At 39.3% G+C, this 92297-nt stretch carries 85 protein-coding genes, 1 rRNA gene and 1 riboswitch; of the genes, 55 read left to right on the forward strand and 31 right to left on the reverse strand.

Annotated elements, in window-relative coordinates:
* Window positions 1–8: 8 nt before the first annotated feature.
* Window positions 9–124: ribosomal RNA gene (gene rrf / locus M3166_RS17530) — 5S ribosomal RNA — on the forward strand.
* Window positions 125–218: 94 nt separating this feature from the next.
* Here the strand turns inward: rrf and M3166_RS17535 are convergent.
* Window positions 219–890, reverse strand: coding sequence for a LytTR family DNA-binding domain-containing protein (locus tag M3166_RS17535; RefSeq protein WP_251691334.1), 672 nt, complete (start codon window positions 888–890; stop codon window positions 219–221).
* Window positions 891–1105: 215 nt separating this feature from the next.
* Between M3166_RS17535 and aceA the strand changes: the two genes are divergently transcribed.
* From aceA to M3166_RS17555, 4 genes are all read left to right on the forward strand, one after another.
* Window positions 1106–2389: an isocitrate lyase gene (aceA, locus tag M3166_RS17540; protein ID WP_251691336.1), complete on the forward strand. Its 1284-nt coding sequence runs from the start codon at window positions 1106–1108 to the stop codon at window positions 2387–2389.
* Window positions 2390–2818: 429 nt separating this feature from the next.
* On the forward strand, window positions 2819–3994 hold the full coding sequence (locus tag M3166_RS17545) for a pyridoxal-phosphate-dependent aminotransferase family protein (RefSeq protein WP_251691338.1): 1176 nt from the start codon (window positions 2819–2821) through the stop codon (window positions 3992–3994).
* A gap of 164 nt (window positions 3995–4158) precedes the next feature.
* Window positions 4159–4869 carry a glycosyltransferase gene (locus tag M3166_RS17550; protein ID WP_251691340.1) on the forward strand — a complete coding sequence of 237 codons (711 nt, stop codon included), beginning with the start codon at window positions 4159–4161 and terminating at the stop codon, window positions 4867–4869.
* Between the two features lie 85 nt (window positions 4870–4954).
* The gene (locus M3166_RS17555; protein ID WP_251691342.1) at window positions 4955–5338 is read left to right on the forward strand and encodes a YkvA family protein; all 384 of its coding nucleotides are present in this window, start codon (window positions 4955–4957) and stop codon (window positions 5336–5338) included.
* A 50-nt stretch (window positions 5339–5388) separates the two neighbouring features.
* Here the strand turns inward: M3166_RS17555 and M3166_RS17560 are convergent, their stop codons facing one another.
* The 4 genes from M3166_RS17560 to M3166_RS17575 form a co-directional block, all read right to left on the reverse strand.
* Window positions 5389–6336, reverse strand: coding sequence for an N-acetylglucosamine kinase (locus M3166_RS17560; RefSeq protein ID WP_251691344.1), 948 nt, complete (start codon window positions 6334–6336; stop codon window positions 5389–5391).
* The gene (gene argH, locus M3166_RS17565) at window positions 6329–7852 is read right to left on the reverse strand and encodes an argininosuccinate lyase (RefSeq protein ID WP_251691346.1); all 1524 of its coding nucleotides are present in this window, start codon (window positions 7850–7852) and stop codon (window positions 6329–6331) included. The genes M3166_RS17560 and argH overlap by 8 nt, the downstream gene beginning before the upstream one ends.
* 132 nt (window positions 7853–7984) lie before the next feature.
* Window positions 7985–8899, reverse strand: a complete 915-nt coding sequence (locus M3166_RS17570; RefSeq protein ID WP_251691348.1) for an EamA family transporter — start codon at window positions 8897–8899, stop codon at window positions 7985–7987.
* A gap of 18 nt (window positions 8900–8917) precedes the next feature.
* Entirely contained in the window at window positions 8918–9478 is a 561-nt protein-coding gene (locus M3166_RS17575) for a GNAT family N-acetyltransferase (RefSeq protein ID WP_251691351.1), read from the reverse strand.
* A gap of 149 nt (window positions 9479–9627) precedes the next feature.
* Between M3166_RS17575 and M3166_RS17580 the strand changes: the two genes are divergently transcribed.
* From M3166_RS17580 to M3166_RS17600, 5 genes are all read left to right on the forward strand, one after another.
* Window positions 9628–10575 (forward strand): carbohydrate kinase family protein, encoded by a 948-nt coding sequence (locus tag M3166_RS17580; protein WP_251691353.1) that lies wholly within the window; start codon window positions 9628–9630, stop codon window positions 10573–10575.
* Between the two features lie 411 nt (window positions 10576–10986).
* Window positions 10987–12093, forward strand: a complete 1107-nt coding sequence (locus tag M3166_RS17585) for a helix-turn-helix domain-containing protein (protein ID WP_251691354.1) — start codon at window positions 10987–10989, stop codon at window positions 12091–12093.
* Between the two features lie 12 nt (window positions 12094–12105).
* Window positions 12106–12306 (forward strand): PLD nuclease N-terminal domain-containing protein, encoded by a 201-nt coding sequence (locus tag M3166_RS17590; RefSeq protein WP_251691356.1) that lies wholly within the window; start codon window positions 12106–12108, stop codon window positions 12304–12306.
* Complete coding sequence (locus M3166_RS17595) at window positions 12303–13205, forward strand: ABC transporter ATP-binding protein (RefSeq protein ID WP_251691358.1); 903 nt, start codon at window positions 12303–12305, stop codon at window positions 13203–13205. Before M3166_RS17590 ends, M3166_RS17595 begins: the two co-directional genes overlap by 4 nt.
* Window positions 13192–13974 carry an ABC transporter permease gene (locus M3166_RS17600; RefSeq protein WP_251691360.1) on the forward strand — a complete coding sequence of 261 codons (783 nt, stop codon included), beginning with the start codon at window positions 13192–13194 and terminating at the stop codon, window positions 13972–13974. The genes M3166_RS17595 and M3166_RS17600 overlap by 14 nt, the downstream gene beginning before the upstream one ends.
* Window positions 13975–14076: 102 nt before the next feature.
* On the opposite strand, the gene M3166_RS17605 is transcribed toward M3166_RS17600, so the two are convergent.
* Window positions 14077–14757 carry a YetF domain-containing protein gene (locus tag M3166_RS17605; RefSeq protein ID WP_251691362.1) on the reverse strand — a complete coding sequence of 227 codons (681 nt, stop codon included), beginning with the start codon at window positions 14755–14757 and terminating at the stop codon, window positions 14077–14079.
* A gap of 186 nt (window positions 14758–14943) precedes the next feature.
* Here M3166_RS17605 and M3166_RS17610 point away from each other — a divergent pair, with 186 nt between their 5' ends.
* The gene (locus M3166_RS17610) at window positions 14944–16143 is read left to right on the forward strand and encodes an MFS transporter (protein WP_251691364.1); all 1200 of its coding nucleotides are present in this window, start codon (window positions 14944–14946) and stop codon (window positions 16141–16143) included.
* Window positions 16144–16185: 42 nt separating this feature from the next.
* On the opposite strand, the gene M3166_RS17615 is transcribed toward M3166_RS17610, so the two are convergent.
* From M3166_RS17615 to M3166_RS17635, 5 genes are all read right to left on the reverse strand, one after another.
* Complete coding sequence (locus tag M3166_RS17615) at window positions 16186–16866, reverse strand: LutC/YkgG family protein (protein WP_251691366.1); 681 nt, start codon at window positions 16864–16866, stop codon at window positions 16186–16188.
* Window positions 16863–18290, reverse strand: coding sequence for a LutB/LldF family L-lactate oxidation iron-sulfur protein (locus M3166_RS17620; RefSeq protein WP_251691368.1), 1428 nt, complete (start codon window positions 18288–18290; stop codon window positions 16863–16865). Before M3166_RS17620 ends, M3166_RS17615 begins: the two co-directional genes overlap by 4 nt.
* Window positions 18291–18309: 19 nt before the next feature.
* Window positions 18310–19026 (reverse strand): (Fe-S)-binding protein, encoded by a 717-nt coding sequence (locus tag M3166_RS17625; RefSeq protein ID WP_251691370.1) that lies wholly within the window; start codon window positions 19024–19026, stop codon window positions 18310–18312.
* A gap of 109 nt (window positions 19027–19135) precedes the next feature.
* Entirely contained in the window at window positions 19136–19840 is a 705-nt protein-coding gene (locus M3166_RS17630; RefSeq protein ID WP_251691372.1) for a FadR/GntR family transcriptional regulator, read from the reverse strand.
* Between the two features lie 68 nt (window positions 19841–19908).
* Window positions 19909–20595: a histidine kinase gene (locus tag M3166_RS17635; RefSeq protein WP_251691374.1), complete on the reverse strand. Its 687-nt coding sequence runs from the start codon at window positions 20593–20595 to the stop codon at window positions 19909–19911.
* A gap of 332 nt (window positions 20596–20927) precedes the next feature.
* Here M3166_RS17635 and M3166_RS17640 point away from each other — a divergent pair, with 332 nt between their 5' ends.
* From M3166_RS17640 to M3166_RS17685, 10 genes are all read left to right on the forward strand, one after another.
* On the forward strand, window positions 20928–23339 hold the full coding sequence (locus M3166_RS17640) for a Na+/H+ antiporter subunit A (RefSeq protein ID WP_251691376.1): 2412 nt from the start codon (window positions 20928–20930) through the stop codon (window positions 23337–23339).
* Window positions 23326–23748 carry a Na(+)/H(+) antiporter subunit B gene (locus M3166_RS17645; RefSeq protein ID WP_251691378.1) on the forward strand — a complete coding sequence of 141 codons (423 nt, stop codon included), beginning with the start codon at window positions 23326–23328 and terminating at the stop codon, window positions 23746–23748. The genes M3166_RS17640 and M3166_RS17645 overlap by 14 nt, the downstream gene beginning before the upstream one ends.
* A gap of 1 nt (window position 23749) precedes the next feature.
* Complete coding sequence (locus M3166_RS17650; RefSeq protein ID WP_008407452.1) at window positions 23750–24088, forward strand: Na(+)/H(+) antiporter subunit C; 339 nt, start codon at window positions 23750–23752, stop codon at window positions 24086–24088.
* Entirely contained in the window at window positions 24081–25565 is a 1485-nt protein-coding gene (locus M3166_RS17655; protein ID WP_251691380.1) for a Na+/H+ antiporter subunit D, read from the forward strand. Before M3166_RS17650 ends, M3166_RS17655 begins: the two co-directional genes overlap by 8 nt.
* A gap of 14 nt (window positions 25566–25579) precedes the next feature.
* A complete protein-coding gene (locus tag M3166_RS17660; protein ID WP_079523224.1) occupies window positions 25580–26062 on the forward strand; it encodes a Na+/H+ antiporter subunit E in 483 nt (160 codons plus the stop codon).
* Window positions 26059–26343 carry a Na(+)/H(+) antiporter subunit F1 gene (locus M3166_RS17665; RefSeq protein WP_008407457.1) on the forward strand — a complete coding sequence of 95 codons (285 nt, stop codon included), beginning with the start codon at window positions 26059–26061 and terminating at the stop codon, window positions 26341–26343. The genes M3166_RS17660 and M3166_RS17665 overlap by 4 nt, the downstream gene beginning before the upstream one ends.
* A complete protein-coding gene (locus M3166_RS17670; protein ID WP_251691382.1) occupies window positions 26321–26725 on the forward strand; it encodes a Na+/H+ antiporter subunit G in 405 nt (134 codons plus the stop codon). The genes M3166_RS17665 and M3166_RS17670 overlap by 23 nt, the downstream gene beginning before the upstream one ends.
* 485 nt (window positions 26726–27210) lie before the next feature.
* A complete protein-coding gene (locus M3166_RS17675) occupies window positions 27211–27582 on the forward strand; it encodes a GntR family transcriptional regulator (protein ID WP_251691384.1) in 372 nt (123 codons plus the stop codon).
* Window positions 27583–27774: 192 nt separating this feature from the next.
* Window positions 27775–28593, forward strand: a complete 819-nt coding sequence (locus tag M3166_RS17680; protein WP_251691386.1) for a metallophosphoesterase — start codon at window positions 27775–27777, stop codon at window positions 28591–28593.
* 170 nt (window positions 28594–28763) lie between these two features.
* Window positions 28764–29120, forward strand: a complete 357-nt coding sequence (locus M3166_RS17685) for a rhodanese-like domain-containing protein (protein ID WP_251691388.1) — start codon at window positions 28764–28766, stop codon at window positions 29118–29120.
* A gap of 195 nt (window positions 29121–29315) precedes the next feature.
* Here M3166_RS17685 and M3166_RS17690 read toward each other — a convergent pair whose 3' ends face one another.
* Window positions 29316–30491, reverse strand: coding sequence for an alanyl-tRNA editing protein (locus M3166_RS17690; RefSeq protein ID WP_251691396.1), 1176 nt, complete (start codon window positions 30489–30491; stop codon window positions 29316–29318).
* A 133-nt stretch (window positions 30492–30624) separates the two neighbouring features.
* Here M3166_RS17690 and M3166_RS17695 point away from each other — a divergent pair, with 133 nt between their 5' ends.
* Window positions 30625–30933: a DUF6509 family protein gene (locus tag M3166_RS17695; RefSeq protein WP_251691398.1), complete on the forward strand. Its 309-nt coding sequence runs from the start codon at window positions 30625–30627 to the stop codon at window positions 30931–30933.
* A gap of 36 nt (window positions 30934–30969) precedes the next feature.
* Here M3166_RS17695 and M3166_RS17700 read toward each other — a convergent pair whose 3' ends face one another.
* The 3 genes from M3166_RS17700 to M3166_RS17710 form a co-directional block, all read right to left on the reverse strand.
* On the reverse strand, window positions 30970–31425 hold the full coding sequence (locus M3166_RS17700; RefSeq protein ID WP_251691400.1) for a helix-turn-helix domain-containing protein: 456 nt from the start codon (window positions 31423–31425) through the stop codon (window positions 30970–30972).
* Window positions 31426–31635: 210 nt separating this feature from the next.
* Window positions 31636–33237, reverse strand: coding sequence for a gamma-glutamyltransferase family protein (locus tag M3166_RS17705; protein WP_251691402.1), 1602 nt, complete (start codon window positions 33235–33237; stop codon window positions 31636–31638).
* 156 nt (window positions 33238–33393) lie between these two features.
* On the reverse strand, window positions 33394–34329 hold the full coding sequence (locus tag M3166_RS17710; RefSeq protein ID WP_251691404.1) for a Gfo/Idh/MocA family protein: 936 nt from the start codon (window positions 34327–34329) through the stop codon (window positions 33394–33396).
* A 295-nt stretch (window positions 34330–34624) separates the two neighbouring features.
* On the opposite strand from M3166_RS17710, the gene M3166_RS17715 reads away from it, so the two are divergent.
* From M3166_RS17715 to M3166_RS17735, 5 genes are all read left to right on the forward strand, one after another.
* A complete protein-coding gene (locus M3166_RS17715) occupies window positions 34625–35956 on the forward strand; it encodes an FAD-dependent oxidoreductase (RefSeq protein WP_251691406.1) in 1332 nt (443 codons plus the stop codon).
* Window positions 35957–36551: 595 nt separating this feature from the next.
* Window positions 36552–36794: a spore protein Tlp gene (locus M3166_RS17720; protein ID WP_251691408.1), complete on the forward strand. Its 243-nt coding sequence runs from the start codon at window positions 36552–36554 to the stop codon at window positions 36792–36794.
* 228 nt (window positions 36795–37022) lie between these two features.
* On the forward strand, window positions 37023–39620 hold the full coding sequence (locus M3166_RS17725; protein ID WP_251691410.1) for a cation-translocating P-type ATPase: 2598 nt from the start codon (window positions 37023–37025) through the stop codon (window positions 39618–39620).
* A 121-nt stretch (window positions 39621–39741) separates the two neighbouring features.
* Window positions 39742–40779, forward strand: a complete 1038-nt coding sequence (locus M3166_RS17730) for a nucleotide kinase (RefSeq protein ID WP_251691412.1) — start codon at window positions 39742–39744, stop codon at window positions 40777–40779.
* A gap of 202 nt (window positions 40780–40981) precedes the next feature.
* Window positions 40982–41764, forward strand: a complete 783-nt coding sequence (locus M3166_RS17735; protein ID WP_079523254.1) for an SDR family oxidoreductase — start codon at window positions 40982–40984, stop codon at window positions 41762–41764.
* 60 nt (window positions 41765–41824) lie between these two features.
* Here M3166_RS17735 and M3166_RS17740 read toward each other — a convergent pair whose 3' ends face one another.
* Window positions 41825–42178: a YbgA family protein gene (locus M3166_RS17740; protein WP_251691414.1), complete on the reverse strand. Its 354-nt coding sequence runs from the start codon at window positions 42176–42178 to the stop codon at window positions 41825–41827.
* Between the two features lie 252 nt (window positions 42179–42430).
* On the opposite strand from M3166_RS17740, the gene M3166_RS17745 reads away from it, so the two are divergent.
* From M3166_RS17745 to M3166_RS17755, 3 genes are all read left to right on the forward strand, one after another.
* Window positions 42431–43726: an acetamidase/formamidase family protein gene (locus M3166_RS17745; protein ID WP_435368096.1), complete on the forward strand. Its 1296-nt coding sequence runs from the start codon at window positions 42431–42433 to the stop codon at window positions 43724–43726.
* 111 nt (window positions 43727–43837) lie between these two features.
* Entirely contained in the window at window positions 43838–44356 is a 519-nt protein-coding gene (locus tag M3166_RS17750) for a hypothetical protein (protein ID WP_079523257.1), read from the forward strand.
* 183 nt (window positions 44357–44539) lie between these two features.
* Entirely contained in the window at window positions 44540–45997 is a 1458-nt protein-coding gene (locus tag M3166_RS17755) for a Fe-S-cluster redox enzyme (protein WP_251691417.1), read from the forward strand.
* 44 nt (window positions 45998–46041) lie between these two features.
* On the opposite strand, the gene M3166_RS17760 is transcribed toward M3166_RS17755, so the two are convergent.
* Complete coding sequence (locus tag M3166_RS17760; protein WP_251691419.1) at window positions 46042–47226, reverse strand: CaiB/BaiF CoA transferase family protein; 1185 nt, start codon at window positions 47224–47226, stop codon at window positions 46042–46044.
* A 698-nt stretch (window positions 47227–47924) separates the two neighbouring features.
* Between M3166_RS17760 and M3166_RS17765 the strand changes: the two genes are divergently transcribed.
* The 11 genes from M3166_RS17765 (at window position 47925) to M3166_RS17815 (ending at window position 62563) form a co-directional block, all read left to right on the forward strand.
* Complete coding sequence (locus tag M3166_RS17765) at window positions 47925–52382, forward strand: S-layer homology domain-containing protein (RefSeq protein ID WP_251691421.1); 4458 nt, start codon at window positions 47925–47927, stop codon at window positions 52380–52382.
* A 522-nt stretch (window positions 52383–52904) separates the two neighbouring features.
* On the forward strand, window positions 52905–53414 hold the full coding sequence (locus M3166_RS17770; protein WP_251691423.1) for a hypothetical protein: 510 nt from the start codon (window positions 52905–52907) through the stop codon (window positions 53412–53414).
* Between the two features lie 262 nt (window positions 53415–53676).
* The gene (locus M3166_RS17775) at window positions 53677–55032 is read left to right on the forward strand and encodes an arsenic transporter (RefSeq protein ID WP_251691425.1); all 1356 of its coding nucleotides are present in this window, start codon (window positions 53677–53679) and stop codon (window positions 55030–55032) included.
* Window positions 55033–55047: 15 nt separating this feature from the next.
* Window positions 55048–55722, forward strand: a complete 675-nt coding sequence (locus tag M3166_RS17780; RefSeq protein WP_251691427.1) for a DUF6897 domain-containing protein — start codon at window positions 55048–55050, stop codon at window positions 55720–55722.
* 448 nt (window positions 55723–56170) lie between these two features.
* Window positions 56171–56527 carry a phytoene desaturase family protein gene (locus M3166_RS17785; RefSeq protein WP_251691429.1) on the forward strand — a complete coding sequence of 119 codons (357 nt, stop codon included), beginning with the start codon at window positions 56171–56173 and terminating at the stop codon, window positions 56525–56527.
* A 16-nt stretch (window positions 56528–56543) separates the two neighbouring features.
* On the forward strand, window positions 56544–57689 hold the full coding sequence (locus tag M3166_RS17790) for a phytoene desaturase family protein (protein WP_251691431.1): 1146 nt from the start codon (window positions 56544–56546) through the stop codon (window positions 57687–57689).
* A 26-nt stretch (window positions 57690–57715) separates the two neighbouring features.
* Complete coding sequence (locus M3166_RS17795) at window positions 57716–58558, forward strand: phytoene/squalene synthase family protein (RefSeq protein ID WP_251691433.1); 843 nt, start codon at window positions 57716–57718, stop codon at window positions 58556–58558.
* Window positions 58559–58586: 28 nt separating this feature from the next.
* The gene (locus tag M3166_RS17800) at window positions 58587–60080 is read left to right on the forward strand and encodes a phytoene desaturase family protein (protein WP_251691435.1); all 1494 of its coding nucleotides are present in this window, start codon (window positions 58587–58589) and stop codon (window positions 60078–60080) included.
* Between the two features lie 45 nt (window positions 60081–60125).
* Window positions 60126–61244: a glycosyltransferase gene (locus M3166_RS17805; RefSeq protein WP_251691437.1), complete on the forward strand. Its 1119-nt coding sequence runs from the start codon at window positions 60126–60128 to the stop codon at window positions 61242–61244.
* 12 nt (window positions 61245–61256) lie between these two features.
* Window positions 61257–61742, forward strand: coding sequence for a glycosyl-4,4'-diaponeurosporenoate acyltransferase (locus M3166_RS17810; protein ID WP_251691439.1), 486 nt, complete (start codon window positions 61257–61259; stop codon window positions 61740–61742).
* Between the two features lie 95 nt (window positions 61743–61837).
* A complete protein-coding gene (locus M3166_RS17815) occupies window positions 61838–62563 on the forward strand; it encodes a 3-ketoacyl-ACP reductase (RefSeq protein ID WP_251691442.1) in 726 nt (241 codons plus the stop codon).
* A 93-nt stretch (window positions 62564–62656) separates the two neighbouring features.
* On the opposite strand, the gene M3166_RS17820 is transcribed toward M3166_RS17815, so the two are convergent.
* Window positions 62657–63211 carry a GNAT family N-acetyltransferase gene (locus M3166_RS17820; protein ID WP_251691444.1) on the reverse strand — a complete coding sequence of 185 codons (555 nt, stop codon included), beginning with the start codon at window positions 63209–63211 and terminating at the stop codon, window positions 62657–62659.
* Window positions 63212–63331: 120 nt separating this feature from the next.
* Window positions 63332–64489: an ROK family transcriptional regulator gene (locus M3166_RS17825; RefSeq protein ID WP_251691446.1), complete on the reverse strand. Its 1158-nt coding sequence runs from the start codon at window positions 64487–64489 to the stop codon at window positions 63332–63334.
* Between the two features lie 146 nt (window positions 64490–64635).
* Between M3166_RS17825 and xylF the strand changes: the two genes are divergently transcribed.
* The 7 genes from xylF (at window position 64636) to M3166_RS17860 (ending at window position 73429) form a co-directional block, all read left to right on the forward strand.
* Window positions 64636–65718 carry a D-xylose ABC transporter substrate-binding protein gene (gene xylF / locus M3166_RS17830; protein WP_251691448.1) on the forward strand — a complete coding sequence of 361 codons (1083 nt, stop codon included), beginning with the start codon at window positions 64636–64638 and terminating at the stop codon, window positions 65716–65718.
* Between the two features lie 71 nt (window positions 65719–65789).
* Entirely contained in the window at window positions 65790–67313 is a 1524-nt protein-coding gene (locus M3166_RS17835) for a xylose ABC transporter ATP-binding protein (RefSeq protein ID WP_251691450.1), read from the forward strand.
* Complete coding sequence (locus M3166_RS17840; protein ID WP_251691452.1) at window positions 67306–68460, forward strand: sugar ABC transporter permease; 1155 nt, start codon at window positions 67306–67308, stop codon at window positions 68458–68460. The genes M3166_RS17835 and M3166_RS17840 overlap by 8 nt, the downstream gene beginning before the upstream one ends.
* Before the next feature lie 16 nt (window positions 68461–68476).
* The gene (gene xylA, locus M3166_RS17845) at window positions 68477–69799 is read left to right on the forward strand and encodes a xylose isomerase (RefSeq protein ID WP_251691454.1); all 1323 of its coding nucleotides are present in this window, start codon (window positions 68477–68479) and stop codon (window positions 69797–69799) included.
* An 88-nt stretch (window positions 69800–69887) separates the two neighbouring features.
* A complete protein-coding gene (xylB, locus tag M3166_RS17850; protein ID WP_251691456.1) occupies window positions 69888–71384 on the forward strand; it encodes a xylulokinase in 1497 nt (498 codons plus the stop codon).
* Between the two features lie 13 nt (window positions 71385–71397).
* Window positions 71398–72408, forward strand: coding sequence for a Gfo/Idh/MocA family protein (locus M3166_RS17855; RefSeq protein ID WP_251691458.1), 1011 nt, complete (start codon window positions 71398–71400; stop codon window positions 72406–72408).
* Entirely contained in the window at window positions 72401–73429 is a 1029-nt protein-coding gene (locus tag M3166_RS17860; RefSeq protein ID WP_251691460.1) for an aldose epimerase family protein, read from the forward strand. Before M3166_RS17855 ends, M3166_RS17860 begins: the two co-directional genes overlap by 8 nt.
* A gap of 60 nt (window positions 73430–73489) precedes the next feature.
* Here the strand turns inward: M3166_RS17860 and M3166_RS17865 are convergent, their stop codons facing one another.
* The 6 genes from M3166_RS17865 to crcB (M3166_RS17890) all read right to left on the reverse strand — a co-directional run bounded on the left by M3166_RS17865 (window position 73490) and on the right by crcB (M3166_RS17890) (window position 77878).
* The gene (locus M3166_RS17865; protein WP_251691462.1) at window positions 73490–74683 is read right to left on the reverse strand and encodes an MFS transporter; all 1194 of its coding nucleotides are present in this window, start codon (window positions 74681–74683) and stop codon (window positions 73490–73492) included.
* 52 nt (window positions 74684–74735) lie between these two features.
* Window positions 74736–74835: riboswitch (purine riboswitch) on the reverse strand.
* A 115-nt stretch (window positions 74836–74950) separates the two neighbouring features.
* Window positions 74951–75793: an aldo/keto reductase gene (locus tag M3166_RS17870; protein ID WP_251691464.1), complete on the reverse strand. Its 843-nt coding sequence runs from the start codon at window positions 75791–75793 to the stop codon at window positions 74951–74953.
* Window positions 75794–75961: 168 nt separating this feature from the next.
* Window positions 75962–76417, reverse strand: coding sequence for a general stress protein (locus tag M3166_RS17875; protein WP_251691466.1), 456 nt, complete (start codon window positions 76415–76417; stop codon window positions 75962–75964).
* 156 nt (window positions 76418–76573) lie between these two features.
* A complete protein-coding gene (locus tag M3166_RS17880; RefSeq protein ID WP_251691468.1) occupies window positions 76574–77023 on the reverse strand; it encodes a general stress protein in 450 nt (149 codons plus the stop codon).
* A 109-nt stretch (window positions 77024–77132) separates the two neighbouring features.
* Entirely contained in the window at window positions 77133–77495 is a 363-nt protein-coding gene (crcB, locus tag M3166_RS17885) for a fluoride efflux transporter CrcB (RefSeq protein WP_251691470.1), read from the reverse strand.
* Window positions 77492–77878 (reverse strand): fluoride efflux transporter CrcB, encoded by a 387-nt coding sequence (gene crcB, locus M3166_RS17890; RefSeq protein ID WP_251691494.1) that lies wholly within the window; start codon window positions 77876–77878, stop codon window positions 77492–77494. The genes crcB (M3166_RS17885) and crcB (M3166_RS17890) overlap by 4 nt, the downstream gene beginning before the upstream one ends.
* Window positions 77879–78158: 280 nt before the next feature.
* Here crcB (M3166_RS17890) and M3166_RS17895 point away from each other — a divergent pair, with 280 nt between their 5' ends.
* From M3166_RS17895 to M3166_RS17905, 3 genes are all read left to right on the forward strand, one after another.
* Window positions 78159–78782: a LysE/ArgO family amino acid transporter gene (locus M3166_RS17895; RefSeq protein ID WP_251691472.1), complete on the forward strand. Its 624-nt coding sequence runs from the start codon at window positions 78159–78161 to the stop codon at window positions 78780–78782.
* A 510-nt stretch (window positions 78783–79292) separates the two neighbouring features.
* Entirely contained in the window at window positions 79293–80708 is a 1416-nt protein-coding gene (locus tag M3166_RS17900; RefSeq protein ID WP_079523275.1) for a purine-cytosine permease family protein, read from the forward strand.
* 222 nt (window positions 80709–80930) lie between these two features.
* The gene (locus M3166_RS17905) at window positions 80931–81872 is read left to right on the forward strand and encodes a sensor domain-containing diguanylate cyclase (RefSeq protein ID WP_251691474.1); all 942 of its coding nucleotides are present in this window, start codon (window positions 80931–80933) and stop codon (window positions 81870–81872) included.
* A 99-nt stretch (window positions 81873–81971) separates the two neighbouring features.
* On the opposite strand, the gene M3166_RS17910 is transcribed toward M3166_RS17905, so the two are convergent.
* Complete coding sequence (locus M3166_RS17910) at window positions 81972–82583, reverse strand: TetR/AcrR family transcriptional regulator (protein WP_251691476.1); 612 nt, start codon at window positions 82581–82583, stop codon at window positions 81972–81974.
* A gap of 200 nt (window positions 82584–82783) precedes the next feature.
* On the opposite strand from M3166_RS17910, the gene M3166_RS17915 reads away from it, so the two are divergent.
* Both M3166_RS17915 and dacB read left to right on the forward strand, forming a co-directional pair.
* Window positions 82784–83521: an SDR family NAD(P)-dependent oxidoreductase gene (locus M3166_RS17915; RefSeq protein WP_251691478.1), complete on the forward strand. Its 738-nt coding sequence runs from the start codon at window positions 82784–82786 to the stop codon at window positions 83519–83521.
* 318 nt (window positions 83522–83839) lie between these two features.
* Complete coding sequence (gene dacB / locus M3166_RS17920; protein WP_251691480.1) at window positions 83840–85234, forward strand: D-alanyl-D-alanine carboxypeptidase/D-alanyl-D-alanine endopeptidase; 1395 nt, start codon at window positions 83840–83842, stop codon at window positions 85232–85234.
* 62 nt (window positions 85235–85296) lie between these two features.
* On the opposite strand, the gene M3166_RS17925 is transcribed toward dacB, so the two are convergent.
* Window positions 85297–85881 carry a helix-turn-helix domain-containing protein gene (locus tag M3166_RS17925; RefSeq protein ID WP_251691482.1) on the reverse strand — a complete coding sequence of 195 codons (585 nt, stop codon included), beginning with the start codon at window positions 85879–85881 and terminating at the stop codon, window positions 85297–85299.
* 191 nt (window positions 85882–86072) lie between these two features.
* On the opposite strand from M3166_RS17925, the gene M3166_RS17930 reads away from it, so the two are divergent.
* The gene (locus tag M3166_RS17930) at window positions 86073–86579 is read left to right on the forward strand and encodes a GNAT family N-acetyltransferase (RefSeq protein ID WP_251691484.1); all 507 of its coding nucleotides are present in this window, start codon (window positions 86073–86075) and stop codon (window positions 86577–86579) included.
* 211 nt (window positions 86580–86790) lie between these two features.
* Here M3166_RS17930 and M3166_RS17935 read toward each other — a convergent pair whose 3' ends face one another.
* The 3 genes from M3166_RS17935 to M3166_RS17945 are packed head-to-tail and all read right to left on the reverse strand — an operon-like array spanning window position 86791 to window position 89299.
* Complete coding sequence (locus tag M3166_RS17935; RefSeq protein WP_251691486.1) at window positions 86791–87585, reverse strand: ABC transporter permease; 795 nt, start codon at window positions 87583–87585, stop codon at window positions 86791–86793.
* Window positions 87575–88321, reverse strand: a complete 747-nt coding sequence (locus M3166_RS17940) for an ABC transporter ATP-binding protein (protein WP_251691488.1) — start codon at window positions 88319–88321, stop codon at window positions 87575–87577. Before M3166_RS17940 ends, M3166_RS17935 begins: the two co-directional genes overlap by 11 nt.
* On the reverse strand, window positions 88322–89299 hold the full coding sequence (locus M3166_RS17945) for an ABC transporter substrate-binding protein (protein WP_251691490.1): 978 nt from the start codon (window positions 89297–89299) through the stop codon (window positions 88322–88324). It abuts the gene before it with no gap.
* A 139-nt stretch (window positions 89300–89438) separates the two neighbouring features.
* On the opposite strand from M3166_RS17945, the gene M3166_RS17950 reads away from it, so the two are divergent.
* Window positions 89439–90053 carry an NUDIX hydrolase gene (locus M3166_RS17950; RefSeq protein ID WP_079523288.1) on the forward strand — a complete coding sequence of 205 codons (615 nt, stop codon included), beginning with the start codon at window positions 89439–89441 and terminating at the stop codon, window positions 90051–90053.
* Between the two features lie 418 nt (window positions 90054–90471).
* On the opposite strand, the gene M3166_RS17955 is transcribed toward M3166_RS17950, so the two are convergent.
* A complete protein-coding gene (locus tag M3166_RS17955) occupies window positions 90472–91959 on the reverse strand; it encodes a carboxypeptidase M32 (RefSeq protein WP_251691492.1) in 1488 nt (495 codons plus the stop codon).
* Between the last annotated feature and the right edge of the window lie 338 nt (window positions 91960–92297).

Consider the following 92297-nt stretch of genomic DNA (forward strand, 5'->3'; position numbering starts at 1 on the left):
GAAAATAGTGAAGTGATGATGGCAAAGAGGTCACACCCGTTCCCATACCGAACACGGAAGTTAAGCTCTTTAGCGCCGATGGTAGTTGGGGGCTTCCCCCTGTGAGAGTAGGACGTCGCTTCGCACATGTAAAACCCACTGAGAAATCAGTGGGTTTTTTGTTTTCCTTTTATTGAATTTTTATTAGTAAAGCTTTTGTAAGGTTCCCCATTCTATTATTAAAACTCCAGGACGGCCCGTAAGTTATTGATATAGGACTGACTTACTGGTAACTCTACGCCATCCTTCAGTTGAACAATAAAATTAGAAGTCAGATCCCTCGAGATTTTCTTTATAAAGCAAATATTTATAATATAAGAACGATGAATGCGAAGAAAGTTATTTGGTAATCGAGTCTGCAGCTCTTTAAGTGTAATGGCTGTTTTGTATTGTTCTCCTTTGGAGTAAAACCATGTCCGTTTTTGCAGACTTTCAATATGAGAAATTTCATCAATCGAAATCGGTACCCAATCTTCCATTTGTTTCCCTGTTAAAAACTGATACATATCTGAACTCTTAACTTTAAATAATGGGGGCAGGACGACAACTAAGGCACCTTGTTCACCGTTCACTAAAATTGGATAACCAATCGCATAATAAGGTATTTCAAAAAGTGTATTCTCCATAACAGCATCAACTTTTTGATTTGTTTGAAGTACTTTGTAAGCGATGCTGTCTTTCGGTACAGCAGAACCTACTTTCAATGAAAAATGGTGATGACCTGTACTGAAATAAATAAAGCTATTGTTTACTGCTATTGCAATCGATGCATCTTGAGGAATCCAATCTTCTAAAATAGTTTTATACTGATTTAATATGCTCTTTTCGACTTCAATATTTTGTAATGACAATGCAAATCCACTCCTTCTGTATTATTGCCTAATTGACAATTCATCCTCCAAATATACCCATTCATCCTAAATTAAAGTTAATTTGTCAGAAAATAATGAAAAATTAAACATTCTGTTATACATTATATTACAGCAAGATGTTCTGTTATGGAACAGTCAATCACAAATTTTTCTAACAGAATATCCATACACAATGGGGAAGGTGGAAATTTATTATGTCAACTCGTCAAGAAAGAATCGAAGCTTTACAAAAGGAATGGGCGGAAAACCCGCGTTGGAAAGGAATTGAGCGTGGCTATACAGCAGAAGAGGTTGTAAAGTTACAAGGTTCATTCATCCAGGAGCAAACATTAGCAAAACGAGGATCTGCTCGTTTATGGAAGTCATTACATGATGCACCTTTCATTAATGCTTTAGGTGCTTTAACGGGGAATCAGGCAGTACAGCAAGTAAAGGCAGGTTTACAGGCAATCTACTTATCGGGGTGGCAAGTAGCGGCTGATGCAAACCTTTCTGGTCAAATGTATCCTGACCAGTCTTTATATCCGGCAAACTCTGTACCAGCAGTAGTAAAACGTATTAACCAGGCGCTTCAGCGTGCTGACCAAATCGACCATGCAGAAGGCCGTGATGATGGCTTCGACTGGTTTGCGCCGATTGTAGCTGATGCGGAGGCAGGCTTCGGTGGTCCATTAAACGTATTCGAATTAGTTAAAGGGATGATTGAAGCAGGTGCTGCTGGTGTGCATTTAGAAGACCAGTTGGCTTCTGAGAAAAAATGCGGTCACTTAGGCGGGAAAGTATTATTACCAACGCAAAACGCTGTACGTAACTTAATTGCTGCACGTTTAGCTGCTGATGTTGCTGGCGTTGATACAATTTTAATCGCACGTACAGATGCAGATGCTGCTGATATGGTAACGTCAGATATTGACCCACGTGATGCAGAGTTCTTAACGGGTGAACGTACTCCAGAAGGATTCTACCGTACTAAACCAGGTATTAAGCAAGCGATTGCACGCGGTTTAGCTTATGCACCATATGCAGACTTAATCTGGTGTGAGACTTCTCACCCGTCATTGGAAGAAGCTCGTGAGTTTGCTGCTGCAATCCATGCTGAGTTCCCAGGAAAAATGTTAGCGTATAACTGCTCGCCTTCATTCAACTGGAAAGCTAAGTTATCAGATGAAGAGATTGCAGAGTACCAACGTGAGTTAGGTAAACTTGGATACAAGTTCCAATTCATTACACTTGCAGGTTTCCACAGCTTAAACTACTCAATGTTCGAGCTTGCGCATGACTACAAAGACAATGGTATGGCTGCTTACTCTAAACTACAACAAGCAGAGTTTGCTGCTGAAAGTAAAGGTTACACTGCTACTCGTCACCAGCGTGAAGTAGGTACTGGTTACTTTGATGAAGTATCACAAACAATTTCAGGTGGTACATCTTCGACAACTGCTATGTCCGGCTCTACTGAAACAGAGCAATTTGTATAAGGTTGAAGTTTACTAGGCAGTGTTATGAATAGATTCATAAACGGGGAACTGCTTACTTCGGATTAACGTATTCCTTTTCTTCTATCTTACCGATTCAAGTGACATTGGGGAATGTGCACTTAGTAAATAGACGTTATGCCGAAGCGACTATTGAATGAAACATAGGATGCGGAAGAGGAATAATTTCTTGAACTTGAACAGCTTGACTACTATGAACAATGCTAAATCGAATTGGAACGCGGTTTAGTATGGGATGCCTCCCAACATATAAAGAAAACTAAGGGGTTTTTATAAAGATGAATGTCTTTTTAGCTTGGATGGGGCTAAAAAGGCATTTTCTATTTTGTAGAAATAAAGGAGTTCTAATAAAGTGTAGAGAATATTATATAGATAGAATATTTTTACTATTAAGAAAAGGGAGTAATATAAATGAAAAATAAAGAATTGTTATTAGTACCAGGACCGACACCGGTAATGGATGAGATTTATGACGCCTTGGCAAGTGAAACGAGAGGCCATACCGATCCTAGGTTTGTGGAGACATTTAAAAATGCGCTGGCTAATACGAAAAAGCTGTTTAATACAGATGGAGAAGTATATGTTGTAGCAGGTTCAGGAACATTGGCAATGGAAATGGCAATAGTAAATACTATTGCAAAAGGTGAACGTCTGCTTGTTATTAGTCACGGTTACTTCGGTGACCGTTTTACACCACTTACAAAGGCGTTTGGAATTGAAGTCGATGTACTGCAGTCAACATGGGGTGAGCGTGTAGACCCAACGCTTGTTGAGGAAGCAGTGAAGGCTAACAATTATAAGGCAGTAACAATTACACATGCCGATACATCTACTGGAGTCGTATCGGATTTAGAGACACTTGTACCGATTATTAAAGCATCTGGTGCACTTGTCATTGTCGATGGTGTTGTCGCAACAGCGGCATTGCAAGAGGACATGAGTAAAGCTTACGGTGAAGAAGACTATAAAATTGATATTGTGTTAACAGGATCACAAAAGGCAATTGGTATTCCACCAGGGCTGGCGATTGTAGCTTTCAGTCAGCAGGCATTGGCTGCCCGTGAACAAATCGGGACAGTGCCGGCCTATTATGCGGATATACATAATTGGCGCAATATTATGGATAACCCGGCAATGTACTTTGCGACGCCTCCGGTTAACTTAATTTACGCATATGATGTTGCACTGAATATTGTATTAGAAGAAGGTATGGAGAAACGTGAAGCGCGTCATATCGCATTTGGTAAAGCGATTCGTGCGGCACTGCGTTCTTACGGGATGACACCACTGGCTAATGAAGAAGTAGCTGCGCCGACATTAAGCTGTATTATATATCCTGAAGGTATTGAAGATGGCAAGTTCCGAGCAAGTCTAGCGAACCGCGGCATTATCGTAGCGGGTTCTTTAGCCCACTTAGCAGGAAAAGCATTCCGCATTGGACATATGGGGAATACAACAGCGGAAATGCTGGAGCAGGCTATTGTTGTGATTGGTGAAGCATTGCAAGAGCAACAGCTGCAAGTTGATATTGAAAAGGCAAAAAGCGTATTTAACCAAGAAATAGAAGCAGCAACGGTACAAAGCTAAAAATTATCTGGCAATGACCGGGGAAATATTTACGAAAAGGGGACGGTGCAATATTTGAGCGTCCCCTTTTATATATAGAAAATATATTCCCGCTGTATTAAATGCGGATGAATAATGTTCAAATAAATAATTTATCGTAAATACTCTATGAAGGAGCATGCAAAATGGAGCAAGTCATTGTTATGATTCCAGCGCTAAACCCTTTACCGGCCCTTCTGCAATTTGTCAGGAAACTGCGTGCATTGCAGATTGCCAATATTATTGTCATTAACGATGGCAGTGAGGAAAAATATAACGGTCTGTTTGAACAATTACAGCAAGAAGGTTGCGAAATATTAACACATGACAAAAACCTGGGGAAAGGTCGCGCACTTAAAACAGGGATGGAGTATATTTTAAAGTCTCGATTGCAGGCAAAGGGAATTATTACAGTAGGAGCACATGGTCAGCACTCGGTATTGGATGTGGAACAAGTGTTATCGAGTACGAAAATCTTTTCGGACGGGATTATACTAGGCATTCGTGATTTCAAAGACTCAGACTACCCGTTCATTAGTAAACTGCAAAATCTTGCCTACTCGATGATGTTTGAACTGCTTATCCGGAAACGTTTGCTCGACATCCAAACAGGATTACGTTACATTCCAAGAGGACATCTGCCATGGCTTTGTAAAGTGAAAGGGGAGTCTTACCACTATGACACGAACATGCTGATTGAGGCGATAAGACGAAAGGTTCCTGTCTACGAAGTGCCGATCGGTCATGCAAAGCTCCGGAAAAATTCAATTATTTACTATGACGAAGTGTTGAACCCGACAAAAATATTTCAGCAACTTTGGTTAAATTTCCTACATAAAAGGCAAAATACGAAATGAATCTTTTCTTATTGCGAAAACGTATAGGATTACAAGTCGCATATTTGAGGAACAATAAAGTAATAGCAAGGAAAGGAGCATACGTATGAGCGAACAATATAACTTTGAAAAAATGATTGAAGGCCAAGACCAACATTACTCAGATAAAAAGTTTCTGCATAAAATAAAAAAATTCGGTGGTGGGTTAGGCTATAAAGCGATGCAGGCAGCTGCCACACTTTACGTCGCCCTCCGTAGTCCGGACATGCCTAAATCGAGTAAACTCATTGTTTTAGGAGCGCTAGGGTACTTCATTTTACCATTAGATTTAGTTGTCGATTTTCTTCCATTAGTCGGGTTAACAGATGATGCGTTTATCATTTTAACGGCGCTGGGGAAAGTTTATTTATCGATTACAGATGAGATGAAGGATGAGGCAAAAGGTTTAATCGAGTCTAAGCTGGGAAGTCAGGAAGACGTAGTACAATAAAAAATAGACCCCCCTTTAGGCAATTGATGCTAAAGGGGATTTTTATATGTTCACTTTACAGAATGGGCCCCGTTTAATTCACGTAAGCCACGATTAAAAATAGCTTCAATCGGCTTTTCTTCACATAACTTTAACGTTATATTCGGGTGTGTTGTTTGAAGCTGTGTAGTTATTATTTCAACCAGACCGGGATTGTTTTTTAAAATCCCTCCATTTAAAAACAGTGTATGGTCATTATTTGCATAACCCGCATTTTTTAATGTCGTTGCTGCCAATAAAACGAGTTCATCCGCTGCCTTTTGCATGATTTTCTGTGCAACGGCATCGCCCATTTTAACCGCCTGTTGCAAATAGGACCCGAAGCTGGCTAATCGGGCATTAGTATAATCAGCTGAATAAATGAGATTAAATAATTCATCTGTGCTGTTAACATGATGACCTGCTAAAACAAGCTCTGTTAATACGGTCGGCTTGTTGCGTCCATCAGCAGCGCGGAATATCGCCTTCGCAATATGTTTTCCGATCCAGTAACCGCTTCCTTCATCACCAATCCGGTGTCCCCAGCCGCCACCACGGCTAATCTTGTCATTCATCAGACTATAGCAAATAGCCCCTGTACCTGAAATAAGCAGGCTAATATCGTTCTTCCCGAGTCCTTTTAACGTTGCTTCAACATCATTTTCTATTAGAATTTGACCGAATGTGAAAGGGGAGCGGGCGATACTTCCTACAATAATTTCCTCGATAATCTTTCTGTCCTGATCGGTATCAATGCCGGAAAGCGCAAAGATCGCTACATCAATAAACAGACTCGGTAAATGGGCTGCTGCACTCCTGAGCAGGCCGGTAAACACATGTTGGACATGTTCAATTCCTACTGCCTGGTAATTCGATCCTGTAGAAGTTGCGGTAAATAGTTCACGCCCATCTGTAGAACGAATGCTCATTACTGTTTTTGATGCACCACCATCAACGGCTAATACATAACGATTACTCATGTTCCGTCCACCCCTTTAAAATTTGTTCCAATCGATTTTCGGCTTTTAAAATTGTCTCTGTTTTTTCTCTCAGCCAACTTTCAAGATGGACTGTATCATCTTGTGCCTGTTTTAACGATTTTCGCATTGTTGCAGGCGCAGGCCCTCCCTTTAATGTACGTATATTAACGAAGTACTCCGGCTGGATCGCCTGGTAAAAGGCAATCTCATTAATTTGAAGAGACTTTCCTGTAACTTCTATGCATTTCTCGTTGGCCAAGTTCCATGTCAGGCTTGCGAGCGATTCTTTATTATTTTCCATCAGTTCTCGTACACAAAGGCTGACAATTTTGTGTGACTGGCGGAATGAAATATCCTCGGAGCGTACGAGAGAATCGGCAAGCTCTGTTACGTTGGCAAAGCTGTTTTGCGCACGTTTCAGTAAGTTTTCCTTATTTACATCCATCGTGAGGACCATACCTGCAAAGAGCTTATAAATCCCGACTAACCGGTCGATTGCCCGCCATAAATAAGGTTGCATATCATCTTCCGTATCGACAATATCTCCAAATGGTGTATTGTGGACCATCTGTAGTACTGTTGCCGCATCACCGACAACCGATGAAAGCAGCGAACGTGTATGCTCGATTGAAACAGGGTTGCGTTTTTGAGGCATGATGGAGCTGATCTGCACATAAGGACTGGCAAGCTTAAAAGCATTGAATTCCTGCGTTGCCCATAGTAAAAAGTCCTGCGATGTGCGCCCTAAATTTAGTGCGGCTAGCTGAACGATACTAGCTGCTTCCGCGATATAGTCGGCACCAGCAACGGCATCCCAAGCATTTTCGATTAAGTCATCAAATGCAAGTAATTCCTGCATTCGTTCACGGCTAATCGGGAAGCCTGTAGTTGTCAAAGCCGCCGCGCCCATACTACTGCGGTTAATGGTATTGTATGCTGCCTGCATTCGTTTATAGTCCCTAGTGAGCTGGTCAATGACAGCCTTTAAATAATGGGCAAACGTTGTCGGCTGTGCCTGCTGTGTATGTGTATAGCCAATCATGATCGTCTCTACATGCTCTTCGGCAAAGGCGATTAGCGATTGACGTAAATTCAAAAGTTCCTGCATGAGCGTGAGCATCTTTTTACGTAATGTCATGCGGTAAATGGCGATTCCCATATCGTTTCTACTGCGTCCAATATGTAAATTTCCGGAAATGTCGCCTCCGAGTTCGATTAGCTTGTTTTCAATGCGGAAAAACAAATCTTCAAATTGCGGGTTATAATCCCGGGTTTTATAATATTCCAGATCAATTTTTTGAATAGCTTGACCGATGCGACGTGCATTTTCTGGGGTAACCAATTCCTGTTCTTCAAGCATCTTTAAATGGGCAATATGAATCTGAAGCATCGCATCCAAAAAATGCTTGCGTGCCTCATCATAAGCGGGCTGTAAAACCATTTGACGATAACTATTGGAAGGAAATAAAATTCCTTCTTTTTCATTTATTAGATTGCGGTAATTCTGAAAGAACATGTTGAATGGGCCTCCAATCAAATGATAGAAACTACTACCTGATAATCTCATTCTACAATTATTAGAAAATTTTATCAATTCAAATAAATAAAGTAAACGAACGGTAAATATAAAAAAACAGCCGCCCTAAAATCAGGACAGCTGCTGTTTTTTATCGATAACACGTACTTTTTTTGAAGCAAAATAGGATGGCAATACCATACCAAACAGTACAAGTACGATACCGAAAACTTGGAGAAGCGTTAAATTTTCATTTAATACAATAACAGATACTGTAATTGCTACAGGCAGCTCCATTGCACTCAGAATTGGTACAAGTGCACCACCGACTTTTGGCGCGGCAATCGAAAATAGTAAAATCGGCAAAATAATACCGAAGAGCCCAAGTGCCAGACCAAACTTCCAAAGACCGCCTGTCAATTGGCCGTTCCATACAATTTCAGGCGATAAAAAGATACAAACGATGATCAATGATACAACAGATAAAATAAATGTACGTCCGATCGTCGTTACTCCTTCAACAGGCTGAGCGTTAAATTGCATAAAGGCAGCAAAAGTAAAGGCAGCGAGTAACCCTAGTGCCCAACCTTGCCAAGCAATTTGCGATAAATCTACATCAATTACACCGGCTGCAAAAACCGTACCTATAAATAAAAACACTAACGAAATTAATTCAATACGTGTTGGCAGGCGTCTTTTCAGGAAACAGTCCATGAACAATCCAATCCATGTAAATTGGAACAGCATAACAACTGCCAATGATGCAGGTAAATAATTTAGGGAGTGTCCGTAAACAATACCCGTAATCGCTGTACATATTCCGGCTAAAAGTAAAGTGATGGCACCTTTCTTTGAAAGCTTCGGTAATGTGCGTTGTGTTACAACAAAGAGCACGAGTGCGAGTAAAAATCCAACGAAATATTGGCTCGTCACGGCTTCTGACGATGTATAGCCGTGCTGCATCGCAACTTTTACAATTGTTGATAATACTCCGTAACTACTAGCCGCTATTACGATTAATAGCGGGTAAATCCAGTTTTGTTTCATTTAGTGTTTCTTCCTATTCTATAGCGACTTCACCATATGATGAAATGGCTCATTAATTATTGTCCAGCTTTCAATTGTACGATAGCCTATTTTTTCGTACAAGCGCCGTGCATCATGTTTCTCTAGTTCCACATTTAGAGAAATTTTTTCGAAGCCAAGCTCCTTGCCTTTTTGTTCGGCAAATTGCAAAAGGAGCGTGCCGATACCAAGTCCGCGCGCTTTCTTCGAGACACAAATGGTATCGATGTAATATTCATCCATATGTGCTTCGACGTCCAATGTAGTCTGTATTCCTTTTTTAGCCAGTTGCTGTTCAAGCTGGCGATCGAGCTTGTACCCTAGACGTCCATCATAAAGTACGACAATCCCAACTATTTCATCTTGTTGTTCCGCTACAAATGTATTCAAATAGCTGTGTCGATTTGTCGTTTCTGTGACATACTGTTCTAAAGTAGCTAAAATCTGCGAAACTTCCTCTTCACCAGTCAAATTGTTTGCAATGTCTCCAATTGCGTCATAAATTAAAGGTGCGACAGCTTTCGCGTCATTTCGATTTGCTTGTCTAATGGTAATGGTCATTACAATCAACTCCTTACCGAACAAAGTATAACAGAAAATAAATTCATTCGCGAAGAAAGCATTAGTTTCAGAATAGTATAAAGTTTTATAAATATATCTTTTCTATGGTAAATTAGTAAGAACATACAACGTCGGAGGTTAGACAATTAATGAGCCAAATAGACAAAGAATTCATCTTAGTTTATGGAGATGCATTCGTTGATTATATTGCAAATGATCAGACCAATACTTCATTCACGAAGTATTTAGGTGGCGCAACAATCAATGTTGCAGCAGGGATTAGTCGTATTGGGGCACCGTCAGCACTTATTACAATTACAGGCGATGACGAAACGTCGGAATTTTGCCGTCAAGAGATTACAAAAGAAGGTGTAAATCTTGATTTCGCTGTATTTGATGCGAAGAAGCGTGTAAGTGGTGTATATGTTCATTTAACTGAAAAATGTGAACGAGTATTTAAAGATTATGTCGATGAGACGCCGAATTTACAAGTAACACCAGAGCAGTTACAGGAAGAAGCATTCAAACGTGCTTCGATTTTAAATGTTTGTTCAGGAACGATGTTTGAAGAAACAGCATTAAAAACAACACGTGCCGCAGTGGATATGGCCAAGGATAAAGGAGCAATTATCGCAATCGATGCGAATATCCGTCCGCTTCGTTGGGAATCCGAAGAAATCTGCCGTGAGACGATTACTTCATTCTTTGAAGATGCAGATATTTTAAAGCTTACTGATGAGGAATTATACTTCCTTACAGAAACAACAACAATTGAAGAAGGTCTTCAAAAGTTGGATGAGCTGTTAGTACCGATCGTGCTGATTACAGTTGGAGCTGATGGAGCATATGCTGTATTAAACGGTGAAGTAACACATGTTCCGGTTGAACGAGTTGTTCCGGTAGATACAACAGGTGCAGGCGATGCGTTTATGGCAGGCGTACTCCGTTATGTTCATTTCAATGGTTTACCTACAGTAACAGAAGATTTAATCAGCTGTGTCGCATTCGGCAACAAGCTGGGCGCAATGGCCGCAACTAAAGCAGGTGCGTTAACGGCACTGCCAAGCTTCGAGGAAATTAAGCATTTAATTAAATAAACTTTATATAGAGCAAGCTGTCTCCGAAGTGTTTTTACATTTGGAGGCAGTTTTTTTGTTGTACGCAGGTTTGGGTTGAGGTTATTGGAACAACGGGCGGTATTATTAGAAAACGAGGTGGAATTGCGAGTGGCAAGGTCTTCATTTAAACATGAATAGAGGAGAAGGAAGGGCGTTTTAATTTTTATTAGAACAATGAACGGTTATATTAGAAATTAGAAAAACGCGATTTTATTAGAAAAAATAAAAATATATTAGAACTTCCCCCCATTTTATTAGAATATCCTGCCTCCACAATACTAGCCACCACTGCCAAACGAAACCATTAGTTGACAAAATCTATATTTCGAAAGAATTAGTCGCTATTAATCAGCCAAAGTTCTTTTATAATAAGAATAAGAGGTGAGGGGGATGACCAACTTTCAATTTGCGGCCATTTTTTCAGAGCACCGCAAGCAATTGCAAGTGACACAAGAGGAAATTGCAAGGCATGTCGGAGTATCAAGGGCAGCTGTTTCAAAGTGGGAAAAGGGGCAAAGCTATCCGGATATCGCATTGTTGCCGAAACTTGCCACATTTTTCAACATTTCAATTGATGCACTGCTCGGTTATGAGCCGCAATTGACGGATGAACGAATTTTAAAAATGTATGCGGAATTAGCACAGCGCTTTTCAAAGGAACCATTTGCTGAAGTGGATACAGCAATTGATCAACTTATTGAAGAATATTATAGTTGCTTCCCGTTTTTACTGAAGATGGCACAGCTTTACGTCAATTACTTTAATCTTGCACAGAATAAAGAAGCCGCTGCGGACAAAATACAGGAACTCTGTAAACGTGTAAAGGAGTTCAGCGGAAATTACCGGATGAAAAACGAGGCGAATTTACTGGAGGCATATACGTATATTTTAAAAGGGGAACCTCAGCATGTGCTCAAATTATTAGGGGAGGATGCTGTAGTTCAGCTTGGGACTGAGCAGCTGATCGCTACAGCACAAACTATGCTGGGCAATATAGAAAAGGCGAAGGAAATTCATCAGGTCAACATGTACCAGCATCTGCTGTATATGATTACGAATGCGAATGAAGCACTTGGATTGGAAATAGGAAATGTATCTTATTTCGAACAGTCGGTCAGCCGGATTGAAACGATAATAGACACTTTTCATTTAGATAAACTGAATATACACAACACACTGCTGTTTTATATAAAGGCAGCGAGCGGATATGCAACACAAAATAATATAGAAGAAGCAATTCGCTGTATTGAGCGCTATGTAAAAATTTGTACACAAATCAAATTTCCATTTCAAATTACAGGGGATGATTATTTCTACTTGCTGGATGGCTGGATCGCAAAGGAAGTTATGCTGAGCACGCAAACACCGCGTGATGAAGAAACAATCAAAAAATCTATTTATGAAAGTATTGCCGATAATCCGATGTTGGCCAGTGTGCAAAACGATACGCGCTATAAAAGTTTACTCGTCAATTTAAAACATCATTTAAAAATTTAAGGGGGATTTAAAATGGATCTATTATCGAATATTCCTTGGGGACTCATTGCGCCGTTATTAGTATTGCAGTTTGTGCTTGCGGCGGTTGCCATAGTGGATATTGTACGTAGTTATGAGACGCGCGGCCCGAAATGGGTATGGGTCCTCGTATCATTGTTTGTTAATACACTCGGACCGATCGCCTACTTTCTGTTCGGACGGAAAAGCCAATGATCTGTATTGAAGTGAAGGGTCTCACAAAGCAATTTGGTGCGAAAAAAGTAGTGGATGATTTATCGTTCACTTTGCCGATGCATACATCTACAGCGCTGATCGGTCCGAATGGCGCAGGGAAAACGACGGCACTTTCGATGCTTTCTAATATACTGGAGCCGACAAGCGGCAAGATCATCATGCCGGATGTAAAGGATATACGCAGTGCAATCGGCTTTTTACCTCAATATCCCCAGTACTATTCTTGGCTGACTGCAATTGAATATATGGAGATGGTAGCCAACTTAAGCGGTCTTGAGAAGCGTTCATTAAAAAGTGAATGCAAAAAGATGCTGGAATTTGTAGGTTTGCAGGATGCGATGAATAAAAAGACCGAGACGTTTTCAGGAGGAATGAAACAGCGCTTAGGTATTGCCCAGGCAATAGTTCATAAGCCAAAGCTCCTGTTGCTGGATGAACCGGTATCGGCACTAGATCCGGTTGGACGTCGGGAAGTGATGAACTTATTGAAAGAAGTACAGCAGCAAACGACGATTTTGTACTCAACGCATATTTTAAACGATGCTGAGGAAATGACCGATCAGCTGCTGTTTTTACGGGACGGCCAACTTGTCGAGCAAGGATCACTGACAGAGGTGAAGCAAAAGTTTGAGGAACCGCGTTATAAAATAATGTTCACAAATGCGGAAGAAGCACGGCAATTTGCGAGTCAGTCTACATTAGGAGCTGTAGCCAACGGAATAGCAGCATATGTGGAAATTGTAGATGAACGCCCATCGATGCAACAGCTGCTTCAGCAGTTGGCGGCATCACCATATGAAGTTGTAAAAGTTGAGAGGGAAACGGCAAGCCTGGAAGAAATCTTTATGAAGGTGGCGGGGAAGCATGCAGCAATTTAAAGCATTACTTTTAAAAGAATGGCGTGAAAGTGTTCGCAGCTTTAAAATTTTATGGATTCCGCTCGTTTTTGTATTGCTCGGTATTAGTGATCCGCTCATGAATTACTTTATGGAAGATATTTTGCAGGCGGTCGGCAATATGCCCGATGGATTTATGATGACAATGCCTGAACTTCAGCCTGCTGATCTGCTTATGGCATCAACCGGGCAATTTCAATCGATTGGACTGCTTGTATTAATTACTGCCTTTATCGGTTCCGTGAGCCGTGAACGTCAGAATGGTACTGCGACACTTCTTTATGTACGTCCAATGTCTTTTACTGCTTTGTTTTTCAGTAAATGGATTGTTGCAAGCATGATTGCTATTCTCAGCGCATTGGCGGGATATGCGGGGAGTATGTATTATACCGTACTGCTTTACGGGAATGTTGATTTATCAAAATTTTTAGCAATGCTCGGTACGTATTGTGTTTGGCTGATGCTAGTTATGGCGCTTACTGTTGCGATGAGTGCAGCCTTCCAAACATCGGTCGCTGCTGCGATTACAATTATTCTCATCCCAGTCGGTCTGCTTATTGATACATTAATCGGCAGCTTTTGGAGTGTGACACCTTGGAAGCTTGCACAATACGGAACAGGCCTTCTGACAGATAGCGTATTAATGGAAAATTATTGGTATACTTTATTAGTTGTCCTCATCTTAATTTTTGTCATCGTACTGCTTGGCATTAAAATGAGCAAGAACAATATTCGTTATTTAAAAGTATAAATAGTAAGCAGAAATCGTTGTTTTACAATTGATTTCTGCTTTTTTGTATTAACTTTCAAGAAAATTGGTAATATAATGAAGATTAAATGTCTTTTCAAATGGTTATGAAGGTGGACTAGCATTTTTAATACTAATATAAAGTGATCCATTTTCTAAAATTTGCGCATAATAAACATTATCGATCTCGTGGATATTTTTCTTCGCTAATTTTTTTCTGAGCCAGTCTTCAGTAAGCTGAAGCTCCGTTAAGTTTTTCTGAATAATTTTCCCGTCCGAAATCAATTCCAGAGGAAAGTATTGCGGGGCAGGGGCAGACACTGATACGTCTTCTTTTGTTGCAGTCCGGGCAAGCGGCTTTTTCAGGACACTTAATTCTCCATTTGTTTCAAAAACGGCATATAGTACTTCATCAAATGAGAAAATGCTCTGTTCACGCAACAGCATAGCGAGCTCGTCCGGATGAAGCCGTGCTTTTCTCAATTCATTATTTAATATGACACCGTTATTAATGACAATCGACGGTTTATCGTCAAAAAGGATACGTGCTTTTGAAGATCTGAATGAAATATAACTAACGGTAATTGTTAATGCAGCCCACACGATTAAAGAAACCATGCCGTCTAAAAAAGGGGTTTCCACTTGAGTCGAGACTTCGGCAGCAATCGAACCAAAAGTGATCCCCGTGACATAATGGAAGAAAGTGAGCTGACTCACTTGCTTTTTACCGATGATGCGGGCGAGTATTAATATCGCGAAAAAGGAAAAGCTTGCACGTAAAATCATTTCGCCAAGGTTCAGTTCTATGATAATCCCTCCTTATAAAGGGTAGTATGAATAAAATGCGATTATCTATGCACCCTTAGTGCATTCAATACGAGAGGCAAAATTGAAGGGTATTTTTATAAAATTAGCGAGTTGCTGAATTAAAAATTATGAGTAATGTATTGATAGCAGAAAGAATGTGAAAAAATGTCGACTACAACAGTAAAACAATCAAACCCTGTCTACCCAATTATGGTCTCGATAGGGGTATGTCACTTAATTAATGATACGATGCAGGCAGTTATACCGGCAATGTTCCCATTATTGGAGAGGGACTTAGGATTAACGTTTACGCAGCTTGGTATGATTTCGTTTGTCCTGAATATGGTTGCCAGCCTTCTACAGCCGGCCGTCGGATTTATGACAGATAAGAAGCCATTTCCGTATGCATTGCCGCTTGGGATGGTGAGCTCGTTTATCGGGCTGACAATGCTCATATTATCGGGCGAATACTGGATGATTTTAGTGTCGGTTCTATTCTTGGGACTTGGTTCAGCTATTTTCCACCCAGAAGGCTCACGCGTGTCGTTTATGGCGGCAGGTAATAAGCGAGGCTTGGCTCAGTCCATATATCAGGTAGGGGGCAATAGCGGACAGGCATTAGCCCCATTACTAAGCGCATTTATCATTTTGCCTTTCGGAATGTACGGCGTTTCCGTTATTCTTATTTTTACAGCAATCGGAATCTTTTTATTAACGAAAATATCGATGTGGTATAAACGTCAGCTCGAAGCGGAAAAGAGATCAAAAATCAAAAAAATGCTGATTTCATCCTTGCCTCCTTTAACGAAAAAGCAGGTTGGAATGGCTTTAATCGTACTGCTGTTCATTATATTTGCTCGTTCGTTTTACGTTACGAATATAACAAGTTTCTATGTCTTTTATTTATCGGAACAATATGGGATGAGTATTGAGCGCGGTCAGCTGTTTATCTTTATATTCATGGCAGTTGGGGTTGTAGGCACATTTTTTGGTGGTCCATTATCAGATCGCTTCGGTCGGAAAAATGTTATATTGCTTTCGGTGATCGCCCCGATTCCGTTTTGCTTGGCACTTCCGTTTGTTCCTTTGCCTGCTGTAATGGTTTTACTTATTATTATCGGACTCTTGATTATGGTTAGCTTTACAGTGACTGTTGTGTATGCACAGGAACTTGTCCCATCCAAAATCGGGACAATGGCCGGTTTAACAGTCGGTGTTGCATTTGGAATGGGAGCAATTGGCTCGGTTGTTATCGGAATCCTTATCGACAAAATGGGAATACACTTCACAATGAATGCTATATCGGTACTGACATTATTGTTGCTCGTAGCATTTTTCCTGCCGCGTGATCGAGTAGGGGAATAGGAAAATAAAAGAACTTCGGATTTTTATGTCCGAAGTTCTTTTTTAATAATCCTCCACCAAAATATACGTCATTCTCACCGGCCCGTGTACGCCGACGACTAAGTTCATTTCGATATCTGCGGAGTTGCTTGGCCCTGTAATGAAATTAACACAGGACGAGACATGTGACTGCTCTCGTAAAAACTGGGCAGCTTGTGTCATGCGGGGAACGATGCTGCTTTTCGGTATAATGGCAATAGAATTTTCAGGTAAAAATGAAAGCGTCCGGCCGACTTCCGGTGATGCTTGAAGCATAATTGTGCCGGATTCCGCTAATGTCACGTTGCTGATTACGACACCGACATTTGCCTGTTCAGCAAAATCGATATTTTCCTTACCGTTTGCAGATTGCCACTTTAAATGTTCATATTGTTCAAAAACCGATAACACATTCAATACTCTAAAACGCGGATCATTGCTGTAAATTACACGCCCACCACCGTATTCTGCAATTGTTTCATTTAATATTTCAGGCAACTGCTGCTGTGTGCATTTTTTTAATGTAGTGTGGATGTTCAAGCATTGTTCTCTCAACACTTCGATAAGTTCTTCCATCGAAGCATCCTTCAATACTTCGTGTTGAGGGAGGTGCTTCCAGTTTCGTTCCGGTTTTGTTAAAGAAGGGGCGGACCTGCCAAGACGAGCAGCGACAGTTTGTAAAAAGGGTTCTCGATTTTGAATCACTTAGATTTGCCTCCTTTATTATGCTGTTCGAACCAGTCACGGAAACGTTCTTTTTGTACGGAAGGAAAATCACGATACGCTGTCCAGTTTTTCAGAGGACCGGGACCATTTGTAATTTTCTCGTTTTTCTTGAACGGCTTCATAACGGTTGAAGCTACTTTAGTGCCCAACTGGTAGATTGATTGCGAAGAGGTGCCCATTCCAAATGCCTGCATTAACAAACTTTCACTGATCGGGGCACGGCCTTCCCGTTCCACAATCACTTCCCTATGCTTATGAAGCAATTGGTGCAATGGAATTTTCACTGGGCATACATCCGTGCATGCACCACATAAAGTAGAAGCGTAAGGAAGCTCTTTATAATCATCATAACCACCCAATAAGGGGGATAACACGGCACCAATGGGACCTGAGTAAATAGATCCGTACGTATGTCCGCCGACATGGCGGTAAACAGGGCATGTATTAATACATGCCGCACAGCGAATACATTGTAAAATCGATTGGAATTCGCCACCTAAAATCGAGGAACGTCCATTGTCTACAATGACTAAATGGAATTCTTCGGGGCCATCGACTTCGAGAGCTTCTTTGATGCCTGTCAGCACTGTAATATAGCTCGTCAACTTCTGGCCAACCGCGCTGCGTGTCAGCATGCCGACAAGTACTTCCATTTCCTCAAATGTTGGTACTAAACGTTCCATCCCCATGACGGAAATTTGCGTTTTAGGTAATGCAGTTACTAAATCCGCATTTCCTTCATTAGTTACTAAACAAACAGAACCCGTTTCGGCAACGGCAAAATTGCATCCTGTAATACCGATATCCGCCGTTAAGTAATGATCACGTAAAACTTTGCGGGCATGCAGTGCTAGTTCTTCAGGTTGGGAGGAAGCCGTATAGCCAATTTTTTGTTCAAATACTTCCCGAATCTGATCTTTATTTTTATGAAGTGCCGGCGTCACGATATGTGAAGGGGGGTCATGGTCATCAAGCTGCAAAATATATTCGCCTAAATCGGTTTCAATTACTTCACATCCCAGTTGTTCCAAGTGTGAGTTTAAATTGATTTCTTCGGTTACCATCGATTTAGCTTTCACTATCTTTTTTGCATTTTTCTGTTGGGCAATTGTTGAAATGTATTCGGTAGCTTCTTCTGCAGTTTGTGCAAAAAACACATGGCCGCCTCGCGTTTCAACGTTTGTACTCAATTCATGTAAATAGTAATCAAGATTTTCCAATACATGCTGCCGGATTTCTTCTCCATGATTGCGCCATTCTTCCCAATCTAAAGGATCAACAGCAGCGCTCCGTCTTGTTTGAAAACGATGTTGAGCGCCTGCTACCGCACCGCGCATAAAATCATTTTCCAAGTTGGTCGAAAGACGTTCATTAAATTTTTGCTGACTGATTTTCATCGCCATTTGAAACACGTCCTCTCTATTAGCGGCAATTCAATATCTCTGCGATATGCATTGTTTTAATTTCAATGTTTTTCCGGTCAATCCGTCCGCCGATGTTCATGAGACATCCGGCATCAGCTCCTATTAAATAATGGACAGCAATTTGCTCGGCAGAAGCAATTTTTTCATCTACCATCTGTTCTGAGATCTGTCCCATTTTAATAGAGAATGTTCCGCCAAAACCGCAGCAATTATCCTTTAGAGGCATTTCAAGCAGTTCAAGACCGTCTACATTCTGGAGCAATGTGAGAGGAGCCTGCTGCACTTTCAATAAGCGCGTCATATGACAGGAAGGGTGATAAGTAGCCGTTCCGTTCAGTTTTGCTCCAACATCCTCAATTTTAAGTACATCGACAATAAATTGTGTCAGTTCATAAGTCTTGTCTGCGATTCGTTGTGCCTTTTCCTGCCAAAGCGGTTCATCTTTAAAAATATGAACATATTCTTTCAGCATGTATGCACAAGAACCTGATGGACAGACGATGACTTCTGCATCTTCAAAAACTCGAATTGTGTTTTTCATCGTTTCTTTAGAAGCTTTTACATAGCCGCTATTATAGGCCGGCTGACCGCAACAAGTTTGGCCTTTTGGAAAACTTACTGTACAACCTAAGCGCTCCAATAACTCAACCGTGTTTTTCCCGATATTACTTTGAATCATATCGACTAAACATGTAGCGAATAATGATACATTCATCCAATCCCCCCTGTTCCATTAAATTTACAACTTTCTGATAATTAAGTCAACAGGTCATCTGATGACTTGGAAAATTAGTATTTAAAGAGAATAATATTGTATTAAAACATTATTGGTTGAAAAGTAATGATTCGACGGTTTCAAGATGTTTTGCCATCGCCTTTTTAGCCTGTATATCATCTGCATTCACTAAAGCATTGTAAATCGCGGTATGTTCTTCGTGTAAGTTGTATAAAGCAGCATGATCTGTAGTGGATAAAATGGAACGAGTATGCTGGATTTGGCGTGCAATCGGCTTTGAAACACTTTGCAGCATTGAAACTAGTAAAGGGTTGTCCGCTGCTTCAGCAATGATTGCATGAAATTGCATATCGGCATTACTGCTTGTCTCAGGATCGATTAGAGCATGGTTCATTTTACTGAGTGCTTCTTTTAATTGTTCAAGCTGACGATTTGTTCTGCGTTTTGCCGCATTTTCGATTAATCCTAATTCCAAAATTTTTCGTACTTCAAATATTTGCTGTAAATCCTGCTGTGAAAAGGATGCGTATGTAGGAATATTTAACGAAATATCCTGGGCCGTTACTTTGCGGATATAAGTTCCTTCTCCTTGGCGGATTTCGATAATACCACGTGCCTGAAGAGCAGTTAAAGCTTCACGAATTGCAGAGCGACCAACTTCAAAGTTTTTTGCAAGCTGTTCAACGGAATCCAATTTATCACCAGGTGATATTTCCCCGATCATAATTTTCTGTTCAATAATAGCGGCTATTTGTTCATATAGTTTTTTTGTTTTGGGTACTTCAAATTTCATTTTAAAAATCCTTCCTGCTTTATAAATTCTAAAAAAAGCTGTTCCAATAACTTGGAAACAGCTTTGTATTAAGGTTTTAATGAAGTAAAGCGATCTTTAGGAAGAATTTCAGGGTTGTTAACAGTACCTTCTGTTATATCGGCCTCTAAAAGTTTCCCGTTATAATTAAACTTGAATATACCATTATCAAAGTCTGTCCCGATTTCCTTAAAGAAAATCCCTTCCAGAGCAATAATTTTAGGGCATGTAAACACGACTTTATAATAATCATTTTCCTGGATTATATAAGCACGTACACCTTTTTCGTAAACATCGATCAGTTCATCCTCAGAAGGACGCTTTACCGATACTATATGAAAATCAACGAATGGTACTTCTTTTAAGAGAACATTCAAGAAAGAACCTTTTGTGATTTCCTCCCAGCGGCTTTGAGCACTCTGACCTACGATGATTTGCGTGATATTAAAATCCATTGCGATTTCTGTAATCACTTTATGGAATGGGCGTTTTTCATTATCCTTAATAATGAATTGTTCTACTTCCAATTCATCAGTCAGTTCTTTCCACTGTTCGATATAGCCGGATTTTTCTGCATCAAATGCATCAAGTGGCTTTGAATCAACAGTCAACACATATAATGGGCAGTCAAGTAATGTAGCAAGCTTGTGTCCTCGGCGAATTAAACGCTCACCATTTTGTCCGTAATATACACAAACCAAAATACTTTCGTCTAATCGGCCTTTAACATGTTTCATTTTAGTTCGCACCTCTTTTTCTTATCCTATAATAATGAATTGAATCCGAATATATATTGAGAAATTAAGCATAATTGAGATAAAACGAAGGCTATTACAGTGCAATGCACCCATTATTATTGTATACTTATTTCTATGATGCATATTTATATTCAGTAAATTTTTTGTTATATTTTTGCTTTTCCAATTTTTATTAAATTACCCTTGTTTGAAAATATATTCCCCATATGCCACATTATTATGAAGATAGTTATATAGATAGTCAAGTGTGATTGTTCGATTGCCGAACTTTACATATTTTATTGGCTCACTCGGTTAGGAGGTTATTGCTTTTGCTTATTGCTTTTTCGATTATGCTTCCGTTTCTTGCTGCAGCATTAATCCCATTAATATACAGGAGATTTAAGAATATACATTTAGGTTGGTTCGTATTAATTGTCCCTGTTGCTTTATTTTCGCTTTTAGCTACATATATCCCTCGAATTGCCAATGGTGAAGTGTTCATAAAGACATTTGAGTGGATCCCCTCTTTCGGTATTAATATTACTACTTATTTAGACGGCTTGAGTATGATTTTCAGCTTACTCATTACTGGGGTAGGCAGTTTAGTAATACTTTACTCAATTTTCTATTTATCAACGAAAGAATCATTACACCATTTCTATTGCTATTTACTATTATTTATGGGCGCGATGTTAGGCGTCGTCTTTTCAGATAACTTAATGGTGCTTTATGTATTTTGGGAATTAACGAGCGTATCGTCATTCCTGTTAATTGCATTTTGGCATCATCGTAAAGCATCTCGTGCAGGTGCGCGTAAAGCAATGACCATTACCGTTTCTGGTGGTGTTGCGATGCTCGCTGGTTTTTTAATGTTATATGTTGCATCCGGAACGTTTAGTATTCGCGAAATTATTGCGAATTTGGATGTCGTGCAATCGAGCGTGTATTTTGTTCCGGCAATGTGTCTTGTACTTTTAGGTGCGTTTACAAAGTCAGCACAGTTCCCGTTCCATATTTGGCTGCCGGATGCGATGGAAGCACCGACACCTGTTTCCGCCTATTTACACTCTGCAACGATGGTAAAAGCGGGTATTTACTTAGTAGCTCGTACAACACCGATTTTCGGCGGGCATGAAGTATGGTTCTGGGCAGTGAGCGGGGTAGGTCTTCTAACATTATTCTGGGGTTCCTTCAATGCGGTTCGCCAGTATGATTTAAAGGCACTGCTGGCATATTCCACAATTAGTCAGCTTGGACTGATAATGTCTTTATTTGGTCTTGGTTCTGCAGCACTGCATTTTGGTTATTCAACACAATCGGTTATTTATACGCAGGCTACATTTGCTGCACTATTCCATTTAATCAACCACTCGACATTTAAAGGTGCGCTCTTTATGATGGTCGGAATTGTCGATCATGAAGTAGGAACACGCGATATTCGACGGTTAGGCGGATTGATGTCGTTAATGCCGTTTACATTTACGATTGCTGTAATCGGCAGTGCCTCAATGGCAGGTTTACCACCATTCAATGGCTTTTTAAGTAAGGAAATGTTCTTTGCAGCAACATTAAAAATTACACAGCTTGATATTTTCTCACTTGATAGCATCGGCCTTTTATTCCCGATTATCGCCTGGGTGGCCAGTGTATTTACGTTTATTTACTGTGTCATTATCGTCATGCGTACATTCTTCGGGAAAATACAGCCGGATCGTCTGGAAAAGCCGCCACATGAAGCGCCGTTTGGTATGTTAATTTCACCATTTATTTTAGTTGCCTTCGTGATTGGAATTTTTATATTCCCGAATGTTTTGGGACATTATATTTTAAGTCCGGCGATGGCAAGCATTTACCCAATGTTCCCATCTGTAGAGGAAATGACGCCTCATATCGCAGCATGGCACGGTTATATAAATACGGAACTTATTATGACGTTTGGTGTCATTGTTGTAGGGGTTTTCTTATACCGTACATTAAAAAAATGGCGTCCTGTCTATCTGTGGATACCGCAAAGCTTTACGCTAAATGCGATTTATGAACGTGTGATTAATTCAAGTGAGAGTGTATCAGGACGTGTAACAAACCGTTATATGAACGGTAATTTAACGTATTATTTCGTTTATATCTATGTATTTTTTGTAACGCTACTGGCAGGGTATATGATTTATGCGGACGTATTCAGCTGGAATCCTTCGAAAGACTCGTTGATTGAGCCATATGAATTAGTTCTTGTATTCGTTATGATTGCGGCTGCAATTGCGATTATTTTTGCAAAGCAGCGTATTACAGTCGTGCTGTTGAATGGAGTACTCGGGTATTCTGTTGCCTTTTTCTTCGTAGTATTTAGAGCTCCTGATTTGGCGCTGACGCAGCTTGTCGTTGAATCGGTTACAACAGCACTGTTCTTACTATCATTTAAATATCTACCGAAGCTTAAAAATGAGTATATTTCGAAAAGCTGGCGTTTTGCGAAGGTGACAATTTCGGTTGCGGTCGGTGCAACTGTGACACTGATCGGATTAGCTGTAATGAATTACGATCGTTTTGAACCAATCTCGAAATACTTTGAGGACTCGTATGATCTGGCTGGCGGGAAAAATATCGTCAACACGATATTAGGCGATTTCCGTGCATTTGATACGATGCTTGAAGTAGTTGTACTTTTCATTGCAGGTCTAGGCGTCTACACACTTATTAAGCTTAAGGCGAAAAAGGGGGATGGAGACGTTGAAAGTAAATGATGTTATTTTAAAATCAGTTGTACGAGGCGTTGTTTTCATCGTCTTTACGCTTGGTATGTATTTATTTTTTGCAGGACATAATGCTCCAGGCGGAGGATTCATCGGCGGGTTAGTTCTTGGCTCGGGGATTGTCCTGTTATATTTGACATACGATATTGAAACTGTGCATAAGGGGATGCCGTTCGACTTTAAAAAAGTTGCTGCAATCGGTGTATTGCTGGCGACCGGTTCGGCCATTGCCTCGATTTTCTTTGACGTACCATTTTTAACACAGACAGATGGCTATTATAATCTCCCGTTAATAGGAGAAAAGCATTTGTCCACTGTTACGATTTTTGAAGCAGGTGTCGCATTGACGGTTATCGGTACACTCGTAACGATTATTTTAAATATAAGTGAGGATGAATAGTATGGAATCATTAATGATTGTACTTGTCGGCATTCTAGTCGCAGTCGCTACTTATTTAATCCTCTCTCGTAGTGTCATACGCGTGATTGTCGGCACCGCCATTTTATCTCATGCCGTTCACCTATTGTTATTGACGGTCGGCGGGTTGAAGAAGGGGAGTGTGCCGTTATTAGGTCAAGCGGCCGCACCATATACCGACGCTTTGCCACAAGCATTGATCTTAACAGCAATCGTTATTAGCTTTGCTGTTACGGCATTTTTACTTGTGCTGGCTTATCGGATGTATTTAATGAACGGAACCGATGATCTAGGGGAACTTGGAGGGTCATCAGATGAATAATATAATAGTTTTACCAATGATTGTGCCGATAATAACGGCCGCATTATTAGTATTTTTAAATAATAATATTAAACTTCAGCGGGTTGTTAGTTTAATTACAATGATTTTTGTAATAGGGACTTCTGTTGTCCTGCTACAGCTTATTCAAACAGAAGGTATCATGCGTATAGACTTTAGTGGTTGGGCACCGCCGTTCGGTATTTTATTTGTCGCCGATTCATTTGCGGTACTGCTTGTTTTAACGGCAAGCATCGTTACAACGATCTGTTTAATTTATGCTTTTTCCACAATTGGCGAGCGTCATGAAAGAATGTATTTTTATCCATTTGTGTTGTTTTTACTGGCAGGTGTAAACGGTTCGTTTTTAACAGGCGATATTTTCAACTTATTCGTTTGTTTTGAAGTAATGCTTCTGGCGTCATATGTATTAGTTGCATTAGGCGGGGGAAAGATACAGCTGCGCGAGTCGATCAAGTATGTACTCATTAATGTTGTCGCATCCTGGATTTTCCTCGTTGCACTGGCGTTTATGTATGGAACGTTAAAGACGCTTAATATGGCACATATTGCACAGCGCGTTGCAGAAGCCGGTCAAGATCCGTTATTAACGGTTGTCGCACTTGTTTTCCTCATTGTTTTTGCTTTAAAAGGAGGATTGCTGCTATTCTTTTGGCTGCCTGGTTCCTACAGTGTGCCTCCAACAGCAGTACAGGCATTATTTGCTGCGCTATTAACAAAAGTCGGCATGTATGCATTATTCCGTACGTTCACGCTTATGTTCCCGTTACAGCCGGAAATTACGCATACGGCCATCGGTGTGATGGCGGGGCTGACGATTATTGCGGGATGTATGGGTGCATTTGCCGGACGCGATGTTCGGACAATTGCTACGTATAACGTCATCATTAGTGTTGGCTTTATAATGGTGGCACTTGCGATCGGAACTGAGTCAGCAATGGCAGGCGCGGTTTATTATTTAATCCACGATATGCTTGGTAAGGCGCTGCTGTTTTTACTTATTGGAACAATGGTGCTTTTAACAGGGGAAATTGTCGTGAAAAATATGAATGGGTTAATTCGAATTTATCCGGTATTTGGGTGGCTGTTCTTTATTATGATGTGTGCGCTTGTCGGAATTCCGCCGTTAAGCGGGTTTATCGGAAAAGTATTGATCGGCCAAGGTGCTGTTGAAGCAGAGGCGTATATTTTATTGGCGCTGGCATTCGGTTCGAGTATCATCGTACTCTATTCATTAATGCGTATTTTCCTTGCTTCATTTTTTGGAGAAACATCGATTAATGAAGAGGACAAGATTCGGATGCCACGCGGTGCGATGGTATCGTTTGTGCTATTGACGATTTGTATCGTTGCTTTAGGAGTTGGCGCAGAAGGGCTGGCAGTTTATGTGAATGATGCAGCCTACACATTATCCAACCCTTCCGTATACATTGATGCGATTTTAAATACGAATAAGTAAAGGAGGGTGAGCACATGTTAGGTCAATTTATTATTAATTTATTTATTGCGGCGCTATGGTTTTTGTTGAAGGATGATCCAACTGCAGACTTTACGACGTTTATGTCAGGCTTTTTAGTCGGAACATTGATTTTATATGCTATGCACAGGTTTTTCGGAACACAGTTTTACTTGCGTCGTGTACTAAAGATTATTAAGCTCATCCTCATATTTATTCGAGAGCTGCTTTCATCAAGTATTTCTGTATTAAAACAAGTGCTGGATCCACAGATGAATTTTACACCGGGCATTTTTACTTATGAAACAGAATTAAGAGGGGACTACCAAGTAACGACATTGGCCCTGTTATTAACATTGACACCGGGTTCTGTTGTAATGGAAGTCTCAGAAGATAACAGCACGTTTTATATTCATGCGATGGATATAGAAGAATCGAAAGAAACGGTACTCCGTTCAATCGGCAAGTTTGAACGTGCCATTTTGGAGGTGACACAATGATCGATTTGATTCTAAAGGCGGCACTTGTTCTATTTATGGTGGCAATCGGACTATCCCTATTTCGTGTGATAAAAGGGCCGTCATTACCTGACCGCGCAATCGCACTTGATACGATTGGTGTAAATTTAATTTCTGCGATCGCCATCGTGTCGATTGTTTTAAAAACAAAGGCATTTTTGGAAGCCATTTTAATATTGGGTATTTTAGCATTTATCGGAACGATCGCATTCTCGAAATATATAGAAAGAGGTGTCATTGTTGAACGTAAATCAGCTGATTGAATTAATGGCGGCACTTCTTATCTTGTTTGGCGCAATTGTGAGTGTCATTAGCGCATTCGGCATGATACGTTTACCAGATGTGTATACACGCTCACACGCAGCAACGAAAAGTGCGACACTCTCTGTATTGCTTTGTTTGTTCGGCGGGTTCATTTACTTTTGGATCCATGATGGCTATGTGAGTATTCGCCTCATTTTAGGGATTATCTTCGTATTTATTACAGCCCCTGTTTCCGGGCATTTAGTATGTCGCGCGGCATATCGTTCACGCGTACCGCTAGCTGAAGGTTCTGGAGACGATGCATTAAATGAAATCCTGTTCGGCGAAGAAAATTTGCAAGTAAAAGAAGAAGTGGAAGCTACATTGAAAGAAATTAAATAATGAATGGAAAAGCATTTTAAAAGTGATGGCATGTCGCTTTTAGAATGCTTTTTTTAGTGGATAAAAAATAGAGCAATGTGGATAACTTGTAGATAAAGTTCGGTACTTATCATAGGTAAAGGGACAGTTATTTATTTTTTAACTAAGCATTATTACGAGAAATTAAAATTATTCATTTTTTTATAAGAATGGGCAGGTTTAACTTAGAAAAATGTGACGATTTTTAGAACAAATGAAAATATATTCGAATATTTTTTTGGAATCTTGTTCTAAAATAGAATTCCACAATATTCTTTGTGGATAAGTATAATACAATCTGTTGAAAAATCGTGATTAAATTGTGGATAATTAACGTTAATGTGTATAACTTTGTGGATAAATAGTATATGTGGATAATATTTCTTTATTTATTGACAAATAAGCTCGTTTTTTGTATAGTACATTACAACACTAATGTACTGGATAACTTGGAAAGGAGAATCTCATTGATTTTTAACACACAAAGTACAATGCCTATTTATATGCAAGTAGCGGAATGGATTGAAAATGAGATATTGGCGGATCGGGTGCTTCCGGAAGGAAAAGTGTATTCGCAGTATCAGCTTGCTGAAATTTTTAATATTAATCCGGCAACCGCAGGAAAAGGCCTGACAATTTTAGTAGAAAAAGAAATTTTATATAAAAAGAGAGGACTTGGAATGTTCGTGATCGGGGATGCAAAACATCGGATTTTAACAACAAGACGAAGTGACACATTGACGAAGATGGCAAAGGAAATCGTAGAAGAAGCAAAACGTTTAGGCGTGATGGATGAAGATTTGATTGAGCTGATCAAGCATATTCAAAAGGAGGTGTGAGTGAATGATTGTATACCGCTTAGTTTATCAATAGATTTACTGAACACTTTCAAGTACGAAAGCTATAATAATCCACTCAACGAATTGGTAAACGGATTTTACACTTGAATGTTCCGAAACAGTTCAATATTATTGATAAAGATGGGTGGTATTAGTCGCTGCTTAAAACTCACAATGAATTGAGCGAATAAATTGAAAAAGTTATTGAAATTAATCATTTTTATAGGTGTTGTCTATCTATTTTTATATATAAATAATAATTGGCTTGTAACAACCGATTATGTACATGAATCAGAGAAAGTTCCGGAAAGCTTTGATGGTTACCGGATTACCCAAGTTACCGATTTGCATGATGCGACATTCGGGGAAAATCAGTCAAGGTTAGTGGAAAAAGTGCGGGCTACCAAACCGGATGCTATTTTCATAACGGGTGACTTAGTGGATAGTCGCCGCTATGACTTGGAAAACAGCTTGCAGGCTGTGCGCCAATTAGTCGATATTGCGGATGTTTACTATGTTCTTGGCAATCACGAGGTTGCATTGAATTTAACAGATGAAATTTATGCGGCTTTAAATGAGCTGGGTGTCCATGTGTTACCGAATGATGCGGTACAGTTGGAGCGCAACGGAGAGCACATTGTCATTGCGGGTATTGAGGACCCGTTAATGGGGAAAGAAGTGGGACAGTCGATCGATGAAGCACTGTACAATATGAATCCAGATGCATTTAAAGTGCTACTGTCGCACCGTCCTGAGGTGTTTGAAACATATGTTGAAAAGGACATTGACCTAGTGTTAACAGGACATGCACATGGTGGTCAAATTCGTCTGCCATTTATCGGCGGACTTTTTGCGCCAACTCAAGGTTTCATGCCAACATACACAGCAGGTATTTATGAACAGCAGGATACGGAAATGATTGTAAATCGGGGCTTGGGGAACAGCCTGTTTCCTTACCGGGTCTTTAATCTGCCTGAAATTTATGTCGTTGAGTTGAAAAAGGAAAGCTAGTTAGTAGTTTTCTAATATATGCTGCAGGTTTTCTAATAAACTGCAAAAAGTTCTAATATATTTCCAGACCTTCAATAAAGGGCGGAATTCCCGTTATCACAGCGCAAAATATTCGTAAGCTTATGCAGATTATCGTAAAATAAGTGAAAATAGATTTTAGGAGTATGCAAATGGAAGGGATTATTACACTACTTGCAATGGTGGGAATTATTGCAATGATTGTGCGTTTTATGCCGAAAAAAGGCGTGAAATATATTACTACAAAAGAACTGCAGCCTTTACTGGAAGACGAGAAATATGTATTTGTGGATGTCCGGACGGAAAAAGAATATAAAGAGGCCCATATTCCTCAGTTTATTAATCGTCCGCTTGGAACGTATTTAGGGGATTTGCCGAAAGATCGTCCTGTTGTTGTCATTTGCCAAAGTGGTGCGCGCAGTAATAAAGCGTGCAAGGAACTCGTAAAGCTAGGTTATACCGATATAACAAATGTTCGCCGTGGGATGAATGGACTGCGTGCAGGATAAAATAAGAGAAGCTAATGAATGGCTCAACCCATCATTAGCTTCTTTTTCATTTATCCCGCATTAACGGGTAGTAAGACTCCAACCTCCAGGTTTAGGCAGGGCAAAAAAATAGGCGGGAGATCAACTACCCGTAAAAGCCCGATTGGTTCAACTAACAATCCGTGGTGGAAAACCCCCACGGATTGAAGTTTCACTTTATCGAACTGCTTCTTTCATTGCCTCAATCAGCGCTTCAGCTGAAATGGTTTTTTCACCGCCGCCTTGGACAAGTGCATCATTTCCGCCGCCTTTACCATTAATGAGCGGTAAAGCAGTTGCAGAAATATCTTTCATCGATTTTGTTTGCTCACTGCCGCGTGCCGCAACAAATTGTAGCTTGTCTTCATTATTGGCAACGAGCAGTGCGATTGCCTCACCATTTTGCTGTGTAATAAAACGCGCCAGCTTCTGCAGGCTTTGAATCGAGCGGTTTTCAAATGTCGCTGCAGCAACTGTTTCGTTTGCTAATTCTTTTGCTTCGAATTCAAGAAGGGCATCTTGTGCTTCCGTTAAATTCTTCTCTGTTTGCTTTGCTGTTTTCGCGAATTTACGCAACGCATCAGCAGCTTCATCTTCCGGTGCGCTCAATTGGCGTGCCACATCGCTTAAAACCTGTTTACGCATAGCCAGCTGCTGTAACACGCGATTGCCGCAGACGAAGTGTACACGAATCTGCTTCTTCATTTTCTCTGTAGCTAAAATTTTCAATAAGCCTACTTGTCCGGTAGAAGTGGGATGTGTACCACCACAGCCATTGTAGTCATAGTCAGGGATAATAACTAAACGAATATCTTCGTCGACTTTTACATCTTTCCGTAAGTTATATTGTGCTAATTCTTCTTTTGTCACCCACTTAGTTTCAATAGGACGGTTTTCCCAAATAATTTCATTAGCCCGTTTTTCCACTGCTGCCAGCTGATCTTCCGATACTTCGCCAACATTTAAATCGATTGTGACAAGCTCTGTCCCTAAGTGGAAGCTCACTGTCGCCATATCGAATAATTCCACAAAGGCTGCTGTTAAAATATGTTGTCCCGCATGTTGTTGCATATGGTCGAATCGGCGCGACCAATGAAGTTTCCCGGATATTTCCCCGGAAATATTCGACACATCGGCTGCCGTATAATGACGAATTTCCTCATCAATTTTCTCAACATCGATAATTTCCAATTCATTAATCCAGCCCGTATCGTGGGGTTGCCCGCCACCAGTAGGATAAAATGCCGTATTGTTTAGTACAATGAAATTTCCTGTGTCGTCTTTACCTGTTTTCACAACTTGTGCCGTAAATTCCTTCATCATTGCATCTTCGTAATAAAATAGATTTTTCAATGTCCATCACTCCTTAGTTTCTAGTTTGTCATATGAAAACGTTGCTGTCACGGTGTAAATAATGATTGTTATTTGACGCGGGGCAATTTTCGTTTATGATAAAATAGAAGCATTTCCCGGAAGGAGCATGAATATGAATATTACGCAATTTTCAATAGAAGAAATTTTAGATCCGACAAAGATTATTGAAGGTAAGCGTTATGAGTTTTTATTAGATGTAGAAGTGGATGAGGAAGATGAACTGTATTCCGCTGCAGGATTAGAGATTCGTGTGATTGTAGGGGTAATTGACGACAATGTACGCATCGTGAACTATTTTATTATTGATAAATCTAATAATGAGTTTTTGGATTTTGCATTGGAAGAAGACGAAGAAGCGATGATATTGGAGTTTTGCAAAGAGGAATTATATGCTGATTCAAGTGAAACAGAAGCTGAATAATCGGTATAAAAAAGGTAGCGAATGCGCTACCTTTTTTTATTCAATATATTTTGTTTTTAACTGGTCTGCACCAATCCCGCCGATTACCATTAAAGCTAGCGGCAAGAAGTTTGATAGGATTTTTGGTAAGCCTTCAGGAATAATAACATCCATACCAGCAAAATGATTTAAACCCATAATAATCAGTTTTGCAACCAATAAAAATGCACCTAATAAAAATACGCTATCAAAGAACGCTTTCCATTTTGGATACGCCAATTTCTTACTATCTCGAATTACTTTTTCTTTCAATTCACCATCACTCCTCAACATTTCATCAATTGTGATGCCAAACAAATCACTCAAATCAATGATTACTTCAATACTCGGATAGTTCTTCCCGGTTTCCCATTTAGAAACGGATTGGCGACTAACATGGATTTTTTCGGCAAGATCCGCTTGTGACCAACCTCTTTTTTCTCGCTCTTTTTTTAATCGTTCACTAAAAATCATGTGAGTCATCCCCTTCCTTGTTTTCAGTATTGATGAAATGTACGGGTAAAGTAAAGATAGTTATAGGTGCGTAAGGCAGCAACCTCTTGTTGCCACTGCAGTTTTTGCAGTTTAATCATACATTAAGATAGTAAAAAATGAAAAAATATAAATAGGAGTATCCCGCAAAATTACTTCAACGGGATACTCCTGTTTTGTTGTAAAAACTACTTACCAAGCGGCAATTGCGCCATCTGTACGTGGCTCTGTTCCACCATACAGCACGCCTGTCTTCTGGTCCCGCCATATAATTTGACCGCGTCCGAAACTGCCGCCGTCGACTGCAACTCGAATGTCGTGGCCTTTACGTTGCAATGCATGCACTAAATAACTAGGGAAGTGCGGCTCGACTTCGACGCGCTTTTCACCGATCCATTGCCATCTGGGCATATCAAGTGCTGCTTGCGGGTTGAGTGCGAAGTCGATTGTGGATGTAACGACCTGGAAATGCCCTTGAGGCTGCATATATCCACCCATTACGCCAAATGGACCGACCGCTTCATCATCCTTTGTCAAAAATCCTGGGATAATTGTATTGAATGTTCGTTTTCCAGGCTTTAAGAAGTTTGGATGTGTTTCATCCAGTGAGAAATCATAGCCCCGGTTTTGAAGCGCTATACCTGTTTCCGGAATGACAATGCCTGAACCGAAGCCCATATAGTTACTTTGGATATACGACACCATATTGCCGTCCGCATCAGCTGTTGCCAAATACACCGTACCGCCTTTTGGAATCTCGAAAGGTTTTGGATCAATTGCTGTCTCACTGATTTCAGCAAAGCGTGACTCTCCGTAAGTGTTTGATAAAAGTGTATCGACATCGACCGGCATGTCATTTGATTCTGTGACAAACGCCTTACCGTCCGTATATGCTAGCTTCATCGCTTCAATCTGATTATGTAATGTTTGTGCATCCTGCCATTTTGACTCGGCATGCTGATAAATGTTCAGCGCCATCTGTGCAACAATACCCTGTCCATTCGGCGGAATTTCCCATACGTCATAGCCCTTGTAATGCACTTTAATCGGGTTTACCCATTCAGGTTCATAGCTTGCCAAATCTTCCTTTGAAATAAAGCCGTTATGTTTTTTCATGAAGGCATCAATTTTATCTGCGATTTCGCCCTTGTAGAAAGCCTCGCCATTTGTTTTGGCGATTTTACGCAACGTATCTCCGTGTGCTGGAGAGTTCCATACTTCGCCAATTTCCGGCATCCGTCCATCGATTGAAAATGTTTCAAACCAATGTTGGAATTCTTCGGATGTGAAATTCTTTTTATACTTTTTATAAGCCGATTGCCAGTATTGTCCGAGTGTTACAGAAATCGGATATCCTTCTTCTGCATAGGAGATGGCAGGGGCCAATACTTCGCTTAACGGCAATTTCCCAAATCGCTTTGATAAGGCTACCCATGCTGATGGTGCCCCTGGAACAGTAACGGGGATAACTCCATGCATCGGTATATAATCTAATCCTCGCTCTGTTAATGCTTCTTTGGAAATCGACTTGGCAGAAGGACCAGAAGCGTTTAACCCGTAAAGTTCATCTTTCATCCAGACGAGGGCAAATGCATCTCCGCCGATTCCGTTTGATGTAGGCTCAACAACAGTAAGTGCTGCTGCTGTCGCGATTGCTGCATCGACTGCATTGCCGCCTTTTTTTAAAATATCCAGTCCCGCCTGTGCTGCGAGCGGCTGGGATGTTGCGACCATTCCACGATTGGCGATGACTGTATTACGCTTACTTGGAAATGGATAATGTAAAAAGTCCAAAAAAAATCCCCCTTTGAATCTAATGGCCCAATAAAACGAATATTACGACTATTTTAGTACAGAAGGAGGTTCATTACAATTTAAATATTTCAGATTCCGAAATAAAAAGCTGTTTGGAAAGGGGGATTAGGCTTTCCAAACAGCTTCGAAATCATATTACTTTAACAGTTCATCAATCCAACGCTGCACTTTTAAGCCTTCCTCGAATGGTACGACAAATGCTTCTTCGCCTAAAAGGACTTTTCGACATGCATCAAGCATTGTTTCAGGGGCTTCGGCAGGGGTAATCTCCACTTCCGGCTCATAGGCTTTGCTTGTGTAGACATTAGACCAGTTTCGTAATGTTACAACTTTTTCTGTTCCGAAAATTTTAAAGTCGATGCGCTCTTCCTGTCCGATACCTGCAAGCCCGTTAATGACCATCGGGATGCCGTTTGCTGTTTTCGCTAAAGCAGATACCCCGACTTCACAAAGTGCTTGATCTTCAGGGTAAGCTGTTTCATGCGCCAAAATTTCAACATCACCGAATAAATGGTGTGTTAATTGCAAATAATGCGGGAAAATCTCCCGAATAAAGCCACCTTGCTTACGTGAAGCAATCCAAGGATTTTGCTGCCATTTACGCGGCCATTCAGGGAAATACGTATGCAGTTCAATACGGGTAATGTCACCCATATCTTTTGCAAGCTCTTGTTTCAGCTGATGGACTGCCGCACCGTACATTAACGGAAAATGCATCGCTGTTTGAACATTGGATTCATTTGCGATACGAACCATTATTTCTCCGTCTGCTGCATCATGGGCAAGCGGTTTTTCCGAGAGAATATGTAATTTGTGCTTTGCAATTTCTGCAGCAAGTGTTGCATGGCTGACAGGTGGTGTGCCGATATAAACCCAGTCCGGTTTTAAATTTAATAGCGCTTGTAAATCATTCGTTGTGGGTACATTATATTTAGCCGCCAATTGTGCTGTACGTGTTTCATTCGTATCAAATATTGCGGCAATTTCATAATGTTCGTTTTGCAGTGCCTGGTTAATAATGCGTTCACCGACAACACCAGTACCGATAATGCCAATCGTTGTTTTAGTCATTAAAGATTCTCCTTTTTTTATCAATTATGCCTTGGCGTAATTGCGTCTGGATTCGGCTTTGCGCCCCGGCGCAAAGATGTCCTTATCGAATCCATGACATCCGCCGGAGGCTTTATTTCTTTCGTCCGGTGTATGCCGGACGAAAGAAATATGGGATTTTTCTGATAGTTAGTGTAACATATTTTGGGAATACATAGGATTACGAAACAGCAAGGAATGATATGCTATTAATAGCAACAATTTTCGGTAGCATTTTATTAAGAAAGAGAAAAGTGTATTGAGGAGTGGATCAAATATGAAAGTTGTAATTATAGGCGGAGACGCGGCAGGTATGAGTGCAGCAATGGAAATTGTGCGTAATATTAAGGCCGCCCACGTTGTCGTATTAGAAAAAGGCGAAGTTTATTCTTATGGACAATGCGGATTGCCCTACGTAATTAATGGAAAAGTTCCTCATGCAGAAGATTTGATTGCAAGGGATGTGGAGGAGTTCCGCTCGAAATACGGAATTGATGCACGCATTTTCCATGAAGTGACAGCAGTTGATACAAAACTCCAAAAAGTGAGTGGTATTGATGTAAACAGCAAGGAGCCATTCGAATTTATATACGATAAACTGCTCATCGCAACAGGAGCATCACCAACAATGCCGAAAATCGAAAATGCTCATTTAAAAGGGATTCATACAGTAAAAACAATTCCACAAATGAATGAACTGATGGAACAGTTGCCGAATGTGAAGCACGTTACGGTCATCGGTGGAGGTTATATTGGTCTTGAAGTTGTTGAAACAATACGGGAGCGCGGTCTGGATGTGCGTCTCATTCAACGGGGAAGCACATTAATGTCGATTCTTGATGAGCAGCTGACCGATATTATTTATGAGGAAGCAGTCAAAAATGGTGTGGAAGTTTTATTAAATGAAGATACGATAGGCTACGAAGGAACAGAATTTGTGGAGGCAGTTCGGACAAACAGTGGTGTGCATAAAACAGACCTTGTCATCGTCGCGACAGGAGTCCGTCCAAATACACATTTTGCACAAGGTTTTGCCAAGCTGGAAAATGGAGCACTTATCGTCAATGAAAAAATGGAGACTTCGATTGCTAATGTGTATTCGGCAGGGGACTGTGCATCTCATTTTAACCGTGTAAACCAGAAGGACGATTATTTACCGCTTGGGACGACAGCAAACAAACAGGGGCGAATTGCCGGGTTGAATATTGCTGGCTTTAATCAGAAGTTCGCTGGAATTGTCGGAACATCCATCTTAAAGTTTTTTGATCTGCATATAGGCATGACAGGATTAAATAATCAGGCTGCAGATCGTTTAAATGCACTTGTAGAAGCGTATGTAATGGAAGTGAATGATATTGCAAGCTACTATCCGAATGTCCAGCCGATGAAGCTTCGAATGCTTGTCGAACAGCAAAGCCGCAAGCTCGTTGGTCTCCAAATAGTAGGAAAGCACGGGGTCGATAAACGGATTGATGTATTTGCGACAGCGCTTTACAATAAAATGACCTTCGAGGAACTGTTGGACTTGGATTTAGCTTATGCACCGCCATTTAGCGGCGTGTGGGATGCGATTATGCAGGCACCAAAACGCTATGGTAAAAAAAGATAAAACATCAAAAGCTCCAGCTACTATTGGGAAATAGCTGGAGCTTTTTGGTGCTTAACTTCTTTTAGTAGCATCTTCCCACCTATATAAAAGGTTGCAAGATGGCTGGAGGAAGTGTTTATATTTGTTTAAAGTGTGTGTTATAAACACTCGCTAAATGAAGTTAAAACCTCAGGTGGATATCCAACGTTGGATACAATTACGCTGTGACGTAATCGGCAAAGAGGTGGTTAGTCAAATTTGTTCAAATTAATTATGTATAGTTATGCGTTCATTCATGCTAGCAGCTATGACTTTCTGCAAAGGTGGAATCATGATGAAGGCTCACTACTTGTTTTGAACTTATCCATACTATAGCGCATAATTATTAGCAAAACGCCATTTTAATGAATATGTAAATAACATGTAAAATAGCTGATTATATAGCAAAACCTTTCGTATCAAGGGTTTAAAGGTGTTTTTAGTGCTTTTTAAAAATTTTTTATTGTATTTGTATAACAATAATATGACATCTGTGACGAAATAAAGAAATATTATGTTGGAATAAATAAAGTGAAGCAAAACAAACTAAATTTATCATCGAAAAGGAGGAATCATGATGAAAAACGACAGACATGATGTTTTCAACAAAGGATCGGAAAATGCGATAAGTTTAGGGAAAATGATTAACAATACAAAAGAAAATATACACGAGGCTGAAATTAGTAAAGAGTTTGCTCTTCCTGATGAACTGGAAAATATTGAAGAAAAAAATGCACGTCGCAGAACAGCCATTGCCCAATTGGAAGAACAAATCAGAGAAAGAAAAGCAGCCAAAGCTAGAAGGGACTCATTTAAATAGCGTTTTTTTAGTTTATAAATAAATAACCCATTTTAAACGTTAATCTTAATTTTTAGATTAACGTTTTTTTTGTATAAAACAGAGCTAAGTTTTATGAGATTTTTGTTGGGAAGTTTTCATTTTCATACTAAAACTATCATACAGTGTTTTGGGAGAGTTCTTCTATTTTAAATAGGATTGCTCAAAATAGTTATTTGCACCAATCAAATGACTTGAAGGAGGCTTTAAATGAAAGTAACAGAATATTACCAAGCATCTGTACAAGAAGTAATGAAAAAGTTAGATGTGACGCAGTATGGATTAACTGATTACGAAGTCCGCGGCCGCCAGAAAAAGTATGGCTATAACGAATTAAAAGAAGGAAAGCAGAAAAATATTTTCGAAGTTTTCTTCGAGCAGTTTCAGGATTTTTTAGTGCTCATTTTAATTGTTGCGGCAATTGTTTCAATTTTCCTTGGAGATATGGACAGTTCCATTGTCATTTTAATCGTCATTATATTAAATGCCATTCTCGGAACGGTTCAGCATGCCCGAGCTGAAAAATCATTGAACAGTTTAAAGGAAATGGCGGCACCCGTTTCAAAAGTTAAACGTAACGGGGAAATTATTGAAATACCATCTAGAAATGTAATAGTAGGGGATCTGCTCATTTTGGAAGCGGGCGATTCTATTAGTGCGGATGGACGAGTAGTCGAAAGTCATAGTTTGCAAATAAATGAAAGTTCATTAACAGGCGAATCTTTGGCGGTCGATAAAGTAGCCAATACAATTGTTGAAACAGAGCTTGCACTAGGAGACAGAAAAAACATGGTGTACTCCGGCAGCTTTGTGACAAATGGTCGTGGGGCAGTAGCAGTTACTTCAATCGGTATGAATACGGAAATCGGAAAAATTGCTAAGCTGATCGACAATGCGAAAGAGAAAAAAACACCTTTGCAAATCAATCTTGATAAATTCGGAAAACGTCTTGCCATTGGAATTATCCTGATTTGTATCGTAATTTTTGCTTTGGATATTATTCGGGGGCGTGAGCTGATTGATTCCTTTATGTTTGCAGTTTCATTGGCGGTCGCGGCAATTCCTGAAGCGTTAAGTTCGATTGTAACGATTGTACTGGCAGTAGGGACTCAAAATATGGCAAAGGAAAATGCGATTATCCGTAAATTGCCGGCAGTAGAAAGTTTGGGAAGTGTTTCGATTATTTGTACAGACAAAACCGGGACGCTGACACAAAACAAAATGACGGTTCAGGAAGTTTATACGGGCGAGCAGTTCTTCTCCTCCAACGAGCTGGAGCCGACCAACCCGAGTCATAAAAAACTGCTTGATTTTGCGATTCTTTGCAATGATTCTATGATGCTAAGGGATAAAACAATAGGAGATCCAACAGAACTTGCACTTGTAAAGTTAGGACATGAATTTGAAATGAGTGAGCAACTGATACGCGGGCTTCATCCGCGTGTAGGAGAGATTCCTTTCGATTCCACTCGAAAATTGATGAGTACTGTTCACCGTATGGGGAACCGTAATGTCATGATTACTAAAGGGGCAGTGGACGAGCTTCTTCCCCGTATTAGTCGAGTCGATTCAAGCAGCAGTTCGATTATTACGAACGAGCAGCTAGAAAAGATTAATCAGGCGAATACCGCATTTTCGAATGCCGGATTACGGGTAATTGCCATTACGTATAAAGAAGTCTTTTCTTCTAATATAAGTAAAAAGGACGAGCAAGGCTTAACATTTGTCGGGCTAATCGCGATGATGGACCCTCCGCGCGATGAATCGGCACAGGCAGTTGCAGACTGTATGGATGCGGGCATTAAACCTGTCATGATTACAGGGGACCACAAAATTACGGCAATCGCGATCGCGAAACAGCTCGGTATATTAAAAAGTCCTGATGAAGCAATTGAAGGAAAGGACATTGAAAAGCTTTCGGATCGGGAATTGAAAAATAAGGTGGAAAGCTTCTCTGTCTATGCTCGTGTATCTCCAGAGCACAAAATCCGTATTGTAAAGGCTTGGCAAGAAAAAGGACATGTTGTCGCAATGACGGGGGACGGGGTAAATGACGCCCCGGCACTAAAACAGGCTGAAATTGGTGTGGCAATGGGGAAAACAGGAACTGAAGTGGCTAAAGATGCGTCAGCAATGATTTTAACCGACGATAATTTTTTAACAATCGTCAAATCGATTTCCAACGGACGAAGTATTTATGCCAATATAAAAAATGCGATTAAATTCCTGTTATCCGGAAATGCAGGGGCGATCTTCGTTGTTTTATATGCAACGCTTTTCGCATTACCGGCTCCGTTTCTGCCGATCCATCTATTGTTTATCAACTTATTGACGGATAGCCTGCCAGCGATTGCGATTGGATTAGAACCGCATAATAAGAAACTGATGAAGGAAAAACCGCGGAATATAAATGAGTCACTGTTAAATAAAAAATTCGTATCCCAAGTAGGATTTGAAGGAGTAATTATTGCGGCAGTCACAATCATCGCCTTTCAAGTAGGCTTATCGACAGGTGATACAGCAGTTGCGACAACAATGGCGTTTGCAACATTATGTTTATCAAGACTACTGCATGGGTTCAATTGCCGTTCGGAAGATTCCATTTTTAAAATCGGAATTTTCTCGAATTTGGCAGTTTGGATTGCCTTTTTACTCGGGTTTACAATATTGAATTTTGTCCTGATCAACGGGTTATTCGAGGTAGCCGATTTGGCGAGTAGCCAATATTTAATGATTTATGGATTATCGTTAGTGCCGTTAGTTATTATCCAGGTTCGTAAACTGTTTTTCGGATCTGCCAAGGCATAAATGTAATGAACAAAACAGTATATGGCAACTTTTTTAGCTGGTTAACATAAAAATAAAGTTAACAAGGTTATGGAAGGATGACATTATTAGCACGACAATTAAACATTTCTTCGGCCAGGCAATGACAGGGCAGGGCATTAAAAATATTTATAAAGAGCTGATGGATGAAGCGCAAGCTGTATATTTACTAAAAGGAGCGCACGGTTTCAGAGTTTCGGAGTTGCTGCAGAAAATCGGGTTGCACTACTATGAAAAAGGTGCACACATTGAGTTTTTCTATGATCCTTTATTTGAAAATACGGTCGAAGCAGTTTATATTCAAGCCCCTCATCGTATACTAATTGTTCAAGCGACAAACCCGTCAATAGAACCGGTACTGCCAGGGGTACGGGATCATGTCATTTCCCTTTATGACTGTTTGAATGAACAACACATTGCATTGAGTGAAAATTTGACTTCGGTAAACGAATCGAAACAAGCCTACTATGAGCAGTGCTTTGCCAAGCTTTCCAATGCTATTCACATTCATGATGACTGGGAAGTGGAAACGAGAAGGCAAATGGAATGGAGCGGGTTGGATCAGCAGTTTGCGGAGTTGACGAACGAACTGTTTGGCGAAACGAATCGGCAGAAATCCGGCCAGCTTACACATCGCTTACTCGGAACATTAACCCCAACAGGAGCGCAGGACACAGTACAAAGCATTACGCAAAACCTTGAAAAGAGATTATTTATTAAAGGGTATCCCGGAACAGGAAAATCTTCGATGATGAAGAAATTAGCAAATGAAGCGATAAGCAGAGGCTTTGATGTACAACTCGTTTGGTGCGGACTGGATTCCAATTCGATCGATATGGTCATTATACCTGAATTGAAATTCTGTATTTTTGACAGTACGGAGCCGCACGTGTATTTCCCTGATGGAAATCGCCCTGGTGATGAAATTTTCGATATTGCCCAGCATTGTCATCCGACAGAAGTAGAGGAAAAGAATATAGAAGCAATCGTAGAAAAGTACAAAGCGACGATGGCAGATGCAAAACAATTTGCAGCGAAATACGCAGAACAAGAAAGGAAAGTTCGTGAAGCAGTAGATGCCGCTATCAATTTGGATGAATTCAATAAACGAACAGCCTTACTATTTGAGCTTTTTAATTAGGAAAAGAATTTTAATAGGCATGGATCCGAATTGATATCGGGTCCATGCCTTATTTTGTGATGCAGAATCTATATGATTAATATTATTTTAAAATAATGTATGAATTTTCGAAATAATAAATTTTTTAGGAGCTATAAATTTTACTCAAACAGAAAATACTGTATGCTGATGGTGAGCTTTTCATTACAAAGGAGGACAACTCATGAATCGTTTTGAAGGAAAAGTTATAATTGTTACCGGTGCAGGTTCTGGATTAGGACAAGCTGCCACATTGCAGCTTGCAAAGGAAGGCGCAAAGCTTGTACTCGTTGATTTAAATCAGGCAGGACTGGATGAAACGAAGAAAAAAGTGCTTGAAGTAGCACCAAATGCTGAAACATTGTTAGTGACAGCAAACGTAGCTACAGAAAGTGAAGTTGAAAATTTTGTGAATCAAACGGTTGAGAAATTCAGCAAAATTGATGGTTTCTTTAACAATGCGGGAATTGAAGGGAAACAAAACTTAACTGGAGATTACGGTATTGAGGAATTTCATAAAGTCATATCCGTCAATTTGAACGGTGTCTTCTATGGTATGAAATATGTGCTGAAAGTGATGAAGGAGCAAGGATACGGCTCGATTGTCAATACAGCTTCGGTTGGCGGAATCCGCGGTGTCGGAAACCAGTCAGGCTATGCGGCTAGTAAACATGGTGTTGTCGGGTTAACGCGTAACTCGGCGATTGAATACGGCCAATACGGAATTTCGATTAAAGCAATTGCCCCGGGTGCGATTATGACGCCAATGGTAGAAGGATCACTGCGCCAAATGGGTGGCGATAACTGGGAGGAAGTCGGCAAGGAGTTTGTAAAGCCAAATCCGATGAGACGTTTCGGTAAGCCGGAAGAAGTCGGTTATTTAGTAGCATTCCTGCTATCTAACGAAGCGGACTTCATTAACGCAGCGGTTATTCCAATCGACGGCGGGCAGTCCTATAAATATTAAATGGTAATCCCCTTAAAACATTTAAGGGGATTTTTTGTCCTCATTGATTCTCTTTCTTTTTTAACGCTTCAATACCCGACTTTCCAATAAATACGTTACTTCGTATTTCTCAGCCAGTCCTTTTAAAAAGGTTAATAGTTCACTGAAGTTTGTTGTTTGTATCAATTGTTCATACTGTTTTTTCTCTTCTTCGGTTGCAACCTTTTTAAAATAACCCCACATATGTTGGCAAGCATTGCGCATGCTGCCTTTTGTTGGTGTTAAGCTTAATGCCTGTTCGATCAGCGCTGAAATTTCTTCATAAGAGGCTTTATTTTTCATCGCCTGACGAATTACATTGTAATGATTTTGGCTATAAAACATCACATTGTATTTTTCCTCACGCCAAAGGATTTCCGTCTTTTTTTGATTCATAAAAGAGTCATCCTCCCATTCCACTTTTGCATAATCTACTAGTTGTTCACATTATATAAGATAGATAAAAGTTTTGCTTTTATAAGGAGTCAAATCCAACTTATAGTGTAAAAAGTTTGTATAATGAAGATAGGTTTTAAATTTACTGAATTTACTTAAAATTGAAGGAAAAGAGGGGTTCTAATGGTAAATGAACTAACAACAGTGAATGGACAATTAACAGGAGAGTCGGTATACCGGGATAAACCAGTTATTCAGGCTGCCGAAACAATTTTCGTCAATGAATTTACAGATGGTGTGTTAAATCCGAATGCACCAATGTTAGGACCTTTAAAAGATGGGGGTACAATCATTGCCAATACAGCACCTGGTTGTTGGGGCCCAATGATTACACCGACGATTCGCGGGGGGCACGAAGTAACAAAGCCCGTATATGTGGAAGGGGCGGAAGTCGGGGATGCAATCGTTATTCAAATTAAATCGATTCAAGTTACATCGATTGCGACTTCTTCGGGAACAGACGAAGCACAAAATGAACGCTTTATCGGGGATCCTTTCGTAAAGGTGAAATGTCCGGGGTGCGGGAAGCTACATCCGCCGACAATTGTACAAGGAATCGGTCAGGAGTCGGTAAAATGTATGACATGCGGGACGGATACAACACCATTTAAAATTTCCAACGGCTATACGATGGCATTTAATTCAAAAGGGAATGTCGGATTGACGGTCGGAAAAGAAGCTGCTCGCCGGATTGCCCAAGACAGCAAAAATTATATGAGAACTCCGGAAAATTCGATTCAAAATCCGATTACTTCATTCGCGCCGAGTGACCTGATCGGGGTACTAGCAAGAATGCGTCCGTTTGTTGGACAGCTTGGGACAACGCCGTCAAAAGCGATGCCGGATTCTCATAATGCTGGTGATTTCGGAACATTTCTAATTGGAGCGCCACATGAATTTACAATGACCGAAGACGAGCTGAATATCCACCGTACAGATGGACATATGGATATTAACCGTGTGCGCGAAGGGGCAGTTGTCATTTGTCCTGTAAAGGTTCCTGGTGGGGGTGTATATGTAGGGGATATGCATGCAATGCAGGGCGATGGTGAAATTGCCGGACATACGACTGATGTATCGGGTATTGTACAGCTACAGGTAAGTGTACTGAAAAAAGTAAATTTGGACGGTCCTATCTTGCTGCCGAATGTTGAAGATTTGCCTTATACCGCAAAACCTTTTACGAAAGAAGAAAAGCGCATTGCTCGTGATTTGGCAGAGGAATTTGGTGTGAAGCAGGTTGAGGAAAGTTTCCCGTTATCGATTGTAGGAACAGGGATTAACTTAAATGTGGCTACAGAAAATGCACTCGAGCGCACGGCAAAGTTATTTGAACTGACAGTGGAAGAAGTGAGAAACCGTGCAACCATTACCGGTGGAATTGAAATAGGAAGACATCCGGGTGTTGTGACTGCTACAGTTCAAATGCCAAAAACACTTTTGAAAAAAGCACGACTGTTTAAAACAGTTAAGCGTCAATATGACTGAATACAGTTGATCAATTGTTAAAAGCAGTAATATCATAGTTAATTAGATAAGTTTTTGTTCTTTATTTTTCGGGAAATAGGAAATTACTAGAAAAGTAGAGGGGATGAAGCGATGCAGCCATTGATCAAGAAGATAGAAGCTCTTGTCATCTCGATTAGCGTTCAGTCAGGTATTGGTATTATTGAAGCAATAAGTGAAAAAGACGGCAATAAGAAAGTCATATTCCAAATTACATCAAAAACGCCTTTAATGACAAAGGACGGGTACCAAATTGGGGCATCTGCCATTCCTGTTAAGGCGAAAATTATTGCCTTTATTGATTCCAGAAATCCTTTGCCGATGGTTTCCCCGCCGCATACAACACCACTATTGATCATTTTTGATCAGTTTGATAAAGATGGCGAAGTATGTGTCGGTGCATTTGACCGGCAACTTTACTGTGATCAGCTGAAGCTTAAACTCCATGTCAGTGAAAAAACAGAAATAGTCGATTTGACTGGAAAGCGCGTGGATCAGAAAGATTTGGAAGGAAAGATGCTGTTCGTTTTTTATGACCGTGCAACAAAAAGCAAACCAGTGCAGGCCAATCCATCAAAAATTATCGTGACCTCTATTTTGCATAACGAATAGTTATGATGCATATCGATTTCTATTGTCAGTACGTATGTTTTAAGCAATATTTCATACAAATTGCTGCAAATGAAACGATATGCTTTTTTTGTGGAATCAGCTTGAAGGAAAGTTAAAAAATTAAAAATGTTACATACACATTTATTTTTTGGTATATTTTTGTATAGAAATAAGGTGGAAAAAATGGAGGGATCTTTGTTGTTGCTTTCATTTGATGAGCAGCTCTTTCAACAGACGAATGGACAAATAGGGGAAAAGCTAGAGCAAGCTTTGGAAGAAAAGTTTCTATTTGTAAAACAAACTGCGATTTGGGGCGCACCTATACAAAGCAATGAATTTTTGTTGGAGCAGGAGCGTGCAGAGAAGTTTTGCTTTCAGTTAATCAAAAACTATTGGGGAAGATTAGAATTATTTATTAATAATTCAGTTAATGAGACGAATACAGTGAATGAAAAAATGGAGCAGTTTTTTGCCAAGCAGCAAAACAGAAAAGTGTTATTTTCATTTTTACATACACAGGGGGAAGTGACATTTGACCAGCTGATTGAATATATTTTTTCAAAGCCGGTCCCAGTAACACATATACAAACAGAGCTTAAGAAGATTTATGTGTACAAAGTGAACAATCTTTTTTTGGTGCAGCCAATTTACAGTACAAATGAGAAGTACTGGAACATAATTGGGGCAAAAAAGATTTATTCACTGTTTTTACAGGTCCCTTTAATGAAGATTACGAGACCTGTTGATATAATGAAAGATTTTAAAGCTTTGCTAGCCGGTCAATTGACGGCAAATCGGATTGCGACAATCATCCATAAGCTCGTACAAAAGATTGATTATGAAAATCCTAAATCAGATGAAGTAAAGCAGCTGCACCTATTAAATGTCCGCACACATTTTACAAGCGGGCGACGCCATATGCTAAAGCTTCGAAAATGCATTCAGGCATTACTCGAAAATTGGTCTACCGGAAAGTTTGCATTGAATACGAAAGAGCAAACATTGCTTGGCTATATGTTGTTCCAGGAAGCGGTTTATAAAAGAGATTATCGGAGTATTTTACTTCAAGGAATGTATTTAATTGAGGAAGAGCGGATAAATAATCATGCGATTGAACTTGTTGTTGAATATGCGGATGTATTGAGCAGCATGAACCCGCAGCCCGATACACTTGTGAAAGATTACCGGAAAAACTACTTGGAGCATGTCTTTTATGAACTGATTAATAGTGTTGTTAAAGAAGAGCAGTTTGAGCTTGGGATAGAGCTGTTGAAAAATTATGAGCTTGCGTCATGTGCAGCCATATTTCAGCTCCTTCATGCCGATGAAACGGAAATGATTCTGCATATGATCGAGGCAACTGTTCAACGCGATATTGCACTATTCGTTGATGGTTCTCCACAAAATATCCGGGAATCGATCATTATTTGGCAACAGCAATATTTAAACAAAAACAGCGATTATTTTTGTATAGCAGAAATGACATCACAGCATATTTGCAATTTGTTGAAAATACTATTTTGGGCAGAAGAAGACCTGATAGTGGAGAAACTATTGGCAGTCTATAAGAAATATTTGCTCATACCGCATCATTTCCAATATTTGCGCCAGTTTATTGAGCGCCGTGTTGTACTATGCTAATAATGAAAAGGTGAAGCAATGCCTATGCATGCTTCACCTTTGTTTTATTGTAATACGCCATCGTTTGTTAGCTGTTCAATTTGCTCTTTTGTATAGCCGTAAGCAGTTAAAATTTCCTCGGTATGTTCACCTATTTTTGCCCCGACATGTTTGTAAGTCGGTTCAGCACCGCTTATTTTCAAGGCTGTTCCAATTTGGCGCTGCGAGGATCCGTCCGGTTTCTGAACATCTACAAGCATATTCCGTGCTTTGATTTGCGGGTGTTCGCAAGCTTCGTCAAATGTAAGAACCGGCTCCACACATCCATGGAAATCTTCATTGAAAATTTCAAGCCATTGATCAAATGTTTTCGAGCAAAATGCATCAGTAACTGCTTCTTTAAAACGTTGCTGTGTATAGTAGGAGTCATTAAATGTGCTGTCGATCAGTTCCGGAATGCCAAGCGCTTCACATAGGAGTTTGCGGAATTGTGGCTCCAGGCTACCGACTGAAAAGTAACGACCGTCTTTCGTCCGGTAGTAATCATAAAATGTTCCACCATTTAAAATTTCATCTTCCGGCTGAGGTGGACGGCCGCTTCCGAGATATTGCGTCCCATATAAAGCATTCATCGAAAACATCGCATCGGTCATCGAAACATCGATAAATTTCCCTTCACCGGTTTTTTCACGGTTAAGAGCAGCCGCTAAAATTCCGATAGCAGCATGCATTGTCCCGCCTGCAATATCCGCTATTTGAATGCCCATAGCCACAGGTTTTTTATCCTTTAAACGGGAATGATTGAGCACTCCGCCAATTGATAAGTAGTTATTATCATGGCCTGGCCGCGTTGCATATGGTCCGGTTTGCCCATAGCCTGTAATTGCACAGTAAATGAGGCGCGGATTGTATTCGCGCAATGTTTCATAGTCGATTCCTAGGCGCTTCATCACACCAGGACGGAACCCTTCAATGACAATGTCGTAATCTTGTATAAGCTTTTTAATAATTTCAATGCTCTCCGCAGACTTTAAATTTAGCTGCAAAGATTTTTTTGAACGGTTTAAATGCTGATGGAAGTAAGATTCCTTGTCCTCATCATACGGCGGCATAATCCGCATTAAATCAACACGGCGCTCTGACTCCACATGAATCACATCTGCCCCGAGATCCGCAAACATCATGGACGCAAGCGGTCCAGGCAATAGAGAAGAAAAATCCAAAACTTTTAACCCATTTAAAATAGTCATACCCATCCCCCTTATGTGTTGAACAGTTGTTTTTGTAAGAAATATTGAATGTTAAGTGTGGAAAGTAGAAACCCTTTGCCGGAAAGTAGATACTTTTGGCGTAAAAGTTGAATCAAATTAAGTAAAAGTAGAAAGTATTGATGACAAAGTGGAAAGTTCTGAGTGAAAAGTAGAACCAACCCAAAATGAGAGCTTTAAAAAGCTAAATATGCCAACAATTTTAATAAAATGTAAATATAAGAAAAAGAGTCCCCTTATTTTCTAATTCTCTATTATCTATTATATTTTAAATACTCTGAAAATTATAGTGCGAAAATAAGCAAATTGTGCAGAAATATAGGAAAAACAACCAGACGTAGTTTGCTATCTATTTTTTGAAAAAAATAATCACGGTAAGGAATAAAATGTAATTTTAGTGAATATTAACTAAGTATAGAAACCCTATTAAAGATTAGAAAGTTTTTAGCTAGGGTAAAGTATGGATGGTTGGCTATTTATTTATAGAACGATTTTGCTTTATGACTTTCAAGGTCAGAGCAATGTCGTTCCTTTTTTTGTCCAAATTTAAAAATCCAGAATTAAAATGAAAAACTCCATAAATTTCATACAGTTTTGCGCACCGTTAGCCGATATAAACAACAGAAGTTTTTACTAGATTGAACATGTTACGACATTTCAAAAGGGAGGGATTTTCTAACATGGACTCGAAAAAAGCACAAAAACTTTCAAAGGCAGCGGTTGCAACGGTTTTGGCGACAAGTGGTGTGCTAGTCGCAATGCCCCACCAGGCAAATGCCTATTCTTTCAGTGATTTAAATCCAAATGCGGATTATTATGAACCGATTATTGATTTAGCCAACCGTAAAATTGCAACAGGCTATTCAAACGGTACATTTAAACCAAATGCAGCAATTACTCGTGAAGATGCCGCAAAAATGCTGGCACTGACGATTGATGTAAATATAACAAATCCAAAAAACCCCGGCTTTAAAGACGTGACGGTGAATAACCCGAACTACCGTTACATCGCCGCATTGGCAGAGGCGGGTGTCATTAATGGCTATTCAGATAAAACCTTTAAACCAAAAGAGCCGATTACACGCGGACAAATGGCAAAAATTATAACGCTTGGCTTCAAGTTTGGCATTTCTACAAAACTTAATCACGGTTTCAAGGACGTTTCAAATAAAAATGCCAATGCGCATTTCATACAGACACTTTACGATCTGAATGTTACAAAAGGAAAAACACCTGTTTCATTTGATCCTTTTAATACCGTAACACGCGGGCAGATGGCGACATTTATTTGGCGTGCAGAAAAAGCGGACCGCGGCAATCCTGTTTATACAGTCGGGGATATTGTAGGGAATCAAATATACATAAACGGTGTCGCGTACACGGTGGCATCCCATTTACGCAGTATTATTAATGCGGGAAATCAAAATGTATTAAAAGGTGCTTACATTGAAGGAAGCTATTCAGGAAAGACCCTTCAAAACATTTCGAAGCTGACGATCAATGCGAGCGGAACTTCCTCACGTTTACTGGCGCTTGATGGGGGCTATTCTTCGTTTGCAGGGGAGCTTGTCGTTCATGGAAGCTATGTGCGCTTCAAAAATATTAATTTTACCGGACGTGTAGAAGTTGCGGAAGCACCAAGACGTTCGCTTGGTGCACTAGAGAATGTGCGTATTGCAAGTATAGGAAACTTCGCATCGTTTATCGATTGGGGAACACCTACAGATCCGAAAAATGAAGATTTCCTCAACCCTAGTGAAAACGAGAATTTACAGAACAAGCCGGACCCGACAAAACCGGAGCACCTGCAAAAATACACAGAACGTATGGCAAACGTTAAGAAGTACGTGGACTTTGAAAACGCGGATATTCGTCAATTGTATGTAACTGCTGACCGTACATTTTTAAAGGCTAACTATGATATCGACCGCCTGACAGTACAAGGAAATGTAGCAAATGTGGAACTGTATGCAAGCCCGAACGCGATGTATATCGATACGGACTACAATGTTTCTATTTATGGCGTTCATGATATTCAATACATGTATAAAAACACATTGAAAAATGTGCACCTGAATACAGACAGCACATATGATTATTATTACATTACATCAAGCAACGGCTTTACGAATCTTGGCACACATGCCTATATTTCTAAAGCGATCATTCCGAACAATAAAACCGTAAATGATGTGTTTGACGATTATAAAACGGATGACCCGAACATTGGCTATGTAGAGGATGAAAACGGAAAAGCGGTTGATCGTGATCCGGTGGAAAATACCATTGTTACTGACGTTACGTCTCCAACCATTACACAACTGGATGTGGCAGCCGGCGGATCAACAGCCGATGTGACATTAACAGCCGATGAAGATGGAACGTACTACTATGTCATTAAAAAGGCCAATGAAAAAGCGCCAACAATCAGCGAGATTAAAACAGGTGGTACAAAATACAACGGAAATGGGCCCCTCGTAATGGACGAGCCTGTGAAATTTACGGTATCCGGCCTGGAAACGATGACGGACTATGTGATTTATGCGATTGTCATTGATGATGCGGACAATGTTTCGGAGAAGGAGGAACAGGAATTCTCGACAATCGATAACCGACCACCGACATTCCGCCTCGATAAAGGCAAAACGATGTACGGCGGAAAGCGCGTGCAATTTGTCATTAAGGGAATTACCGAGCCGGGCGAATACTACTATTATATTCGTGAAAAGTCTCCAGTTACGATGCCGGATCCGACTGTCGATGAAATTATGAAGCGCTATACAGGAAAAGGGACTATTACAAAACCTGATGATATCGTCATTACCGAAACTAAATATGGTGCAACTCCGGCGATTGGTGATATTAAGCCAAATACAGAGTATGAAATTTATGCGGTGATGGTTGATAAATCGGGCAATAAAATGCGCAACCCTGCACCGAAGATTACGTTGAAGACAGAAGCACCGGATACGACTTATCCGTATGTTATTAATTCAGAATTAATGCCTGCAAGTTCATCTAATTCAAATGAAGGTTATTTTTACATTTCAGTCAGTGAAGAGTTAGATAAAGCAAGTGCTGAAAATGTTAATAACTACGTATTATCAGGAACCGGTATTGTCAACATTACAGGTCAAAAGGAAATCAAACCAAGTGAAGTAGTTTACTTGAATAAACGTATTCGTATTAAAATTCCATCTGTTACAGCGTTAGTAAATGGGGATACAATTCGTGCGACGATATTGCCAGGAGTAAAAGACTTAGCGGAAAATGAATTTGAAAGTGCACTAACAGCTCCAGGAGGAAACCCGCCACGTAACTATGCGGTTTATAACCATACTGACGCATTAGCGCCAAAATTAAAGATCGATAAAGTTGAAGCTTCACCAACAGACAACAAATTTTTAATTGATGTAACGACTAATAAAGCTGGTACTTACTATTACATGATATTAGAGAAGGGATATTTTGATAAAAATTCTAATATTACACCACGCGATTTTGTCGATGAGTTTGATTCTGGAACAGTAACAGGGGCATTTCAATCAAATGGCTTAAATGATTATTTAGCTAAAGGTTCAGGACCGGCAGAAGTAGGTAAAATTAAGTTACCGCCTATTTCAAGACCAAGTGGAGTTAGTGAATTTAAAGATTACGCCATTTATATTTTGCTGAAGGATCGTTCAGGAAAAATCTCAGTATGGGATCAAAAGACATTAATTACTGATACGAAACCACCTTTAACATCGAATTATAAAGTTCAACCACCTGTGACAGGTGATGATAGTTATAAAAATAAAACAGCTTTAATAACATTTAATGCTGATGAAAGCGGTACAATTCATGTTGCTGCAATTCCAAAATATAAGAAGGATTTGCCGCCAAATAACAACAATTATATTTGGAATAAAGACTCTTCTGGAGAAAGTTATTTCAATACGGGTAGTGGCAAACTAGATACGGTACGTAGAGATATAAATATTATTGATGATATTAATACTTATAATAATGCTGCACGTTTGCAGTACTTTGAAGATTTTGGAAGTAAAGCAGGAAAATATATTTCGAAAGAATATGAGGTTGGAAACCCTACAGTAACAATTGAAAACCTTGACCCGCATATGGAATACAATTTTTTAATCGGTGTGGAAGATGCATACGGAAACTTTACTGTTCGAAAAGTAGATGAGGACAAACCGTTAACCTCTTCAGATCAACCAAATGGCGAACTAATTGTTGAGAATTTTTATACAGATGGTGTGAAACCGCATATTATTGATTCTACTCGAAATGATGTGGTTAAACCGATCGATCAAGAGTATGTTTTAGCGGAGAACGAAGCGTTAATTTATAGAGAAAAGTTAGATTCGAGTGATGCTGATCAATTGAAATTTACTATTACATTCAATGAAACAATAATGCGCCAAAATACGGTAAATAATTTTAATAAGAGTAGTTTAAATTCTTCCAACTGGAAAGGAATTTTAAATATTACAGGAGACGGTATATCAGAAGCTGATTTTGATTTTGTTTCTTATACTGAAGGAACTCCAGCTACAACAAATCAATCTGCTTTAGTAATTAAAGCAAAAGATGTTACAACTGCTAATAAAACAATAACAGTTACAATGGATGACTCGGTTGATGTATATGATTATAAAGGACATAATCGATTCGATATTTCCAAGATTGGTAAGTATATTTACCCGACTGAAGCACTTGCAGTTAATATTAAAGAAGTCACGAACTATGGAAAATACTTTGTTCAAATTAGAGTAGAATCAAGTATCCCAGTTAAAAATGGACAACGCTTCTATTATGCAGTAATGAATAGTAATGCATCTACTCCACCAACCTTTGAAGATGCAAGAAGAGCTGCACAACGTGGTACAAAAATAACAGGTATGACTATAGCTGGAACAAATATTATGGACGAAGCTCGTGACGGAAGCAGAATTTGGGATTTAACATTACCTTCCAATACAACAAATGTATTTGGTGGCGGACAAAAAATCTACTTCTTTACTGTCGATAACTTTGGTAATATAATTCAGGCGAAAAATTCAGACGGTACTGCAGATCATGTTGTTATTCCAACAAATGTGACTACACCCGCACCAAAACCTATTGAGGATTAACCAATATTTTTCTTGGAAATTATACTAATTCCAAACCAATCCCACAAAGCGAAAGCTGCATGGGATTGGTTTTTTATTTTGTATTAATTTTTAAGTACAGCCCCCCCCGATTTTTAAAGTTGTTTGCTCTTCATTATAAAATGCCTCTTTTTAACCTTCTTCACAACGTTTTCATAATATATATAGCGATTGAATTATGAAAAGGATATTGGAGTGAAATTTATTTAAGTAATCACAGTTAGGTGTTTGTTGTTATTTTTGGTTTTAAAATAACAGCAAAAACTACCTTTATTTAAGATTGCCACCCCCTATTTCCGGAAAGGCATGCTTATTAAACAGCCCTGTAGTACAAAGGCTCAGCCCGTTAAACCTCATAGTTACTTCATTACTAAAAGACAATTTAGTACGCTCGGGTTAAATGCCGTTAATGTAAAGTTTTAAAACAGTGGGCGCTTTACCTCTTTATTAAAAAATTCAATTCATATTATTTCAGTAAGCTAAAAATAGGAGGAGTATAACATCATGAACAGAGACTTAATGCTTTCGCTTGTCGGGAAAGTTGTAAAAATCGACAGAGGTGGTCCAGAGTCACGCGTTGGAATGTTGCTGGCAGTAGATGGGGATTATTTTGTGCTATTCACGAAAGATGACGGTGTTGTTTACTACAAAATGCAACATGTAAAGAGTATTACACTTCATGCTAAAGGCAGTCTAGACAAAGGGTTCGAAGGAAATGAAAATATGGGTTACTACCAAGGCGAAGATTTCAAGTCCGTCATTTCGAATTTTAGACATAGTTGGGTAAAGGTAAACCGCGGAGGCCCGGAATCACTTGAGGGAATTTTAAATGAGGTAGAAGACGATTACGTAACGATTTTCTCTAAAGAAGAAGTTATCCAGCTTTCAATGTTCCATATTCGAAATATCAGCTTCGGTGTAAAAGAAGAGAGCCAAGAAGAAGGCCAAGAAGCTCAAAGTCAAGAAGCAAAAAGCAGTACGAATACAAAGTCCTCAGGGAACAGAAGAAAGTAATACAGTACTTAGCCACTTAAAACTCATTAAACTAATATTCGCACCAAAATTCCAAAAGAAGGAGGTGAAATGGTGCTCATTTTATTTATAATCCTCTACTTCACAATAGTGGGAGGTTTATTTTATAAATTATATATTTCAGCTCCAATTGAACAAAGAATAGTCAACGGGCCGGGAGTCGAACCAGTACTGGAACTAGAGAAAGAATTCGCACATGAACCAGTAAGATCGAAATTTATTAGTAATGAGGCGGCGGATATTAATGTGGGATAGCTCGCTCATCATGATGCTTATTATCTTTACATTCACGATTGTCTTTATGCTTTGGAGACCTATGAATGTTAATGAAACGGTCCCAACAACTATCGGGGCGGCAATTGTGTTAATCCTGGGTATTGTATCGTGGACTGACATTCTTGATATCATGGGCATCGTCAGTGGACCTTCACTTACAATCCTTTCGACCATTATGATGACGATTGTTTTGGAAAGTATCGGCTTTTTCAAGTGGATTGCATTCAACATTGTCAACAGGTCTAAAGGATCTGGTATTAGGCTTTATATTTATACAAATTTGCTCTGCTTTTTAATGACAATGCTATTTAATAATGATGGCAGTATTTTGATTACTACACCAATCATCATTCGTATAGTCCAACTACTCAAATTTAAACCGCATCAAATGTATCCATACTTAATTTCAGGTGCTCTAATTGCTACAGCTGCCAGTGCCCCCATTGCAGTTAGTAATATTTCGAACTTAATTGCACTGAAAATTGTTGGCCTCACTTTAAATGACTATGTACTCATGATGTTTATCCCGTCGATGATTGGTATTTTTGTTATCGCCTGGCTGCTTTTTTTATATTTCAAAAAGGATATACCGAAAGTTTCTACCATGATTCCCTTTAAACGTGCACACCTCCATTCTACTCAATTATATACACATCCTCTTGATCCGGCAGGTAATCCGGAAGATATCGACTGGAAGATGTTCAAAGTATGCTTACTCATTATAATAACAACTCGAATTGCGTTTTTTGCCCTCACTCCTTTTGGTATCTCGCTTGAATTTATCGGATTATTCGGTGCTGCCATTCTCATTATTTATCGATGGATTCGTATCCGCATTGGAATTAAAGATGTGATAAGAAATACACCATGGCAAATATTTCTATTTGCCTTTAATATGTATGTCCTTGTTTATGGGCTCAAAAATGTCGGTTTAAATGACTTCATTGTATCTTCATTGAGAGAGTTCATAGCTCAGGATGCTTTACAGGCAACAATTATTATGGGAATGCTGACAACTGTGCTTTCAAATTTAGTAAATAATTTACCGGCTGTCATGTTCAGTACAATGGCAATTGTCGATATGGGACTGGATCCTCTAATTGTACAGATTGCATATCTTGCCAGTGTAATCGGAAGCGATATAGGGGCACTATTAACACCAATCGGTACACTTGCCACATTAATTTGGATGTTCGAACTTAAAAAGTATGGTGTGAAAATGACTTGGCGGAAATATTTGAAAGTAACATTCCTTGTCATTCCAATTGGATTGTTTGTCAGTTTATTTAGTTTATATTTATGGATTATGTTGTTTGTTCAGTAGATAGGAGGAAGCAATTTGTATCACATATGGCAAGGAGAACAGAAAGAATATGTCACAGTCAGTTTAATAGGAGATCAGCTTTTCAAAGGTATTATTTTCGATAGCGGCAGCGACATTATTGTATTATTTAACGGCGAAAATTTTGTTTATATCCCCGTCAGCCATATTGAATATATTGTAGCCGATACACCAGATACTGAATTTGCAGGGCCTTCCGATTCCCCAATTATTCCTTTGGATGATAATAAAAAGAATTTAACATTTGAGAGTATCCTAAAAGAGGCAAAGGGAATTAACCAGGAAATATGCATTATCAATAAAAAGTACTTATATGGCACGGTTCTAGAAGTAATGGATGATTATCTTGTGTTCTTTTCACCTGTTTATAAAAAGATCTATATTCCAATAAACCATATAAAATGGATTATTCCTTATACGCCTAATGAGCGGCCGTATGGTTTATCAGAGGCGGAATATAGCGGGAAACAAGCAGAAGAGGGATTTGAAGCGAATTTCGAAAAGCAGCTGGCGATACTATTAAATAAGCTGATTGTGTTAAATATGGGGGAGAAGACTCATCATATAGGGAAAGTAAAAAGTATTAATGGCAAGATGCTGGAGCTGAAAACAGCGAAAGAGAAACGAACGTATGTAAATATTGAACATATTCAAACAATACATTGCGTATAGGCAACGCTGTAATAAGCGGCGTTATGTAATGCCTATAGTTTTTACATGTACAGAAGCTTAAATAGTAATTTGGTGTGGAACGATTAAAATAAAAGAGCTATAAGTAACGGAGACACAATTCAATTTGAATTAGTGTCTTTTTTGTTTGGGTGATGCTGGATTGCCCTCTATAAACATTATACAAAGCTAATGAAATTTGATGGGGATTGTAAAAGGATTGGAATTTAAAATTCGAACAATAAATCCGAAAAATTTACATATTAATTAGGATTGAAAGTAGGGAAAAAGGGTAAACGTTTTAGAGAAAAAGTAAAAAACTTGAAAACCCATTGTCACCAAAGATTATACAACATTAATATTAATGTATAACGTTTGACGAAAAGCAATCAATCTACATATATGAGGAAAGGCAAATGTCATTTTAATAATTAATTAGGGGAGCGCAAATATGAAAAAAAAAGTCATTGTTATTGGAGCTGGTGTAGCAGGGATGGCAAGTGCAATTCGTCTACAGCAAGCGGGTTACGAAGTGGAACTGTTTGAAAAGGAAGCAATGCCGGGAGGAAAAATGCATCGTATTGAAAAAGATGGTTTTAAATTTGATTTGGGGCCAACTATTGTGATGATGCCTGAATTATACAGGGAGATTTTCGAATTATGCGGCCGGGACCCTGACGATTACATACCAATGGAGAAGCTCGATCCGATGTTTCAAGTCTATTTTAAAGACGAGATGGATCGCCCGTATAAAGGCTCGTCCGACTTAACCGAAATGATGGAAAACACTAGAAAGTATAAACCCTGATGATGCACTAGGTTTTTTGGATTACTTACAGGAAATATATAAACGTTTTATCGTCGCAAAGAATTATTTTATCCAACGGCCTTTCCGCAAATTTAAAGACTTTTACAATCCATTTATGATCAAACAAACTTTGAAATTAAAAACCTTCGACAGCGCCGATCATTTTATTGGTAAATATATTAAAGATGAACGAATTAAAAATATGCTTAGTTTTCAAACATTGTACATAGGCATCTCCCCATATAACGGGCCTTCACTGTATTCGATTATTCCTATGATTGAATTTTTGTACGGAGTTTGGTTTATCAAAGGCGGCATGCACACAATGGCGACATCGATGGAAAAACTGTTTTATGAACTTGGTGGTAAGGTCCACTACAATGCTGACGTCGAGAAAATTTCCATCGAGGACGGCCATGCCAATGGAATTTACGTGAATGGCAGAAGGGAAGAGGCTGATTACGTTATGTGTAACGCAGACTTTCCTTATGCAATGAAAGAGCTCATTCAAGATAAAAAGGCGAAAGGGAAATATACCGATGAGAAAATCGATGCGATGAAATATTCCTGCTCCTGCTTCCTCCTTTATTTAGGAACTAACCGCAAATACGATCAAGTAGAGGGAGTGCATAATTTTGTTTTCAAAAGTGAGATGAAGAAAAATATAAATGATATTTTTTCAGGAAAAAAGCTTCAGGATGGCGCATTTTATATTCATATCCCGTCAAAAGCTGAACCGTCGATGGCACCGGAAGGGAAGGAAGCAATTTATGTTCTGCTGCCGGTATCCGAACTTTCAACAGCGAAGTATGAATGGAATGAAGAAACGATTCAATATTACCGTAATTATTTGATTCGTGAAATGAAAAAAATAAAAGGGTTTGAAAATCTGGAAGAAGAAATTGTCTCGGAATCATACACAACACCATTGAATTTCAAACAGCGGTTTAATGCATACAATGGCGCAACATTCGGATTGCAGCCAACGTTGAGGCAGAGTAATCATATGCGCCCGCAAAGTAAAGCGACCCATTGTGAAAACCTGTACTTTACAGGCAGTAGTACGCATCCAGGTGCAGGTGTGCCAATCGTTCTCCTTTCTGCGAAAATAGCTGCTCAGGAACTCATATCAGATGATCAAGGGATTCAGTTTGACTACTAAACTATTTTACAAAAGGGGAGATTGATATGATACAGCACCAATTGAACTCGGATTTAAAATACTGCGAAAATATTATTAAAAAGCATTCCAAAAGCTTTTATTTTGCATTTTCCGGACTTCCGGCAGAAAAGAGATATGCTGTCTATGCAATTTACGCTTTTTGCAGAATAGCCGACGATAGTGTGGACGAAAATCCAATTATTGCGGTTAAGAGCGCGGCTATAAATCAATTACGCCATGAACTCGATCTTTTCAGCCACCATGAAGAACGGAATCATCCATTATGGAGAGCGCTGCGGCATGTATTTAATACATTTGATATGGATATTCAGCCTTTCTACGATCAATTGACAGGACAAGAGATGGATATTTATTTTTCCTCACCAAAAACACTCCGACAATTAGAAGAGTATAGCTATTATGTAGCTGGCTCTGTCGGCTTGATGCTACTTCCGATTATTGCAACGGAAAATCATCAATATCTTAAAAAGACTGCGGTTAAACTCGGTATTGCGATGCAGCTTACAAATATTTTACGAGATATAGGCGAAGATTTTTATGAAAAGAACCGCATTTATCTTCCGGTAATGGAGCAGTTACGCTTCGGATATTGTAAAGAAAAGCTGGAACAACAGATAATTGATGACTCGTTTATTACTCTTTGGGAACATTTGGCGGTACGAGCCGAAACTTTATATGATGAATTTTCAAATCATCTTGTGAAATTTGATAACGATAGTAAAGTACCGCTTATGACGGCGGCAAATGTTTACCGCTTGATTTTAAATGTGATTCGGGAAAACCAATATGACTGCTTAACGAAAAGAAATTTTGTTGTCCGGGAACGGTTAGAGCAGATTAGAGTTTAAATAAATGGCAAATAGAGGGGGAGACACTATGTCCGGTAAGAAAAAAGTGGTTGTAATTGGCGGAGGGCTTGGCGGTTTATCTGCAGCAATTTCACTCCAGCAAAAAGGGTACGATGTTGACATATATGAACAGAACAATCATCTCGGCGGAAAGTTGAACCGTTTAGAGCAGGATGGTTTCGGTTTTGATTTAGGGCCATCGATCCTAACGATGCCTCATATATTCGAAACTTTATTTCAACAAAGCGGAAAACAAATGAGTGATTATGTGAAGATTCAGCGATTGAGCCATCAGTGGCGCTCATTTTTCCCGGAAGGTAATACAATCGATTTATATGAAAATCTGCACGATATGGAAAACTTGAATCCATCTCTAACGAAAAAAGATATTAAACAATACAATAAATTACTGGACTATTCCAAGGGATTATACGAGATAACGGAGCAAGGTTATTTTAATCAAGGGTTAGATAATCTAAAGGAAGTGATCCAATTTCATGGTGCGTTTCAATCATTGAGGAAATTTGATTTATCATCGACTATGTTTGATGCGATTGATAAAAGAATTAAGAACCCGCAATTCCGGGATATGCTGAGTTATATTGTAAAATATGTTGGATCTTCCGCTTATCATGCGCCGGCAGTTCTGAATATGATGATTTACATGCAGCACGCCCAGGGAATCTGGTATGTGTCTGGTGGGATGCACAATTTGGCAAACGCTTTAGTGAAGTTAGCTGAAGATATTGGTGTAACCTTCCATCTTGGGAAAAAGATCGTGAAATTGGATAAAAACAAACGAACTATTACGGCAGCCTATACAGATGATGGGACGAAACTGTCTGCTGATTATTTTGTTTCCAATATGGAAGTTATCCCAACATATAAACAATTAACTGAGGAAAAAGAAAGTTATACCGATAAATTAGATGAAAAATTTGAGCCAGCAAGCTCGGGCCTTGTCTTACATTTAGGGGTTAAAAATAGCTACCCTCAACTGGCCCATCATAATTTCTTTTTCGCTAAAAACATGAAAAAGCAAATGAATCTGATTTTTGAGAAGCATGAACTTCCGGATGATCCTGTCATTTATTTAGTGAACGTGAATAAAACAGATCCAAAACAAGCACTGCCGGGTCATGAGAACCTTAAAATCCTTCCACATATTCCTCACCTTCAAGATAAGCCTCTAACTCGGCAGCAATATACCGAGTTTGCGGAAAAGGTATTAATAAAGCTGGAAAATATGGGTTTGGACAATCTTAGAGAAAGTATTGTTACAAAGGATATGTGGACACCTCATGATATTGAACGGACGTATTCTTCGGACCGCGGGGCAATTTACGGAACTGTATCCGATAAGAAAATAAATAAAGGATTTAAACATCCGAAGCAAAGTGAACGCTATGATAATTTATATTTCGTCGGGGGAACTGTTAATCCGGGTGGCGGTATGCCAATGGTTACGCTTAGCGGGCAACAGGTGGCGAAGAAACTGATCGAAAAAGATAGGAAGAAGTAAATAGTACTAGCTATAAGACAAATGCAAATGGAAGGAACATGATCAATGGAAACTTTGTATTTGGTTGTGCAAATACTATCCTTACTCGGTTTATTATGTGGTGTCCTGATGTTTTGGTCTACAAGAAAACCACCAGCAAAAGAGGGGAATCCGCCATTACCTTTATTGTCGATCATCATACCAGCCAGAAATGAAGCGCTTCGGTTGCCGCCATTGTTAAAATCACTCCAGCAACAAAGTTGGAAGCGTTTTGAAATAATTGTAGTCGATGATGGTTCCTCGGATCATACTGCTGAAGTTGCATCGTCATACGGAGCGAAGGTTTTAATATGTAAACAAGTAGGCGAGATGAGCCCGGGTAAATCCAATGCTTGTGCGTATGGGGCACAATCTGCAAGAGGAGAATGGCTCCTTTTTTTGGATGCGGATGTTCAGCTTGCTGCTGAAGACAGCCTTGAGCGCATTGTAAACAGCTTTAGCAAGCAAGAAGGAAAAGGGATATTATCAATTCAGCCATATCACCAAATTGTAAAACGATATGAAAATTTTTCGGTAATATTTAATATTATTGTGCTGACAGGAATGAATGTATTTACTGTTTGGAAAGAAAAGTTTGCAACGGCAGGATCATTTGGACCATGTATTCTTTGTGATAATGAGAGTTACATTGCAACGGGAGGCCATGAAGCTGCGGAAGAATCGATTATGGATGACTTTGCGCTGAGTAATGTTTTTATAGCGAAAGACTTACCGGTGACCAATTATGCCGGAAAAGGGATTATAAATATGCGAATGTATGAAGAGGGACCGAAGCAACTAATGGAAGGCTGGACAAAAAATTTGGCGACAGCTTCCCAATCCACTCATAAATTTGTCATGCTGCTCATACAGCTTTGGATTTTTGGTGTTATTATGGTCGCAATGGCTCCCTTCATCGCCTTTTTAACGGAATCTTCTGTAGCGTTCTTCAGCAGTATTGTCGTCTATATATTATACGGTGCGCATTTGTATTTGCTTGCGAAAAGAGTAGGGGATTTTCATCTCGTTGTTTTCTTGATTTATCCTTTTTTTGTTTTATTTTTTACATCCGTATTTTTGTACTCATTATACCGTACGCATGTTTTGCATTCGGTCATGTGGAGAGGCAGAAAAATCAAAGTGTAATAGGAGAGAGGTATGACAGTTATTAATGCAATTTGGCTTCTCGTTGTTAACATAGTGGCATGGTTCGTTCTTCACTTATCAATTTCAGCGCTCTGTTTCAACATTCCTTTACGCTTTTTTCTGAAGAATGTTGTATTTTTCCGTATTGCAAAGTGGGAGGAGCACGGGGAAATCTGGAATCGGTTATTTTTAGTGAAGAAATGGAAAAAGCACTTAATTGATGGCTCTTCGATTGCAAAGAAAAGTTACAATAAAAGCCATTTACATGGTACGAAGCGGGAAAATCTGATCGTCTTTGCCGCTGAAACAAAAAGGGCTGAAATGACGCATTGGCTGCTTATTTTACCTGCGCCACTATTTTTCCTCTGGAACCCTGTTTGGGCAGGCTGGATTAATATTATCTACGCACTCTTCGCCAATCTACCATTTATATTAACGCAACGTTATAACAGAGGGCGAATTGAAAATATTTTAGATTTATCAGATCGCAACAATTAAAAATACTTTCTATATCGTCCGAACACGAAATATGACGGATGGAAGTACGCTATGTTAAAATTTTATTGGAATAATGTTTAAAGGAGACGATAATATTGAGTCAGTCATTACAAGGTAAAGTCGCAGTTGTAACAGGTGCTGCACGCGGGATCGGTAAAGCGGTAGCAGTAGCATTAGCAAAAGAGGGTGTGAACGTAGGGATCATTGCACGTTCAGAAGAAGCACTACAGAACGTGGCGAAAGAAATTGAAAGCCATGGTGTTAAAGCTGCCTATGCAGTGGCGGATGTTTCAAATTTAGAACAAGTACAGAAGGCTGCTGCCCATCTAAAAGAAGAGTTGGGTTTAACGGATATTTTAGTTAACAATGCGGGCGTAGGGAAATTTGATAAGCTTGTTGATATGGATCCGGCAGAATTTAAAGAAATTGTCGACATCAATGTAATGGGTACTTTTTATGTATCGCACACAATTGTACCGCAATTAATCGAAAAAAATGCAGGTGATGTTATTAATATTTCATCTACAAACGGTTTAAACGGTGCGGCAACATCAAGTGCATACAGTGCTTCTAAATTCGGTGTCATCGGCTTAACAGAGTCGCTAGCAGCAGAAGTGCGCCGCAATAATATTCGTGTAACAGCATTAGCGCCAAGTACAATCGCAACAGATTTGGCGGATGCACTGAGCCTAGTGCCTGATGAAAAAAGAGATCAATATATGCACCCTGAAGATATTGCAGACTATATTATCGCACAATTGAAGCTGAACAACCGCATGTATATTAAAAACGCAACATTAATGAATACAAATCCGTTCTAATAATAATGCAACTTTAAGAACCGATTGAATTTGAAAAGCCCTTCATTCTGAAAACAGAATGAAGGGCTTTATTTGTAATGATCGAGTTTTTTGTTAAGCCTGTTGGAATTCCTCTTTTAAAATAGAGTAATATACACTATCTACTAGAGTACCTTTGATCATATGATTTTTTCGCATTGTTCCTTCATGGATCATCCCTAAACGCTGCATTACTTTAGCGGAAGCCGCATTATGAACGTGTGATTCCGCAAATACTCGTTCTAAGCCGAGTGTATTGAAGGCTAAATCCAGTACAACTTTGCTGGCTTCTGATATATAGCCTTTTCCCCAGAAACTGCGGTTCAATGTAAAGCCAAGTTCGCCACTTTTATTCCATTCATGAACACGGAATTCAATTGCACCGATCATTTTATTGCTTTCTTTTAATACGATCGCATACTTCCCGGCAGGTTCTTTCATAAAATAATTCTCAATCATTTTCTTCGTTTGTTCTAGATCTTTGTGTGCATGATAAAGGAATTTCGTTGTTTCTTCATCTGCTGTGTATTCATACATATCTTCAGTATCTTCAATTGAAATTGGACGTAAAAAAAGACGTTCGCTTTCCAAATGACTGTTTTTTTCAAGCATTAAATTAAGGTTTTCCATAAGTTTTCTCCAATATTATATTATTATTCGAGAGTGTTATAGGCTTGCTTATCATAACATAATATACATTTTTTAACTATACGAGATAAGTTAAATATATTTTCCCTATAAAAGTAGAGATTAATCAAATGGTAGCTGAATAAATTGATCAATGATAAAAGAAGCAGCACCGAGGGCAATTGCACGATCCTTTAATTTTGAAAATTGCACAGAGTAGTTATCCCGCTGAAAATGCATAGTATTAGCGTGAATTGTATCTAATATAGATTGCTCAATAAATTTTTGCGCTTTTACTATACGATTACCAATAATAATTTTTTCGGGGTTAAATGTTTGAATTAAATTAGTAATCCCGAGACCGATATAGTACCCGGTTTCCTTAAATAATTGAATAACATCTTCATGACCCTCTTCAGCTAAGGTAATTAGCTGCTCTAATGATAGTTCTCTTTCTTTTAACATATAAGTCGCATCATGAATGAGAGCGTATTCTGAGGCGTATGCTTCCCAACATCCGTTGCGCCCGCAAGTGCATTTACGACCATTCATATGTATGATTGTATGACCACTTTCGCCCGAATAGCCGTTAACACCTAGATAAATATTATGATCAATAATAATCCCAACACCTAATCCGATACCTATACTTAAATATAATAGATTTGAAGTTTCTTTATTATTTTCAAAAATATACTCTGCATAGGCACCAGCATTTGCCTCATTTGAAATATAGATGGGGAAGTCAAAGCGATCACGCAAATATCCACTGATATCAAAATCTTCCCAACGTAAATTGGGTGCAATAATAATTACGCCGTCTTTATTAACAGAACCAGGAACGGCAACTCCTAATCCGACGATTGAGAATGGACTAGGGGGCACATTTTTTACGAGTAATTCAACTAAACTCAAAATACTTTTTAAATACGCGTCAAGTTGAATTGATGGTACGAGTTGGAAATGGTCGAAAACAATTTCTCCTTTTAGATTAAAGACTGCACCATATAAATAGTTAACGCCAATATCAATGCCAAGTGCAAAACCAGCTGTTTCATTAAACCTTAATAACCGGGATCTTCTCCCTCCAGTTGAACAATCTTTCCCATCTTCTACGATTAATCGGTCCTCTATTAGTTCTGTTACTAAATTTGCAACAGTTGCTTTTTTTAACCCAATTTCTTCAATGATTTCTCCTCTAGAAACAATCCTTTTAGAGAAAATATAATTTAAAATTTGCTGCTTATTAAATTTTTTCCCTATTTGTTGATTCCAAGACAAAGTAACAATCCCTCCAATACAAAACGATCGATAATTTTAATTAAAGTATAACAAAAAAACTTTGTTCATCCAATAGACAAACAAATATTAACATGTTATTCTATTTTTAAATTGAGAATATTACAAATATTAAAGGGGTGTAGTTCATGCGTAAATGTAAGGGCTTTCTTTTTGGAATTCTGTTAGTAATATCAATGTTATTGGTAGCTTGCGGGCAGGATGCAGGCGACTCAAGCAAAGATACAGGCAAGGCAAATTCAAGTGATTCAGCAGGGGATAAATTGAAGATTGGGTTATCGGTATCGGACTTAACATTAGAACGTTGGCAGCATGACCGTGATTTCTTCGTAGCTAAGGCCGAAGAAATGGGTGCAGAAGTCGTAGTGCAGTCTGCAAATGGTGATGAAGCAAAGCAATTATCGCAAATACAAAATATGCTGTCTCAGGATTTAGATGCATTAGTAATTATTGCGATTAATTCAGATTCTTTATCCACTGTTGTGGAGCAGGCAAATGCAGAAGACGTTCCAGTATTAGCATATGACCGATTGATTAACGGGGCAGATATCAGTGCATATGTTTCATTTGATAACGTACGTGTGGGCGAGATGCAAGCGGAGTATTTAGTGAATTTAAAACCTGACGGAAACTTCTTCTTAATGGGGGGATCTCCAACGGATAACAACGCAAAAATGTTCCGTGAAGGGCAAATGAATATTATTCAGCCATTAGTTGATAAAGGTGATATTACAATTGTAGGCGATCAGTGGGCGAAAGACTGGGATGCAAATGAAGCATTAAAAATCATGGAAAACGCATTAACTGCAAACAAAAACAATATTGATGTTGTCGTTGCTTCAAACGATAATACGGCTGGTGGCGCAATTCAGGCGTTAGAAGCTCAGGGATTAGCTGGTAAAGTATTAATTTCTGGGCAAGATGCTGACCTGGCAGGTGTTCAGCGTATTGCAGAGGGATTACAGACAATGACCGTTTACAAGCCAATAAAAGCAATTGCTGAAAAGAGTGCAGAAGTAGCGGTTCAATTAGCAAAAGGTGAGGAAGTTACTGCTACGGATTCTGTAAACAATGGCCAGATGGATGTTCCATTCATTAAGCTGGACCCAATTTCAGTAGGTAAAGATGAACTTATGACAACAGTTATTGAAGATGAATTCCATAGCTATGATGATGTATATAAAAATGTTCCGGAAAGTGACCGTCCGTAAATAACAGCAAAAGGAGGGGAGAATTTCCCTCCTTTCTTTTAAATGAGGATATGGAGAATGGTGGTGGAAACATGACTGAATATGTTTTAGAAATGAAAGGAATAACAAAAGAGTTTCCAAGTGTTAAGGCTCTGGACAATGTTACTTTTTCAGTCCGAAAAGGTGAAATCCATGCCTTATGTGGTGAAAATGGTGCAGGAAAGTCGACCTTAATGAAAGTATTAAGCGGCGTTTATCCGGCGGGCACATACAGTGGGAAAATTTTAATCAAAGGCAAAGAAGCAAGTTTCAAAAATATTAAAGAATCACAAGATGCAGGAGTGGCAATTATTTATCAGGAACTGGCATTGGTTGGTGGAATGACGATTGCTGAAAATTTATTTTTAGGACATGATTTAATGCGCTCGGCCGTTATTAATTGGAATGAAATTTATAAAAAGTCGAAGGTAGCACTTGAAAAGGTTGGTTTAGATCTGGATCCACAAATGAAGGTATCCGAATTAACGGTAGGAAAGCAGCAACTTCTGGAAATTGCAAAAGCTCTGACGAAGGAAACGGATATTCTAATCTTAGATGAGCCGACAGCTGCTCTTACAGAAAGTGATGTAGCTGTTTTAATTAAATTGTTAAATGAACTTCGAAAACAAGGTGTAACATGCATATACATTTCGCACAAATTAGGAGAAGTAATGGAGCTGGCTGATTCTGTAACAATTTTACGTGATGGTCAGACAATCTCAACGAACTCCATCGAGTATCTCACTGAGGAAATGATCATTACAAAGATGGTTGGTCGTGAACTGACGGAGTTATTCCCTTATGAGGTGCATGAAATTAGTGATGAAAATGTATTACATGTAGAAAACTACACTTCATACAATAAATCGGGAAAAAAAGTTGTATCTAATATAAATTTCAATGTTAAAAAGGGTGAAATTGTAGGGTTTTCCGGCTTGATGGGAGCAGGTCGCTCAGAGCTGTTTATTAGTTTGTTTGGCGGAATGCCTGGTAAAAAAGAAGGTACGGTCAAATTAAATGATAAAACCGTAACAATTAAATCACCAGCGGATGCTATTAAAGAGGGATTTGCTTATGTATCGGAAGATCGTAAGCGATACGGTCTAGTACTAGGAATGGATATCGCAAAAAATACGACACTGATTGCATTAAACAAGGTGATGAAACTAAATGTGATTAGCCAAGCACTTGAAGTAAGAGCAGCAGAAGAGATTACAACCAAGATGAAATTAAAAGCACCTAATCTAGACATAGAGGTAGGAAAGCTAAGTGGAGGAAACCAGCAAAAGGTTGTTTTGAGTAAGTGGATTATGAATAATCCAAAACTATTAATCTTAGATGAGCCTACTAGAGGGATTGATGTTGGTGCTAAATATGAAATTTACAAAATTATGAATGAGCTTGTCCAACAAGGTGTAGGGATTGTACTAATTTCATCTGAGCTGCCTGAAGTTTTAGGAATGTCAGATCGAATTCTTGTTATGTGTGAAGGGGAGATTACGGGAGAATTTGCAAGAGAAGAAGCAACACAGGAAAAAGTAATGATGTGTGCAACTGGAGGGAAAAAACGTGATTAATGAACAGACAATCAAAAAAGAAAGTAAATTATCCTTCAAATTCGATTTACAATCCTATACCTTAATTATTGCTTTAATTTTTATTGCTATTATTTTCACATTTTTTACTGGAGGGGAATTCTTATCTTCTCGTAATATATCCAATTTATTTACCCAAATGTCGATCATAGCTGTACTTGCGGTAGGAATGACATTGGTAATTGTGGCAGGACACATTGATTTATCGGTAGGTTCGATTGTAGGGGTTACAGGTGGAATTGCCGCAATGCTGCAAGTTTGGCAAGGATGGAGTACACCGGTTGTTGTACTCGCAGCAATTATAATTGGAGGTTTAATTGGGTTATGGCAAGGATGGTGGGTCGCATACCGAGCAGTACCCGCATTTATTGTTACGCTTGGGGGGATGTTGATATTCCGAGGGGTTCTAATCGGTTTATCGGATGGTCAAACGATTTCATCATTAAACCCAAGTTTCAAACAAATCGGAAACAGTTACTTACCATTTATACCAGGTTATATTATAGCTGCTATAGCCGTTATTTTAATGATAGCTTTCACGGTAAATAGTCGTAGAAAGCGTAAGGAAATGGGCTTATTATTATTGCCTTCTGTAATCGATTATGGAAAAGTGACAGTTTATTCTGTTGTTCTAGTAGTCATTACGTATATGTTGAATCGTTATTTAGGTATTCCAATCCCGTTTTTAATTGTAGCGGTAATTGCGCTTGTTTTCATGTTCATTACAACAAAAACAGCATTTGGACGCCGGATTTATGCAATAGGCGGCAACCCGGAAGCAGCAGCATTATCGGGAATAAATATTAAACGAAATACGCTATATGTATTCGTCAGCATGGGTGCTTTAGCTGGAGTAGCAGGTGTGTTATTAACAGCACGTTTAAATGCAGCAACAGTATCTGCCGGGAACAGTTATGAATTGGATGCCATCGCAGCCTGCGTAATTGGCGGTACATCTTTAATGGGCGGTAAAGGGAAGATCTATGGTGCGATTATCGGTGCACTCATTATGGCAAGTATTGATAACGGAATGTCGATGATGAATATCGGCGCTTACTGGCAGTATATCGTAAAAGGTTTGATTTTAATTTTGGCGGTATGGGTTGACATCATTTCTAAAAACAAATGAATCGGGGGAATATTATATGTCATATTTCAGCAATATCTCAGCAATCAAGTATGAAGGACCAAAATCAACAAGTGATTTAGCATTTAAATACTACAATCCAGAGGAAGTTGTTGGCGGGAAAACGATGGAGGAAACTTTACGTTTTGGAGTAGCCTATTGGCATACATTTACGTATGATGGCGGAGATCCGTTTGGTGCAGGAAATATGGAGCGGTCATGGGACAAATTTTCCGGCATGGACCTAGCAAAGGCACGTTTAGAAGCTTCATTTGAATTTTATGAAAAGTTAAATGTGCCATTTTTCTGCTTCCATGATGTAGACGTTGCACCGGAAGGCCAGTCATTGGCGGAAACGAATAAAAACCTGGATGAAATTATAGACATGATGGAAAAATACATGGCTACATCAAAAACTAAGCTCCTATGGAATACAGCCAATATGTTTTCAAACCCACGCTTTGTTCACGGTGCTGCGACTTCACCTAATGCAGATGTTTTTGCCTATTCGGCTGCGAAAGTGAAAAAGGGCTTGGAAGTAGCAAAGCGTTTAGGTGCTGAAAATTATGTCTTCTGGGGTGGTCGTGAAGGCTATGAAACACTGCTTAATACAAATATGAAGTTAGAGCAAGATAATCTTGGTATGTTCTTGAACATGGCGGTAGATTATGCAAAAGAAATTGGTTATGAAGGTCAATTCTTGATTGAACCAAAGCCAAAAGAGCCGACAAAACACCAATATGACTTCGATGTAGCAACAGGGATTGGTTTCTTGCGTACGTACGGATTAGAAAACAAGTTCAAATTCAATATAGAAGCAAACCATGCAACATTAGCCGGGCATACATTTGAGCATGAGTTACATACAGCACGTATTAACGGGATGCTGGGCTCAGTGGATGCCAACCAGGGCGATACATTACTTGGATGGGATACGGATGAATTCCCTACAGACCTTTACACAAACACGTTAGCAATGTATGAAATTTTGAAAAATGGCGGCCTCGGAAAGGGCGGTTTGAACTTTGATGCAAAAGTACGCCGTGGATCATTTGAGCAGGATGATTTGTTTTATGCACATATAGCGGGAATGGACTCATTTGCTGTCGGACTGAAGGTTGCCCACAAGCTATTGGAAGATGGTGTGTTGGAAAACTTCGTAGATAATCGTTATAGCAGTTATAACGAAGGCATCGGCAAACAAATTGTTGATGGGACTGTCGGCTTCAAGCAGTTGGAAGAATATGCTTTAGGGCTTGGGGACGTTAAAAACAGCTCTGGTCGCACAGAAAAATTGAAAATGATTATAAATCAGTACATTTTAAATGTTATAGCTGAATAATTGTGGTCAAGAAGCTTTTTGAGGCTAGAGCAAAAGATTTATACTTTTGGTCTAGCCTTTTATGCAGTATACGGGTGGAGGCAGAAATATGAAGTATGTAATCGGGATTGACCTAGGAACAAGCGCAGTAAAAGCACTGTTAATGAATGAGCAAGGAACTATTGTCGATGAAGCATCAAGGAGCTATCCGCTTGTTCATGAAAAGCCAAGTTACTCAGAGCAAAATCCAAATGATTGGGTGACTGGAACTAAAGCGGCAATTCAGGAAATTGTTAAACGATTTACAGGAGATGTTTCTACTATTGTAGGGATTAGTTATTCTGGTCAAATGCATGGATTGGTGCTACTTGATGAAAATAATGATATTCTTCGACCTGCAATCTTATGGAATGATACGCGGACAACAGAGCAGTGTAAGCAAATTGTTGAACAAGTTGGGCAGGAGGACCTGCTGAGAATTACTAAAAATAATGCTCTTGAAGGCTTTACGTTACCAAAGATTCTATGGGTAAAGGAATATGAACCGGAAATTTTCAAAGCGATAAAAACTTTTCTATTACCTAAGGATTATGTGCGTTTTGTGATGACTGGAAATTTGCATATGGATTATTCCGATGCGGCAGGCACATTATTACTGGATATAGAAAAGAGCGAATGGAGTCAGGAAATAGCTGCAGTGCTGGGAATTAATTTAGCAATATGTCCACCGCTTGTGTCATCGGCAACAGAAGTGGGGCAATTGACAGAGGAATTTGCTAAAAGCACAGGATTAACGACCGCAACTAAGATTTATGCTGGTGGTGCGGATAATGCTTGTGGGGCAATTGGTTCTGGTGTTGCAGGTGATGGTAAAACAATGGTCAGTATTGGTACATCGGGAGTTCTATTATCATATGAGGAATCCAATACAAAGGATTTTGAAGGAAAGGTACACTATTTTAACCATGTTGTAGAGGATGCTTACTACACAATGGGGGTTACGTTGTCGGCTGGGCACTCCCTTAGCTGGTTTAAAGAGAGATTTGCGGAAGGGCAGTCTTATGATGAATTGTTTGCGGGGATTAATACAATTACTCCGGGAAGTAACGGGTTATTATTTACACCGTATATTGTAGGTGAACGCACACCTTATGCAGATTCTACGATTCGTGGAAGCTATATTGGCATAGATGCATCACATACAAAGCAACATTTTGCGCGGGCTGTGATGGAGGGAATCGTTTTTTCACTGCGTGATTCGTTAGAGATTTTCCGTAACTCGGGCAAAGATATTACCGAAATGGTTTCTATCGGCGGTGGCGCAAAAAGTCCAGTCTGGCTACAAATGCAGGCCGATATTTTTAATGTAACGGTGTATAAACTAAAAAATGAGCAAGGGCCAAGTATCGGTGCGTGTATGATTGCAGCGGTAGGAGCGAATATATACACAGATTTTGAAGAAGCTGTTCAGGCTTGTGTTCAAGTAGAAGGGAAATTTGAACCGAATCGTGAGAATGTTGAAATATACAATCAGCTATATGCGGTATATCAACAGATTTACACTCAGACAAAAGCGTTAAATGAACAATTAAAACTATTTCGCTAGGGAGGAATTCATAATGAACAAAGTAAAATGGGGTATTTTAAGTACAGCCAATATTGCGCAAACGCAACTGATTCCGGCTATAAAACGTGCTGAAAATGCGGAAGTCATTGCAATTGCCAGCCGTGGTCCAAAGGTACATGCGATCGCTGAAAAACTAGGAATCAAAAGAGCTTACGAGAGTTATGATGAATTATTAAATGATCATGAGGTAGAAGTAATTTATATTCCACTCCCAAATGATTTACATAAAGAGTGGGTCATTAAAGCAGCAAAGGCAGGAAAGCACATTTTGTGTGAAAAACCTGCTGCATTAAATGAAGCTGATTTAGAAGAAATGATTACAGTTTGTAATGAAGAGAATGTACAGTTTATGGAAGCGTTCATGTACCAATTTCATCCACAGCATATGCGAGTAAAAGAAATTATTGATTCTGGAGAAATTGGTGAAGTAAAACTTTTTAAATCAAGTCACTCATTTTATTTAACAGATCGTAAAGGTGACATTCGCATGAACGCAGAAAAAGGTGGGGGTGCTATCTGGGATGTTGGTTGTTATTCGGTTCATGCAATGCAACTCATTTTGGGAAATGACGTTAAGTCACTTTCATTTAAAAGGATTGCAGATTCAAAAACTACTGTCGATATTTCTGCGTTTGGAATAGTCGAGCTAGAAAATGGAATCCACGGCATGATCGATTGTAGTTTTGATATGACAGAACGAAATGAATATGAAATAGTGGGGACGAAGGGAACGGTAAAAGTTAAAAATGCATTTAGACCAGACCGTTTAAGTGGGAATGGACAAATTACTATCAATACTTTAACAACAGAACGTATCGAACAAACCGGAGGAGATATATACAAGCAAGAGGTTGAATACTTCTCCGATGCTGTACGTACTAATGGAGACCTGACAGTACAGCATAATTATTCACGCAAAAACGTGGGGATTTTGCACGCGATTCAGCAATCGGTAGACACAAATCAACAAATCGTATTAGCTGATTACGTTTGCAATGATTGAAGTTAAATCTTTTGGTCAAATAAACAAGCATCCCGTTTATGAAGTTATTTTAACGAATACGAATGGGATGTGTGTAAGCAGTTGTACATTAGGGTGTACGATTACGGCAATCGCTACCCCTGATGCTAATGGAATAATTGAGAATGTTGTTTGTTCATTTGATACGGCAGAAAAATATAAACAATATCCGCAGTTTTTTGGTGCGGCGATTGGACCTTTTGCAGGCCGTCTTGAAGATGCTATTTTAGAAATCAATGGAGTTTCTTTTCAAGCGAGGGCAAATGAAGGGCACCATTTACTGCACGGTGGAAATGACGGCTTTCACAATCAGCTATGGCAATTTGAAACAGGTGTTTCCTCGCATGGACAATATGTAAGATACTTTCTCAATTTTGAATCCGTTGATTTTCCTGGAAAGTTAAATATGTCTATTACCTATACATTAACAGCCAGTAACGAGCTAATTACTTCGTATGAAGGTATAAGCGATACTGATACGATTTTAAATTGTACAAATCATAGTTACTTTAATCTAAGCGGAAATTTAAAGCGTACGATTGAAGGGCATACATTGAAATTTTCCAGTAGAGGAATGCTTTATATTGATGAGCAGGGGTTACCGCTGGGCAATATAGAAAATGTAATTGGTACAATATTTGACTTTAATGAAAAGAAATATTTGAAGGAAGTCATGGAGAGTAACTTTCCGCAAGTTAAGTTGGCGAGCGGAGGTATAGACCATCCGTTTTTATTAGAGAAAAGTGAAATTGTATTATCGGAGGAAGAAAGTGGCCGCAAACTTACAATCATAACGGATGAACAAGCTTTAGTTGTATATACTGGCAGTAAAATCGGCAGTGGCTACTCATTTAAGGAAGCACCCGCACAAAATTATTTAGGTATTTGTTTAGAGGTACAAAATGCTCCAAATAGCATGAAATATAAACACTTACCAAATTCTATTATAAAAAAAGGAATTCCTTATCATCACGAAACAATCTACAGATTTACAAATCTATAAGAAATATAACCGAGAATAGAAGAAGCCCCATTCGATTATAAAACGAATGGGGCTTTTAACTTATATATTTGAATGATGGGCAGCCGAAGTAGAAATTTTTTCTTCTCTACCATTTGTTTTTCTCGTTAAAGAAAAGACTGCACATGCTAACGCAACTAGTACAAGTGCGCCACCATACCAAGCTGCATGTGAAATCGTGTCTGTTTGAGTGATTACGATTCCGCCAAACGCTGATCCCATCGAAATTCCGATCTGTAAAGCCGAATTATTAAAGCTTTGCTGAATATCTGATGTGGCAGGATCTGTCTGAATCAAGTAGCTTTGCTGTGGTGGTGATAAACTCCAGCTTAGCGCTCCCCAAATCATCATAATCGGTATGAAGATGATAAGAGAGAAGGTCGTGAATGGCAGTATGAATAACACGACTGCAAATGAAACAATAACGAAAATAATACTCTTAGGTGCACCGATTTTATCCGAAAGCGTTCCGCCAAATGCGCCGCCGCTTACTGCAGCAATCCCGAATAATAAATAGCAAAGACTGATCCAGCTGGAATTCAGACTTAGTTCTGTTTCCAAAAATGGTGTGAAGTACGCGTACATCGTATAGTGTCCAGCCAGCATAAACATTGTTGCAAGATGGGCACTGCCGATTTTGGAACTGGCAACTGCCTTTAATTGTTGCGAAAGTGGAATGGTCATTTCCCCAGGAACCTTCTCTAAAAAGAGTGAAATGAGAATAAATGAGCCTACTGATAAAATCGCGATGCCTAGGAAAATTACACGCCATCCGAAATAATCGGAAATTAAAATGCCAAGCGGTACACCTAATACGAGCGAAGAACTAATTCCCATATAAATGAAACCAAGTGCCTTCGCACGATGCGCCGGTGAAACAACTTTTGCAGCGAGGATTAATGAAAGCACGGTGATCAGTGAAGTACTCATTGCACTTAAAATACGGGCAACCATCATAAATGTGAATGTCACACTGAAATACATCATGATATTACTGATGAAGAAAATAAACAACGAAATAAGATATAACTTTTTTCGTTCAACTTTGCTCGTTAAAACTAATAACACAGGACCGGCGATTGCATAAATAAGGGCAAATACGGTAATCAGCTGTCCGGCAGTGCTTATTGAAATATTCATATCAGTTGCAATGATTGGGAGAATCCCTCCAATAATCAGTTCGACCAACCCGACAGCAACCGTTGATAATGCGAGTATTAATACTTTGAAATTCATATTTTGTCTAACTTCCTTTCTTTGGAAAATAAAAAAATCCTGATTACAAAAAATGAAAAAGATCATTTTCTGTAATCAGGATTTTATGGTTCCTGGTAGAGACCCTCAAGCCATATTCTTGAGGTTATACAGTTACTATTAACTTGGATAAATGAGCACTTTGATAGTTTACTCGTTTTCGAAAAAAATTTCAAGTATGTGTTTTTAAGTGAAAAAAGCTGTCTTCGTAATAAGAGACGAGGACAGCTTGCTGAATGAAGCGTTTAATTAAAAGCTGAAGTGATCAGGATCCGGTCCGATACGTAAATCCTGGTTAAGGCCATTAATCTGTTCCATATCTTCAGAAGTCAGTTCAAAATCAAAAATATCGGCATTTTCTACAATGCGATGTTCTTTCGTTGATTTTGGAATCGTTACAACACCGTTTTGCAGATCCCATCTTAAAATGACTTGAGAAACAGTTTTATTATATTTGGCAGCCAATTCGTTTAATAGAGGGTTGTCCAATAATTTTGCCTGCATTAACGGAGACCATGCCTCGAACTGAATGTCGTTGTTTTCACAGAAAGCTTTTACTTCCGATTGAGCTAAGCGAGGGTGGTATTCCACCTGGTTGATCATCGGTTTAATTTCCGCATCTTTCATCAAATCTTCTAAATGATGAACCTGGAAGTTACATACGCCGATCGCTTTCACTTTTCCTTCTTTATAAAGTGTTTCCATCGCACGCCATGCATCTTTATATTTATCTACAACTGCCCAGTGAATAAGGTATAAGTCCAAGTATTCAAGACCTAATTTCTTTAAGCTTGTTTCGTAGGCAGCAAGTGTTTCCTCATAGCCTAAATCTGTATTCCACACTTTAGAAGTGATGAATAATTCTTCTCTTGAAATGCCGGTTTCTTTTAGTGCTTCACGGATTGCTTCGCCGACGCCCTCTTCATTTTGATAAACGGCAGCTGTATCGATACTGCGGTAACCGTGTTTAATCGCAAATTTGATAGCGTTTAACAGGTCAGGTCCTTCCTCAACTAAATATGTACCGATTCCTAGCCAAGGCATTTTAACACCGTTATTTAATGTTGTTGTATCTTGCAAATTTTTGAGCATCGTAAAACCTCCATCTGTAAAATAACACTTAATAGTGCAACTTCAATAATATACCATGAAATTCAGCTCCAACCTACTGATTGGGCAAGAGGGAAAATGAATCATAAAAGGCTGTTAAAAAAAGCAGGAAAGCCATCCCGATACATAGGATGGCCAAATTTCTTTTATTTATAAAATGGTGCCTGAACCGCGTTTATCTTCTGCCACCATGATTAAAATCTTGCCGGCTTCAAATTGTTCGTTGTAGCGCTCTGCCTCGTCTTCCGGAATACCCATCCCGACTAAAGCACCGACGATTCCGCCGACCATTACACCGGTAGCTAATCCGGTTAACCCAGCAGCGATTGGTCCGGCAGCAACAACAGGTCCGATACCTGGAATCGCAAGTGCACCAAGTCCGACGATAACACCGCCGAGTCCGCCTAATGTTCCGCCGGCAGCAACACCTGTAATTGCGCCTTCCATGGCATTTGCGCCTGTTTCATTGGAGATTGCATCTACATCCGATACGTTTTTACTGATGATTGAAATATCCTGTGCACTGTATCCTTGTTGCTTTAATTCTTCAACGGCTTTAATTGCTTCTGCTTCTGTATCATAATATCCTACGACATGTTTTGCCATTTCTCTCATCCTCTCAAATCTCTTTTCACATATTAAAATTTACCCTGGAGGAATATTTGTAAACATGAGGAAACAGGGAAGGGAGAAACCTGCCTCCTGTAGGAACAAAAAAAGAAAGCCATCCTGATGAATTCAGAATGACTTTCTACAGTTTTATTATAAAAGTGTTGTACGTGAGTTTTCGTCTACCATAATTAAAATTTTACCAGATTCAAATTGTTCGTTGTAACGATTTGCTTCATCTTCTGGAATCCCCATTCCGATAAGAGCACCCGTCAAGCCACCGACACCAGCACCAGCTGCCGCGCCTGTAATACCGGCAACAATTGGACCTGCTCCGACAATAGGACCGATCCCTGGAATCACCAATGCGCCAAGACCTGCAAGTACGCCGCCAATTCCGCCTAATGCACCGCCCGCAGCTGCGCCTGTAGCTGCACCTTCTGCAACGTTTGCACCTGTTTCATCGGAAATTGTATCAACATCCGATTGGCTTTTACTGATAACTGAAATATCTTCAGTACGGTAACCTTGTCGTTTTAAATCCTCGATTGCATCAATTGCCTCTGCTTCTGTATCATAATAACCCACAATATGTTTTACCATTTCTATCATCCTCCTTATCTGAATGTTGCACAATGTAAATTTACCCGTGTCATTTGATTGTAAACATAGCACGTTAAGACCGATGCTGATTAGAGAGGAGACGAAAACATTAGGATAAATATAATTTTGCTACCCAAAAGCCGGCAAAAGCAAAGGATAGGCCGACCATATATGTGAGTAAAGAATAGAGTACAAATTGCTTCCATTGTTTTGCATGGACAAGTGTCAGACTTTCCAATTTGAAAGTAGAGAATGTAGTAAAAGCTCCTAAAAATCCGATACTCAAAATAAGGTTTGCATTTGTATGAAGATGCATATTAACCAAAAATCCCAATGCAAACGAGCCGAGCATATTTACCGTAAAAGTGCCAAGGTGAACAAATCGGTTTGTATGATTGAGCCGCTTAGAAATAAAAGCGCGTAAAATGGCTCCGAAAAATCCGCCAACTGCCACTAACAAGAAATTCGTCATACTGGTTCTTCCCTTTCCGAAAGGCTTTTTCCAATCTTCATGCCAAACGCAACAAAAATTAATCCGAAGATGGCACTAATGAAAATATAAAGGATGGCGGAAAGATAAAAGTGATGCAGCAGCAGCTGGATAACTTCGACACTGAACGTGGAAAAAGTCGTAAATGAGCCGATTAAACCGGTTTTGAATGCTGATAAATAATCAGGGTTTGCTGAAATTTTTAGTTCAAGACCGGAAGAGAGCAACCCTAAAAGAAAGCAGCCTGCCAAATTCACTGCTACCGTCGCAAAAGGGAAGGCAGCTGTCTCGTTTGTTAACAAAAGCAGGGAGACACTATATCGTAGTACCGCCCCAATTGCACCCCCGATTCCTATTAAAATCATTTGCAAATTCAGTAACCTCCCTTAAATAAAACAGACTCCCGCCAGTTCACTAAACTGACAGGAGTCATTCGTCTATAGGCGGTTTAGGGCGAACTTTATCGCCTATCATGTTCTATTTACTACATTAATTTATCAATTAATGGTAAGTCAAGATACTCGTAAAAAACGCTAGGCACTTCCGTAAACGGATATCACGGAGTATGCCTCAATCTCTTTAATAAGGGGAGACAAATCGTTCCTTCATCGTTATTCTTAAATAATGGAAATAGGAGGAATAAGCGTGCAACCATTAATTCATGGAATCCTACTGGCATTTGGCTTAATTTTGCCATTAGGTGTTCAAAACGTATTTATTTTTAATCAAGGTGCCACACACCGGAAATTTACGAAAGCATTGCCTGCAATAGTAACAGTAGGAATCTGTGATACGATTTTAATTTATTTGGCGGTAGCGGGAGTATCGGTGATTGTTTTTAGTTTTGAATGGTTGAAAATAACACTGTTTTTAGCGGGATTCTTTTTCTTGGCGTATATGGGATGGGTGATATGGAAAGACAACCCTACGATAAATGCAAAGCGGGACCAAAAGGGATTTTCAGCTCGACGCCAAATAACATTTGCTGCATCCGTGTCGCTACTTAATCCTCATGCTATTTTGGATACAATCGGGGTAATCGGAACAAGTTCATTAGCTTACACAGGTTATGACAAATGGATGTTTACAGTAGCCTGCATAGTCGTATCATGGGTTTGGTTTCTGTCACTTGCCATTGTCGGGAGAAAGATTGGACAAATTGACAGTAACGGAAAATTCTTAAATTATCTTAATAAAATATCGGCGGTAATTATTTGGATAATGGCGCTGTATATGGGCTATCAGTTTTATGCATTGCTGGGTGAATAGGAAAGACGACGGAACCATTAGCAGGCTAACAATAACGAATAATATTATGTTGGGAAAATTATACTCTTACCGGGATGCTATAAATGCATCTATAAACTTAGAAACCAATAACTCCAAACAGTCATTTTGCGGTAAGTGTAAAAGAATAGGTAGAATAAACAGATGGTCATATTGGCTATAATAAGTACTCGTAAAACAAGGGAATTTTATGTTTTTCGAGCTTTTTTATTATCTGGGAAAGGGTGGATTTATTGCGGGACTAAAGAACGACTTAGACTGAGAAAGCAAATAATTGCGTTAAATTATGTTAAAATATTTAATGGAGCTATTTAACTTACGCTCACGACTGTCTGCGCGGTAAAAAAATCATTTCTTTTTTTGTTTCTGAATTGAAGGGATCAATTGCAGATGATTTACCGTAACCGCCCTTTCCCTTAAAAAGATCCATCCACCTCTAATTAAAGTTCCTTTGAAACAAAAGAAGTATAAGTACAGAAAGGATTTGATTGAATGAGATCTGAGATTACTGCAGATCAAAATTTAAGAGAACGAAACTTATATCAAGAAGAAGCAACTAGTGACTATACTTTTGACCGAGTTCCGCGTGAAGAGCGCAAAATGGGCTGGTTAAGTATCACAAATATAACGTTTGGCATCGCAACTGCCATCTTCTATTTCCAGATGGGGAGCGTCATGGCACTACAATTCGGAGCGGTCAATGCGCTCATCTCAGCTGGTTATGCCATCATTGTCGCTGGTATTCTTGGAAGCATCATAGTTTATTTATCGGCAAAGTCCGGCATGAACGTCAACTTATTATCCCGCGGAGGATTCGGTTATATCGGAGCCTCATTAACCTCATTAATTTACGCATCAAACTTTATTATGTATTGTGCATTTGAAGGTATGATTCTAGTCGCTGCAGTTCATGCATTCTTCCCGGCGATTCCGATCTGGCTTTTAATTGTATTCTTTGGTTCCTTAGTAATTCCGTTAAACTGGTTTGGCATTAAACAATTGGACAAACTTCAAAAGTGGTCATTGCCTATTTTTGGGTTCTTCCTCATTACGGCCATTGTCATAGCTTTCAACACCCCATCACTTAACTCCGGAAATTTCTGGACCTATATGCCTGAGGGTGTTCAAATAGGTGGTACGGCATTGCTGTTATGTATCGGAATGCAACATGGTATCATGGGACTTACGGCTTTAATTGCCTCGGATTATGCACGATTCCTGAAACCGAAAGATTTGAAAGTCGGTTCAATTGCAATCGGATTTATTCCGCAAATCTTCTGTTTTGGTGTAATGGGTGGCCTTGGCATTTGGTTCGGTGTAAAATTCGCCGAAGCTAATCCCGGCGTTTATATCGTGACATTATTAGGGCTCGGTGGTGTCGTATTCACGGTACTAACACAGGTTCGAATTAATATAACGAATATTTACAGCAGCTCACTTTCCCTCTCGAACTTTTTTGAAAACATGTTTGGTTTTACACCAGGACGCCGTTTTTGGGTAGTAGTAGGCGGTGTCATTGCGATGATCTTGATGCTTGGTGGTATTGTCGATCATCTTCAAATTGCGATGACATTCCAAGGTGTAGCACTGATGAGCTGGGCAGCAGTTCTCGTAACGGAAGCACTCGTGCTCAAAAAATGGCTGAAAATCGGCACACGCTATTACGAATCCAGACAGGAAAACCTGTTTAAATGGAATCCGGTTGGTGTCATTGCTTTAATTGTGCCAACTATAATCGGTACAATTGCAGCGCTCGGATATATGGGCACTTTCCTGCAAAATACTGCCGCCTTTTTCGCAGCGCTTATGGCAGCAATTCTGACTGTCATTTTAGGGTTGGCGACAAAAGGGCGATACTATAGCAAGAAAGAAGCAAATGATATTCCGAAAGAGGATTGGATTGGTTAAAAAAATTTGAGCCGTACTTACCGTTTTAATGGGAGTACGGTTTTTATTATTTAAGTTGTTAGGGAGTTGTGTTTAACGGTGAAATATAGTGATTTTACTCTTCAGAAAAATACCAAAAAGTACTTGTTATTAGGGAATTTAATATATACAATCAAATTATAATTATAGTAAAATAATACTATTGGGGCTATTGGAGAGTTAAATTGAAAGCGGGTCATTTTTATGAGTATTGTTGTAGGAGGTATATTAATTTGCCTCATCGTATTATGTATACGTCTGCACAATGAAAAGGCGAAGTTGCAACAAAAAATAAATTTATTTAAACCAATGATTGAAACGACTGAAGGCATCCGGGATATGTTATATTACTGTGAAGTTTACCCGAAACTAAAATATCTTTATTTAAGCCCAAGTATAGACAGTAATTTAGGGCCAAATTCGCTGGAAAAACATTTAAATAATCCGGATATAATTTTTGATATTGTTCACCCTGATGACCACGATATTTTAAGGAAGAAACAATTGGGAACACTTAATTTCGATAAACCGATAACAGTAAGGTTTAAAAACCATTTAGGAGAATACATTTGGTTTGAAGAATATGCTACACCTGTTTACAAAGATGGGAAAGTGATTGCAGTGCAAGGCGTGTACAGAAACGTACATAGTCAATATATTTTGCAGGAGCAGCTGGAATACAAATCGACTCATGATGGATTAACAGGTTTGTACAATAGAGAGTATTTCCAATTGAAAAAGAAAGAATTTAATGAAATTGCAATCCCTATATCTGTAATTGTCGCAGACTTAGATGACTTGAAAGAAATTAATGACGAATATGGCCATCAAATGGGAGACCGGTTAATTATTGCAGCAGCCGATTGCTTAAAAAAATTTGCAGACGAAGAAATGATTGTTGCAAGAGTTGGCGGAGATGAATTCATAGTTTTGATGCCGCATAAAGATAACTTTGAAGTTGAACAATATATAGAAAATGTATGCTCTAAAATGTGGGAATTTTCTAACACCTTACCATTCTCGCCTATCCACATTTCAATTGGATATGAATATTCACCTTCTTCATATGGCGTAATGAGACAACTGCTTAATAAAGCCGATCAGAAAATGTATAAAAATAAAAAGATGAAAAAGATGTTGATCTGAAACAGATAAACTTTATGGCTTACATATAATATATTTTTAAACTAACCTTGTGACGGGGTTAGTTTTTCTTTTTGCCCCAGACACATGGTTATAATAGTTTTATTTGTTTTGTTTCCCCACAAACTTCAGTGAATAAATATGTGTTTGAGATAAAGCAATGACTTCTTCGATAAAATCTTCTTTGGATTCTTTGAAATTGCTGTTAATCCAATTTTGTATAAGCCCGTAAAATCCATAAGCCGTATATCTTTTAAAGTAATCCATGTTTACTGGGATATTATTGAGTGTTTGAAATATGAACTGTTCCCCGTAAATTTTTAATATTGTTTGAGGAAATCTTATATGGAAGCCTGCTAATGTATCGTCGTATTTAATGAGTTCAAAAAAATTCCGGTTATCATATATGTAAGAAATAATATTAAAAGATGGGGCACTTAATTTTGTCGTATATATTTTTTGACCAGGAGTGTACGGTTTTCCGGCCGATTCTTCTAATCCAGCAAGCATTGTTTCAAGCAATTCTTCTGCCAGTTGGATTTTATCCTGGTAATGCACATAAAACGTACTGCGATTGTATGATGCTTGATCGACAATATCTTTTACGGTAATGGCATGGTAACCCTTCTTTTTAATAAGCTCAATTAAAGCTAATTTAAAATGTTCTTTTGTTCGATTTTTTCGCTTGGATGTATCAATTTGGTTATTTTCCATCGTTACTCCTCCATCTGAAAAAGACAAAATATTAGTAAGTGTCTACTAATTATACATTTTACAATATTTTAATGATTGTTGAACTTATAGAAGTTGTTAAAATTAAATTGTAGAACAATGACACTTATTTCTGTTATTTTGTTTAATTTAACTTAAATATGTGCATTTTTAATGAAGCGATATACTAGGAGGAATAAAAGATGGGTAAATTACAAGGTAAAGTAGCAGTCATCACAGGTGGGGCATCAGGTATTGGTGCAGCTACAGCAAAATTATTTGTCTCTGAAGGTGCTAAAGTAGTACTAGTTGATTTAAATGAAGAAAAAGGTAAAGCTTTCGAAGCGGAATTGAAAGCGCTTAACGCGGACGCATTATTTGTTAAAGCAAATATTACAAGTGAAGAAGAAGTAACAAATATATTCAAACAAACAATTGAAGCATTTGGGAAAGTGGATGTCGTATTTAACAATGCCGGCATCGGCCGTGTTTTCCCTTCACATGAATTGGAATATGCTGAATGGCGCAACACAGTTAATGTAGACTTGGATGGTGTATTCTTGGTAGCACGTGAAGCTATCCGTGAAATGCTGAAATCTGGCGGAGGGTCAATCATCAATACCGCTTCTATGTACGGCTGGGTTGGTTCACCAGGATCGGCAGCATACAATGCAGCAAAAGGTGGGGTTATTAACTTAACACGCTCACTTGCACTTGAATATGCAGAGCAAAATATTCGTGTGAACTCACTATGCCCAGGCTTCATTGACACACCGATTATTCCGGAAGAAAGCAAACAGGCATTAGCTTCAATGACACCGATGAAACGCCTTGGACAAGCTGAAGAAATGGCAAAAGCAGTATTATTTATGGCAAGTGACGATTCTTCATTCATGACCGGCAACAGCTTAACGGTTGATGGTGGATATACAGCTCAATAATTTCTGATTCAAAGCGCACTTTCATTTTGGAAGTGCGTTTTTTGTGTGCTGTTTTTATTAGAACAGTTGAGCGTGATATTAGAAAAAGTGTTGTCGATATTAGCAAATTCTAAAGTGATATTAGAACAAAGAGGACTCTTATTAGAACAATGGAAGGATTTATTAGAACATCGGCGTTTTATTAGAACAAATAAAAATATATTAGAACAATTTCATTTATATTAGAAAGTCTCGTCCGCTTCAATTCCTGCTAACCGTAACTAAATATTTCTGTTAGAATAAATTTACAGTAAATTCTAACAATTTAGGGGGCTTAGTATGGAGGAGATTCAAGAGAAGAACTTAAATGGCGATGCAATTACGAAATTGGACGAAATAGTGGAAACAATTTTAGGGGGAGATAAGGCCACTTTTACGCTGCGTGACCGGACATCTGGGGAGATTCTTTATACATACCGAGGGAATCGTTTAATGCGTCCTGCGTCCAATATGAAAATCCTGACGGGGGCGGCTGCAATCGCGGAGCTTGGAGTGGACTACCGGTTTAAGACAGAAATTTATATCGACGGAAATGTTGAAGACCACACGTTAAACGGGAATATATTCGTGAAAGGCTACGGTGACCCGACAATAAATGAAGCGACACTTAAGCATTTTGCAGAAGTTTTAAGGGAAAAAGGCATCCATCAGGTGAAGGGTAAGCTAATCGGGGATGATACATATTTCTCGGGTGATACATTGCCACCGGGTGTTGATGATGAAGGGGAAACCCATTATTACGGGGCCCGTATCTCGCCCATTACGATGTCACCGAATGACGATTTTGATGCGAGCACAATTATTGTGGAAGCAACTGCAGGGAATGTCGGAGAAAAGCCGAGTTTTAACGTCATCCCGCATTTAAGTGGTATGCAACTTTCTAATGAAGCAAAATCAGTAGACAAAAGTGCTGAAAACACATTGGAAATCCGCCGCATTAATAATACAAGTCAAATTATGATTACAGGTGAAATACCGGAAGGAGAAACGGCGAAAGTTTGGGTGTCCCACCAGGACCCTACGAAAAACACGCTGCTGTTTTTCAAAGAACTATGCAAAGATGCAGGCATCCGTTTTGAACAGGAAGAAAGCATTGATAGCGGCATAACGCCAAACCATGCAAAACTAATACACACGCATAAGTCTCGCTCAATCGCGGAGATGTTTTCAATTTTTATGAAATTAAGCAATAACAGCATCGCCGATATTTTCCTGAAAACGATGGGGAAACAAAAGCATGGAGTAGGCGATTACGAGCATGGTCTAAAAGTAATGCGCGCTTATTTGGAAAAGCAGCAAATTGATTTTTTGACGTGGCAATTTGCTGATGGTTCGGGCTTATCACATCATAACCGTCTGCACTCAAATGGTATATCCGAGCTGTTGTATGTGCTGCAAAAAGAACCGTATTTCCGGAACTTTTACGAATCACTTCCAGTTGGAGGGAATATAAACAGACTAGTTGGCGGAACATTAAAAGACCGCTTTTTAGAGCCGGAACTGCAACAGCGAATATTCGCTAAAACAGGCTATATTCATGAAGTGAATACATTATCAGGCTATGTAACAGGAAAAACCGGGAGAGACTACATTTTCTCGATTATGCTTGAAGGAAGGGAAGAGGGGATTCCGTTTTTGGATGAAGGGTTGAAGGCGATTATTGAGGTAGTATAAAAAACTAAAACAGTCTCAATTATTAGCTGTTGTCTAATAGTTGGAGACTGTTTATTAAGGCATTAAATATACTGATAAAATAATCCGTCACGAGTGTCAAACCAAATTAGTTTCCCGTGTTTTTTACGAGGAATCGTTGCCTGCAAAGACCATTCAGGGAACTGCTTGTACAATTGAATCTGATCACCTGTTGCCAGTGCGATAAATGATACGTAATGGTCTTTCGTCATTGGGTGGTCTGCAGAAATGGACCATTGCATATCGATTTCTTCTACACTTAGTTTTTGTTCGTCCGTAGCTTTTACAGCAGTTAATGGCTCTAATTTCCGTCCGCAGCACGAAACTGTAAAATTTCCTGTTGCTAAACCGATATTCGAACAGCTTGGACATACATAATAGCTTGAATTTTTCATATTACCTCCTACGAAAGCGTTTTGATTTATTTCACCTGTCAGTAAATTTTCTATTGGAATATCGAAGAGGGCAGCGAGCTGAGGGAGAAGTGTAATGTCAGGACATCCGATCCCTCTTTCCCATTTTGAAATGGTGCGGTCTGATAAAAACAGTGCATCTGCTACTTGTTTTTGTGTCATCCCTTTTCCCTTACGCAATGTATAAATTAATTGGCCAATTTTTTCATTATCCATTCGTTTCCCTCCTACTGTATTTAGCATAAAAGGATTGAAGTCGATTCGCAACAAACGGAACGTAGAGTTGGAATATGATAAATGGTATTTTGATACGCTGCTTCCAAATTTAATTACAACCGGGAGGCTCCAAAAGGAATTTCTCCTTTTGGTATAGTAATGAGAGAAACAATATAAAGGGGCTTGAGCAAATGAAAATTAGAGAAATGAAGCAAGAGGAAATTCAGGCAGTGCGTGTATTGCGTGTAAAAGGATATGGGGAATACGAACAGCACGTTTCACCAGAACACTGGGGTGTATTAAAAACCAGTCTGCTTTCGGATAACGACATTAAAAATAATGCCCAGATTTTCGTGGCCGAAACCGATGGAGCTATTGTCGGCAGCATCGTATTATTTCCTGCATCCACTCAAGCCTATGACTGGACGGATGATGTGCAGGAATTTCCAGAGATTCGCATGCTTTCTGTAGATCCTGATATTAGGGGGAAAGGCATCGGTCGGGCGTTAGTTGTTCATTGCCTCGAATTAGCGAAAGCAACAGGTTCCGAACAGATCGGGCTCCATACAGCTTCATTCATGACAAAAGCATCTGCTCTTTATGAAAGTATGGGCTTCCAACATGTTCCAGAACGCGACTTGGAACCATTGAATGACGGAATCATTGTGAAAGGCTATCAGCTCAACCTTCTTAGCTAATTGATTCAGTGGTGCGAATGGATTTTCCAATTCGATCTACATCAATTAGTGCCTCGTATGGGTATGTTAACCGCCAAGGGAAAAAATATAAATTCCAAGTAGAGGTTTTCGTCACTCCCTCCATATAAAAGCACAAAAACATCCACTTTTCTCCCCCCAGAGGAAAATGGATGTTTTTCAATTTGCCCCGGCGACTTCTTCAACTCACTAATCACTGCTTTTCCAATACCTTTCGTTCAATCAGTTCAACGCCTTTATACATAATCGTTGCCAATACAATAATAATGAGAAGCGCCAAGAATACTAACGTAAAGTTAAACACTTGGAACCCGGAAATAATAAGATAACCAAGACCGCTTGATGATACTAAAAACTCTCCGACAATAACCCCAACCCATGACAAGCCGACATTCACCTTTAAAGTAGAGATAATCGTCGGGGTAGAGGCAGGAAGAATAACATGCCGGAATGTTTCATATTTGGATGCCCGGAAAAGCTGCATTACCTTAATATAGTTTTCGTTTACTTGCTGAAAAGCTGAAAAAATAACGATGGTCGAAATAATAACTGAAATGAGCACACCCATTACTAGAACTGCAAGCATATTCGGTCCGAAAACAACGAGAATCATCGGTCCGATCGCTACTTTAGGCATTGCATTTAATACGACAAGATAGGGGTCCATTACATTGGCAAATGTTTTGGAAGACCATAAGGAAATCGCAAGCAATGTCCCAAGAAGAGTCCCTAATATAAAGCCGACAACGGTTTCGAACAATGTAATCGCAATATGCGGGAATAAGGTGCCGTCCGTTATTTTTGTGATAAATAGGCTCCCAACCGCACGTGGACTACTGAAAATGAGCGGATCCAGTATGCGGAAATGTGTCGTAATCTCCCAAAATAGAAGAAGGCCGACAAGGAGCAGTAATTGGAAAGAGAAAATTTTGCGTTTTTCACGTCGCCGTTTCTCATTATATTGCTGTTGCAGCTGTTCAATATTCATCCGAATCAAGCTCCTTCCATATTTCCTGGAATAGTACTTGGAAAGCAGGGGCATTTCTTGCTTCGAATGGTGTCAGTTCACGAACTTCCTGTGGGATGATGAAGCTTTTCACGATAGTCCCCGGACGAGGGCTAAAGATAAATACTTTATCACTCATCGCGATGGCTTCGCTAATATCATGCGTTACTAAAATAGTAGTCGTTGAAAATTGTTTCAATGTATCCGATACAAAGTTTTCAAGTGATAGTTTGGATCGGAAATCGAGTGCAGAAAACGGTTCATCAAGCAAAAGTAATGTTGGTTTCACGGCGAGTGTACGGGCAAGCGCAATACGTTGGCGCATTCCCCCTGAAAGCTGCGGCGGATAAAGCTTTTTCGTATGGGCCAATTCGAATTGTTCGAGCAATTCATCAACAATCGAGTGATCTTCTTCTTTTTTTAGCAGTTTCAAACCGAGTGCGACATTGTCTTCGATTGTTTTCCATGGAAACAAAAAATCCTGCTGAAGCATATAGCCGATTTCAACATCCGATTCAGCAAAATCAATCGAACCGGTTGTTGGTTTCAATAAGCCGGCCAGTAAAGAGAGCAGTGTGGATTTCCCACAGCCGCTCGGACCTAAAAAGGAGACAAATTCTCCTGAATTAACTGTAAAATTTACATCTTCAAGAGCTGTTGCGACTTGCTGTTCTTTAAAGAAATGATGGGTAACATTTTTCACTTCCAAATAAGTCATTTACTTCACAACCGCATCTGCAAATGACCGGTTTACTAAATCTTTGTATGCTGGCTCAAATTCCAGCACGCCTGCTTCGGTCATTACATCAAGTAGATTTTGGAATTCCTCTTCATCGATAATCGGATCTTTTGCAAAAGACTCCTGATCACGGTAACGCGTCACAACCTGCTCAATAATTTCTTGGTCTGTATCTTCAAAGTAAGGAGCAATCGCTTTTGCCACGTCAGCACTCGATGCTTCGTACACCCACTTTTGTGCTTTATAAAGGGCCTTCGTAAAACTATCCATCATTTCTTTTTCAGAGAATGTACTTTCTTTCGCCATAAATACCGTATATGGAATGGCGCCAAGCTCTTCGCCGAATGAAGCGACGATTTTTCCGATGCCTTGCTGTTCAAAAATACTTGCAGTCGGTTCGAAAAGTTGTACATAATCACCCGTACCTGAAGCAAAGGCGTTCGCAATATTAGCAAAGTCGATATTTTGAATCAAAGTTAAATCGTTTTGTGGATCAATCCCTTGTTTTTTCAGCACAAATTCGCCGGCCATTTGCGGCATTCCACCAACACGCTGACCTAAAAATGTGCTGCCTTTTAAACCATCCCAGCTAAAGTCAACATTCTGATCACGCGCGACTAAAAATGTTCCGTCTGTTTGCGTAAGCTGTGCAAAGTTAATTACTTTATCGTTCGGATTTTGCCCTGATACATAAACCGACGTTTCAGCTCCAATTAAGGCAATATCAATGCCATCCGATAAAAGCGCGGTCATCGTTTTGTCTCCACCAGGGATAGTTGACAGTTGAATCGATAAACCTTCATCTTCAAAAAAGCCCTCTTCAATCGCTGCATAAAGAGGAGCGTAGAAAATAGAACGGGTTACTTCGCCTACTTTTACTTCCTGTAAATCCTTCTGTCCACAGCCGACCAACAACAATAAAAGCCCAACGAAAAGGGCGGTTCTAAGCCATTTCATTTGGTCATCCTTTTCTCTAATAGTGTTGTTGTATCGTATGCAGTAAAGGGGTGAGAGGTGTTACTTCCATATTTCCATTTCACCATGCAAGGCGGTCATGGTACGATAAAGATAACTATTTAGTAAGGTGGAGAATGTTATGGATTTAAATCATCTGAAAGGACAGCTTGCAAAACCGCAGCCTCTGTTTTTAGGGGAAGACACTGCTTTTCGGTCGGCCGTGCTCATCCCGCTTGTAAAAAAACAGGGTGAGTGGCATATTTTGTTTGAGGTGCGTGCGTTAACAATGCGCAAACAACCTGGCGATATTAGCTTTCCGGGCGGAAAAATTGATGAGACGGATGAATCGCCGCTCGCTGCAGCGCTTCGGGAAACACATGAAGAGCTCGGAATCGATCAACAGTCGATTGAACTAATAGGCAATCTCAGTCCATTTGTTATATCACCGGCTTTTGTTGTCTATCCGTTCATCGGAATCATCGAGCAGTCGGAACTGAACACATTTAATAAGGATGAAGTCGAAGAACTGTTTACAGTCCCGTTAAACTGGTTGCTGACGCATGAGCCGTATGTGCATTATGTTCCGGTTGAACCGAAACCTCCGATTGATTTTCCGTATGATAAAATTGCGAACGGCGAAAATTACGAGTGGCGTTCAAGTCGAATGGAAGAATGGTTTTATGAATATGGAAAGTACACAATTTGGGGTTTAACCGCACGATTGTTAAAGCACTTTATTGAAAAATTAAAATAAAAATTTAGGTGTCTTCCTATTACCGGGGAGACGCCTTTTCCTTTGATTGCCTTAGATCATTAATAGTTTTGATGAGGCGGGAAAATATATAAATCCTATGTTAAAATCAGTGTATTGTTCTAATATTGACACGTAGAAAATGAAGAATCGTATATAGCTTAAATAAAGCGGTACAAAGAACAGAGAATCATAACAAACATAGAATCAGGAGGCATTTATGAAAGGGAAAAAGATGTTATATATAGGAGTTGTAGTGGCGATTGTGATTGCTACAGCTTTAGATATTGCGTTTAAAGGATTAGGTTATCAACTGCTGCAAAAAATAATTTCATAAGTCCGTAGTCACCCGTCGCATATTAAAAGCGGCGGGTTTTAATAAAAAAAGCAAACCTTTTTAAGAAAAGGCTTGCTTGAAAATCTACAAATTATAAAGCTGCGTATATTTATTCAGTAAGTAGTCGGCCAAATACTTTGCGGAAAGCGGTTCTCCGGTACCTTCCAATATTAACTCATTCGGTTTCTTCAATGCACCGAATTGATGGACTTTATTCGTTAGCCAATCTTTAATAGGTGCTAATTCTCCCCGTTCGCAAAGCTCATCGAAGTTCGGAATGTCCTGATCCATTGCAAATTTCCATTGCGCAGCATACATGAAACCTAGCGCATAGCTTGGGAAGTAGCCAAAGCTGCCGTCACTCCAGTGCATATCCTGCAGTACACCTTCTGCATCATTTTGCGGACGTATCCCTAAATATTCTTCGTATTTTTCATTCCAAACGCGCGGCAAATCTTCCGCCTGTAAATCTCCATTGAAAATCTCTCGCTCAATTTCATAGCGGATCATTATATGAAGCGGGTAAGTAAGCTCGTCTGCCTCAATACGTATTAACGAAGGCTCTGAGAAATTGATTGCCTTTAAAAATGCTTCTGCCGGTACGTCCCCAAATTGTTCAGGAGAATGCTTTTGTAAAATAGCGTAATGATGTTTCCAGAAGCTTTCATTTCGTCCGATAATGTTTTCATAAAATAAAGATTGAGATTCATGAATTCCCATCGAAGCACCTGTAGATAATGGCAGGCCGTTTAATGAGGCATCAATATTTTGCTCGTATAAAGCATGTCCACATTCATGAATCGTACCAAAAACAGCGGAACGGAAATCATTTTCATCATACTTTGTTGTAATCCGGATATCTCCGCTGTTTAAACCGATCATGAATGGATGAACCGTCTCATCTAACCGACCTGCTTCAAAGTCGTAGCCAAGCTGCTTCAGCAATTCCAGTGAAGCTGCATGTTGTCCGCTTTTCGGGAAGCGTTTAAATAATAGGGAAGTGTCCGGTTTGTTTTTAGATTCACCGATTGCCTTTACTAAAGGAACGATTGTAGCCTTCAGCTCACCAAATAACTCGTCAAGCTTATCCGTCGTCATATTTGGTTCATATTTATCCAATAGTGTATTATAGGCAGAACCGTTTTTAATACCCCAGTACTGAACAAACCGTTTCTGATAATCGATTACTTCTTTTAAGTACGGTAAGAAAATCTGGAAATCTGATTTTTCCTTTGCCTTTTCCCATGCTGCTTCCGATTTCGCTTTTAAAATCGTGTAAGCTTTAAATTCCTCAGCCGGTATCTTTTTAGACTCGTCATATTCTTTCTTAACTTCTTCATAAAGACGCTGTGTCACAAAGTCCAAATTTTCATTTTGAAGCTCAGACAGTATTTTCCCCAGTTCGTCACTCGTTTGGAGAGCAAATAATTCTGCAGACAATGTTCCGATCACTTCCGCACGTTGCTCCAACCCTTTTCGGGGAGCCCCTGTACGCATATCCCAATAAATAACGGAAAGCGCCTCTGAATAGTTTTGCATTTTCTTCACATAATTAATAAAAGTTTGTTGCATAATAGGTTACTCACTCCTTTCACATTTATTATATAGTACTTGAAATCTGTTTTTTTGTATAAAATATAAAATAATTTTCAAAGGATATATAAATAAGTAGAAACTAATAACGAAAAAAATAGTGAAAAAAAGTTTTTAAAAACTGTTGACGGTTTATCAAAAGGAGTGTAATATTCTAATAGTCGTCAGCAACGAGCTGATAACAAACGAGAAAATGAACCTTGAAAACTGAACAAGCAACGTTAATGAAACAAGCTTCTTAAATGAAGCAAACAATAGATTTCAACTTCTAACGAAGTTGGATCGCTAGCAAAGCAAATGAGCTTTCAAACTACTTT

This window comes from Solibacillus isronensis, assembly GCF_023715405.1.
Lineage (GTDB): Bacteria > Bacillota > Bacilli > Bacillales_A > Planococcaceae > Solibacillus > Solibacillus isronensis_B.

Coding starts and splice junctions, on each gene's coding strand:
- aceA (WP_251691336.1), top strand. CDS start 1,106: ATGTCAACTCGTCAAGAAAGAATCGAAGCTTTACAAAAGGAATGGGCG.
- M3166_RS17545 (WP_251691338.1), top strand. CDS start 2,819: ATGAAAAATAAAGAATTGTTATTAGTACCAGGACCGACACCGGTAATG.
- M3166_RS17550 (WP_251691340.1), top strand. CDS start 4,159: ATGGAGCAAGTCATTGTTATGATTCCAGCGCTAAACCCTTTACCGGCC.
- M3166_RS17555 (WP_251691342.1), top strand. CDS start 4,955: ATGAGCGAACAATATAACTTTGAAAAAATGATTGAAGGCCAAGACCAA.
- M3166_RS17560 (WP_251691344.1), bottom strand. CDS start 6,336: ATGAGTAATCGTTATGTATTAGCCGTTGATGGTGGTGCATCAAAAACA.
- argH (WP_251691346.1), bottom strand. CDS start 7,852: ATGTTCTTTCAGAATTACCGCAATCTAATAAATGAAAAAGAAGGAATT.
- M3166_RS17570 (WP_251691348.1), bottom strand. CDS start 8,899: ATGAAACAAAACTGGATTTACCCGCTATTAATCGTAATAGCGGCTAGT.
- M3166_RS17575 (WP_251691351.1), bottom strand. CDS start 9,478: ATGACCATTACCATTAGACAAGCAAATCGAAATGACGCGAAAGCTGTC.
- M3166_RS17580 (WP_251691353.1), top strand. CDS start 9,628: ATGAGCCAAATAGACAAAGAATTCATCTTAGTTTATGGAGATGCATTC.
- M3166_RS17585 (WP_251691354.1), top strand. CDS start 10,987: ATGACCAACTTTCAATTTGCGGCCATTTTTTCAGAGCACCGCAAGCAA.
- M3166_RS17590 (WP_251691356.1), top strand. CDS start 12,106: ATGGATCTATTATCGAATATTCCTTGGGGACTCATTGCGCCGTTATTA.
- M3166_RS17595 (WP_251691358.1), top strand. CDS start 12,303: ATGATCTGTATTGAAGTGAAGGGTCTCACAAAGCAATTTGGTGCGAAA.
- M3166_RS17600 (WP_251691360.1), top strand. CDS start 13,192: ATGCAGCAATTTAAAGCATTACTTTTAAAAGAATGGCGTGAAAGTGTT.
- M3166_RS17605 (WP_251691362.1), bottom strand. CDS start 14,757: ATGATTTTACGTGCAAGCTTTTCCTTTTTCGCGATATTAATACTCGCC.
- M3166_RS17610 (WP_251691364.1), top strand. CDS start 14,944: ATGTCGACTACAACAGTAAAACAATCAAACCCTGTCTACCCAATTATG.
- M3166_RS17620 (WP_251691368.1), bottom strand. CDS start 18,290: ATGGCGATGAAAATCAGTCAGCAAAAATTTAATGAACGTCTTTCGACC.
- M3166_RS17625 (WP_251691370.1), bottom strand. CDS start 19,026: ATGAATGTATCATTATTCGCTACATGTTTAGTCGATATGATTCAAAGT.
- M3166_RS17630 (WP_251691372.1), bottom strand. CDS start 19,840: ATGAAATTTGAAGTACCCAAAACAAAAAAACTATATGAACAAATAGCC.
- M3166_RS17635 (WP_251691374.1), bottom strand. CDS start 20,595: ATGAAACATGTTAAAGGCCGATTAGACGAAAGTATTTTGGTTTGTGTA.
- M3166_RS17650 (WP_008407452.1), top strand. CDS start 23,750: ATGGAATCATTAATGATTGTACTTGTCGGCATTCTAGTCGCAGTCGCT.
- M3166_RS17655 (WP_251691380.1), top strand. CDS start 24,081: ATGAATAATATAATAGTTTTACCAATGATTGTGCCGATAATAACGGCC.
- M3166_RS17660 (WP_079523224.1), top strand. CDS start 25,580: ATGTTAGGTCAATTTATTATTAATTTATTTATTGCGGCGCTATGGTTT.
- M3166_RS17665 (WP_008407457.1), top strand. CDS start 26,059: ATGATCGATTTGATTCTAAAGGCGGCACTTGTTCTATTTATGGTGGCA.
- M3166_RS17685 (WP_251691388.1), top strand. CDS start 28,764: ATGGAAGGGATTATTACACTACTTGCAATGGTGGGAATTATTGCAATG.
- M3166_RS17695 (WP_251691398.1), top strand. CDS start 30,625: ATGAATATTACGCAATTTTCAATAGAAGAAATTTTAGATCCGACAAAG.
- M3166_RS17700 (WP_251691400.1), bottom strand. CDS start 31,425: ATGATTTTTAGTGAACGATTAAAAAAAGAGCGAGAAAAAAGAGGTTGG.
- M3166_RS17710 (WP_251691404.1), bottom strand. CDS start 34,329: ATGACTAAAACAACGATTGGCATTATCGGTACTGGTGTTGTCGGTGAA.
- M3166_RS17715 (WP_251691406.1), top strand. CDS start 34,625: ATGAAAGTTGTAATTATAGGCGGAGACGCGGCAGGTATGAGTGCAGCA.
- M3166_RS17720 (WP_251691408.1), top strand. CDS start 36,552: ATGAAAAACGACAGACATGATGTTTTCAACAAAGGATCGGAAAATGCG.
- M3166_RS17725 (WP_251691410.1), top strand. CDS start 37,023: ATGAAAGTAACAGAATATTACCAAGCATCTGTACAAGAAGTAATGAAA.
- M3166_RS17730 (WP_251691412.1), top strand. CDS start 39,742: ATGACAGGGCAGGGCATTAAAAATATTTATAAAGAGCTGATGGATGAA.
- M3166_RS17735 (WP_079523254.1), top strand. CDS start 40,982: ATGAATCGTTTTGAAGGAAAAGTTATAATTGTTACCGGTGCAGGTTCT.
- M3166_RS17740 (WP_251691414.1), bottom strand. CDS start 42,178: ATGAATCAAAAAAAGACGGAAATCCTTTGGCGTGAGGAAAAATACAAT.
- M3166_RS17750 (WP_079523257.1), top strand. CDS start 43,838: ATGCAGCCATTGATCAAGAAGATAGAAGCTCTTGTCATCTCGATTAGC.
- M3166_RS17755 (WP_251691417.1), top strand. CDS start 44,540: ATGGAGGGATCTTTGTTGTTGCTTTCATTTGATGAGCAGCTCTTTCAA.
- M3166_RS17760 (WP_251691419.1), bottom strand. CDS start 47,226: ATGACTATTTTAAATGGGTTAAAAGTTTTGGATTTTTCTTCTCTATTG.
- M3166_RS17765 (WP_251691421.1), top strand. CDS start 47,925: ATGGACTCGAAAAAAGCACAAAAACTTTCAAAGGCAGCGGTTGCAACG.
- M3166_RS17770 (WP_251691423.1), top strand. CDS start 52,905: ATGAACAGAGACTTAATGCTTTCGCTTGTCGGGAAAGTTGTAAAAATC.
- M3166_RS17775 (WP_251691425.1), top strand. CDS start 53,677: ATGTGGGATAGCTCGCTCATCATGATGCTTATTATCTTTACATTCACG.
- M3166_RS17785 (WP_251691429.1), top strand. CDS start 56,171: ATGAAAAAAAAAGTCATTGTTATTGGAGCTGGTGTAGCAGGGATGGCA.
- M3166_RS17795 (WP_251691433.1), top strand. CDS start 57,716: ATGATACAGCACCAATTGAACTCGGATTTAAAATACTGCGAAAATATT.
- M3166_RS17800 (WP_251691435.1), top strand. CDS start 58,587: ATGTCCGGTAAGAAAAAAGTGGTTGTAATTGGCGGAGGGCTTGGCGGT.
- M3166_RS17805 (WP_251691437.1), top strand. CDS start 60,126: ATGGAAACTTTGTATTTGGTTGTGCAAATACTATCCTTACTCGGTTTA.
- M3166_RS17810 (WP_251691439.1), top strand. CDS start 61,257: ATGACAGTTATTAATGCAATTTGGCTTCTCGTTGTTAACATAGTGGCA.
- M3166_RS17820 (WP_251691444.1), bottom strand. CDS start 63,211: ATGGAAAACCTTAATTTAATGCTTGAAAAAAACAGTCATTTGGAAAGC.
- xylF (WP_251691448.1), top strand. CDS start 64,636: ATGCGTAAATGTAAGGGCTTTCTTTTTGGAATTCTGTTAGTAATATCA.
- M3166_RS17835 (WP_251691450.1), top strand. CDS start 65,790: ATGACTGAATATGTTTTAGAAATGAAAGGAATAACAAAAGAGTTTCCA.
- xylA (WP_251691454.1), top strand. CDS start 68,477: ATGTCATATTTCAGCAATATCTCAGCAATCAAGTATGAAGGACCAAAA.
- xylB (WP_251691456.1), top strand. CDS start 69,888: ATGAAGTATGTAATCGGGATTGACCTAGGAACAAGCGCAGTAAAAGCA.
- M3166_RS17855 (WP_251691458.1), top strand. CDS start 71,398: ATGAACAAAGTAAAATGGGGTATTTTAAGTACAGCCAATATTGCGCAA.
- M3166_RS17860 (WP_251691460.1), top strand. CDS start 72,401: ATGATTGAAGTTAAATCTTTTGGTCAAATAAACAAGCATCCCGTTTAT.
- M3166_RS17865 (WP_251691462.1), bottom strand. CDS start 74,683: ATGAATTTCAAAGTATTAATACTCGCATTATCAACGGTTGCTGTCGGG.
- M3166_RS17870 (WP_251691464.1), bottom strand. CDS start 75,793: ATGCTCAAAAATTTGCAAGATACAACAACATTAAATAACGGTGTTAAA.
- M3166_RS17875 (WP_251691466.1), bottom strand. CDS start 76,417: ATGGCAAAACATGTCGTAGGATATTATGATACAGAAGCAGAAGCAATT.
- M3166_RS17880 (WP_251691468.1), bottom strand. CDS start 77,023: ATGGTAAAACATATTGTGGGTTATTATGATACAGAAGCAGAGGCAATT.
- crcB (WP_251691470.1), bottom strand. CDS start 77,495: ATGACGAATTTCTTGTTAGTGGCAGTTGGCGGATTTTTCGGAGCCATT.
- crcB (WP_251691494.1), bottom strand. CDS start 77,878: ATGATTTTAATAGGAATCGGGGGTGCAATTGGGGCGGTACTACGATAT.
- M3166_RS17900 (WP_079523275.1), top strand. CDS start 79,293: ATGAGATCTGAGATTACTGCAGATCAAAATTTAAGAGAACGAAACTTA.
- M3166_RS17905 (WP_251691474.1), top strand. CDS start 80,931: ATGAGTATTGTTGTAGGAGGTATATTAATTTGCCTCATCGTATTATGT.
- M3166_RS17910 (WP_251691476.1), bottom strand. CDS start 82,583: ATGGAAAATAACCAAATTGATACATCCAAGCGAAAAAATCGAACAAAA.
- M3166_RS17915 (WP_251691478.1), top strand. CDS start 82,784: ATGGGTAAATTACAAGGTAAAGTAGCAGTCATCACAGGTGGGGCATCA.
- dacB (WP_251691480.1), top strand. CDS start 83,840: ATGGAGGAGATTCAAGAGAAGAACTTAAATGGCGATGCAATTACGAAA.
- M3166_RS17925 (WP_251691482.1), bottom strand. CDS start 85,881: ATGGATAATGAAAAAATTGGCCAATTAATTTATACATTGCGTAAGGGA.
- M3166_RS17930 (WP_251691484.1), top strand. CDS start 86,073: ATGAAAATTAGAGAAATGAAGCAAGAGGAAATTCAGGCAGTGCGTGTA.
- M3166_RS17935 (WP_251691486.1), bottom strand. CDS start 87,585: ATGAATATTGAACAGCTGCAACAGCAATATAATGAGAAACGGCGACGT.
- M3166_RS17940 (WP_251691488.1), bottom strand. CDS start 88,321: ATGACTTATTTGGAAGTGAAAAATGTTACCCATCATTTCTTTAAAGAA.
- M3166_RS17945 (WP_251691490.1), bottom strand. CDS start 89,299: ATGAAATGGCTTAGAACCGCCCTTTTCGTTGGGCTTTTATTGTTGTTG.
- M3166_RS17950 (WP_079523288.1), top strand. CDS start 89,439: ATGGATTTAAATCATCTGAAAGGACAGCTTGCAAAACCGCAGCCTCTG.
- M3166_RS17955 (WP_251691492.1), bottom strand. CDS start 91,959: ATGCAACAAACTTTTATTAATTATGTGAAGAAAATGCAAAACTATTCA.